The sequence below is a fragment of the Phenylobacterium deserti genome (genome assembly GCF_003254705.1).
Taxonomy (GTDB): Bacteria; Pseudomonadota; Alphaproteobacteria; order Caulobacterales; family Caulobacteraceae; genus Phenylobacterium; species Phenylobacterium deserti.
Genome location: NZ_QFYR01000002.1, coordinates 443,257 through 554,196, shown reverse-complemented (window position 1 = coordinate 554,196; position 110,940 = coordinate 443,257). Strand labels below are relative to the sequence as shown.

Annotated in this window: 107 protein-coding genes, 2 tRNA genes and 1 riboswitch (2 of these 110 cut by a window edge); of the genes, 34 read left to right on the top strand and 75 right to left on the bottom strand. The window is 67.0% G+C overall.

The annotated features are described in order from the left end of the window. Positions 1–2,016 carry the 5' portion of a ComEC/Rec2 family competence protein gene (locus DJ018_RS12305; RefSeq protein WP_240609533.1) on the bottom strand. It extends 57 nt beyond the left edge of the window, so the window shows 2,016 of its 2,073 coding nt (coding positions 1–2,016); its start codon is at positions 2,014–2,016; the stop codon falls past the left edge of the window. 118 nt (positions 2,017–2,134) lie between these two features. Here DJ018_RS12305 and gltX point away from each other — a divergent pair, with 118 nt between their 5' ends. From gltX to DJ018_RS12290, 3 genes are all read left to right on the top strand, one after another. After that, positions 2,135–3,547, top strand: coding sequence for a glutamate--tRNA ligase (gene gltX / locus DJ018_RS12300; protein WP_240609541.1), 1,413 nt, complete (start codon positions 2,135–2,137; stop codon positions 3,545–3,547). Between the two features lie 56 nt (positions 3,548–3,603). Next, positions 3,604–4,887 carry a citrate synthase gene (gene gltA / locus DJ018_RS12295; protein ID WP_111515234.1) on the top strand — a complete coding sequence of 428 codons (1,284 nt, stop codon included), beginning with the start codon at positions 3,604–3,606 and terminating at the stop codon, positions 4,885–4,887. A 148-nt stretch (positions 4,888–5,035) separates the two neighbouring features. Continuing rightward, entirely contained in the window at positions 5,036–5,686 is a 651-nt protein-coding gene (locus DJ018_RS12290) for an SCE4755 family polysaccharide monooxygenase-like protein (RefSeq protein WP_111515233.1), read from the top strand. Positions 5,687–5,692: 6 nt separating this feature from the next. On the opposite strand, the gene lpxB is transcribed toward DJ018_RS12290, so the two are convergent. From lpxB to rpsB, 15 genes are all read right to left on the bottom strand, one after another. Continuing rightward, positions 5,693–6,865 (bottom strand): lipid-A-disaccharide synthase, encoded by a 1,173-nt coding sequence (gene lpxB / locus DJ018_RS12285; RefSeq protein WP_111515232.1) that lies wholly within the window; start codon positions 6,863–6,865, stop codon positions 5,693–5,695. Then, complete coding sequence (gene lpxI / locus DJ018_RS12280) at positions 6,862–7,710, bottom strand: UDP-2,3-diacylglucosamine diphosphatase (protein ID WP_111515231.1); 849 nt, start codon at positions 7,708–7,710, stop codon at positions 6,862–6,864. The genes lpxB and lpxI overlap by 4 nt, the downstream gene beginning before the upstream one ends. Next, complete coding sequence (gene lpxA / locus DJ018_RS12275; protein WP_111515230.1) at positions 7,710–8,507, bottom strand: acyl-ACP--UDP-N-acetylglucosamine O-acyltransferase; 798 nt, start codon at positions 8,505–8,507, stop codon at positions 7,710–7,712. The genes lpxI and lpxA overlap by 1 nt, the downstream gene beginning before the upstream one ends. After that, positions 8,504–8,977: a 3-hydroxyacyl-ACP dehydratase FabZ gene (gene fabZ / locus DJ018_RS12270; protein ID WP_111515229.1), complete on the bottom strand. Its 474-nt coding sequence runs from the start codon at positions 8,975–8,977 to the stop codon at positions 8,504–8,506. Before fabZ ends, lpxA begins: the two co-directional genes overlap by 4 nt. Next, positions 8,974–9,993 (bottom strand): UDP-3-O-(3-hydroxymyristoyl)glucosamine N-acyltransferase, encoded by a 1,020-nt coding sequence (gene lpxD, locus DJ018_RS12265; RefSeq protein ID WP_111515228.1) that lies wholly within the window; start codon positions 9,991–9,993, stop codon positions 8,974–8,976. The genes fabZ and lpxD overlap by 4 nt, the downstream gene beginning before the upstream one ends. A gap of 40 nt (positions 9,994–10,033) precedes the next feature. Next, positions 10,034–10,705, bottom strand: coding sequence for an OmpH family outer membrane protein (locus tag DJ018_RS12260; RefSeq protein WP_111515227.1), 672 nt, complete (start codon positions 10,703–10,705; stop codon positions 10,034–10,036). A gap of 6 nt (positions 10,706–10,711) precedes the next feature. After that, positions 10,712–13,234, bottom strand: coding sequence for an outer membrane protein assembly factor BamA (gene bamA / locus DJ018_RS12255; protein WP_111515226.1), 2,523 nt, complete (start codon positions 13,232–13,234; stop codon positions 10,712–10,714). A gap of 17 nt (positions 13,235–13,251) precedes the next feature. Beyond that, on the bottom strand, positions 13,252–14,469 hold the full coding sequence (locus DJ018_RS12250) for a M50 family metallopeptidase (protein ID WP_111515225.1): 1,218 nt from the start codon (positions 14,467–14,469) through the stop codon (positions 13,252–13,254). Between the two features lie 13 nt (positions 14,470–14,482). Beyond that, positions 14,483–15,682 (bottom strand): 1-deoxy-D-xylulose-5-phosphate reductoisomerase, encoded by a 1,200-nt coding sequence (dxr, locus tag DJ018_RS12245; RefSeq protein ID WP_111515224.1) that lies wholly within the window; start codon positions 15,680–15,682, stop codon positions 14,483–14,485. After that, entirely contained in the window at positions 15,670–16,536 is an 867-nt protein-coding gene (locus DJ018_RS12240) for a phosphatidate cytidylyltransferase (RefSeq protein ID WP_111515223.1), read from the bottom strand. Before DJ018_RS12240 ends, dxr begins: the two co-directional genes overlap by 13 nt. Next, positions 16,514–17,293: a polyprenyl diphosphate synthase gene (uppS, locus tag DJ018_RS12235; RefSeq protein ID WP_111515222.1), complete on the bottom strand. Its 780-nt coding sequence runs from the start codon at positions 17,291–17,293 to the stop codon at positions 16,514–16,516. Before uppS ends, DJ018_RS12240 begins: the two co-directional genes overlap by 23 nt. 40 nt (positions 17,294–17,333) lie before the next feature. Further along, positions 17,334–17,900, bottom strand: coding sequence for a ribosome recycling factor (frr, locus tag DJ018_RS12230; RefSeq protein ID WP_111515221.1), 567 nt, complete (start codon positions 17,898–17,900; stop codon positions 17,334–17,336). 39 nt (positions 17,901–17,939) lie between these two features. Then, a complete protein-coding gene (pyrH, locus tag DJ018_RS12225) occupies positions 17,940–18,659 on the bottom strand; it encodes a UMP kinase (protein ID WP_111515220.1) in 720 nt (239 codons plus the stop codon). A 175-nt stretch (positions 18,660–18,834) separates the two neighbouring features. Further along, the gene (gene tsf / locus DJ018_RS12220; protein WP_111515311.1) at positions 18,835–19,764 is read right to left on the bottom strand and encodes a translation elongation factor Ts; all 930 of its coding nucleotides are present in this window, start codon (positions 19,762–19,764) and stop codon (positions 18,835–18,837) included. A 98-nt stretch (positions 19,765–19,862) separates the two neighbouring features. Continuing rightward, positions 19,863–20,669, bottom strand: a complete 807-nt coding sequence (gene rpsB, locus DJ018_RS12215; protein ID WP_111515219.1) for a 30S ribosomal protein S2 — start codon at positions 20,667–20,669, stop codon at positions 19,863–19,865. 197 nt (positions 20,670–20,866) lie between these two features. Here rpsB and DJ018_RS12210 point away from each other — a divergent pair, with 197 nt between their 5' ends. Further along, the gene (locus DJ018_RS12210; protein WP_111515218.1) at positions 20,867–21,202 is read left to right on the top strand and encodes a hypothetical protein; all 336 of its coding nucleotides are present in this window, start codon (positions 20,867–20,869) and stop codon (positions 21,200–21,202) included. Positions 21,203–21,205: 3 nt separating this feature from the next. Here the strand turns inward: DJ018_RS12210 and dnaE are convergent, their stop codons facing one another. Further along, positions 21,206–24,667 carry a DNA polymerase III subunit alpha gene (dnaE, locus tag DJ018_RS12205; protein ID WP_111515217.1) on the bottom strand — a complete coding sequence of 1,154 codons (3,462 nt, stop codon included), beginning with the start codon at positions 24,665–24,667 and terminating at the stop codon, positions 21,206–21,208. A 14-nt stretch (positions 24,668–24,681) separates the two neighbouring features. Continuing rightward, positions 24,682–24,771 carry a cell division inhibitor SidA gene (gene sidA, locus DJ018_RS12200; protein WP_111515216.1) on the bottom strand — a complete coding sequence of 30 codons (90 nt, stop codon included), beginning with the start codon at positions 24,769–24,771 and terminating at the stop codon, positions 24,682–24,684. A 182-nt stretch (positions 24,772–24,953) separates the two neighbouring features. Between sidA and DJ018_RS12195 the strand changes: the two genes are divergently transcribed. The 4 genes from DJ018_RS12195 (at position 24,954) to DJ018_RS12180 (ending at position 29,118) form a co-directional block, all read left to right on the top strand. Further along, entirely contained in the window at positions 24,954–25,418 is a 465-nt protein-coding gene (locus tag DJ018_RS12195; RefSeq protein WP_111515215.1) for a hypothetical protein, read from the top strand. Positions 25,419–25,449: 31 nt separating this feature from the next. Beyond that, a complete protein-coding gene (locus DJ018_RS12190) occupies positions 25,450–26,682 on the top strand; it encodes a glycosyltransferase (protein WP_111515214.1) in 1,233 nt (410 codons plus the stop codon). A gap of 74 nt (positions 26,683–26,756) precedes the next feature. After that, positions 26,757–27,569 carry an alpha/beta fold hydrolase gene (locus DJ018_RS12185; protein WP_111515213.1) on the top strand — a complete coding sequence of 271 codons (813 nt, stop codon included), beginning with the start codon at positions 26,757–26,759 and terminating at the stop codon, positions 27,567–27,569. A 7-nt stretch (positions 27,570–27,576) separates the two neighbouring features. After that, on the top strand, positions 27,577–29,118 hold the full coding sequence (locus DJ018_RS12180) for an ATP-binding protein (protein ID WP_133254280.1): 1,542 nt from the start codon (positions 27,577–27,579) through the stop codon (positions 29,116–29,118). A gap of 7 nt (positions 29,119–29,125) precedes the next feature. Here DJ018_RS12180 and DJ018_RS19605 read toward each other — a convergent pair whose 3' ends face one another. From DJ018_RS19605 to DJ018_RS12165, 3 genes are all read right to left on the bottom strand, one after another. After that, positions 29,126–29,284 (bottom strand): hypothetical protein, encoded by a 159-nt coding sequence (locus DJ018_RS19605; RefSeq protein WP_338066139.1) that lies wholly within the window; start codon positions 29,282–29,284, stop codon positions 29,126–29,128. Between the two features lie 167 nt (positions 29,285–29,451). Beyond that, the gene (locus DJ018_RS12170) at positions 29,452–29,898 is read right to left on the bottom strand and encodes a DNA polymerase III subunit chi (RefSeq protein WP_111515210.1); all 447 of its coding nucleotides are present in this window, start codon (positions 29,896–29,898) and stop codon (positions 29,452–29,454) included. A 1-nt stretch (position 29,899) separates the two neighbouring features. Next, entirely contained in the window at positions 29,900–31,351 is a 1,452-nt protein-coding gene (locus tag DJ018_RS12165; RefSeq protein ID WP_111515209.1) for a leucyl aminopeptidase, read from the bottom strand. Positions 31,352–31,499: 148 nt separating this feature from the next. Here DJ018_RS12165 and lptF point away from each other — a divergent pair, with 148 nt between their 5' ends. The 7 genes from lptF to DJ018_RS12130 all read left to right on the top strand — a co-directional run bounded on the left by lptF (position 31,500) and on the right by DJ018_RS12130 (position 40,717). Next, positions 31,500–32,642, top strand: a complete 1,143-nt coding sequence (lptF, locus tag DJ018_RS12160) for an LPS export ABC transporter permease LptF (RefSeq protein ID WP_111515208.1) — start codon at positions 31,500–31,502, stop codon at positions 32,640–32,642. Next, positions 32,642–33,736, top strand: a complete 1,095-nt coding sequence (gene lptG / locus DJ018_RS12155) for an LPS export ABC transporter permease LptG (protein ID WP_111515207.1) — start codon at positions 32,642–32,644, stop codon at positions 33,734–33,736. Before lptF ends, lptG begins: the two co-directional genes overlap by 1 nt. Positions 33,737–33,815: 79 nt before the next feature. Continuing rightward, the gene (locus DJ018_RS12150) at positions 33,816–36,245 is read left to right on the top strand and encodes an LPS-assembly protein LptD (protein ID WP_165842905.1); all 2,430 of its coding nucleotides are present in this window, start codon (positions 33,816–33,818) and stop codon (positions 36,243–36,245) included. Positions 36,246–36,288: 43 nt separating this feature from the next. Next, the gene (locus DJ018_RS12145; protein WP_165842904.1) at positions 36,289–37,671 is read left to right on the top strand and encodes a peptidylprolyl isomerase; all 1,383 of its coding nucleotides are present in this window, start codon (positions 36,289–36,291) and stop codon (positions 37,669–37,671) included. Next, positions 37,668–38,675, top strand: a complete 1,008-nt coding sequence (gene pdxA / locus DJ018_RS12140) for a 4-hydroxythreonine-4-phosphate dehydrogenase PdxA (RefSeq protein ID WP_111515204.1) — start codon at positions 37,668–37,670, stop codon at positions 38,673–38,675. Before DJ018_RS12145 ends, pdxA begins: the two co-directional genes overlap by 4 nt. 5 nt (positions 38,676–38,680) lie before the next feature. Continuing rightward, on the top strand, positions 38,681–39,520 hold the full coding sequence (gene rsmA, locus DJ018_RS12135; protein ID WP_111515203.1) for a 16S rRNA (adenine(1518)-N(6)/adenine(1519)-N(6))-dimethyltransferase RsmA: 840 nt from the start codon (positions 38,681–38,683) through the stop codon (positions 39,518–39,520). A 60-nt stretch (positions 39,521–39,580) separates the two neighbouring features. Further along, positions 39,581–40,717, top strand: coding sequence for an energy transducer TonB (locus tag DJ018_RS12130; protein ID WP_111515202.1), 1,137 nt, complete (start codon positions 39,581–39,583; stop codon positions 40,715–40,717). Here the strand turns inward: DJ018_RS12130 and DJ018_RS12125 are convergent. Beyond that, positions 40,714–40,968 carry a hypothetical protein gene (locus DJ018_RS12125; protein WP_111515201.1) on the bottom strand — a complete coding sequence of 85 codons (255 nt, stop codon included), beginning with the start codon at positions 40,966–40,968 and terminating at the stop codon, positions 40,714–40,716. The genes DJ018_RS12130 and DJ018_RS12125 overlap by 4 nt on opposite strands. 164 nt (positions 40,969–41,132) lie before the next feature. After that, positions 41,133–41,447 carry a polyhydroxyalkanoic acid system family protein gene (locus tag DJ018_RS12120; protein WP_111515200.1) on the bottom strand — a complete coding sequence of 105 codons (315 nt, stop codon included), beginning with the start codon at positions 41,445–41,447 and terminating at the stop codon, positions 41,133–41,135. Between the two features lie 59 nt (positions 41,448–41,506). On the opposite strand from DJ018_RS12120, the gene DJ018_RS12115 reads away from it, so the two are divergent. Further along, positions 41,507–41,917: a hypothetical protein gene (locus tag DJ018_RS12115; protein WP_111515199.1), complete on the top strand. Its 411-nt coding sequence runs from the start codon at positions 41,507–41,509 to the stop codon at positions 41,915–41,917. A 7-nt stretch (positions 41,918–41,924) separates the two neighbouring features. Here the strand turns inward: DJ018_RS12115 and DJ018_RS12110 are convergent, their stop codons facing one another. Together DJ018_RS12110 and DJ018_RS12105 are read right to left on the bottom strand one after the other, a co-directional pair. Then, positions 41,925–42,692, bottom strand: a complete 768-nt coding sequence (locus DJ018_RS12110; RefSeq protein WP_111515198.1) for a BON domain-containing protein — start codon at positions 42,690–42,692, stop codon at positions 41,925–41,927. Positions 42,693–42,766: 74 nt separating this feature from the next. Further along, the gene (locus tag DJ018_RS12105) at positions 42,767–44,296 is read right to left on the bottom strand and encodes a calcium-binding protein (RefSeq protein WP_165842903.1); all 1,530 of its coding nucleotides are present in this window, start codon (positions 44,294–44,296) and stop codon (positions 42,767–42,769) included. 199 nt (positions 44,297–44,495) lie between these two features. On the opposite strand from DJ018_RS12105, the gene DJ018_RS12100 reads away from it, so the two are divergent. After that, on the top strand, positions 44,496–45,521 hold the full coding sequence (locus tag DJ018_RS12100; RefSeq protein ID WP_111515196.1) for a lysylphosphatidylglycerol synthase transmembrane domain-containing protein: 1,026 nt from the start codon (positions 44,496–44,498) through the stop codon (positions 45,519–45,521). Between the two features lie 4 nt (positions 45,522–45,525). On the opposite strand, the gene DJ018_RS12095 is transcribed toward DJ018_RS12100, so the two are convergent. From DJ018_RS12095 to DJ018_RS12065, 7 genes are all read right to left on the bottom strand, one after another. Beyond that, positions 45,526–46,215: an ABC transporter ATP-binding protein gene (locus DJ018_RS12095; RefSeq protein WP_111515195.1), complete on the bottom strand. Its 690-nt coding sequence runs from the start codon at positions 46,213–46,215 to the stop codon at positions 45,526–45,528. Then, on the bottom strand, positions 46,208–47,443 hold the full coding sequence (locus DJ018_RS12090) for a lipoprotein-releasing ABC transporter permease subunit (RefSeq protein ID WP_111515194.1): 1,236 nt from the start codon (positions 47,441–47,443) through the stop codon (positions 46,208–46,210). The genes DJ018_RS12095 and DJ018_RS12090 overlap by 8 nt, the downstream gene beginning before the upstream one ends. A gap of 56 nt (positions 47,444–47,499) precedes the next feature. Next, positions 47,500–48,819: a proline--tRNA ligase gene (gene proS / locus DJ018_RS12085; protein WP_111515193.1), complete on the bottom strand. Its 1,320-nt coding sequence runs from the start codon at positions 48,817–48,819 to the stop codon at positions 47,500–47,502. Positions 48,820–48,892: 73 nt separating this feature from the next. Continuing rightward, positions 48,893–49,153 carry a DUF1467 family protein gene (locus DJ018_RS12080; protein WP_111515192.1) on the bottom strand — a complete coding sequence of 87 codons (261 nt, stop codon included), beginning with the start codon at positions 49,151–49,153 and terminating at the stop codon, positions 48,893–48,895. After that, complete coding sequence (mce, locus tag DJ018_RS12075) at positions 49,150–49,575, bottom strand: methylmalonyl-CoA epimerase (protein ID WP_111515191.1); 426 nt, start codon at positions 49,573–49,575, stop codon at positions 49,150–49,152. The genes DJ018_RS12080 and mce overlap by 4 nt, the downstream gene beginning before the upstream one ends. A gap of 100 nt (positions 49,576–49,675) precedes the next feature. Further along, positions 49,676–50,044, bottom strand: coding sequence for a hypothetical protein (locus tag DJ018_RS12070; RefSeq protein ID WP_111515190.1), 369 nt, complete (start codon positions 50,042–50,044; stop codon positions 49,676–49,678). A gap of 100 nt (positions 50,045–50,144) precedes the next feature. After that, positions 50,145–52,067 (bottom strand): DUF5060 domain-containing protein, encoded by a 1,923-nt coding sequence (locus DJ018_RS12065; protein ID WP_111515189.1) that lies wholly within the window; start codon positions 52,065–52,067, stop codon positions 50,145–50,147. Between the two features lie 201 nt (positions 52,068–52,268). Between DJ018_RS12065 and DJ018_RS12060 the strand changes: the two genes are divergently transcribed. Further along, positions 52,269–52,505 (top strand): DUF2171 domain-containing protein, encoded by a 237-nt coding sequence (locus DJ018_RS12060; RefSeq protein WP_111515188.1) that lies wholly within the window; start codon positions 52,269–52,271, stop codon positions 52,503–52,505. A gap of 22 nt (positions 52,506–52,527) precedes the next feature. On the opposite strand, the gene DJ018_RS12055 is transcribed toward DJ018_RS12060, so the two are convergent. The 20 genes from DJ018_RS12055 to DJ018_RS11960 all read right to left on the bottom strand — a co-directional run bounded on the left by DJ018_RS12055 (position 52,528) and on the right by DJ018_RS11960 (position 72,599). Next, positions 52,528–54,207: a ribonuclease J gene (locus DJ018_RS12055; protein WP_111515187.1), complete on the bottom strand. Its 1,680-nt coding sequence runs from the start codon at positions 54,205–54,207 to the stop codon at positions 52,528–52,530. Continuing rightward, positions 54,207–54,980, bottom strand: a complete 774-nt coding sequence (locus tag DJ018_RS12050; RefSeq protein WP_111515310.1) for a type III pantothenate kinase — start codon at positions 54,978–54,980, stop codon at positions 54,207–54,209. The genes DJ018_RS12055 and DJ018_RS12050 overlap by 1 nt, the downstream gene beginning before the upstream one ends. Positions 54,981–54,985: 5 nt before the next feature. Beyond that, a complete protein-coding gene (locus tag DJ018_RS12045; protein ID WP_111515186.1) occupies positions 54,986–55,729 on the bottom strand; it encodes a biotin--[acetyl-CoA-carboxylase] ligase in 744 nt (247 codons plus the stop codon). A 1-nt stretch (position 55,730) separates the two neighbouring features. Then, positions 55,731–57,164, bottom strand: coding sequence for an NADH-quinone oxidoreductase subunit NuoN (gene nuoN / locus DJ018_RS12040; protein WP_111515185.1), 1,434 nt, complete (start codon positions 57,162–57,164; stop codon positions 55,731–55,733). A 13-nt stretch (positions 57,165–57,177) separates the two neighbouring features. Continuing rightward, a complete protein-coding gene (locus DJ018_RS12035) occupies positions 57,178–58,665 on the bottom strand; it encodes an NADH-quinone oxidoreductase subunit M (RefSeq protein ID WP_111515184.1) in 1,488 nt (495 codons plus the stop codon). Positions 58,666–58,684: 19 nt separating this feature from the next. Then, positions 58,685–60,919, bottom strand: a complete 2,235-nt coding sequence (gene nuoL / locus DJ018_RS12030) for an NADH-quinone oxidoreductase subunit L (protein ID WP_111515183.1) — start codon at positions 60,917–60,919, stop codon at positions 58,685–58,687. Between the two features lie 10 nt (positions 60,920–60,929). After that, positions 60,930–61,235, bottom strand: coding sequence for an NADH-quinone oxidoreductase subunit NuoK (gene nuoK, locus DJ018_RS12025; RefSeq protein ID WP_111515182.1), 306 nt, complete (start codon positions 61,233–61,235; stop codon positions 60,930–60,932). Further along, positions 61,232–61,858, bottom strand: coding sequence for an NADH-quinone oxidoreductase subunit J (locus tag DJ018_RS12020; protein ID WP_111515181.1), 627 nt, complete (start codon positions 61,856–61,858; stop codon positions 61,232–61,234). Before DJ018_RS12020 ends, nuoK begins: the two co-directional genes overlap by 4 nt. A 97-nt stretch (positions 61,859–61,955) precedes the next feature. After that, positions 61,956–62,447 (bottom strand): NADH-quinone oxidoreductase subunit NuoI, encoded by a 492-nt coding sequence (nuoI, locus tag DJ018_RS12015; protein WP_111515180.1) that lies wholly within the window; start codon positions 62,445–62,447, stop codon positions 61,956–61,958. Between the two features lies 1 nt (position 62,448). Further along, positions 62,449–62,646: a hypothetical protein gene (locus DJ018_RS12010; protein ID WP_111515179.1), complete on the bottom strand. Its 198-nt coding sequence runs from the start codon at positions 62,644–62,646 to the stop codon at positions 62,449–62,451. Further along, positions 62,646–63,725, bottom strand: a complete 1,080-nt coding sequence (gene nuoH / locus DJ018_RS12005; RefSeq protein WP_111515178.1) for an NADH-quinone oxidoreductase subunit NuoH — start codon at positions 63,723–63,725, stop codon at positions 62,646–62,648. Before nuoH ends, DJ018_RS12010 begins: the two co-directional genes overlap by 1 nt. 1 nt (position 63,726) lies before the next feature. Continuing rightward, entirely contained in the window at positions 63,727–65,772 is a 2,046-nt protein-coding gene (gene nuoG, locus DJ018_RS12000) for an NADH-quinone oxidoreductase subunit NuoG (protein WP_111515177.1), read from the bottom strand. 3 nt (positions 65,773–65,775) lie between these two features. Continuing rightward, entirely contained in the window at positions 65,776–67,089 is a 1,314-nt protein-coding gene (gene nuoF / locus DJ018_RS11995; protein WP_111515176.1) for an NADH-quinone oxidoreductase subunit NuoF, read from the bottom strand. Continuing rightward, the gene (gene nuoE, locus DJ018_RS11990; RefSeq protein ID WP_111515175.1) at positions 67,089–67,751 is read right to left on the bottom strand and encodes an NADH-quinone oxidoreductase subunit NuoE; all 663 of its coding nucleotides are present in this window, start codon (positions 67,749–67,751) and stop codon (positions 67,089–67,091) included. Before nuoE ends, nuoF begins: the two co-directional genes overlap by 1 nt. A gap of 7 nt (positions 67,752–67,758) precedes the next feature. After that, the gene (locus DJ018_RS11985; RefSeq protein ID WP_240609532.1) at positions 67,759–68,109 is read right to left on the bottom strand and encodes a nuclear transport factor 2 family protein; all 351 of its coding nucleotides are present in this window, start codon (positions 68,107–68,109) and stop codon (positions 67,759–67,761) included. Beyond that, a complete protein-coding gene (locus tag DJ018_RS11980; protein ID WP_111515173.1) occupies positions 68,106–69,341 on the bottom strand; it encodes an NADH-quinone oxidoreductase subunit D in 1,236 nt (411 codons plus the stop codon). Before DJ018_RS11980 ends, DJ018_RS11985 begins: the two co-directional genes overlap by 4 nt. Before the next feature lie 67 nt (positions 69,342–69,408). Further along, on the bottom strand, positions 69,409–70,065 hold the full coding sequence (locus DJ018_RS11975; RefSeq protein ID WP_111515172.1) for an NADH-quinone oxidoreductase subunit C: 657 nt from the start codon (positions 70,063–70,065) through the stop codon (positions 69,409–69,411). Next, on the bottom strand, positions 70,062–70,643 hold the full coding sequence (locus DJ018_RS11970) for a NuoB/complex I 20 kDa subunit family protein (RefSeq protein WP_111515171.1): 582 nt from the start codon (positions 70,641–70,643) through the stop codon (positions 70,062–70,064). Before DJ018_RS11970 ends, DJ018_RS11975 begins: the two co-directional genes overlap by 4 nt. Then, positions 70,613–70,990 (bottom strand): NADH-quinone oxidoreductase subunit A, encoded by a 378-nt coding sequence (locus DJ018_RS11965; RefSeq protein WP_111515170.1) that lies wholly within the window; start codon positions 70,988–70,990, stop codon positions 70,613–70,615. The genes DJ018_RS11970 and DJ018_RS11965 overlap by 31 nt, the downstream gene beginning before the upstream one ends. 169 nt (positions 70,991–71,159) lie before the next feature. Then, complete coding sequence (locus DJ018_RS11960; RefSeq protein ID WP_240609531.1) at positions 71,160–72,599, bottom strand: vWA domain-containing protein; 1,440 nt, start codon at positions 72,597–72,599, stop codon at positions 71,160–71,162. 576 nt (positions 72,600–73,175) lie between these two features. Here DJ018_RS11960 and DJ018_RS11955 point away from each other — a divergent pair. Next, positions 73,176–73,252, top strand: a tRNA-Asp gene (locus DJ018_RS11955). Positions 73,253–73,334: 82 nt separating this feature from the next. Here DJ018_RS11955 and DJ018_RS11950 read toward each other — a convergent pair. The 7 genes from DJ018_RS11950 to lon form a co-directional block, all read right to left on the bottom strand. After that, the gene (locus DJ018_RS11950) at positions 73,335–74,015 is read right to left on the bottom strand and encodes an MliC family protein (protein ID WP_165842902.1); all 681 of its coding nucleotides are present in this window, start codon (positions 74,013–74,015) and stop codon (positions 73,335–73,337) included. An 83-nt stretch (positions 74,016–74,098) separates the two neighbouring features. Then, positions 74,099–74,668, bottom strand: a complete 570-nt coding sequence (locus DJ018_RS11945) for an NADPH-dependent FMN reductase (protein WP_111515167.1) — start codon at positions 74,666–74,668, stop codon at positions 74,099–74,101. A 40-nt stretch (positions 74,669–74,708) separates the two neighbouring features. Continuing rightward, entirely contained in the window at positions 74,709–75,626 is a 918-nt protein-coding gene (locus DJ018_RS11940) for an aldo/keto reductase (RefSeq protein ID WP_111515166.1), read from the bottom strand. Positions 75,627–75,647: 21 nt separating this feature from the next. Next, positions 75,648–75,724 (bottom strand) — tRNA-Val (locus DJ018_RS11935). Between the two features lie 43 nt (positions 75,725–75,767). After that, positions 75,768–76,334: a TMEM165/GDT1 family protein gene (locus tag DJ018_RS11930; protein ID WP_111515165.1), complete on the bottom strand. Its 567-nt coding sequence runs from the start codon at positions 76,332–76,334 to the stop codon at positions 75,768–75,770. An 87-nt stretch (positions 76,335–76,421) separates the two neighbouring features. Then, positions 76,422–76,518, bottom strand: a riboswitch (yybP-ykoY riboswitch). 83 nt (positions 76,519–76,601) lie between these two features. Further along, complete coding sequence (locus DJ018_RS11925; RefSeq protein WP_420849513.1) at positions 76,602–76,877, bottom strand: HU family DNA-binding protein; 276 nt, start codon at positions 76,875–76,877, stop codon at positions 76,602–76,604. 167 nt (positions 76,878–77,044) lie between these two features. Then, positions 77,045–79,438 (bottom strand): endopeptidase La, encoded by a 2,394-nt coding sequence (lon, locus tag DJ018_RS11920; RefSeq protein ID WP_111515163.1) that lies wholly within the window; start codon positions 79,436–79,438, stop codon positions 77,045–77,047. A 425-nt stretch (positions 79,439–79,863) separates the two neighbouring features. Between lon and DJ018_RS11915 the strand changes: the two genes are divergently transcribed. The 3 genes from DJ018_RS11915 to DJ018_RS11905 all read left to right on the top strand — a co-directional run bounded on the left by DJ018_RS11915 (position 79,864) and on the right by DJ018_RS11905 (position 81,730). After that, on the top strand, positions 79,864–80,052 hold the full coding sequence (locus DJ018_RS11915; RefSeq protein WP_133254279.1) for a hypothetical protein: 189 nt from the start codon (positions 79,864–79,866) through the stop codon (positions 80,050–80,052). Between the two features lie 64 nt (positions 80,053–80,116). Beyond that, the gene (locus DJ018_RS11910; RefSeq protein WP_111515161.1) at positions 80,117–80,335 is read left to right on the top strand and encodes a hypothetical protein; all 219 of its coding nucleotides are present in this window, start codon (positions 80,117–80,119) and stop codon (positions 80,333–80,335) included. A gap of 63 nt (positions 80,336–80,398) precedes the next feature. Continuing rightward, positions 80,399–81,730 (top strand): M24 family metallopeptidase, encoded by a 1,332-nt coding sequence (locus DJ018_RS11905; protein ID WP_111515160.1) that lies wholly within the window; start codon positions 80,399–80,401, stop codon positions 81,728–81,730. Positions 81,731–81,740: 10 nt separating this feature from the next. Here DJ018_RS11905 and DJ018_RS11900 read toward each other — a convergent pair whose 3' ends face one another. From DJ018_RS11900 to DJ018_RS11880, 5 genes are all read right to left on the bottom strand, one after another. After that, the gene (locus DJ018_RS11900) at positions 81,741–82,757 is read right to left on the bottom strand and encodes an SDR family oxidoreductase (RefSeq protein ID WP_111515159.1); all 1,017 of its coding nucleotides are present in this window, start codon (positions 82,755–82,757) and stop codon (positions 81,741–81,743) included. A gap of 58 nt (positions 82,758–82,815) precedes the next feature. Continuing rightward, positions 82,816–84,510 carry an N-acetylglucosamine-specific PTS transporter subunit IIBC gene (nagE, locus tag DJ018_RS11895; RefSeq protein ID WP_111515158.1) on the bottom strand — a complete coding sequence of 565 codons (1,695 nt, stop codon included), beginning with the start codon at positions 84,508–84,510 and terminating at the stop codon, positions 82,816–82,818. A gap of 13 nt (positions 84,511–84,523) precedes the next feature. Next, positions 84,524–87,028 (bottom strand): phosphoenolpyruvate--protein phosphotransferase, encoded by a 2,505-nt coding sequence (gene ptsP / locus DJ018_RS11890; RefSeq protein ID WP_240609530.1) that lies wholly within the window; start codon positions 87,026–87,028, stop codon positions 84,524–84,526. Then, positions 87,018–89,114 (bottom strand): family 20 glycosylhydrolase, encoded by a 2,097-nt coding sequence (locus tag DJ018_RS11885; RefSeq protein WP_111515157.1) that lies wholly within the window; start codon positions 89,112–89,114, stop codon positions 87,018–87,020. The genes ptsP and DJ018_RS11885 overlap by 11 nt, the downstream gene beginning before the upstream one ends. 137 nt (positions 89,115–89,251) lie before the next feature. Continuing rightward, positions 89,252–91,909 carry a TonB-dependent receptor gene (locus DJ018_RS11880; RefSeq protein WP_111515156.1) on the bottom strand — a complete coding sequence of 886 codons (2,658 nt, stop codon included), beginning with the start codon at positions 91,907–91,909 and terminating at the stop codon, positions 89,252–89,254. A 231-nt stretch (positions 91,910–92,140) separates the two neighbouring features. On the opposite strand from DJ018_RS11880, the gene DJ018_RS11875 reads away from it, so the two are divergent. The 3 genes from DJ018_RS11875 to nagA are packed head-to-tail and all read left to right on the top strand — an operon-like array spanning position 92,141 to position 95,092. Continuing rightward, positions 92,141–92,887, top strand: coding sequence for a GntR family transcriptional regulator (locus tag DJ018_RS11875; protein ID WP_111515155.1), 747 nt, complete (start codon positions 92,141–92,143; stop codon positions 92,885–92,887). Between the two features lie 55 nt (positions 92,888–92,942). Next, positions 92,943–93,944, top strand: coding sequence for an SIS domain-containing protein (locus DJ018_RS11870; RefSeq protein ID WP_111515154.1), 1,002 nt, complete (start codon positions 92,943–92,945; stop codon positions 93,942–93,944). Further along, positions 93,944–95,092, top strand: a complete 1,149-nt coding sequence (gene nagA, locus DJ018_RS11865) for an N-acetylglucosamine-6-phosphate deacetylase (protein WP_111515153.1) — start codon at positions 93,944–93,946, stop codon at positions 95,090–95,092. The genes DJ018_RS11870 and nagA overlap by 1 nt, the downstream gene beginning before the upstream one ends. Here the strand turns inward: nagA and DJ018_RS11860 are convergent. Continuing rightward, on the bottom strand, positions 95,089–95,457 hold the full coding sequence (locus tag DJ018_RS11860; RefSeq protein ID WP_111515152.1) for a VOC family protein: 369 nt from the start codon (positions 95,455–95,457) through the stop codon (positions 95,089–95,091). The genes nagA and DJ018_RS11860 overlap by 4 nt on opposite strands. Before the next feature lie 171 nt (positions 95,458–95,628). Here DJ018_RS11860 and trhA point away from each other — a divergent pair, with 171 nt between their 5' ends. Beyond that, the gene (trhA, locus tag DJ018_RS11855) at positions 95,629–96,306 is read left to right on the top strand and encodes a PAQR family membrane homeostasis protein TrhA (protein ID WP_420849512.1); all 678 of its coding nucleotides are present in this window, start codon (positions 95,629–95,631) and stop codon (positions 96,304–96,306) included. Between the two features lie 206 nt (positions 96,307–96,512). Then, positions 96,513–98,990 (top strand): TonB-dependent receptor, encoded by a 2,478-nt coding sequence (locus DJ018_RS11850; RefSeq protein WP_111515150.1) that lies wholly within the window; start codon positions 96,513–96,515, stop codon positions 98,988–98,990. 9 nt (positions 98,991–98,999) lie between these two features. Here the strand turns inward: DJ018_RS11850 and DJ018_RS11845 are convergent, their stop codons facing one another. Both DJ018_RS11845 and DJ018_RS11840 read right to left on the bottom strand, forming a co-directional pair. Continuing rightward, entirely contained in the window at positions 99,000–99,572 is a 573-nt protein-coding gene (locus DJ018_RS11845) for a YdcF family protein (RefSeq protein ID WP_165842901.1), read from the bottom strand. A 36-nt stretch (positions 99,573–99,608) separates the two neighbouring features. Further along, positions 99,609–99,932 carry a hypothetical protein gene (locus DJ018_RS11840; RefSeq protein ID WP_111515148.1) on the bottom strand — a complete coding sequence of 108 codons (324 nt, stop codon included), beginning with the start codon at positions 99,930–99,932 and terminating at the stop codon, positions 99,609–99,611. 278 nt (positions 99,933–100,210) lie between these two features. On the opposite strand from DJ018_RS11840, the gene DJ018_RS11835 reads away from it, so the two are divergent. The 4 genes from DJ018_RS11835 to DJ018_RS11820 are packed head-to-tail and all read left to right on the top strand — an operon-like array spanning position 100,211 to position 103,759. Further along, the gene (locus DJ018_RS11835) at positions 100,211–101,326 is read left to right on the top strand and encodes an MlaE family ABC transporter permease (protein ID WP_111515147.1); all 1,116 of its coding nucleotides are present in this window, start codon (positions 100,211–100,213) and stop codon (positions 101,324–101,326) included. A gap of 5 nt (positions 101,327–101,331) precedes the next feature. After that, positions 101,332–102,156, top strand: coding sequence for an ABC transporter ATP-binding protein (locus DJ018_RS11830; protein WP_111515309.1), 825 nt, complete (start codon positions 101,332–101,334; stop codon positions 102,154–102,156). Next, a complete protein-coding gene (locus tag DJ018_RS11825) occupies positions 102,156–103,094 on the top strand; it encodes an MlaD family protein (protein WP_111515146.1) in 939 nt (312 codons plus the stop codon). The genes DJ018_RS11830 and DJ018_RS11825 overlap by 1 nt, the downstream gene beginning before the upstream one ends. Further along, positions 103,091–103,759 carry an ABC-type transport auxiliary lipoprotein family protein gene (locus DJ018_RS11820; RefSeq protein ID WP_111515145.1) on the top strand — a complete coding sequence of 223 codons (669 nt, stop codon included), beginning with the start codon at positions 103,091–103,093 and terminating at the stop codon, positions 103,757–103,759. Before DJ018_RS11825 ends, DJ018_RS11820 begins: the two co-directional genes overlap by 4 nt. On the opposite strand, the gene folD is transcribed toward DJ018_RS11820, so the two are convergent. The 4 genes from folD to DJ018_RS11800 all read right to left on the bottom strand — a co-directional run bounded on the left by folD (position 103,756) and on the right by DJ018_RS11800 (position 106,839). Then, positions 103,756–104,658, bottom strand: a complete 903-nt coding sequence (gene folD, locus DJ018_RS11815; RefSeq protein WP_111515144.1) for a bifunctional methylenetetrahydrofolate dehydrogenase/methenyltetrahydrofolate cyclohydrolase FolD — start codon at positions 104,656–104,658, stop codon at positions 103,756–103,758. The two genes, DJ018_RS11820 and folD, sit on opposite strands and share 4 nt — an antisense overlap. 58 nt (positions 104,659–104,716) lie before the next feature. After that, positions 104,717–105,172, bottom strand: coding sequence for an NUDIX domain-containing protein (locus DJ018_RS11810; RefSeq protein WP_111515143.1), 456 nt, complete (start codon positions 105,170–105,172; stop codon positions 104,717–104,719). Continuing rightward, positions 105,172–106,179, bottom strand: a complete 1,008-nt coding sequence (locus DJ018_RS11805) for a phospholipase C/P1 nuclease family protein (RefSeq protein WP_111515142.1) — start codon at positions 106,177–106,179, stop codon at positions 105,172–105,174. The genes DJ018_RS11810 and DJ018_RS11805 overlap by 1 nt, the downstream gene beginning before the upstream one ends. A 63-nt stretch (positions 106,180–106,242) precedes the next feature. Then, positions 106,243–106,839, bottom strand: a complete 597-nt coding sequence (locus tag DJ018_RS11800; protein ID WP_111515141.1) for a glutathione S-transferase family protein — start codon at positions 106,837–106,839, stop codon at positions 106,243–106,245. 186 nt (positions 106,840–107,025) lie between these two features. Here DJ018_RS11800 and DJ018_RS11795 point away from each other — a divergent pair, with 186 nt between their 5' ends. The 3 genes from DJ018_RS11795 to DJ018_RS11785 all read left to right on the top strand — a co-directional run bounded on the left by DJ018_RS11795 (position 107,026) and on the right by DJ018_RS11785 (position 108,442). Continuing rightward, on the top strand, positions 107,026–107,508 hold the full coding sequence (locus DJ018_RS11795; protein WP_111515140.1) for a 3D domain-containing protein: 483 nt from the start codon (positions 107,026–107,028) through the stop codon (positions 107,506–107,508). Between the two features lie 135 nt (positions 107,509–107,643). Further along, complete coding sequence (locus tag DJ018_RS11790; protein WP_111515139.1) at positions 107,644–108,117, top strand: SRPBCC domain-containing protein; 474 nt, start codon at positions 107,644–107,646, stop codon at positions 108,115–108,117. Positions 108,118–108,121: 4 nt separating this feature from the next. Continuing rightward, entirely contained in the window at positions 108,122–108,442 is a 321-nt protein-coding gene (locus tag DJ018_RS11785) for an ArsR/SmtB family transcription factor (protein WP_111515138.1), read from the top strand. 1 nt (position 108,443) lies between these two features. Here the strand turns inward: DJ018_RS11785 and DJ018_RS11780 are convergent, their stop codons facing one another. The 4 genes in view from DJ018_RS11780 to DJ018_RS11765 are tightly spaced (at most 25 nt apart) and all read right to left on the bottom strand, a layout consistent with a single transcriptional unit that may run on beyond the window. Continuing rightward, positions 108,444–109,262, bottom strand: a complete 819-nt coding sequence (locus tag DJ018_RS11780) for a ferredoxin--NADP reductase (RefSeq protein ID WP_111515137.1) — start codon at positions 109,260–109,262, stop codon at positions 108,444–108,446. 25 nt (positions 109,263–109,287) lie between these two features. After that, positions 109,288–110,028, bottom strand: a complete 741-nt coding sequence (locus tag DJ018_RS11775) for a phosphoadenylyl-sulfate reductase (protein WP_111515136.1) — start codon at positions 110,026–110,028, stop codon at positions 109,288–109,290. Between the two features lie 2 nt (positions 110,029–110,030). Next, positions 110,031–110,531, bottom strand: a complete 501-nt coding sequence (locus DJ018_RS11770) for a DUF934 domain-containing protein (RefSeq protein ID WP_111515135.1) — start codon at positions 110,529–110,531, stop codon at positions 110,031–110,033. After that, positions 110,515–110,940, bottom strand: partial view of a nitrite/sulfite reductase gene (locus tag DJ018_RS11765; RefSeq protein ID WP_111515134.1) — the end only. The gene runs 1,230 nt beyond the window's last position; only the last 426 of its 1,656 coding nucleotides appear in the window; its start codon lies beyond the right edge, outside the window; the stop codon is at positions 110,515–110,517. The genes DJ018_RS11770 and DJ018_RS11765 overlap by 17 nt, the downstream gene beginning before the upstream one ends.

Genomic DNA, 110,940 nt, shown 5'->3' with positions numbered 1-110,940 from the left:
CCAGACCGCGCGCCATGTGCCATCCGAGCTGCGATAGAGTTCGGCCGCGCCGCCCCGCTGGAAGTCGGCCGCGGAGAGCACAAGGCGCGCGCCGCAGTTCGGCGGCGGCGTCGGGCCCCGCCAGATCAGCACCTCCGCCGAACTGCAGAGCGCTTGAGCGCGTCCGTCGGCGAGCGGTCGCTTGAGGTTCCAGGCCGCCGCCAGGGCCACCGGCGCGCCTGCCTGCGGTGCGCAGCTCCACCGATCGCAGTTGAAGGCCGCGTCCCGGCGCGCAGGGTCCTGCACTGCCAGTCCATGACGACGCGCCCAGAGCTCCGCCCCGAACAGCTTCACGTCGGGTCGCAGCAGCAGGGCCTCGCCGCCCGTGCGGACGGCGACCGCGGCGCCGTCTGCGCTGACCCACGCGGCTGGCGCAGGTGGGCGCGGCGCAAGGGATACCGACAGCGCCAGAGGCAGCCCCAGCCAGCGCAAGCGCCCGCGCCAGAGGCAAAGCCACAGGATGCCAAGAAACGCGGCCGGCAGCGTCCAGCCGGGACCACTGGACACCACCAGCTCCGCAAAGGGCGCGGCGGCCGCCGCCTGGGCGATACGGTTCAGAAGGCTGATGGCGAAGCCGGCGGCCGCCAGCGGAAGCTCGCCCAAGCCAACCGGCGTGAGGGCCGCGCCCAGCGCGAGGGCCGGCATCATCAGGAAGGACGAGACCGGCGCCGCGGCCAAGTTGGAGATGAGGCCCCAAGTCGCCACGCGGTTGAAGTGGTGCATGGCGATAGGCCCCGTCGCAACGCCGGCAACGAAGCTCGCCCCGAGGCTTGCGGCGAGCCATACGCCAATCGCCTGAACCAGGCGGATCGGCCAGGGCGTGTTGATCTCACGGGCCGGGCGCGGCCAGGCTTCCGCAAGAGCGACCAGCGCCGCCGTCGCTGCGAAGGACATCTGGAAGCCCGGTTCGGTCACCGCTTCCGGCTGGATCAACAACACCGCCATGGCGGCAAGCGCCAGCGCGTGAAGGCTGATGGCTTGCCGATCCACAAGGATGGCGCAGAAGGCGACCGACGCCGTGACTGCGGCGCGCACAGCCGGCGGCGGCGCACCGGACAGCAGCAGGTAGCCCCCGACGGCGGCGAGCCCCACGATGGCGGCGACCTTCTTGCCGCTGACACGGAGGGCCAGCCATGGCCAGGCGGCGATCAGCAGGCGGGCGAGTGCAAAGGCGAAGCCGCCCACGATGGCCATGTGCAGGCCGCTGATGGAGATGATGTGGGCGAGACCCGCGGTGCGCAGGTCCTCCACCTGCTCCCGGGGCAGAAAGGCCTCTTGCCCCGTCGTCATGGCTGCGGCCAGCCCGCCCGTCTCGGGCCCCAGGGTGTCAACGATCCGGCGCGAGAGCTCCCACCGGGCGGCGTTGACGGCCATCGTCAGACGCAGCCGCCAGGGCGCTGGAGCTTGCGGCTCCCAGGTAACCGGCGGCGACAACGCTAGGCCGACGCCGCCGACGCTTTCGAAGAAGGCGTCGCGGGCGAAGTCGTAGGAGCCAGGGCTTGCCGGCGGCGGCGGCGGATTGATCAACGCCAGCAGGCGCACCGGCGCACCCGGCGATGGAAGGTACGCACCAGGGCGCAGGGTGACCCGGACGCGAGCCGGAGTGGCCTCAGGCGACCAGTCGCCGATCCTGTAGGGCGCGATCAGCAGGCGCTGCCCGCCCTCCCCGGGCGCGGCCACATCGACCACCCAGCCTTCCAGACGTTGCGCGCCGGCGGCGGGCGGCGCGATGGGCGCAGCCACCCGTTCGGTCCGCACCTTCGCGGCGCTGAAGCCGCCAATGGCGCAGGCCGCCAGGACAAGGACGATCTTCGCCCCGCGCGGATGGCTGACCGCCGCGAGGGCCAGCAGAACTGCGGTGATGGTCAGGCCTGCCCAGGCGACGAGCGCCAGGGGCTCGCGCGGCAGGCTGAAGTAGAGCGCCGCGCCCAGGCCGAACGCGACCGGGGTCCACAAGGTCCAGCGATCCAGCTGCATGGCGGCCTGATCGCCGAGCCACCGCTGGGCCCGGCCAAGGCTAGGAGGGCGCCGAATCGACGTGCTAAGAGGCCCGCCCCATAGGCCGGCCGCTGGCGCCGGCGCAGCCGAAGCCTCCATTAGCTCTATGTCCGACCGCCCCGTCGTCACCCGGATCGCCCCCTCGCCCACCGGCTCCATGCATATTGGCACGGCCCGCACGGCGCTTTTCAACTGGCTTTACGCCAAACATACCGGCGGCAAGTTCCTGCTGCGCATCGAGGACACCGATCGCGAGCGGTCCACCGAGGCCGCCGTGCAGGTGATCTTCGACGGCTTGAAGTGGCTGGGGCTCGAAGCTGACGAAGAGCCGGTGTTCCAGTTCGCCCGCGCCGCGCGTCATCGCGAGGTGGCGGAGGCCTTGCTCGCAAACGGCGGCGCCTATCGCGACTACATGACAGCTGAGGAGCTGGAAGCTGAGCGTGAGCGCGCCCGGGCGGAAGGCCGGGTGGTCCGCTCGCCGTGGCGGGACGCCGACCCGGCGACCTATCCGGATCGCCCGTTCGCCGTGCGCCTGAAGAGCCCCCTGCAAGGCGAGACGGTCATCGACGACCAGGTGAAGGGGCCGGTGACGTTCCAGAACAGTCAGCTGGACGACCTGATCATCCTGCGGTCGGACGGCACGCCCACCTACAATCTCGCGGTGGTGGTGGATGACCATGACATGGGGGTCACCCACGTGATCCGCGGGGACGACCACCTGGCCAACGCGGCCCGCCAGACGCTGATCTATCAGGGCATGGATTGGGCGACGCCGACCTGGGCGCACCTGCCGCTGATCCACGGGCCGGACGGGGCCAAGCTGTCTAAGCGCCATGGAGCGCAGGCGGTCAGCGAGTTCGACGACATGGGCTACCTGCCGGAAGCCATGCGAAACTACCTGGCCAAGCTCGGCTGGGGTCACGGCGACGACGAGATTTTCTCCGACGAGCAGGCCATCGCCTGGTTCGACATCAAGGACGTGGTCGGTGCGCCGGCGCGCCTGGACTGGGCCAAGCTGAACCACCTGAACAACCACTATATCCGCCAAGCGGACTCTGCCCGGCTGACCGGACTGGTGGTCCAGATCCTGAAGAGCCGCGACGTGCAGGTGCGCGAAGCCGACCTCGCCGTGATCGAGCGGGCGATCCCGCTGGTGCGTGACGGCGCCAAGACCACCCTGGAGCTCGCGGACGCGGTGCTGTTCGTGCTGAAGCGCCGGCCGGTCGAGCTGCCGGAAAAGGCCCGCGGCATGCTCACGGACGAAACCAAAGCTCGGCTTTCGCGCTTGCGAGATGCGGTGGCTGAAGAGGCCTGGGAAATCCCGGCTCTGGAAGCCCGCATCCGCGACTTCGCGGAGTCGGAAGGCGTCGGCATCGGCAAATTTGGGCCTGCTCTGAGAGCAGTGTTGTCTGGGGGAGCCCCTGCACCGGACCTGGCGAGCACTTTCGTTGCCCTGGGACGGGATGAAAGCCTTGGCCGTATGGACGATGCGCTTTCGCAGGCGCAGTAAAGCGGTATAACGCAGCGCGAAACGCGCGTTCGAAAACTCATACAAGTGAGGATGGCATGGGCGATACGGCGAAGATCGACATCGAGGGCAAGAACGTCGAGCTCCCGGTGATGAAGGGCACGCTCGGCCCGGACGTTGTCGATATCCGGAAGCTGTACGCCGAGACCGACACCTTCACCTACGACCCCGGCTTCACGTCGACGGCGAGCTGCGAAAGCAAGATCACCTTCATCGACGGCGACAAGGGCGTGCTGCTGCACCGCGGCTACCCCATCGACCAGCTGGCGGAGAAGTCGAACTTCCTCGAGGTCTGCTACCTGCTGCTGCACGGCGAACTGCCGAGCGCGGCGGAGTTCACCGAGTTCGAGCACAACATCACGTACCACACGATGGTGCATGAGCAGTTCGATCGCTTCTTCATGGGCTTCCGTCGCGACGCCCACCCGATGGCGATCATGGTCGGCGCCGTGGGCGCCCTTTCGGCCTTCTATCACGACAGCACCAACATCAACGATCCGGAGCAGCGGATCATCTCGGCGCATCGCATGATCGCCAAGATGCCGACGATCGCCGCCCGGGCGTTCAAGTACTCCAAGGGTCAGCCGTTCGTGTTCCCGCGCAACGAACTGTCCTACTCTGAGAACTTCCTGCGGATGTGCTTCTCGGTGCCGGCCGAGGATTGGAAGCCGAACCCGGTCCTGACCCGCGCCATGGACCGCATCTTCATCCTGCACGCGGACCACGAGCAGAACGCGTCGACCTCGACTGTCCGCCTCGCCGGCTCGTCGGGCGCGAACCCGTTCGCCTGTATCGCAGCCGGCATCGCCTGCCTCTGGGGCCCGAGCCACGGCGGCGCGAACGAAGAAGCGCTGAACATGCTGCAGGAGATCGGCACGGTCGATCGCATCCCCGAGTACGTCCAGGGCGTGAAGGATCGGAAGTACCGGCTGATGGGCTTCGGCCACCGGGTCTACAAGAACTACGACCCGCGCGCGAAGGTCATGCAGAAGACCTGCCACGAGGTCCTGGCGGAAGTCGGCCATGCGGACGACCCGCTGCTGAAGGTGGCCATGGAGCTCGAGCAGATCGCGCTCAACGATCCGTATTTCGTCGAGCGCAAGCTCTACCCGAACGTCGACTTCTACTCGGGCATCACCCTGCGGGCCCTCGGCTTCCCGCCGGACATGTTCACCGTTCTGTTCGCTCTGGCGCGGACCGTTGGCTGGATCGCCCAGTGGAAGGAAATGATCGAGGATCCGTCCCAGAAGATCGGCCGTCCGCGCCAGCTCTACACCGGTGCGCCGCAGCGTGATTACGTGGCGGTCGACCAGCGCGGCTAAGCCGGCGCTGGACAGTTGAAGATCCAAGGCCCGCGCCGCAAGGCGCGGGCCTGTTTCGTTGAGAGGCCGGCTACGACTTTCCGCCGAGTTGACGCAGCGGAAGCGTTGCTCCACGAGCCAAGCTTGGCCTTTAAGTCCCGGAGAGCTCATGCCCCGCGCCGCGACGTCCGCCCGCTTCAAGCTGCTCGCCGCTATTGCCGGGGTCGCCCTTATGGCGCCGCTGTCCAGCGCGTCGGCCCACTTCCGGCTGCTCTCGCCGGCCACGACCCTGGCTCAGAACGCGCTCGGAGACCCGCAGAAGCTGGCTCCTTGCGGCGGCACGAGCGCGAACCCTGGTGAGCCCACGGGCGCAGTGACCGAGCTGACCGGCGGCGGCGTTCTTCAGCTGAAGATCCAGGAAACCGTGTTCCACCCCAGCCACTACCGCGTGGCCCTTGCCGTGAACGGCCCAGCCGAGTTGCCCGCCGATCCGGAGACGACCACTCGCGAGACGCCTGAAGGTCCCTACTCCGTCTCAGCCAAGATCGAGGCTGATCCCAAGCCGCCCCTGCTTGCCGACGGCTTGTTCCCGCACACGGAGAAGCTGCCGCAAGGCCAGATCCTGGAAGCCGAGCTGAAGGTCCCGAACATCGACTGCGAGGACTGCACCCTGCAGGTGATCCAGTGGATGGGAGAGCACAGCTACAATCCCGATGGCGCGTACAGCTACCACCATTGCGCCACGCTGCGGATCAAGTCCGATCCCCGCCTTCCGCTCGACACCCGCTGGCCCAAGGCCAAGCGCGCCCGCAAGGGCTAGGCCGCCTCACGACGCCGTTTGAGTGCCAAGCACCTTCAGCAGGGCGTCGGCGGCGAGCTCTGACGGATCTGGGCCGCCGCGCCCCATCTTGTCCAGGGCGGCGTACTGCGCGGCGACCTGCGCCGCGCGCAGTTCGGGGTCATCCAGCCGGAGCCCGACTTCCCGGGCCAGAGCCGTTCCGTTGCAGGCGTCCTGGACCAGCTCCGGTGCAATGAAGTCCTGCGCCGCGATGTTGAAGAGGGTGATGTACCGGGTTCGGATCATCCGCTTCAGAAGAGCGTAGGTCACCGGACCGATGCGATAGCCCACCACCATGGGCACGCCTGCCAGAGCCAACTCCGTGGTCACCGTGCCGGAACAGGCCAGGGCCACCGTCGCAGCTTTCATGGCGTCATGCTTGGCGCCGTCGCCCTCCACCACGTGCGCGCGGTGCGCCCAGCCGGCGACGCGGGTCTTCACCATCTCGGCGACCGTAGGGGCGGCCGGCACCACCACCTGGAGATTTGGCCGCTCAGCCTTGAGCACGGCGACGGCATCCTCGAAGGCGGGGAGCACACGAGCGATCTCGCCCGGCCGGCTGCCGGGGAGCACGAGGAGGATGGGATCCTCAGGGCTTGCGCCGATGGCCTGACGGAGGCGAGCGGGATCAGCCTTGGAGAAGTCGATGTTCAGCGCCGAGTTGCCGACAAAGGTGGTGGGCAGACCCTCGCTTTCGAAGAAGGGCGGATCGAAGACATGGATCGCCAGGAGGTGGTCCATGGTCTCGGCCAGTGTCTTGGCCCGCTTGGGACGCGTCGCCCATACCTGCGGGGCCACGTACTTCACCAGCGGCAGCTTCGGGTCGAGCTTACGAAGGCCCTGCGCCACACGCAGGGTGAAGCCCCACGAGTCGATCAGCACCGCAAGGTCCGGCTTCTCACGCGCCGCGACGGCCACCGTATCCCGCACCCGCCGCACGATTTTGGGGTAGGCCATCAGCCCTTCGAGCAAGCCGATGATTGAGATCTCGGCGATGTCGAACGGGCTCTGAACACCCTCGCCTGCCATCTGCTGGCCGCCCACGCCGACGAACCGCACGTCATCGCCCAACCGACGGCGAAGGGCGCGGGCGAGCGCCGCGCCGCGATCGTCGCCCGAGGCTTCGGCCGCGACCAGCATCACGGTAAGGGGGCGCTTCATGGCTCCATCGGCTCGATCGACTCGACGCCCAGGATAAAAAGGCCAAGGGCGTCGGCTTCGGCGATCATCGCCTCGCGATCGAGAACGAGCAGCCGACCGGCCTCCCCCACAATCCCGGCAAGCCCTGCGCGCGCCGCACCGCGGACGGTGGCCAGGCCCACGGTCGGCATGTCGACGCGGGTCTCCTGGATTGGCTTCGGCGCTTTGGCGAGCACACCGCGCGGCGCGCCAGGGCGACCACGCAGAGCCTCAGGCAAGCCGGCCGTCCTGGCCAGCATGGCGTCCGTACCCTCCTGCGCTTCCACAGCCAGCACCAGGCCATCGCAAACCACTGCGCCCTGCCCGATGTCGAGCCGTCCGATGGCCCGGGCGACCTCAAGCGCGCGTTCCACGTCGGCCATGACGACGTCGCTGGGGTGATGACGGCCGAGGGCGCCGATCGGCAGGCGCAGGTCGTCCATGACCTCATGCGCGCCTTCGACGGCGAAGCCTTCCTTCTCGAACTCGGCGACCAGCAACCTCAGAAGTGCGTCGTCGCCCTTACGGGCGGCCACGACCGCCGAGGGCAGCAGCGCGAGACCGCGCAGATCGGGCTTAAGGGACGAGAAGTCTGGACGGCTGACGTTTCCGGCAAGGCACACGGCCTGGCAGCCCGCGCGCTTCAGAGCCGCGATGCACTTGCCCAACTCCGCGATGCCGATCTCCGCTCCGGGAAAGCTCGCGAGCTCCGGGCCGGCGAACCCCTTCAGACGGACGACGAAGAGGTCCCGCCCCGCCTTTTCGCAATGCTCCGCGATCTCGACGGGCAGGCTGCCGCCACCGGCGATCAGGCCGAGCTTCTCCATCAGACCTCTCGGTCAGGGAGGCAGAGCGGCCGGTTGGAGTCCGAACGGATGAAGTCGATGATCTCCATCACCTCCGGCGAGTTCGCATAGGTCTGAGCGGTGTCTTCCAGACGTTCCTGGAAGGTGCCCTCGTTGGCGAACAGCATCCGGTAGGCGGCTCGCAGGGTATTGATCGCCTCACGGCTGAAGCCGCGGCGTTTCAGGCCGACGAGGTTCAGACCCTCCAGGTGGGCGTGGTTGCCCCACACAGAGCCGTAGGGGATCACGTCCTTCACGACGGCAGCCAGGCCGCCGATCATCGCGTGGCGGCCGACACGGGTGAACTGGTGGACGGCGGCCAGACCGCCGACGATCACGAAGTCGCCCAGCAGGCAGTGCCCGCCCAGGGTGGCCTGCTTGATCAGGATCACGCTGTCCCCGACCACGCAGTCGTGCCCAACGTGGCTCTCGATCATGTAGAGCCCGTTGGACCCCACCTTGGTGACGCCGCCGCCGTTGACGGTGCCCAGGTTCATGGTCGCGTGTTCGCGGATGACGTTGTTGTCGCCAACCACCAGGCGGGTGTCTTCGCCCTTGTAGGCGGTGTGCTGCGGCGGCCCGCCGAGCACCGCGAAGGGATGGACCGTGTTGTTAGCGCCGAGCTCGGTCCGGCCTTCGATGACTACATGCGACAGCAACCGGGTGCCCGGGCCCAGGCTGGCCTTCTCGCCGACGATGCAGAACGGCCCGATGCTGACGCCGTCGTGCAGCTCCGCTCCCTTGGCGACGATCGCCGTGGGGTGGATGTCGACGCTCACTCAGGGGTCTCCACGACCATGGCGGCGAACTCGCACTCGGCGGCCACCTTGTCGCCCACGCGCGCCTCGCCGCGGAACTTGAAGATATCGCCGCGGTGACGGACCACGTGCACATGCATGCGCAGTACGTCGCCCGGACGCACCGGCTGGCGGAAGCGGGCGTTGTCCACGCTCATGAACAGGATCGTCTTGCCGGCCACATCCACGTCCAAGGTCTTGGACATGAGCACCGCGCCGGTCTGGGCGATGGCCTCGATGATCAGCACGCCCGGCATTACCGGATAGCTGGGGAAGTGCCCCTGGAAGAAGGGTTCGTTCACCGTCACGCACTTGATGCCGACGATGGACTCGTTGGGCTTGTAGTCCTCCGCTCGGTCAACGAGCAGGAAGGGATAGCGGTGAGGTATGCGAGCCAGGATCTCGGAAATGTCGATCTGGGTCGGCGCTTGATCCGCCGGCGTCTGGCTCATTCTTCAGCTCCCTCCCGCCGGGTGGCGCGTCGCGCCAGCCAGGCGGTTTCCCGCATCCACTGCCGGATCGGACGCGCGGGCATGCCGCCCCACGTCTCGCCCGCCGGCACATCCTTCATCACGCCGGCGGCGGCCCCGATGCGGGCTCCGTCGCCGATGTTCACATGATCTGCAACGCCAGCTCGTCCGCCGAACTGGGCTCCGTCGCCAATGGTCACACTGCCTGAGATGCCGGTGTGCGCGGCCATCACGCAGTTACGTCCGACGCGGACGTTGTGTGCGATCTGCACCAGATTGTCGATCTTGGTGTTCTCGCCCAACACGGTGTCATCGAACGCGCCGCGGTCCACGCAGCTGTTCGAGCCGATGGTCACCCCGTCCTGGATGATCACCCGTCCAAGCTGAGGGATGTCCACCAGCCCGTTCGCGCCCATTGTGGCCCCGAACCCCGGCTCGCCGATCACCGCGCCCGCCAGGATCTTCACCCGGTCTCCGATCAGCGCGAAGCCGATGGTGACGTTGGCGGAAATCTCGCAGTGGCGGCCGATCGCGACCCCAGGACCGATCACGGTGTTTGCACCGATCACCGTGCCTCGACCGATCTGTGCGCCCGCTCCCACCACCACGCCGGGCGCCAAGCGGACGCCCTCCTCCAGCCGCGCCTCCGGCGATACGGCGGCGTCGGCCGACAAAGTCCGCGCTCGGTGCAGACGGCGCGCCGCGGCGGCGTAGGCGCCGTGCGGCATGGGCGTCAGCAGAGCCGCGCAGCCTTGCGGCACGGCGGCGAGGTCCTTGGGATGGATGAAACAGGCGCCGGCCTGAGCCTGGCGCAGACCGTCCGCCATACGGCGGTCGGAGAGGAAAGTCACCGTGTCGGGGCCGGACTGGCTGAGAACCGCGACGGCGCGGATCTGTCGCTGGCCCAACTCGGGGCTGGCAAGCTCGGCGCCCGCCAGCTCTGCAAGCTCCTGCAGAGTGACGGGGCCAAGGTCTTCAAAGAAACGCGGATCAGGCATGGCGCAAGCGGACGCGATCCGCGCTCAAGTGGAAGTTCGCTTACCTTCTAGCGGGAGTCGCAGGACGCGCAGCGCCCGGAGTCTGTTGGATCGCCGGCGCGGCCGTCTGTTGGTCCAGACGCTCACGCTCGAACGCGAACTGGGTGATCTTGGCGTTCAGCGCGGTCACCACGGTCGGGGTGATGTCCATGGCCGGGTTGCCCAGGAGGATGGCATTGCGCTGCAGGAGCACCGAGCAGCTGCGCTGCTGGTAAGCGGTGCGGATCAGCGGCTCGAGCTCGCTGCCGATGCGGCCCAAGGCCTTCTGCTCGGTCGCCTGGACTTCGCGGTTACGCTGCTGCGTCTTGCGGTCAAAGGCGTTGGCGCGGACCTGAAGGGCGGCGGCGCGCTGTTCCAGGGTGTTCTGGTCGAGCGTGGCGCGCTGGGTGTCCAGCGTCTTGGCTTCGTTCTCGATGGCGGTGCGCTCGCCGGTCAGCTCGGCGTTCACCTGAGCGACGATCTGCTGCATCCGGGTATCGACGTACTTGCCCACCGTGGAGCCGGCCACAGCCGCTTCCATGGAGATGATGCACAGGCCGGGAACGGCCGGGCCATGGTTCAGCGCCGGAGCGGCGGGCGCTGCGGCGGCGGGTTGTTGGGCGAGCGCGCTCTGACCGGCGGCCAGAGCAACGGCCACGGCGCAAGCCGCCACGGCCAAAGGCTTGAAAGTCATAGGAGTCTAGAACCTGGTTCCGCTGGTGAATCTGAAAGTTTCGGTCTTGTCGTAGTCTTCTTTGGCCAAAATCTGGCTGAAGTCGAACCGGATGGGTCCCATTGGGGAGCGCCAGAAGATGCTGATGCCGGCCGAGGCGCGCAGCGACAGGTCGTCTCGGATGTTAGGGTTCGGGAACAGCACGGGTTGGCCCGACGCGTCGGTGATAAGCCCGAGCGAGGGGTTGTTGTTGTCCTTGTAGCGCGCCTGCAGCTTGTCAATGTCGTCCACCATGCCCAGCGTACCGAAGTCGCTGAACAGCGCGGCCTTGATGCCGTACTGCTCGGGCAGGAAGGTCGGCAGGGCCAGCTCGACCGTGCCGATCGCGTAGGCCTTACCGCCCAGGGAGCCGGACTGGTCCCCAAACGTCAGGTCGCGAGGACCGATGCCGGCAGTTTCGAAGCCGCGGAAGCTGTTGCCGCCCTTGAAGAAGCGGTCGTTCACACGCACGCGGTCGCCGCCCCAGCCAGTCACATAACCGGCGGAGCCCTGGATCTGCAGCACGAGTTCGCGCGTGAAACCCCAGTACCAGCCCGCGTCACCTTCGGTCTTCACGTATTGGACGTCGCCGCCAACGCCCGCGAAGTCCTGATTGAAGCCGGCGTAGAAGCCGCGGGTCGGGTTGATGGGATCGTTACGACGATCGACGCGGTAGCCGTAGCCAACCAGCGAAGTCAGGTACTTGCCTTGCTGGCCGCAGAGCACCGCTGAAACCGCGCCAGACAGGCCCGAGCAGTAGGTGCCGGGGACTTCGACGTCATCCTGGCGCAGGGTATACTGCAGCGATCCGCGAGAATTGAGGCTCAGCGGGAACGCGACTCGCGCGCTCGTCCCGACGCTTTCAGTCCGGTAGGACTGGAAGCGCGTCATATCGAGCTTGTAGTAGTAGACGTCCACGCCCGCGGCCATGTCGCGGCCGAGGAAGCGCGGCTCGGTGAACGACAGGTCCACCTGTTGGCGCAATGAGCCGAGCGAGACACGCGCACGCACGTTCTGACCGCGGCCACGGAAGTTGCGCTGGGCGATACCCAGGTCGATGACCAGCTGGTCCACCGACGAGTAGCCAGCGCTGAAGGAGAGCTCGCCCGTGGGCTGCTCCTCAATCTTCACCTGCAGGCCCGTCCGGTCCGGCGCCGTGCCCGGAGTTTCGGTGATCTCGACGTCCTTGAAGAAGCCGAGCGCCTTTACCTGGTTCTCGGAACGGTCGACGAGGGCGCGATTATAGGCGTCGCCTTCCGACAGGCTCAGCTCGCGCCGGATCACGTAGTCGAGCGTCTGGGTGTTGCCGACGATGTCGATGCGATCGACGTAGACCCGCGGGCCTTCCTTCACCTCGAAGGTGACGTCGATGGTGCCGTTCTCGCGGTTGGGCGTGTAGCGCGGCGTCACGTCCACGAAGGCGAAGCCCGCAGCGCCGGCCGCAAAGGTCAGGGCGTCGGTGGATTGCTCGATCACCTCGTCCTGGTAGGTCTGGCCGGTGCGGATCGGGATCAGCGCCTTGAGCACATCCTTGTTCAGGCGTTCGAGCTCGGTCTGAACCTCGACCTTGCCGAACTTGTACTCCTGCCCCTCGTCCACCGTGTAGGTGACCGCAAAGCCGTTCTTGTCGGGCGCCAACTCGGCCACCGCCGAAGCCACGCGGAAGTCGTAGAAGCCGCGGTTGCGGTAGTGCTTGCGCAGCTGCTCGCGGTCGTACTCCAGCCGATCGGGATCGTAGTTCGCGTTGCTGGAGAAGAACTTGTACCAGCGCGACTGCTCGGTCACGACCACGTCGCGCAGGTCGTTGTCCGAGAAGGCGCGGTTGCCGAGGAAGTTCACCCGCAAGATGCCGCTCTTGGGGCCCTCGTCGATCTTGAAGATCAGGTCGACGCGACGCTGCGGCAGTTCGACGATCTGCGGCGTCACGCTGGCGCTGATGCGGCCGGAGCGGCGGTAGAGTTCGATGATCCGGGCGACGTCGCTCTGGGCGCGGGCGCGGGTGAAGATGCCGCGCGGCCGGACGGTGACTTCGTCGCGCAGCTTGTCTTCCTTGAGCGCCTTGTTGCCCTCGAAGATTACGCGGTTGATGATCGGGTTCTCGACCACGGAGACGATCAGGTCGCCGCCCTGGAACTCGATGCGCACGTCCGAGAAGAGGTCGGTGCGGAACAGGGTCTTCAACGCCAAGTCGATGCGCGCGGGATCGACCGTGTCGCCCGGCTGGATCGGCAGGTAGGAGGCGACGGTCGATTGCTCGATCCGCTCGTTCCCCCGCACCAGGATGCGCTGAACCACGCCGGAGGTCACCGCCGCGGCAGGCGGCGTCGATGGGGCCGCGGGCGCAGCCTGGGCCGGCGCGGCCGGAGCCTGAGCCTGAGCCGGCGCGACCGGAGCCTGGGCCTGAGCGAGCGCAAAGCCAGGCGTCGCCAAAGCCGTCGAGCCCAGAAGCAGGGCAAGGCCGGAGGCGAGCGCGGCGCTGCGGGCGCGGGGTCTGTGCATCGAATCAGCCATTTTGGAAAAGCCGGTGACTACGAGAATAGCCCACCGAAAAGTTTGAACACACGCAGGCGCTGCAGATCGTTCCAGGTCGCGAACAACATCAATCCGAGCACCAGCGCAAGACCGACCCTGTACCCTGCCGCCTGAACCTTGGCAGCAAGAGGGCGCCTTGCGATCGCTTCGTAGCCATAGAAGAGCAGATGGCCGCCGTCGAGAACGGGAATGGGCATCAGATTCAGGAAGCCGATGCCCACGGAGATGTTGGCGATCAGCTCCAGCATGGTGATGAGGCCGTTCACCGCCAGCGAAGACGCGTTGGGCGAGGCCTCGCTGGTCTTCTTGGCGATGTCGCCGGATAGCTGCGCCATGCCGAGCGGCCCGGACAGTTGCTCGGCGGTCTCACGGCCGACGAACAGCCGGCCCAGGTAGTGAACCGTGGTGGAGATCACCTCCCAGGTCCGCTCCACGCCGCCGCTCAGGGCGGCCAGAGGACCGTAGCGCTTGATCTGGAAGTCGCCCGGCTGCGGCTTGTACTCGAGCCCAAGGACGCCGAGCCGTTGCTCGTGGCCCAGCCGGTCGATGATGACGCCGCGCTTGGGGGTGGCGACCAGCTCAACAGGACGACCGTCCCGCTCGACGATGAAGCGGATCGGGGTATCGGTGCGCAGGAAGACGATGGTCTGAAGGGCGGCGAAGCTTTCGATCTTCTTGCCGTCGGCCTTGAGCACCACATCGCCCGCCTGGAAGCCGCCGGCCTGCGCCGGGCTGCCCGGCTTCACCCCATCCACACGAGCCGGCGAAACGGGCTCGCCAAGCGCCATCAGGAGAACAGTGAAGATCCCGATGGCGAGGAAGAAGTTGGCGAAGGGACCCGCGGCAGTGATCACCGCACGCTGCCACAGGGGCTTGAAATGGAAGTAGCGGTTGAGCGCCCCCTCCCCTTCTCGCGCCACAAGGCTGGCCCGCATGGCTTCGAGGTCGTCCTGGTCAGGGGCGCTGGCGGCGTTCTCGTCGCCAGCGAAGCGCACGTAACCGCCCAGCGGCAGCCAGCCGATGCGCCATTGCACGCCGTCCTTGTCCTTCCAAGCGGCCAGGGGCTTGCCGAAGCCGATGGAGAACTGATCGATCTTGGTGCCGAGCCACTTGGCCGCCAGAAAGTGGCCGAGTTCGTGAACCGTGACGACCACCCCAAGGATGATCAGGAACGGGACGATGTAGAACAGCAGGTTCAGCAGGAAGCCGGGCATCGGCGCAACTCCATCAAGCCGAAGCCATAAGGCCGGTGACGACCTCGTCGGCCACGCGGCGCGCCGTCGCATCGCTGCTGCGGGCCATCTCGAGAGGATCCTCGTCGCCGGCGCTCAGCAGGTTCTGCCGATCCATGCGCTCAAGGGTTTCGGAAACGGTGGCGGCGATGTCGAGCAAGCCGATCCGGCGCTCCAGAAAGGCCGCGACGGCGCGCTCGTTGGCCGCGTTCATCACGGCCGGCGCCCGGCCGCCCGTGGCCAGCGCCCGCTTCGCGATTCCCAGAGCGGGGAACCGGGCGAGATCCGGCTCCTGGAACGTCAGCGGACCGGTTTTGACGAGGTCCAGCCGCGGGGCGGGCCATGGGAGGCGGTCGGGCCAAGCGAAGGCGCAGGCGATGGGCGGGCGCATGTCCGGAGGCCCGAGCTGAGCCAGGGTTGAGCCGTCCGCGTATTCCACCATGCTATGGATGATCTGCTGCGGGTGGACCAAGACCTCGATGCGCTCCGGCGGCATGGCGAACAGGTAGGCGGCCTCGATCACCTCGAGCCCTTTGTTCATCATGGTCGCTGAATCGACCGAAATCTTGGCGCCCATCGAGAAGTTCGGATGGGCGACCGCCTGCTCCGGCGTGGCGCGGGCCATCTCCTCGGCAGTGGCGTTGCGGAACGGGCCGCCTGAGGACGTGAGAATCAGTCGTTCGACCTGCTGGGCGTTCTGCGGCTCCAGCACTTGGAAGATGGCCGAGTGCTCGGAGTCGACCGGAATCACCGCGCCGCCTGCAAGCTTCGCGCGACGCAACAGGGCGGGCCCGGCGCAAACCAGGCTTTCCTTATTGGCCAGGGCGATGACGGCGCCCGAACTGGCGGCCGCCAAGGTGGGTGCAAGACCGGCGAAGCCCACGATGGCCGACATGACCCACTGGGCGTCCATCGAGGCGGCTTCCACCACGGCGTCAGCGCCAGCAGCCGGGCGAACGCCCGATCCCTGCAGCCGCTCCCGCAACTCGGGCAGGCATTCCTCGTCTCGGATGACCGCCACAGCAGGGCGCCAGCGCAGGGCCTGCTGCGCCAGCTTGGCGACGTTGCGTCCGGCGGCCAGGGCGACCACCTCGACCTCGACCGCGGACTTCTCCAGGAGGTCCAGGGTGGAAACGCCGACAGAACCTGTGGAGCCAAGCACCGTCACTCTACGCGGCAGGTTCAATGTCCCCATCCCCAGTGGTTGGCCAAGCGCGCGGCCGCCATGACCACCACGGCGAACATCAATCCGTCGACCCGGTCCAGCAGGCCGCCGTGCCCCGGGATGAGATCGCCGGAGTCCTTCACGCCGAACCTGCGCTTAAGCGCCGATTCCCACAGGTCGCCCGCCATGGTGGCGAAGCCGACCACCAGACCGATCAAAGCGGCGGCCCACAGGTTCAACTGGAAGGCCGGCATGATGATCTTGGGCAGGTCAATGTCGAGAGCCGAAGGCGCGGCGACCAGCGCCCCGACAGCACTTGCGCACGCCAGGCCGCCGAAGAAGCCGGACCAGGTCTTGTTCGGCGAGAAACGGGGCCAGAGCTTGGGACCCTTCAGCATGCTTCCGACTGCGAAGGCGCCGATATCGGCCGCCCAGGTCACAAGCAAGGTCATGAGGACCCACCACTGACCCTGGTTGGTGAGGCGGAGCCAGATCAGGCAGATGGCCGCGGGCGCCAGATAGAGGACGCCGAAGGCGGCGTCGGCCGGGCGCTCCGCGACGCCACGGGCCACCAAGGCCGCGGCCGCCGCGCCCACGAACATTGCGCCCCACCCCCAAAGCGGGTGCGAGAGGTGGGAAAGGAAGACGCAGGACAGCACCGCCACCGTGACCGCCGCAGCCACCCGGACCGGCGCGCGCGGAGCGCTCATGCCGCCCCACTCGATCGCCAGAACGGACACGCCGACGGACACCAGCAGCAGATAGGGCCAGCGGGCGTCGATCATCACGCAGGCCATGACGGTGGGCGCCAGCACCAACGCCGACACCACCCTCAGGCCCAGGTTGGACCAGTCGAAGCGTTTAGCCGGCGGCAAGGACGTCATCAGCGAGAACGGCGCCGTACCGACGCTCGCGGCCGGCGAAGATCTCCAGCGCGGCCTTCAGGTGTTCGGCGCCGTAGTCGGGCCACAGCACGTCCTGGAACACCAGCTCCGCATAGGCGGCTTCCCAAAGAAGGAAGTTGGAAAGGCGCTGCTCGCCCGAGGGGCGCACGATCAGGTCTGGCGGCGGCGAGTCGGCGGTGCTGAGCTGGCCGGCGAAGGTCTGTTCGTTGAGGTCCTCAGGCCGGGCGCGCCCCAGGGCCACGTCTTCGGCGAAGCGGCGGGCCGCTTCCACGATGTCGGCTTGACCGCCGTAGTTGAAGGCGATGTTCAGGTGGAAGGCGTCGTTGTGGGCGGTGCGAGCCTGAGCGTCCTCGATCAGCTTCACGAGTTCACCCGACAGGCCTTGCCGGCGACCGACCACCCGCACGCGGACACCTTCACGCTCCAGGCGCGCGATGTCGCTTTCGAAGTAGCGCTTGGGCAACGCCATCAGCTCCGCCACCTCGGCCGCAGGGCGGCTCCAGTTTTCGGTGGAGAAGCCATAGACGGTGAGCCAGCGGATGTTCATCTCGGCCGCGGCCGAAACGGTGCGCTTCAGCGCTTCGACGCCGGCCCGGTGACCCAGCGAGCGCGGCAGCCCGCGCCGCTTGGCCCAGCGCCCATTGCCGTCCATGACGATCGCCACGTGCAACGGGCGGCTCGCCTCTGCGCCCCTGGCTTGGGCGCCCGCGGTCGGGTTCTTGTCTTGGGCGGCCATGGGCGTCCTTGGGTCTATCGGGCGTCAGACGCTCGCACGACTAGACCTGCATGATCTCTTGTTCTTTGGTTTTCAAGGCTTCGTCCACCCGCTTGATGGACTCGTCGGTCATCTTCTGGACCTCGCCCTCCATCCGCTTCTGCTCGTCCTGATTGATGACGCCGGCTTTTTCGGCCTTCTTCAGGTCGTCGTTGGCGTCGCGACGGATGTTGCGGACAGCAATGCGCTGCTGCTCGGCGTACTTGCCGGCAATCTTCGCGAGCTCCTTGCGGCGCTCCTCGGTCAGCGGCGGGATCGGAATACGTAGGTTTTGACCGTCGACGACCGGGTTCAGGCCCAGGCCCGAGTTGCGGATCGCCTTCTCGACCGAGACCACCAGGGCGCGGTCCCACACGTTCACGGTGATCATGCGCGGCTCAGGCACGCTGACGGCGCCAACTTGGTTGATCGGAACGCTCGAGCCGTAAGCGTCCACGTGCACCTGGTCGAGGAGGCTGGCGGAGGCGCGGCCCGTGCGCAGGCTGCCGAACTCTTCCTTCAGCGCCGTAACCGCCTTGTCCATCCGGTCCCGGTACTTGGCGAGCACCGGCTTTTCGGTCGTGGCCATGGACTTGTCTCCCGTATGTCTGTCGTCGTTCGTGGCCGCTTAGGCGATCGTCGTGAAGACGCCTTCGCCCCGCAACGCCTTCACGAAGTTGCCCCGTTCGCGGATCGAGAAGACCACGATCGGAATATGATTGTCGCGCATCAGGCTGATGGCCGAGGCGTCCATGACCCGCAAGTCCTTGGCCAGGACTTCCTGATAGTCGAGCGTTTCGTAGCGCTGCGCCGATGGATCCTTCTTGGGGTCGGCGGTGTAGACGCCGTCCACGCTGGTGCCCTTGAAGAGCGCGTCGCAGCCCATCTCGGCCGCCCGCAGGGCCGCCGAGCTGTCCGTGGTGAAGAAGGGTGCGCCCAGGCCAGCGGCGAAGATCACCACCCTGCCCTTTTCAAGATGGCGCAGCGCCCGGCGTCGCACGTACGGCTCGCAGATCGCCTGCATCGGGATAGCCGACTGCACGCGGGTGTAGATGCCGATCTTCTCGAGCGCAGCCTGAAGGGCCAGCGCGTTCATCACCGTGGCCAACATGCCCATGTAGTCGGCGCTGGCCCGCTCCATGCCGGTTTCGGCGAGCGCCGCGCCCCGGAAGATGTTGCCGCCGCCGACGACCAGGCAGACCTGCACGCCTTCGCGCACCGCCTGGGCCACTTCCTCGGCCACGGCCGAAACCGTCTTGGGATCAATGCCGAACTTATCGCCGCCGACACCGGCCTCGCCAGAGACCTTCAGGAGGATCCGTTTGTAGCGCGGCGGAGCGTCAGGCATTCGGCGGGTCCATCTTCAAGCGGCGGGAACAGGATAGATCAGGACAATCGCGAGCCGAAACACAAGCCGCTCGACCAAGTCGCGATGCATCCCTCACACAAAATTTGAGCCAATCCCGTCGCCGGAATTGGCCCAAGGGTTGGACGCGGCGTCGCCGCCGCGCCCCGTAACCGTCTTAGGATTGGCCCGACAGCTGGGCCACTTCCGCGGCGAAGTCGTCCGTCTTCTTCTCGACGCCTTCACCCAGGCCGAAGCGCACGAACGCCTTCACGGACACGGGCGAGCCGAGTTCCTTGGCGGTGTCGGCGACCAGCTGCTCGATGGTCTGATCCGGGTTCATGACGAAGGGCTGCTTCAGGAGCACCACTTCTTCCTGCCACTTGCGGATACGGCCTTCGACCATCTTCTCGGCGATCTCGCGGGGCTTGCCCGATTCCATCGCCGTCTGGGTCTGAACTTCGCGCTCACGCTCCACGACCGCCGGATCGAGATCGGCCGGCGACAGCGCCAGCGGCGAGGTCGCGGCGATGTGCATCGCGATCTTGCGGCCGACTTCGTTCAGCTTGGCCGCGTCGCCAGCGCCCTCCAGCGCGACGAGCACGCCCAGGCGGGCCACGCCTTCGCCCTGCACGTTGTGCAGGTAAAGGGCCACGGCGCCTTGATCCACCGACAGGCGGGTCGAGCGACGCAGCTGCATGTTCTCGCCGATGGTCGCGATCAGGTTCGTGACCAGGTCGCTGACGACTTCACCCGAAGCGGTCTTGGCGGCGGAGATCGCCTCCACGCCTTCGACGTCCAGGGCGACCGTCGCGATGTCGCGCGCGGCGTTCTGGAAGCGCTCGTTCTTGGACACGAAGTCGGTTTCGGCGTTGAGCTCGATCAGCACGCCGGTCTTGCCGTCAGCGCTGAGCTTGCCGGCCACCAGGCCTTCAGCCGCGGCGCGGTCGGCCTTCTTGGCGGCCTTGGCGAGGCCCTTGGTGCGCAGCCAGTCGACCGCGGCGTCCATGTCGCCGCCGTTCTCGATCAGCGCCTTCTTGCAGTCCATCATGCCCGCGCCGGACTTCTCGCGCAGGTCCTTGACCAGCGCAGCGGTGATTTCCGCCATGGTCAGCTCCTTCATGTTTGAAACGGGCGGACCTCTCGCGAGGCCCGCCCAAAGGATCGATCAGTTCAGCGAACGTCTCGCGACGTCCCCCGAAAGGCTTACTGAGCCGGCTGCTCGGCGGCTTCTTCGGCCGGAGCGGCTTCCGGGCTCAGCTCGCGAGCCAGGGCCGGCTCGACCGGAGCTTCCGAAGCGCCCAGGTCGACGCCCGAAGCGGCTTGGCCGGCGGCCAGACCGTCGAGGATCGCGTCGGCCATCAGGTCGCAGTACAGCTGGATCGCGCGCGCGGCGTCATCGTTGCCCGGGATCGGGTAGGTGATGCCGTCCGGATCGCAGTTGGTGTCGAGGATCGCGATGACCGGGATGTTCAGCTTCCGGGCTTCCTGGATCGCGATCGCTTCCTTGTTGGTGTCGATCACGAACATCAGGTCCGGGATGCCGCCCATGTCCTTGATGCCGCCGAGGGACAGGTCGAGCTTGTCCTTCTCGCGGGTCAGGGTCAGCAGTTCCTTCTTGGAACGGCCTTGGCCTTCGCCGGTCACGGTGCCTTCCAGTTCGCGCAGGCGCTGGATCGAGCCCGAAACGGTGCGCCAGTTGGTGAGCGTGCCGCCCAGCCAACGGTGGTTCACGTAGTACTGGGCGCAGCGCTTGGCGGCGGTGGCGATCGGCTCGGAAGCCTGACGCTTGGTGCCGACGAACAGGATGCGGCCGCCGCCGGCGGCGACTTCACGAACCTTCACCAGAGCCTGGTGCAGGAGCGGGATCGACTGCGACAGGTCGATGATGTGGATGTTGGAGCGGCTACCGAAGATGTAGCGTTCCATCTTCGGGTTCCAGCGGTGCGTCTGGTGACCGAAGTGCGCGCCGGCTTCCAGGAGCTGACGCATGGAGAATTCGGGAAGAGCCATCGGCTTTGTTGTCCTTCTTCCGGTTGAACCTCCGCAGGCACCCTCCGAAGAGGACCGGAATGGAAACGGCGGGATGTCTCCCCGCGCGTCGCCAAACGCCTGCGTGTGGAATGAGGCGGGCAAATAAGGGCTCGGAGCCGAAATTGCAACCGCCGCGACGGTTGCCGCGCCGAAGCCAAGCTGCGAAGCTTCACCTTATGCGTGAGACCTGCATCAAGATCGCCCTGAGCGCGACCGTCGCCGCCGTGACCGTAACCGGCGCCGCCCAGGCGCAGACCGGCTTCGGCTCCAAGAAACCCGGCGGCTTCGGGACGTTCAAGCCGAGCGGCTTCGGCGCGCCTAGCCCGCAGCCAGCCCACAAGGCCCCTGGCGTCAGCCAAGCGCCTGGCGTTCAGCCCCGCCGCACCACCACGACCGAGATCAAGCCGATCGAACCCATGACGCCTCTGGGGCCGAAGGCGGACGAGGAGCCGTTCAAGCCCTACAAGGCGTACGAGACGCCCGCGCCGGCCAAGCCCAAGTCCCGCTTCTAGGGCTTAGAGGTCCTCGACGAAGACCACGCCGGGCGCGGTCTTCAGAGCGCCGCGCACCGCCCCGTCCAGCGTGAAGCGCCCCGGCAGCTTCAGCTCCACCTCACGCTGCCCGTCGAGGCTGGCGACCAGCAGCACCTCTCCGCCCCGTGGGTTGGACACGCCTTCCAGGCGACGCTTAAGCGCCTCGATCTCGGCGCTGCGCGGCGCGACGTGCACACGCAGGCCGGCGACCACGTTCGCGATCGCCTTCTCCACGGGCTCGGCGTCGTCACCGAAGAAGCGCACCTCACCGTCGCTGGCCTTGGCTCGGACTTTGAGGGAAATGGCGGCGCCGGGCTCCAGCACCTCGCGGCAGCGGCGCAGGGTCTCGGGCGGGAACAGCACTTCGTATTCGCCCGTAGGATCCGACAGGGTCACGAAGGCGAACTTCTCGCCCGTTCGCTGAGACGCCTTCTCCAGCTTGCGGCGGACGACGCCGGCCATGCGGATGGCCTCGGCGCCGGCGAGCGCCTTCTGGATGGCGTCGGCCAGAAGCTCGGTGCGCTTACGACGCAGCAGCGGGACCATGTCCTCCAGCGGGTGCCCCGACAGGTAGAAGCCCACCGCGGCGAGTTCCTCGTCCAACCGGTCGGTGGGCGTCCAGGGCTCCACCTTCGGCATCTTCTTCTTCTGGGCGGCCACGAGGTGGTCGTTGCTGTCGCCGAACAGGCCGCCCTGGTCGGAGGCTCGCTGGGCCGACACGCTCTGACTGATGCCCACGAGAAGATCGGCCGCGGCCACAAGCTGCGCCCGGTTCGGGTGGATGGCGTCGAAGGCGCCGGCCCGCGCGAGGGTTTCGAAGGTGCGCTTGTTGACGAGCTTGGGATCCACGCGCTCGACGAAGTCGAAGATGTCCCGGAATGGCCCGCCCTGGCGGCGGATGTCCACCACGTGCTGCATGGCCTGCATGCCGACGTTGCGGATCGCGCCCAGAGCGTAGAGGACCTCGCCATTCTCCACCTCGAAGTCGGCGGCGGAGCGATTGATGCAAGGCGGATTGATCTTGATGCCGAAGCGCTTGGCGTCCTGGTAAAACACCGACAGCTTGTCGGTGTTGGCGATATCCAGGCTCATGGACGCGGCGAAGAACTCGACGGGCGCGTTCGCCTTCAGCCAGCCCGTTTGATAGCTGACGTAGGCGTAGGCGGCGGCGTGGGACTTGTTGAAGCCGTAGCCGGCGAACTTATCCACGAGGTCGAAGATCGAACCGGCGTGATCAGGGTCGACGCCCTTTTCCTTCGCCCCTGAGACGAAGCGTGCGCGCTGCAGCTCCATCTCTTCCTTCTTCTTCTTGCCCATGGCGCGGCGCAGAAGGTCGGCTTCACCGAGGCTGTAGCCCGCCAGGATCTGGGCGATCTGCATCACCTGTTCCTGGTAGACGATGATGCCGTAGGTCTCGTTGAGGACCGGCGCCAGGCTGGGGTGCAGGGTGTCGATCGGCTTGCGGCCAAACTTGCAGTCCACGAAGGCCGGGATGTTGTCCATCGGACCCGGCCGATAGAGCGACACGATGGCGGTGATGTCTTCCAAGCTGTTGGGACGCAGCTGGCGCAGGGTGTCGCGCATGCCCTGCCCTTCAAGCTGGAAGACCCCCACAGTCTGGGCGTTGCTCATCAGCTCGTAGGTCTTGGCGTCATCGAGCGGCAGCTTGTCGATCTCGACCCGCGCGCCCCGCTTTTCCATGTACTTCAGGGCGCGGTCGATGACCGTCAGGGTCTTCAGGCCCAGGAAGTCGAACTTCACCAGGCCGGCGCTTTCGACCCACTTCATGTTGAACTGAGTGGCGGGCAGCTCGGAGCGCGGATCCTGATAGAGAGGCGTCAGCTCGGTAAGGGGCCGGTCGCCGATCACCACGCCGGCAGCGTGAGTCGAGGCGTTGCGGTAGAGACCCTCCAGCTGCAGGGCGACGTTGAGCAGGCGGGCGACCGCCTCGTCCTCGTCCCGCGCCTGGCGCAAGCGAGGCTCTATCTCGATCGCCTTGGCGAGGGTCACCGGATTGGCCGGGTTGTTCGGGACCATCTTGCAGAGACGATCCACCTGCCCCAGCGGCAGCTGCATCACCCGGCCCACGTCGCGCAGCACGGCGCGCGCCTGCAGGGTGCCGAAGGTGATGATCTGCGCCACGCGGTCGCGGCCGTAGCGCTGCTGGACGTAGTTGATCACCTCCTCCCGCCGCTCCTGGCAGAAGTCGATGTCGAAGTCGGGCATGGAGACCCGCTCGGGATTCAGGAAGCGCTCGAACAACAGGCCGTACTTGAGAGGATCAAGGTCCGTGATGGTCAAGGCATAGGCCACAAGGGAGCCCGCGCCTGAACCGCGGCCGGGGCCTACGGGGATGTCGTGCGCCTTGGCCCACTTGATGAAGTCGGCCACGATGAGGAAGTAGCCCGGGAACCCCATCTGAGTGATGATCCCGATCTCGCGCTCCAGCCGCTGCTCGTAGTCCTCAGCCGGGAAGGCGTTCGCCTGGCCGCGAGACATCCGCATCTTCAGCCCCTCACGCGCCTGGTCGGCGAGTTCGTCGGCCTCGGACCGGCCTTCGTTCGTGAACTGAGGCAGGATCGGGTTGCGCTTGTGCACCATGAAGGCGCAGCGGCGCGCGATATCCAGCGTGTTGTCGCAAGCCTCGGGCAGGTCCGCGAACAGCGCGCGCATCTCGGCGGCCGGCTTGAACCAATGCTCGGCGGTGATGCGCCGGCGCTCTTCCTGCCCGACAAAGCTGCCGTCGGCGATGCACAGCAGGGCGTCATGCGCCTCGTACATCGACGATTTGGCGAAATAGGCGTCGTTGGTTGCGACGAGGGGCACATCCTCCTCGTAGGCGAAGGCCACAAGCTCGCCTTCGGCCGCAGCCTCGGACGGCAAGCCGTGACGCTGAAGCTCCACATAGAAGCGGTCGGCGAATGCGCGCTTCATTTCCGCAAGCGCGGCGCGGCCCTCCTTGACCTTTCCGGCGGCGAGCAGCGGATCCACTGGCCCGTCCGGACCGCCCGAAAGCAGCAGCAACCCTTCCGAATGCTCGACGACCTTGGACCAAGGCACATGCGGCTCGTCCGTGGCCTCGATGTCGGTGTAGGCGATGGACGAGAGGACCGACAGGTTCAGGTACCCCGTCTCGCTTTGCGCGAGCAGCACCACCGTCGGAGTCTTCGCCCAGCGCTCGGGAGCCTTCTCACCGATGCCGCTGACCGGCAGGGCGCAACCGACGATGGGTTGAACACCCGCGCCCTTGGTGGAAACCGAGAACTCCAGCGCACCGAAGAGGTTGGCGCGGTCCGCCAGCGCCACCGCTGGCATCCCGTCAGCCTTTGCCATTTCGCCGATCTTGTCGGCCTTCATGGCGCCTTCCAGGAGGGAATAGGCCGAGCGGACCCTGAGGTGAACGAAACCCTGTTCTTCCCCGCTCACGCTCGCCGCCTCCCCCATCCTGCTCATGGCGGTCAGCCCACGTAGCTGGCCACCTGACACATCATCCAGACAAAGCTGGCCACGGAGGCAAAGGCCAGCGATTCTCGAGCCAGACGAACCATGTGTCGCATCCCTCTTGTGAGCGGTTCTGTGGATGACCGCTGAGCCGTTCGTGGTTCGTTCTTATTCCTCTTTTGTTCTCATGGTCAAGCACCCTGGTGTCTTGTCCCCCGATCTTAAGCTGCGGGCTTGGGGGTTGCTGGAACGAGACGCGCGCGCCGAAGTTGTGGAGGCGGGAGGCAGCATGGCCCAGCCGATTGTGCCCTTGCTTCGCGAGAACTACGCGTCGATCGCGAAGGACCTCCTGACTCCACTGGTGGACGTACTGAACGTCGGCCGAGATCGCACGGGCGGCGATCTCGACAGCCTGTTGATCATCTTGGTGGTCGCGCTCCGCACGGCCGAAGATCGGCGGATCGCCGGAATGACTCTTGAGCAGGTGCTGAACGGCGAGGTGCAGAGCTACCCGAGCCTCACGACGAACGTGCGCTCAATTGCCGACTCCACGTCGATCCCCAAGGAGACAGTCCGTCGGAAGGTGGGCGCGCTGATTGAAGCGGGCTGGATCGCGCGGGAGGATCACAGCCTGGCGCTGACGCCGCTTGCCTCGCGGATGCTGACGGACGTCCGGGAGTCCTTGTTCCTCATGGCGGTGCGCAATCACCAGACGGTTCTTCCCTACGCAGAACGGGCAGCCGACGAGGCGTGACAAGCCGCCGGCCCGCGGGCAGAAAGCGCCCATGGCTCGAGGCGTTCTCTTCGTTCACAACAACTTTCCGGCCCAGTTCCGCGACCTGGCCGCGGCCCTGGTGAAGCGCGACATCCGATGCATGGCCATCGGATCGGAAAACGCCCGCGGGCTCGAAGGCGTGTTGTCGGCCCGCTACCGGCTATCCCGCGGCACCACCAAGGACATCCTGCAAATCGCCACCCGCGCGGAGGCCGACCTTCTGCGTGGCCGCGCCGCCTGGCGCGCCGCCAAGGCGTTCCAGGACAAGGGCATGGAGCCGGAAGTGATCATCGGCCATGCCGGCTGGGGCGAGACGTCGTTGCTGAAGGACGTCTTTCCGAACGCCCGCCAGGCTCTGTTCGCGGAGTTCTTCTACCACGCACGCGGCATGGACGTCGGGTTCGATCCCGAGTTCAGCGCCGCGCAGGATGAAGAAGGCACAATCCGCGTGAAGGCGAAGAACGCGGTCATGTCCCTCGCCTACACGGACGCAGACGCCATCGTGGCTCCTACGGAATTCCAGCGCTCATCCCTGCCCCCCGTGTTCCGCGAAAAGACCCGGGTCATCCATGAGGGGATCGACGTTCAGACGATCACGCCTGGGGCGGCCGCGCCGTTCGCGCTGGACGACGGTCGGGTCATCCAGCCGGGAACGCCGGTGATCACCCACATCAACAACAAGATGGAGCCGCTCAGGGGCCTGCACATCTTCGCCCGCGCCTTGCCGCGGCTGCTGCGCGAAATCCCCAATGCGCAGGTGATCGTGATCGGTCAGGAAGGCCGCAGCGGCTATGGCGGCGATGCGCCCGGCGGAAAGACCTGGAAGGAAGTCTGCTTCGAGGGCGTCGAGTTCGACCCAGCCCGCGTGCACTTCCTGGGACGTGTGCCGCACGAGCGGATGCTCGCCGCGCTGCGGCTGTCGACGGCTCACGTCTACTACACCTACCCGTTCGTGCTTTCGTGGTCCTTGTCTGAAGCGATGGCGAGCGGCTGCTACGTCATCGGGTCGGACACCGCACCGCTGCGTGATGCTATCGAAGATGGCGTGAACGGCAGGCTCCTCCCATTCTTCGACCACGACGCTCTCGCATCAGCCTTGATCGAAGCATGCCGGAACCCGGAGGTCAGCGCGCCTCTGCGGGCGGCGGCGCGTGAGAAGGCTGTGGAGTTGTTCGACCGGGACAAGGGCCGCGCCGCGTGGTTCCAGGTGCTGCGCGACCTGGGCATGAAGATCCCTGGCTGAAGAATCGCGCGAGGCGTTCAGAGTTCTTTAGACTTGCTCGGATAAGGAACTGTCTCTCAGTCAGGAGACCGCCCGTGGACGTGTTCGCGCGCAACAACGTCGTCATCCAGGGCGGTACTGGCCCAACCTTCGTGTTTTCGCACGGCTTCGGCTGCGATCAGACGATGTGGCGGCACGTGGCTCAGGCTTTTTTCGCCAATGGTCGCGTCGTGCTCTTCGACCACGTGGGCGCCGGGCGCTCGGACTTCAGCGCCTACACCTCGGCGAAGTACGGATCACTGCAAGGCTACGCCGCCGACGTGGTCGAGATCTGCGAAGCGCTCGCTTGTGACGATCTGATCTTCGTAGGTCATTCGGTAAGCGCCACCATCGGCGTGTTGGCGGCGGTGCAACGCCCCGACCTGTTCGCCAAACTGGTGCTGATCTGCCCTTCGCCACGGTATGCCAATACCGACACCTACCATGGCGGCTTCGGCGAAGGCGACATCGACGAGTTGCTCGACCTGATGGACAAGAACACCCTCGACTGGTCGGCCCTGATGTCGCCGGTGCTGTTCGCCCAGCGCGAACCGGACCTGCAAGAAGAATGGCGCGACAGCGTCTGCAGCATCGATCCTGTGATCGCCAAGGAGTTCGCCCGAGCGACGTTCAAGTCCGATCACCGAGCCGAATACCGACAGGTGACGACCTCCACCTTGATTGTGGAATGCGCCGAGGACAGCCTCGCTCCGCCCGAGGTGGGCGCCTATGTGCACCAGGCCATCGCCGGCAGCCGCCGCCTGGTGCTCGACGCCGTGGGACACTGCCCGCACATGAGCGCACCCGACGAGGTGATTGCGGCAATCGCCGACTTCGCTGGCGCGAACGCGGCGCGCGCCGCCGCCTGACCTGCCTTTGTCGAACCGCACGTCCCCCGGAGAGACGGAGCTGTACGACCTGGCTCCCTGCGGCCTGCTGAAGCTCGACCGCAACTTCGTCGTGCTCAGCGCCAACGCCTATTTCTATAACATGGTCGGTGTGACCGACGACTCCGCGCCCATCAAGTTCCAGGGGTTGCTGAGCGTCGCTGGGCGCATCTTCCTTCAGACCCGGCTCCAACAGGAGCTCGCCCTGTCCGGGCGGGTCGAGGAACTCGCCCTGGATCTTGTCCGCCAGGACGGCGAGCGCGTGCCGATCATGCTGAACGCGGTCCAGGAAGCAGACAGACAGGGGCGACCGGGCGCGATCCACATGGCGCTCTGGCGCGCGGCCGCCAAGCGCGCCTATGAGGCGGAGGTCCCGAAGGCCCGCATGGCCGCCGAGGAAGCCGCTCGGGTCAAGGCCGACTTCCTGGCCAATATCAGCCATGAGATCCGGACGCCGCTGAACGGCGTGCTGGGGGTAGCCGGGGTACTCGCCCGGACCGAGCTAACGGCGCGCCAGCGCGAGATGGTGGGCATGATCCAGTCGTCCGGCGGCATGCTGGAGCGGATCGTCTCCGACATCCTTGACCTGTCGAAGGTGCAGGCCGGCGGCCTCAGTCTCGAGGCGCACCCGTTCGATCTACAAACAGAGATCGGAGGCGTGGTGGAGATGACCCGCCTCCGAGCGGACGAGAAAGGCCTCGTGTTCCAGCTCGACGCCGCTCCGGAAGTCTTTGGCCGCTACCTAGGCGATGCGGTGCGTCTCAAGCAGGTGCTCGGCAATCTGACATCTAACGCCGTCAAGTTCACGGAACAGGGCGAGATCCGGGTCACGGTCACGCTTGGAGAAGCTGGTGAGCTGGTTTTCCGTGTAGCCGACACGGGCATCGGCTTCGACGAGATCGTCGGCGATACGCTCTTTCGGCGGTTCCAGCAGGCCGACGCGGGCATCACCCGCAAGTATGGCGGCACCGGGCTAGGTCTTTCGATCAGCAAATCGCTTGTGGATCTAATGGGCGGAACGATTACGGCCCGGTCCAAGCCTGGCGAAGGCAGCACTTTCGAGGTGCGATTGCCGCTGCCGCGCGTGGCGGACGAGCAGCCCGTCACCGAGGCCGCGCATGTGGGCGAAGCGGACGGGCCGGAACGGCTGCGCATCCTCCTGGTGGAGGACAACCCGGTGAACCAGCGCGTGGTCGCCCTGATCCTCGAGCAATACGGTGTTGAACTGGAGGTCGCCGACAACGGCGCGCTGGGCCTGGAAGCCTGGCGGGAAAGCGACTTCGATGTCGTCCTGATGGACATGCAAATGCCTGTCATGGACGGCCTGACCGCCATCCAGCACATGCGCGAGCTGGAGCGAACTGAGCAGCGACGCCGCACGCCTATCGCGGTGCTCAGCGCCAACGCAATGGAGCACCACCGCCAACAGGCGGTGCAAGCAGGCGCCGACGTCCACATCGCCAAACCCGTGACGCCGCAAACCCTGGTGGAAGGTGTCGAACGCGCCCTTAGCGAGAACAGCGCCGCATAGCGGCTGTCTAGCCGCAGCGGATCTCCCGGATCACGCCAGTGTCGGCGTCGAAGAAGAAGTTCAGCCGGTCTGCTCTGAAGTCCTGGGTCACCGGGCAGGTGGTGCAGGCGACACGCTGACGATCCGGAGAGACCGGGATCGGAATTTCGCTTCGATTGCGCCCCACGAGGTGCTGACTGGCTGCCGCGCCGCAACTGTCCGGTGGAGTCGCGGGACGCGGCGGCGCCGTGGGCGCAGCGGCTACCGGGGGCGGAGCCGGCGCTGGTGCAGGCGGGGCGGCGGGCGCCGCACACGCCGACAGCAACAGAACACCACAGAGTGCGGAAGCCCGCTTCAAGCCTGCTTTTCCCATCCCCGCTCCTTCTGCCGCCAATACGAGGCGGCATGCCCCTTTGCTTTCACCTGGGTCCACTGGCTGCGCGCGAGCGCGAGCTGTTGCGCATCGCCGCCGTCGAAGAGCACGACGCAGCGTGCGAAGCCATCCAGATCGCCCAGCTCGGCGCCGTCGATCAGGAACAGAGCATCGGCGGCATTTGGGTTGTCCTGCTCGGTCGTGAGCAGGATCGGCTGACGCGCTGCGTTCGGCTCGGCGGCCGGCGCATGCGGCAGGAAACTATCGTCGCGATAGCTCCACAGCCAGCCGTCCAGGTGCTCGATCCGCTCAGCTGTCGGAGTTCGCACCAGGGCTTTCCAGCCCCGCTGCAGCGTCTTCTCCAACAGCTCGGGCAAGGCCTGATCCAGCCCGGTGCGTTCCAGGTGGTAGAACCAGACCTCCGTCACCTCAGCCCTCGTACTTCTCCTGGACCATGCGGTTCAGCAGCCGCACGCCATAGCCCGTCGCGCCGTCCGGAATGGTCGGCACGCTGGAAGGCTTCTTCCAGGCGGTCGAAGCGATGTCGAGGTGGGCCCACGGCACGCCGTTGACGAACTTTTGGATGAACAGCGCCGCGGTAATGGAGCCCGCCGGGCGGCCGCCGATGTTCTTCATATCGGCGATCATGCTGTCGAGCTGCTTGTTGTACTGCTCAGGGAGCGGCATGCGCCACAGAGGCTCACCTTCGGTCTGCGAGGCCTGCAGCAGGTTCGCGGCGAGCTCGTCGTTGTTGGAGAACAGCCCGGCATAGTCATTGCCCAGGCTGATGATGATCGCGCCGGTCAGAGTGGCGAGGTCCACCATGAACTTCGGCTTGAAGCGGTCCTGGCAGTACCAGATGGCGTCGGCCAGCACGAGGCGGCCTTCGGCGTCAGTGTTGATCACCTCGATGGTCTGCCCCGACATGGAGGTGACCACGTCGCCCGGACGCTGGGCGTTGCCGTCCGGCATATTCTCGACCAGCCCGACGATGCCGATCGCATTCACCTTGGCCTTGCGGCCAGCGAGAACGTGCATGAGGCCGGACACGGCGGCCGCGCCGCCCATGTCCCACTTCATGTCCTCCATGCCCTCGGCGGGCTTGATGGAGATGCCGCCGGTGTCGAAGCACACGCCCTTGCCGACGAAGGCCACCGGCTGGGCGTTGGGGTCGTCCGCGCCGTTCCAGCGCATGACCACCAGCTGGCTTTCACGGACACTGCCCTGCCCCACGCCGAGCAGGCTGCCCATGCCGAGCTTGGCCATTTCGGCTTCGCCCAGGATCTCGACTTCCAGACCCAGACGCTCGAGCTCACGCAACCGGCGGGCGAACTCGACTGGGTAAAGAATGTTCGCCGGCTCGGACACCAGATCACGGCTGAACGCCACGGCGTTGGCCAGAGCCGACAATGGGGCGAACGCCGCCAAGGCGCCGTCGGCGTCGGCGGCGACCACCTGGGCGCGCTGAAGGGAAGGCTTCTTCTCAGCGGGCTCTTTCGTCCGGTACTTGTCGAACCGATAGCTGGCGAGACGCAGGCCCAGCGCCGCGCGCGCGGCAAGATCCACATCGTCGGTCGGCAGCTCTACGCGGATGGCTTCCAGTCCGGACAGCTTCAGCGCGCTATAGGCGCTGGAGGCGGCATGCTCGGCAGCCAGAGCGTCGAAGCTTTCAGCCTTGCCGGCTCCCACCAGCACGATCCGTTCGGCGGCCTCGCCTTCCGGGGCGAGAAGTTCAAGGGTTTGCCCCTTCGCGCCCGTGAAACGGCTCGCCGCCTTCGCCCTGGCGAGCGCGCCCTCAAGCGACTGGCCTTCGAACACCACGCGGGCCACAGCGGTCCTGGGCTGCACGGCGGCCTGGGCCGCAACGAACTCGATCTCCATCCGAACTCTCTCAGGTCTGACTGCTAAGCCTTCCCCGCCAACCGTCGGCTGCAAGCGCAGCGGTTGTGCGGGGCCGCGACGCATGGTTTAGAACAGCTCCGCGGCCGGGGCGCGGCAAATTCTCCGGGTGAGCCGTACTTTCTTACCGATGCGCCTGATCGACCGTTACCTGCTGCGCCAGCTCGTTGGCCCGACGCTGCTCGCCACAATGGCGCTGACGGCGGTCGCCCTGCTGAGCCAAAGCCTGGCCGGGCTCGATCTGCTCGTGAACCAGCGGCAAAGCGCCTTCGTCTTCCTGAAGGTGACGTTCCTCTACATGCCGCAGCTCATCAACATGGTGCTGCCCATCGCCGTGTTCGTCGCCGCACTGGTGACCCTGAACCGGCTGCACACCGACCAGGAGATCGTCGTCTGCTTCGCCGGCGGCATGAGCCGCTGGCGGGTGATCTCCCCGGCCCTGCGGCTGGCCTCGACCATCGCGTTCCTGGCTCTGCTCCTGAACCTCTGGATCCAACCCCTTGCCTACCGCACCTTGCGGCAGGAGCTCTTCGAGGTTCGGACGGATCTCGCCTCCACGCTTGTGCGCGAGGGAGAGTTCACCGAGCCGGCGCCTGGCCTAACCGTCTATGCGCAAGGCGTTGATGGACAAGGCAACATCAGCAACCTGTTCATCCACCAGGTGAAGGCGGACGGCGCGGCCACCACCTACACCGCCGACCAGGGCCGTATCGCACGGCGGCTGGGCCGGCCCGTGCTGATCATGCAGAAGGGCTCGACGCAGGAGTTCTCCGAGCGCGGCGTGCTGAACTACCTGACCTTCGACGAGTACGTCTTCGACCTGTCGCCGCTGACCAACAGCGACGAGCTGATCCAGTACAAGCCGTCGGACCGCTACCTTCACGAGCTGATGTTCCCGGACCTGACCCAGGACTGGGAGCGTCGCAACCGGCTCAGTCTGCTGGCGGAAGGCCACGCCCGGCTTTCGACGCCGCTCTACAACATCGCCTTCATGGCCCTGGCCCTGTCAGCCATCATCGGCGGCGGCTTCTCCCGGATGGGCTACGGCAAACGGATGGCTTGGATTGGCGCCGCGGCCGCCGTGACCCGCATCATCGGCTTCACCGTTCAGTCGGCGGCTGAGGAAAGCGCCTGGTTGAACGTCCTTCAGTACCTGGTGCCCTTGATCGCCTTCGCGCTCGGAATGCGCAGCATCTTCCGCCAGCGCGTCAGCCGGTTCATCGACATCCGCCGCAACCGTGGTCCATCCATCGCCCGAAGGGCGACCGCCTGATGGGCCGGCTGGAGCGCTACGTCCTGATCCGCACCTTGGGCGGCGTGCTGGCGGCCCTTGCGGTCATCGGCACCGTCATCGTCCTGGTGCAGTTCGTCGACCTGTCACGTCAGGTGGGCGTGCGCGCGGATGTGGGCGCCCCGGAGATCATCTGGCTCACCTTCCTGCGGGTGCCCTCGGTGATCCAGGTCCTGCTGCCGTTCGTCTTCCTGTTCGGGGGCATCGGCGCCTATGTGGGGCTCAACCGTCGCAGTGAACTGGTGGCGATGCGGGCCGCGGGCGTGTCCGCCTGGCGCTTCATCCTTCCGTTCGGAGCCGCGGCCTTTGTGGCCGGGGTGCTGACCGTCACCGCCCTCAATCCGCTGGCGGCCGCCATGAACGCGCAGTTCGAGGCCACGCGGGCCCGCCTTATGGAGAATTACCTGGGCGATACGCCCAAGGACATCTGGCTGCGCCAGGGCGATGACAAGAACCAGATCGTAATCCACGCCAAGTCTCGCGACACCGTCGGAGGCACGGTGCGGCTGCGGGGGGTGTCGCTGTTCGTCTACCAGAAGAACCGCGCGGGCACGCCTGAGTTCAAGCGCCGGCTGGAAGCCGCCGAGGCGCGGCTGCAGCCGGGTTTCTGGCAGCTCACGGACGTTCGCGAGGCGACGGCGGGTGAAAGCTCTGTCCGCTCCGACAGCCTTTCGATCCGCTCCACCCTGGACGCCGAGTCGGCCATGGAGCGGTTCGCGTCGCCGGACGCCATCGCCTTCTGGCGCCTGCCCGACGCGATCCGGCTCACGGAGCAGGCAGGGTTCTCGGGCGCCGCCTACCAGCTGCGCTTTCATCAGCTTCTCGCCACCCCGGTGCTATTCGCCGCGATGGCGGTGCTGGCGGCGGCGTTCTCCCTCCGGCTGGCTCGCCTGGGCGGCTTGGCGGGCCTGGCTGGAGCCGGCGTGGCGCTGGGTTTCGTGATCTTCTTCTTCAACCAGTTCGCCGGCGCGCTGGCGCGCGCCGACATCCTGCCGTTGTTCGCGGGAGCCTGGGGCCCGCCGGTGGTGGCCCTGCTGTCAGGGCTCACCCTGCTCTGCTACACCGAAGACGGTTGAATCGTTGGCCTGCCCGGCTATGCATCCGCCAAGCCCCGCCACGTTCGGGGGCCGCGCGCGAGAGGGGATCGAAGACTTCATGAGTTCGGGTCGGCGCACGCCTTCCGCAGCCGCCAAGCGCGCCATGCTCGCCGGGACCGCCATCGCGGTCCTGTGGAGCGCCGTCGCGCAGGCCCAGACGAGCACGCCTGCACCGGCGCAGGCGCCAGCCGCGAACGGGCCACTGGCGACCGCTCCAGCGGCGCGTACGCCCGACGGGCTGGCCGCGGGCGAGCTCTACATGGAAGCGGACCAGATCATCCGCGACGACGAGACCCAGCGGACCACCGCCGAAGGCTCCGTCGAGATCCGCTACGAAGGCCGGACGCTGCGCGCCGACCGCCTGATCTACGAACAAGCCGAGCAGGAAGGCCAGGGCGTCATCCGGGCGATCGGCAATGTCCAGATCATCAACTCTGACGGGACGGTCGAGTACGCCAACGAGTTCGTGCTCGACGAGGACATGCGGGCTGGCGTCGCGTTGGGCTTCTCCGCCCGGCTGCAGGAGAACGTCAAGATCGCGGGCGCGAGCGCGATCCGCCGGTCGGAGAACGTTCAGGAACTGCATCAGGCGATCTACACGCCTTGCCCGATCTGCACGACCAACGGGTCACCCAAGACGCCGACCTGGTCGATCAGCGCTGATCGCGTGGTGCAGGATCGCAAGCGCCGCATCGTCTACTATCGGAACGCCAAGGTGCACGTGCTGGGCGCGCCGGTGCTCTATTCACCGGTGTTCTGGCACGCCGACCCGCAGTCCGGCCGCGCTTCCGGCTTCCTGACCCCCGAGCCGGGCCTCTCGAACCGCCGCGGCTTCTCCTACGAGCAACCGTACCTTTGGGTGATCTCGCCGTACTCCGATCTGGTGATCAGTCCGCAGCTGAACACCAAGGTGAACCCGCTGCTCAACGGCCAATATCGACAGCGCTTCTACTCCGGCGATCTCGACGTCCGCTTCGGCTACACCCACGAGCGCGACTTCAACGGCCAGGGCGAACGCGTTCCGGGCAGCGAAGCGACCTCGCGCAGCTACATCCTGAGCCGCGGCGCCTTCCAGGCGGGCGAGCACTGGCGATGGGGCTTCACGGCTGAGCGCGCGTCGGACAAGCTGATCTTCGACAAGTACGACATCGGCAACGTGTTCGAGAGCCGCGGCCCCTATGTCGCCGATGACCGACGGCTGATCTCGCAGCTCTATGCGATCCGTCAGGACGAGAAGTCCTACTTCTCGACAGCGGCCATCAGCATCCAGGGCCTGCGTCCCAGCACCATCGAGTATCCGAAGCTCGAGAACGATCGCGCGTTCCCGCTAATCGCGCCGCTGGTCGAGTCCCGCTACGAACTGGGCCAGATGTTCGGCGGCCGTGTGCGGCTGCGCGGCTCGGCCGTGGGACTGACGCGCGAACAGGCCCCGAACACCATCGAGCGCATCCCCGGCATCGACAGCCGGCGGGTGACGGCCCAGGCGGACTGGCGCCGCGCGCTCACCTCGGTGGGCGGGCTGCGCGTCGATCCCTTCGTGGACGTTCGGGTGGACGGCTATAGCCTGAGCGACGTGGTGGCCGGACCAGGCTCAGCGACCACCTCGCGCACGACCAGCCGCCTCCTCGGCGCTGCAGGCGCCGACATCTCCTACCCGCTGTTCCGGCGCTGGCGTGACTCCACGATTGTGCTGGAGCCTCTCGCTCAGGTCGTCGTCTCGCCCGACGCCCGTCAAATAGTGGTGGGCCGGGACGCCGATGGCCAGCCGATCTACCTCAACGAGGACAGCGTCGCGTTCGAGTTCGACGAGACCACCCTGTTCCGTCCCGACAAGTTCCCGGGCTTCGACCTCTACGAGGACGGGGCGCGGCTGAATGTCGCCGGCCGGGCGTCGGTGCTGTGGGACGACGGACGTCGCGCCAGCCTGTTGGTCGGCCGCAGCTTCCGCGCCGACAAGAACGAAGTCTTCTCCCCGCGTTCCGGGCTGCGCAGCAAGGCGTCGGACTGGGTCGTGGCGGGCGAGGCGCGGCCGGTGCGCGGCCTGTCCTTCTTCACCCGGGCGCGTCTGGACTCGGACGACCTCAGCATTCAGCGGCTGGAAGCTGGCGCCAACGTCGTCAACCGCCGCGGCTCGGGCTTCGTCCGCTACCTGACGGACAACTACAACGTCAGCCTCGCCGACCTGGGCAACTCGTCCAACCTGAACCGCGAGAACCTGGACATCGGTGGCGAGCTGAACCTGACGCGCAACTGGGGCGTCACCGCCTACGGCAACGTCGATCTCAACCCGCCGTCTGTGCCAGGTCTCGAGAACAGCTCGGCGGCCTGGGTCATCCGCGACGTCGGCGTCTTCTACCGGGACGACTGCGTGCGCGTGGATGTGATCTACCGCAAGGAAGACACCCGCATCGCCCAACTGGGCCCGCGTGAGCAGATTACGGTGCGCCTAACGCTCGCCACATTGGGCGGACCTTTGTATGGCAGATAAAATCGCAGGCCGAAGCCGGCCGCTCGAAGGAATGACTCCATCCATGATGCACGCGCGTAACGTCACGGGCCAAGCGGCGCGGGGCGCAGCTATTGCTGCCGCCCTTCTGTCGGCTCTGCCCATCGGCGTGCAGGCCCAGGCGCTTCGCGGTCGTCTCGACTCCCGTCCAGCGCCGCAAGCCCAGCCGGCCGCTCCGGCTCAAGCCACCCCCGCCGCACCCCGGCCGATGTCGGAATCGGTCGCCGCGGTGGTGAACGACGAGATCATCTCGACTTACGACCTGGCGCAGCGGATGCGCCTGTTGATCGCCACCTCTGGCGTTCAGCCGACCCAGGAGACCCTGCCGCAGTTTCAGCGCGAGGCGCTGATCTCTCTGGTCGACGAGCGGATCCAGTTCCAGGAACTGCGCCGCGTCGAACGGGAGCAGAAGTTCTCGATCGTGGCCACCGACGAGGAGGTGACGGAAGAACTCGCTGCAATGGCGCAGCAGAACAACATGCGCCCTGAGGCCTTCCTCAACCAGCTTCGCGCCCAGGGCATCAACCCCGACACGCTGCGTCAGCAGGTGCGGGCGCAGATGAGTTGGGAGCGCTGGATCCGCGGTCGCTACGGCTCGCGCCTGCGCGTGGGCGGCGATCAGGTGGATGCGACGCTCGCCCGCTTGCAGGCCGCTTCGTCACGCCCGCAGTACCAGGTGAGCGAAGTGCTGATCGACGCCGCGCGCGTCGGCGGCATGGAAGCCGCTACGCAAGGGGCGGCTCAGCTGATCTCCCAGATGCAGCAGGGTGCGCCCTTCCCGTCTGTGGCCCGTCAGTTCTCGGCGGCGCCGACTGCGGCGGCCGGCGGCGACGCCGGCTGGATCTCCGAAGGTGAGATGCCTCCGGAAGTGGACGCCGCCCTGGCGCAGATGCGGCCCGGTCAGTTGTCGGCGCCCATCCCTGTACGCGACGGCGTCTACATCATCTACCTGCGCGACAAGCGCTCGGGCGGCGGCGCGAGCCTCGTCAACCTGAAGCAAGCGGCGGTCGCCATCCCGCAGGGCGCATCGGCAGCCGACGTGGAAGCCGCGCGCGCCAAGCTCGAGAGCGTGCGCAGCAGCACGCAGCAGGGCTGTCAGGACCTCGAAAGCGCGGCCGGCAAGGTACAGGGTGTCGTGGCAGGCGACCTGGGCGAAGCCGAGATCGACGACCTGGCGCCGGAGTTCCGCGCTGCGGCCCAGAGCCTGGAGATCGGTCAGCTGTCGGCCCCGATCCGTACCGGCGTGGGGCTGCACGTTCTTGCCGTCTGCGGCAAGCGCGCGGCAGGCGCCGCCCAGCTGGATCGGGCGGCCATCGAGAATCGCCTGATCGGCCAGCAACTCAACATGGTGGCGCGTCGCTATATGCGTGACCTGCGGAATTCCGCGACCATCGAGACGAGAGGGTGAAGACAGGTCCGCTTGCGCTAACCCTTGGCGATCCAGCCGGCGTCGGGCCGGAGATTGTCGTCAAGGCTTGGAACGAGCTCCGCGCCGGTGGTCCGGCGTTCATGGCGGTCGGCGACTTCCAGTCGCTGGCCTCCGCGTCTGTGGCCGGCGCTTCCATCCTGCGCCGAGTCCACGCGCCCGAGGACGCGCTGCGGGTGTTTCCGGACGCCTTGCCCGTACTCGACTTGCCTATGCGCTCGCCCGTTGTGGCGGGCCAGCCATCGCCTGCCTACGCGCCTGCTGTAATCCAATGGATCGAGACGGCGGTGGGCCTCGCGCTGCGTGGTGATGTCTCGGGCGTGGTGACGGCCCCAATCGCTAAGGCGCCGCTCTATGAGGCGGGATTCAAGTTCCCCGGTCACACCGAGTTCCTGGGCGAGCTGACGGCCGCCGCGAACTACGACGGCGCGCGCGGGCCAATTATGATGCTCACCGCACGCGACCTGCGGGTGACGCTGGTGACGGTGCATGCGCCGATCGCCAAGGTCCCTTCGCTGTTGAGCGTCGAAAAGATCGTCAACGCCGGTCTCGTCACCGCCCAGTCCCTGAGGCGTGACTTCGGCCTTCTGGCGCCGCGGGTCGCCGTCGCAGGGCTGAATCCCCACGCGGGAGAGAGCGGCGGGATCGGGCGGGAAGAAATCGAACTGGTGGAGCCGGCCATCCGGGCGCTGCGCAACCTGGGCGTCGACGCCACGGGCCCTTTCCCTGCGGACAGCCTATTCCCGGAAACCATGCGCAGCCGGTACGACGCGGCGGTGTGCCTCTATCACGACCAGGCGCTTATCCCGGTGAAGATGCTCGACTTCTGGGGTGGCGTGAACGTCACTCTGGGTCTGCCGATCGTCCGCACATCGCCTGATCATGGCACGGCCTTCGATATCGCCGGGCGCGGACTGGCGCGGGCCGATAGTCTGGTGCAGGCGGTGCGGCTTGCTGACCAGATCGCTCGCCGCCGAGGCGGTTGAGCGCCATGACTCTGGCCGATCTTCCGCCCCTCCGCGAAAGCCTTGCGACGCATGGCCTGCTGGCCCGAAAGTCATTCGGACAGCACTTCCTGCTGGACCTCAACATTACCCGGAAGATCGCGCGCCTGGCCGAAGTCGGCGAAAGCGACCGGGTGATCGAAGTCGGGCCAGGTCCGGGCGGTCTCACGCGCGCACTGCTGGAGACGGGCGCACCTGTCACGGCGGTTGAGAAGGACGAACGCTTCCGCCCCCTTCTGGAGGAGCTCGGCGCAGCGGCGAGCGGCGCCCTGGATGTGGTGTTCGCCGACGCCCTGAAGGTGGACGAGCGTGAACTGGCGCGAGGTGCGCCGGCGCACCTCGTCTCCAACCTACCGTACAACGTGGGCACCGCCCTTCTGATCAAGTGGCTTACCGGCCCCTGGACGCCCGCCTCGCTGACCTTGATGTTCCAGAAAGAAGTGGCTGAGCGAATCACCGCCAAAGCCGGCGACGATGCCTACGGGCGGCTGGCGGTCATCGCTCAGGCGACGTGCGAAGCACGGCTGGTGATGGACGTGCCGGCCCGGGCGTTCACGCCTCCGCCCAAGGTCGACTCTGCCGTCGTGCGGCTGACGCCGCGCGCCGATCGCCCGGAGCCGCGCCGACTGGACGCCCTGCAGAAGCTGACAGCCGCAGCCTTTGGACAGCGCCGCAAGATGCTTCGGGCCAGCCTTAAGGGTTTGGCGGGCGAGCCAGTCATCACTGCCGCCGGTCTCGACCCGCAAGCCCGCGCCGAAACGGTCGACATCGAAGGCTTCCTGCGGCTGGCCGACGCCTGGCTCGCGGCGCGCGCTCAAGGCGGTTGAGCAAAGACTGGTCGATCTACCGGAGATGGATCTAAGCTGACCTTCCCGACCGGAGGGTCCATGCTTCGCCCCGTCCTTTGCGCGCTTGCCCTTTGGCTGCCTGCCGCCGTCTTGGCGGCTCCGGCGCCCCCTCCTTTGCCCGTTCCGCCGATCGTGGATCGTCACACACAGCCGGAGCGGGCGCTGCTGGGGTTTGCGCCTCCGCCTCCTGCGGTGACCTGCGCCGAGGGCGCGCCGCGGCGCCTGTCCGGCAACCGCTTCAGCCCGGCGCCCAGCTGGATGCCCGCAGGCGAGGCGGCGCCCCGGCAGGAGACGTTCCTGTTCCGCATCGATCCGAGCGGGCGTCCCCTCGGCATCCGTGCCGCCACGCCACGGCGCGATGATCAGACTGAGCCACTGGAAGCGACGCTTGCCGCCTGGAGGTTCGAAGCCTCGAACGCCGGCTTCACGGGGTGCGCCTATACCGTCGAAGGCCGCGTCCACCTGCCGACCCTCGCCCCCGCCGACCTGTTGCGCCAGGCCGTCGCGGAGCGCACGTGGCGAGGACGGGACGAGTGGCGACTGCGCCAGCTGATCGGCTCTGCCGGTTGCGGCCCGAACACAGCGCCGGCGCCCCGGATCACGCACCACCCGGACTATGCGGCGGTTCAGAAGCTTCCCGGTCGGCCGCAATGGAGCCTGGAGAGCTTCGATGTCAGCACGCAGGGCCGTCCGCACCACGTCGTGCACATCGCGGACTCCGGCGCGCCGGACCTTAGGCGAAGATCAGAGCGTGCTGTTCGCGCCTCCCGGTGGGAGTCCAAGGAAGCCGTCGGTTGCCTGATGACCTACTACGCCCCTCCGGCGCCCTTGCCTGCCCCACCCATGCCCCAGCGGACCGGCTACGAACGCCCAGGTGACAGCTGCGAAGAGGACGTGGACCTCAGCTTCCGAACGCCGATCCCCTACCCCAAGGCGGCGGAGGGCCGGAGGATCGAGGGATGGGCGCTGATGCGGTTCGACGTGGCGCCGTGGGGCGAGGTCGGATCGATCGAGGTGCTGGCGTCCGAGCCGACGTCCGCATTCGGCCTGATGGCTTCCAACTACCTGCGCATGGCGAAGGCGTCGAACCCCTCCACCGGCCGCAAAGGCTGCATCGTGCCGGTGCGGTTCAAGCTGCCCGAGCTCATGACCGACGCAGGCGACGCGGAAGACTAGGCCTTCAGAAGCGCCTGCGCCTGGTCGGTCAGGGTCCAGCGGCTGGCGCAGGCAGGACCGCGAGGCTGCGCCCCTTCCCAGCCCGCGAAATCAAGCCAGCCGCGTTCGCCGAGCGCGAAGCATCGACGCTCGCGATCGAACCCGACCTCGAGGCGTGCGCCATTCTCGTAAAGGACGTTGACCAGTTGGCCTGCGGGCAGCGCCTGCATCAGCAGCGCCCGGCTGGCGGGTGACAGGTTCTCGAGTCGCATGCTCGTCCTCCGTCTGGAAACGTCAGCATGCCGCCGAGTCTTGCCGAAGCGCAAAGGGGGCCTGAGGCGCGCCTGTGGATGGTTTCGGCGCGCCTTGGGGATCAGCGTTGAGTGCTTGCGGGGCCAGCCTGCAGGGGCTTGGCCGTGGTGCGCGAGAGATACGGCTACTTCTTCTCCAACATCAGCTGCCCTTCCTTCTGCAGCCGTCCCTTCACCTTGCCGGCCAGCATGGCCAGGAAGCCTGGCAGCAGGACCTCCAGACGCACTTCGTCATCCAGAACGTCGACGAATCCGCGGACCGCTTGGCCCATGGCAGAGACGGAGAAGCTCAGGCGATCTCCTACCCAGCTGTGATCAACCACAGCCGTCGCGCCGCCGCTCAACTGCTGCGTCAGGCGTCCGAGACCCTCATCAATGCGGCGACGCGCCTCGATGCGGCCAAGCTGGTGCGGGATGTTGACGGTGACGGGCTTGCTCATGACGCAATAACGGCGAGGCTCGGCTTGGGGGTTCCCCAGAGGGAGGTTATCAACGCCGCATGCATGAGGATCGTACGCTGTTCGGCGATGGCCGGTACCCGGAATCCGGCCCTTTAGCGGTGCTGGCGCGCCTGACCTTTCTTGCCGCCCTATTGGCCATCGTGATCGCGGTGTTCCTGCCGCCTTCGATGGTGCCGCGCTTCGTGCGCTCCAACTACCTGGAGCATTTCGCGGCCTTCTATGTCCTGATGCTGATCACCATGGCGGCCATGCCCCGCGCACGGCTTCGCAACCTAGCCACTGGCGTCGGCGTGTTCGCCACAGTTCTCGAGGCAACCCACCTGCTCAGCGGCGCCTCGCTGACGCCGCTGATCGACAACTGGGTTTCAGATCTGGGCGGGTTGGCCGCGGCGGCGGTGCCCGTGGTTGTCGAGCGGTTCCGCCGCCGCTTTCCGCGTCCAGGCCGCTAAGCCGCGGTCAGAACCAGCCCCGGTCACGGACGCGCAGGTTGTTCTGCACGTTGCGAACGCCGTCGATGTCGGCGACGTCCTCGATCCGGCGCTTGTCCGACTTGCGCTTCACTGTGCCGTTGAGGATGACCTCGCCGTCGTTCACCAGCACCTCTAGATCGCGCAGGTCCAGGCCACGTTGATCTTCAAGCCGCTCGACGATCACAGCCCACAGGACGCGGTCGGAGGGGCCGCGGCGCCGGCTGCGTTGGGCTTCGACCTCGCGCCGCCGAGCTTCTTCCCGTTGCAGGTGCTCGCGATGAGCCTCGTCGGTGTCTGAGGCGCGGCCGCCGAAGAAGGCGCTGGCCCGATCCCGCCACGAGCCGTGGCCGCGATCCTCATCATTCTGTTCGCGGCGGTAATCGCCCGCATCCATGCGTCGGGCGTAGTCTTGATCGTCACCGGCGAAGCGACGGAAGCCACGGCGGTTTTCCGGGTCGTAGCCGTAGTCGCGGGAGTAATCGGCCTGACCGAAGTCCCGGCTGTCGCGGCCTAAATCCCGGTCGCCCTCGACACGGTATCCAGTCCGGCGTTGCGGATCGTAGGCGTAATCGACCGAGTAATCGGCCTGTCCGTAGTCCTGGCGCTCGAAGCTGCGCCCTTCGCTGCGGCCACGCGAACCTGCGTAGGCGTCATCCGCAGCGTCGTCCCAGCGGCCGAAGTCATCACGACGGGTCTCGCGCGAACGCCAGTCGGTCCGAATCCGGTCTCCACGCATCCAGTCGTCTCGCGCCATGTGCGTCCTCCTTGCTTCCGGGTCACGGCGCAAGAACCTGCGCCGTGCCCTTAGGTTCCGGAGCTCTGGCGTGCTCAGCCGAGGATCCAGCCCGACGTAAGGCTGGAGGCTTGGACCCCGACCAGGATGACTTGGCCGCCGCCGCTCATGCTGACGACCGTGTCGGCGTTCACCTGGGCGACCGTGTAGGTCGTCCCAATGTCCAGGAGCAGGCGGTCGCCCTCCCCCTGGTTGAAGTCGGTGATGCGGTCGATGCCGGCGTCGCCGAAGCTGTGGAAGATGTCGGCGCCCGCGCCACCCGTGACGGTGTCGTCACCGCGGTCTCCGGAGAGCCAGTCGGCGCCGGCGCCGCCGTTCAGCACGTCCTCGCCCTGGCCGCCACGGATCAGGTCGGAGCCGTCGCCGCCGTTACAGGTGTCGTTGCCCAGGTTCCCGAACACAATGTCCAGGCCGGCCTCGCCCCAGAGCTGGTCGTTGTCCTTGCCGCCGACCACCCAGTCGTCACCTTCACCGCCCCAGAGGCTGTCGTCCCCCTGGTTGCCGTTCATGATGTCGAAGCCGCCGCCGCCCCGCAGGACGTCGGAGCCCATGCCGCCATTCAGCACGTCCAGGCCATCGCCGCCTTGCAGGGTGTCGGAGCCTGCGCCGCCTTCGAGCAGGCCGCCCCAAGGTTGAGCGGTGAGGCTCTGCGCCGCTTCCGCGCCACCGCCGATGGCGCCTTGCGGAACTCCGGACGCACCGCCGCCGCTAGCGCTCTCCGCCGTCGACGAACCTCCCGTGGACGCCGGGCCAGCGACGCCGGTGGACGCGCCGCCGCTGGTCGCGGTGGCGGATCCGCCCGAGCCGCTGGTGGCCGTGGCGCCGCCCGGCCCTGCGCTCGCACCGCCGCCCGAAGCGAGATCAGCGCCGATCGTGACCTGGAACCCGGTGGACGGCGCGGACGCGTTGCCGGCTCGATCCACAGCGACCGCGGTCAGCGTGTGATCACCGGCGCCGAGGGCGCTGGTGGTGATGGTCACTTCGCCGCCGTAGCCGAGCAGGCCGCTGCCGACGAGGTTTGAGCCGTCGTAGATATGGACCCAGCCGCTCATCAGAGCGACGCCGCCGTACGGTGCGTGGCCGGGCGAGCCCTGGGGCAGCGGCGGCAGCCCGCTTTCGAAGATGGTGAAGGTCAGGCTGGCGTCATCCGTCCGTCCGCCGCTCGATACGGCCCCAGTCTTGGCGCCTGCGTCATCAAGCACCTGGCGGATTTCAGGCGCGGCCGGAGTGGCGGTCTCAACTCCGAGGCCCCAATAGCCGCCGGAGGTCGCTTTCTCAGCGCCGTCCGCAGCTTGCAGCGCCACGCTAAGGTGATGCCAGCCGCTCGACAGTCCGGTCAGCTGCAGGCCGACGGACCCGGCCGAAAGAGCGGCCGCATCAACGGTGAACGTGCCGATGGCGACGTTGGAATCCTTGAGAACCACCGTGTCGCCAACAGCCGCCTGTGCGCCCAGGCTGACCCGGATCAGCGGCGACGTGTCATTGGTGTACCCGCCAAACGTCACCGACCCGGTGTTCGGCCCAACGTCATCCACGGCTTCGATAATAGACAGCCCTTCGGCCATGTCTTCGCCCCCGATCATAGCAAGGCAACCGGCTCGCCGGTTGCAGCCCCTCGCGGGCAAGAACATCCGTGTGCGGCGAACGATCCAGCTTCACCGCAAATAAAGTTCGTGACTTCGGTCCAGAAGAGACCGACGGAACCGATCCTTCCGCTCGCGTGTAGACCGTGACCGGGCCAGCGACTCGCGAGACACCGTAGCTGTGCTGAACCCCGCCCCCGTCCGTGAGACGGACCGCCGGACGGCCGAGCCGCTCGCCGCGGCCAAGGCCACGCCGCCCCGCAAGCCGGGGCCAGGCGACGTCGTGCGCCGGTGGCTGCTGCGCGTGATCCCGTTTGTGCTGCTGATCGCAGCCGGCTGGGTGCTCTGGCGTGAATTCCACACCCTGAGCATCCGAGAGGTGGGCTCGGCGATGGGACAATGGGGCGGCGGACGCATTGCGCTGGCGCTCTGCCTGTCGGCTTTGAGCTTCCTGCTGATGGGCTGCGTGGAGAAGCTTGGCCTTGGCTGGGCCGGCGCGCGGGTCCCCCTGCCTTCCGTACTCGGCGGCTCTTTCGTGGCCAATGGCATCGCGCACACGGTCGGCGCCAACCTGCTCGTGTCAGGCGCGGTGCGGGCGCGGCTCTATCACCGATATGGCGTGAGCCTCACCCAAGTGGCGGGCACAACGCTCTTCTGCGGCACCGCCTTTGCGGTGGGCATCTCCACTCTTGGGGGCGCCGGCATGCTGCTGTCGGCGCCGGAGCAAATCGCCGCCACCGCCATTCCGCTGCCCGTTGCTCGGACCCTTGGTGCGGTGCTGATCGGCTGGGTGGTCTGCTATGTGCTGCTCTGCGCCTTCCGGCGACGCAAGCCGCTGCACGCGTTCGGGCGAACCCTGACGCTGCCTCGCGTCCGCGATGCTCTGGGCCAGGTCGCAATCGGAGTGACGGATAACGCGACGGCGGCGGCGATCATCTGGATCCTGCTGCCGCCGGACACGGTGCACTACCACACCTTCGTCGGCGCCTACGCCGTGGCCACGGTCGCGGGTCTTGCGTCCACGGTGCCAGCCGGCGCGGGCGTGTTCGAGGGGACTATGTCCACCTTGCTGCGGACGGTGAATCCCGCCCCGCTCGCCGCCGCCTTCCTGGGTTATCGGCTAGCCTTCTTCATCCTGCCGCTGATCGTGGCTGGCGCAGCCCTGTTCCTGGACACCCTGCTGCGCCGCTCAAGCCGGCGGCGCTGAGAGCTCAGGTGCGGACCTGCTCTTCAAGCCGGCCGTCCTTCAAGGTCACCACCCGGTCCATGTGGCGCGCGAGTTCGAGGTTGTGCGTAGCGATGAGGGCGGCGACGCCCGTGCGACGCGCTAGGCCATAGAGGTTCTCGAAAACGGTGATCGACGTGTGCGGGTCGAGGTTGCCGGTCGGCTCGTCCGCGAGCAGCAGACGTGGCGCATTCGCCAGGGCACGGGCGATCGCCACCCGTTGCTGCTCCCCGCCGGACATCTGCGCCGGCTGGTGGTGCACGCGCGCGGCAAGTCCGAGCTGCCCCAGCAGGTCCTCAGCACGGGCACGCGCCGCCTTCTGCGTGGTTCCCGCGATCATCTGAGGCAAGGCCACGTTGTCGAGCGCGCTGAACTCGGGCAGCAGGTGGTGGAACTGGTAGACGAAGCCCACGGTCGCGAGGCGAACCCGCGTGCGTTGGCGCTCCGGCAGGTCCGAACAGTCGCGGCCAAGCACCGTGATCCGTCCTGCGTCCGGATGCTCCAGGAGGCCCGCTGCATGCAGCAGGCTCGACTTGCCAGAGCCCGAAGGCCCAACCAGCCCGACAATCTCACCCGGCTGGATGTCTAGGTCGACGCCATCGAGCACGGTGAGCGGGCCCGCGCCTGTCACGTAGGTGCGCTTCAGGCCACGGATGGAGAGGACGGGCTCACTCATAGCGAAGGGCCTCCACCGGATCGAGGCGCGAGGCCCGCCACGCTGGCGGCAAGGTCCACAAGCACGACATGCCGAGGGCGAAGACGGCGATGCCCGTCACCTCGGCCCAGTCGATCTTCGAGGGCACGCGGCTGAGATAGTAGACGTCCGAGCTGAACACCGTCTGGCCCGTGGCCCACTCCACCAGCCCTTGGATCGGCCCGATGTAGAGCGAGAACAGCACGCCCAGCACGACGCCGGCGAGGGTGCCGAGCCCGCCGATGCTCGCACCCGTCATGAAGAAGATGCGCATGACCGAGCCCTGCCCGGCGCCGACGGTGCGCAGGATGGCGATGTCGCGGGTCTTGTTCTTCACGAGCATGACCAGACCCGAGATGATGTTCAGCGCTGCGATCACGATCAGCATGCCGAGGATCAGTCGCATGGCGGCGCGCTCCACCTTCAGGGCGCCCCAGAAGGAGCTGTCGCGCTGGGTCCAGTCGGTGACCAGGGCCGTCGGACCCGCAGCGTGGTTCACGGCCGCCTTCATGGCCGGAGCGTCGTCCGGGTTGGCGACCTTGAGTTCGATGGCGTCGACAGACTGGTCGCGACCAAAGAACAGCTGCGCCTGCTCGAGCGGCATATAGATGTAGGCCTGATCGAACTGGCTCATGCCGATCGTGAAGGTGCCCACCACCGTGTAGGCCTTCTCCACCGGTGTGCCGCCGAAGGCCGTGGCGCCGCCGCTGGGCGAGATCAGCGTGATGCTGTCCCCCACGCGGACCCCGATCGCGTCTGCGAGCCGCTGGCCGATGACCACCCCGTCGCCGCCGAACTCACCCTGACCAAAGCCCTGCAGGCTCCCCTGGGTGATGTTGCTGGACACCAGGGTGGTGGCGCGCAGGTCCTTAGGCGAGATCCCACGCACCAGCACGCCGGTGATCTGGCTCGGTCCCATGGCGATCGCCTGGGCGTCGATGACTGGCGCAGCTTGCACGACGCCAGGCACCTTCAGCACCCGCTGGACGGCGAGCTCACGCGCAGGTCCGTCGAGCACCGAGCCGGTGACGAACAGATGGCCCTGGAAGCCCAAGATGCGGCCCAGCAGCTCAGCCCGGAAGCCGTTCATCACCGACATCACGACGATCAGGACGGCGACCGCCAGCATGATGCCGATGAAGGATATGATGGAGATCAGCGCAACGCCGCCCTGGCTGCGCTTGGCGCGCAGGTAACGCCAGGCGAGCATCCGCTCCCATAGTCCGAACGGCGGCGCTCGGCCGCCCACCGGGGCCGCCAGTTCGCTCACGCGCAGATCGCCTTGATCGCAGCTTCCAGCGGCAGGGTCTGACGCTCGCCGGTGGCGCGACGCTTGATCTCCACCACGCCTTCCGCGACGCCCTTCGGGCCCACGATCAGCTGCCAGGGGATGCCCACCAGGTCGAGAGAGGCGAACTTGGCGCCGGGACGATCGTCCCGGTCATCCAGCACCGGGTCCTTTCCGGCTCCGAGCAGGGCTTGGTACGCCTGTTCGGCCACTGCATCGATCGAGGCCTCGCCCGGGCGCAGGTTGACCACCGCAGCGCCGAAGGGCGCAACGCTGTCGGGCCAGATGATGCCCGCGTCGTCATGGCTGGCTTCGATGATGCCGCCAAGGAGACGCGAGACGCCCACGCCATAGGAGCCCATGTGCACCGGCCGCTCGACGCCGTCGGAGCCCGCCACCAGCGCCTTCATCGGCTTGGAGTACTTCTCGCCGAAGTAGAAGATGTGGCCGACCTCGATGCCGCGGGCGTTCATGCGCTTGTCTTCAGGCGCTTCGGCTTCGAAGCGTGCCTGGTTGTGCATCTCGTCGGAAGCGGCGTAGAGGCTGGTGCGCTGCTCGACCAGCGGCTGCAGGTCGCCGTTCCAGTCGATGTCTGCGCCCGGTGCGCCCATCTCGACCAGATCACGGTGGGCGAACACTTCGCTCTCGCCGGTCTCCGCAAGGATGATGAACTCGTGGGACAGGTCGCCCCCAATCGGGCCGGTGTCCGCCCGCACGGGGATCGCCTTCAGCCCCAACCGCGCGTAGACGTTGAGGTAGGCCAGGAACATGCGGTTGTAGGACCGACGGGCCGCGGCCTCGTCCACGTCGAACGAATAGGCGTCCTTCATCAGGAACTCGCGGCCGCGCATGACGCCGAAGCGGGGGCGCCGCTCATCCCGGAACTTCCACTGGATGTTGTAGAGGTTCTTCGGCAGGTCCTTGTAGGACTTCACGTAGGCGCGGAAGATCTCGGTGACGACCTCTTCGGCGGTCGGGCCGTACAGCAGGTCGCGCTCATGGCGGTCCTTGATGCGCAGCATCTCCTCGCCGTAGTCGTCGTAGCGGCCGCTCTCGCGCCACAGGTCCGCCAGCTGCAACGTCGGCATCAGGATCTCGATCGCGCCGGCGCGGTTCATCTCCTCGCGCACGATCTGCTCGACCTTTTTCAGCACCTTCAGGCCAAGCGGCAGCCAGGCGTAGATCCCTGCCGCTTCCTGGCGGATCATCCCGGCGCGCAGCATCAGCTGGTGCGACACGATCTGAGCGTCGGACGGCGCTTCGCGCAGGGTGGGCATGAAGTAACGCGAAAGGCGCATCGGCTTTAGGTCATCCCGTGAACTGTCGGAGAGCGGCTCTGATACCCCTGCCCTGGAGAGCTTGGCAACGCGCTCAGTAGCCAGAAGGCAGGCTCGGCAGCGTGATCAGGTGGAAGTGGATCACCGCCCAGATCAGCACCCACACGATCCCTGAGACCCAGGTGGTGGTGATGAACTTGCGTTTCAGGTTCGGGTTCACCGGCGCGCCGGGATCGCCGCCGTCGCCGAGATTGATGCCCGCGTCGTGATGGCTCTGGACGCCCCACGGCAAGACCGCAAACAGAACGGTCCACCAGACGGTGATGTAGATGGCGACGCCGGTGAACACGCTCATCCGTGGCCTTCCTTCGGCGTCTGCATAAGTTCGATCAGCACGCCGCCCATGTCTTTCGGGTGCACAAAGATGACAGGCACGCCGTGCGCCCCGATGCGCGGCTCGCCGGTTCCGAGGATGGTGGCGCCTTTGGCGCGCAACTCCTCGCGCGCGGCCAGGATGTCTTCCACCTCGAAGCAGACGTGGTGTTGGCCGCCCTTTGGGTTTTTTTCAAGGAAGCCCTTCAGCGGCGAAGCCTCGCCCAAAGGCTCGATCAGCTCGATCTGGCTGTTCGGCAGGTCGACGAAACAGACCCAAACGCCCTGGGCCTCCAAGGGGAACTTATCGCCGATGACGGTCGCGCCCAGCACGTCGCGATAAAGCTTCACCGCCTCGTCGATCGAGGGGGTGGCGACGCCCACATGGTTCAGTTTGCCGATCATTGCGCGGGTATACGCCCGCGCGGCAGGGGTGGCGAGCGCCCAGGCCCGCCGTCTCGCAGACGGCGAAGGCCTGGGCGTCGTTCGGCTTGTGGCCGCCGGCCTACTGAGGCGCGGTGCTGCCGTTCGAGCCGGTCGGATTGGCGCCGGCGCGCGGACCGGTGTCGGTGTCGCCGCTGGGGCCAGCGGGCGAGCCCGGAGACTGCTTCGGCAGGTCGCCGGCAGCCGGAGAGCTGACGTCGCCAGAAGCGGTGTTCGGCTGGGTCTTGTCCTTCTTCACCGTCGTGACGGTGCTCGTCGGACTGCTGGCGCCGGTGCGAGCCGTCGCGCCGTGGCCCTGGTGCGAGCTGCCCGACCAGGCGCCGGTCTGGCTGCTGGTGGTGGAGCCGGTCGTGGACGAGCTGGTTTGCGCGATCGCGCCGCCGGCGACAGCCAAAGCTGCAGTCGCGGCCGAAATGATCAGGATCTTCATAGCTTTCTTCCCGAGTGACGCCGGTTGCCCGGCTGCTCGGGAGAACCCCGAGCGCGCGCCATCGTTGCAGCCCGCGCTCAGGTTGCAGCCGATAACCTGCTCAGCGAACGAGCAGGATCTTGGCCGCCACGTCCTCTTCCGCCGCCGCGCCGCCCCGCGGGAAAGCCGGTGCGCGCAAGGCGCCGGACCCGTCGGCACGGACGCTCAGCGGGCGAGACCAGGCGCCGGTTCGCGGATCGAACCAGATCCACTGATAGCGAGCGCTCGGCGTAAATCCGTTCATCTGCGGCCGCACGGCTTTGGTCTCGAAATAGGCGAGAGCCAAGTCCTTCTCCGGCGTGCGCATCATGAACGACCAGCCGTCCAGGCCGTCATCCAGAGCGCCCGGGATGCTGCGCGGCGCAAGGCTGTCATTGGCCAAGGTCAGGCGCTGATAGCGATCGCCTTCCGACAGAACGAAGGTCTTGAGGTGCTGCATCTGCGCGCCGGACTGGTAGCGCAAGGCCGTCCAGATGTGCGGTCGCCAGCCCTCCGGCTCGCCCGTACTGGTGAGGTCATAGGCCGCTGTGCCGTGCACGTGCCCGGCAAGGCCGCCCGACAGCACCGACCCATACATCATCGCGCGCGCGAAGTAGTTGTCCCTCGGACTATCGGCGGCCGGGGTCTCGCCGCCCGGCCGGTTGATGCTGTGGTTCCAGCCTGTGTAGTAGGGCTCCAGGTTGGCGGCCGGCATCGCGGGCTGGAGGCGGAAGAGCTCCTCCACCGAGGCGTAGATGGCGTGGTTGCGCGGGTTGTTGCCCACCGTGTGCATCGACAGCCAGGGCGCTCGCTCCCCATGCCCGAAGACCTTGTAGGTCGAGCGATCGATCAAGGTGGTCACCGGCTGGCCGTACGGCGGCGCACCGTAGCGGCGGTAGTGATAGGTCAGCGCTTCGTTGAACTCGTCCGCGGTGAGGCTGAAGTCCTTTGGAATCCAGTCCAGGTGGATCCCGCTGAAGACCACGTTGTAGGCGCCGTAGCGCGCGATCAGGTACTGGAAGTAGCGGGCGTAGGACGGGCTGAAATCGAAGTACCGCTTCCAGGATGGCGCAGCGTCGCGCCGGATCGTTTCCAGGAACGGCACGAAGCCTTGGGTCGACAGGTGCTGCAGCTTGCGGTCCAGGCTGCGGAAGTAAGCCGGATTGATCCGGTCGAAGTTGGCCATGCCTTCGCGATCGGCCATGACCTCAAAGGCCAGGTTGCCCGCTTCGTCGTGCATGTCCTTGGCGGTCGTGGTCGCGCCATCGGCCGTGGAGATCTTCGCGTTCGGCGCCCAGTGACCGAACTTCTCCCAGGCGTTGCGCAGGAAGACGCCGTCCTTGTTTGCGAAAGTCGCGCCACGGCTGTCCGCCGCCCAGTTCGGGAATGACGAGATGAAGGAGACAGAGTTGAAACCCTGCCGCTTGCGCCAGGCCACCGCCTCTTCGAAGCTGATGCCCTCGGCTGGAACATAGTCCGGCGTGGCGGTGATCCCCTTGATTGGCAGGCGCCAGGTGGACGCCGCCAGCCAGGTGTCCCCCACCATGAAGAAGGGCGAGCCGTCGGCGTAACGCAGCGCGTGGCCATTCTCGCTCGCTCGGACGAAGCCGCGGCGGTTGGCGTTGTCAGCGATTTCCGAGCCGTCCCACGCGACGGCTTTCAACGTCCCGCCGCCGCCGTTCAGGCCCTCATCCGCCGGCTTGTTGGAGTTGGTGCGCCAACGCCAGTCACCGGGGGTCGTCGCCACAAAGCGAACCTTGTAGGTCCGTCCGCCGTCCCAGAACCCCCAGATCTTCTTCTTGAAGCCGGGGCCCTCCAGCTCGATCCAGACATCGACGTCCATGTACGGGTTGGCGTAGTCCCGCTGCGCCTGCAGGGTGACCTCCTGCACCTCCCAGACGTGGACTTCACCGGAGTTCAGCCGCGACGCGTGCGCCGGGCCTGCCGCCCCCAACAGGACGGCCAGCAGCAACAGGATGGACGACAGCATCGTCTTCAGGCGCATCGGCGCGGACCTCCCAGCTCGTCTTGTTGTGATCCGGCTTCGCGAGCCGACGAGCGCCTGTCCAGCCTAGATGTGAGCGCTACCGGCGGGAAGCGAACAGTGCGTGCGTCGGCAAGGGTGCGAGAAGCGGTTTTTTATCGCAGTCGGGAACATCTAATCGCCTTCTGGGCGTTTGAGGTCGCATCGCAAAGGAGACCTCAAGTGATCGAGACTTCGAACATCCGCGAACACATGGAAGTGGTGGGCTCGGACGGCGGCCACGTCGGCCGGGTGGACCATGTGCTGGGCGACCAGATCGAGCTGACCAAGCTGGATATCGGATCAGGCCTGAAGCACCACCTGATCCCGGTCAGCTGGGTGGACGACATCGATGGCGACACCGTCCGCCTCAGCCTGACCAAGGACGCGGCCAAGCAGGCCTGGACCACCAAGCAGTAAGCCAGATGGCCGGCCGGCGGTTCTAGACCCGCAGCACGGTGGTCTCGACCACCGGGCGGCGGCCCCAGATCCGCTGGCTGGCCTTCTTCACGGCGCGAGACATCGTGGTTTCGACCGCCTCGTCATTGTCTCGGCCGTCCCGGTCGAGCCGGCCAAGAGCCTGCTCGGCCTCGTCGGACAGATCATCCAGGACGTCGTCCAGCGGATAGTCCTCATCGGTCGGCAGGCCGAGCGCCCGCACTTCCGGGCCAGCGAGGACCTTGCCCTTGCGATCCAGCACCACGGAGACGGCCAGGATGCCGTTGTAGGCGGCATGACGACGCTCGCGCAGAGCCTCGCCGTTCTCCGGCGTCAGCACCCCCGCGTCCACGAAGAGGCGGCCCGCCGGCACCTCGTCCACGATCTCCACACGGCCAGGAGCCAGGCGCACCATGTCGCCGTTGCGCGGCGCGACCTGCTGCGGCACCTGCAGGTCACGTGCGAACGCCACGTGTTCGAGCAGATGGCGACGCTCGCCATGGGTGGGCACGGCGATCTGCGGCCTGGCCCAGCGGTACATTTCCGCCAGCTCGTCCCGGCATGGGTGGCCAGAGACGTGGATGCCGGGATGATCCCGCTCGGTGTAGAGGCGCACGCCGCGATCGGCGAGCTTGTTTTGCAGGTTGCGGATCGGGATCTCGTTGCCCGGGATCACCCGGCTGGAGAACACGCAGGAGTCGCCCGCGCCCAGCGTCACGTGCGGGTGTGTCCCGTCTGCGATGCGGGACAGCGCCGCGCGCGGCTCACCCTGGCTGCCGGTGCACAGATAAAGGATCGACTCGGACGGGAAGTAGCCCGCCTCCTGTTCGGAGACGAACGGCTGGACGTCCTCCATGAGGCCGACAGATTTGGCCGCCGCCGCCATGCGGTGCATGGAGCGTCCGACCAGGCAGACCCGCCGGCCGTTGGCTTCCGCCGCCCGGATCACGCTGTCCATGCGCGCCACGTTGGAGGCGAAGCAGGACACCGCGATCTTGCCCTTCATGGAGCCGATCAGCGGGATCAGCGCCGCGCGCACGTCGGCTTCCGACCCGGCGGTCCCGTCCACGAAGACGTTGGTGCTGTCGCAGACCATCGCCAGCACGCCCTCGTCGCCGAGGCGGCGGATCGCGTCTGCGTCGGTGGGGGCGCCCAGCAGCGGCTCCGGGTCGATCTTCCAGTCGCCGGTGTGCAGCACGGTGCCAAGCGGGGTGCGGATCGCCAGGCCGTTAGGCTCTGGAATCGAGTGCGTGAGGGTGATCAGCTCAAGCTTGAACGGACCGAGCTCGATCGTCCCGCCGAGCGGCACCTCGGTGATCTCCGCTTCTTCCAGCAGGTCCGCCTCCCGAAGTTTCTCGCGCAGTACGAAGGCGGTGAAGGGCGTCGCGTAGATCGGCGCTTTCAGCCGCGGCCACAGCCACGGAACCGCTCCGATGTGGTCTTCGTGCGCGTGTGTCACCACGATGCCGAGGATCCGGTCGGCATAGTCCTCGATGTAAGCGGGATCGGGCAGGATGACCTCGACGCCGGGCGTCGTCTGGTCCCCGAAGGTCACGCCGACATCGACGATGATCCACTTGCGATCATGCGCCGGGCCGAAGCCGTACAGGTTGAAGTTCATGCCGACCTCGTTCGAGCCGCCGAGGGGCAGGAAAACGAGTTCGTCTTGGTCGCCGCGCGCCATCACTTGCCTTGTCGATTACGGCGCCAGATTTCCAGCATGCCGCGAATGGTTAGATCAGGGTCGAAGCGATCGATCGCCTCGGTCGCCCCTTGGAAAAGCGAAGCCACGCCTCCGGTGGCCACAACGGTCGTCGGGCGCCCGCGCTCCGCCTTGATGCGGTCGATCAGGCCCTCGATCAGGGCGATGTAGCCCCAGAAAACGCCCGATTGCATGGCGCCCACCGTGTCGCTGCCGACGATCTTGCCCGGTCGCTGGATCGCAACGCGAGGAAGTTTCGCCGCCGCGGCGTGCAACGCCTCCATAGATAGGTTGATCCCCGGCGCAATCACCCCCCCTTCGAAGCCGCCGTCGGGTGCGACGACGTCGAAGGTGGTGGCGGTGCCGCTGTCGATCACGACCAATTCGCCGGGGTAGACGACGTGAGCGCCAATGGCGTTCACCAGACGATCGGCGCCCGCCTCCGATGGTTTGTCGATCCTGACCGCGATCCCGAGGTCCGCATTTTCCCCGATCACCAGCGGCTCGACGTGCAGATACCGCCGGGCGAGGTTGCGCAGGTTGAAAACCGACTGGGGGACGACGCTCGAGATGATGCAGTCGCCGAACACGCCCAGCTGAAGTCCGGCCATGGCCAGCAGCTGGGAGAGCCACACGGCGTACTCGTCAGCCGTCCGCTTGGCCTCGGTTGCGGCGCGCCACTGCGCGATCCAGCGTTCGCCGTCGTGCACGGCGAAGAGGGTGTTGGTGTTGCCCTGTTCGATCGCCAGTAGCATCGACATCAAACCTCCCCGAAGAAGACGTCGCCCGCGGTTATCCGCTCGACCGAACCGTCGTCCAAGCGCAAGCGAAGCGCGCCATCCACGTCCAGCCGCTCGGCCGTCCCCACGACCGTGCGGTTCGGCAGGCGGGCTTCGCAGCGCTCGCCCAGGCCGTGCGCGCGCGCGGTCCAGCCCTCGGCGATCGCGGCAAAGCCTTGCGTGACCCAGGACCTGCGCCAGTGCTCGAAGCGCGTCGCGAGCACCTCAAGCGCGTCCAGCGGCGCAGGCGGCGGTGCGGCCATGTGCTCTGCGAACGCTGTGGCGGGGCGCTCTACATCCAGAGGGGCATGGGCGAGGTTTACGCCAACGCCCACCGCTAGCCAGAGCCGGCCATCCTGACGTGCGCCGCTTTCGACGAGGATGCCGACGGCTTTTCGGCCGAACACCAGGACGTCGTTGGGCCATTTCAGGCGCGCAGCGCCCGAGCCGAGGCAGGTATCCGCAAGGTCGGCGGCGGCGAGAGCGGCGACAAAAGACAGCTGCGCCGCCCGGGCGGGCGGCGCTTCCGTGGTCATCAGCAAGGTCGCGGCGAGATTGCCGGTCTGCGTGCTCCAAGGCCGACCCCGTCGTCCCCGACCGGCCGTTTGCACGGCCGCGGTGATCCAGACGGGACCGCCCTCCCCGGCCTCCGCCCGGCGCCGGGCTTCGGCGCTGGTGGAGTCGAGCTCGGGAAAGGCCTCGATCGGCGGGTGGTCGGCCGCCAACCTAGGCCTTCAGCCCGAAGGCCACGGCGGCCGCACGGGCCAGCGGGTCGATCCAGGTCAGCGCAACCAGCACCACGGGGAAGGAGAAGAGGGCGAGAACAATGCCCGTCCACTTGGCTTCCGCCGGCGGTGCGTCGGTGACGCCCGGAGCCGCGTCGAACCACATCACCTTGATCAGGCGCAGGTAGTAGAAGGCGGCCACGACGGAGCCGATCAGACCGATGACGGCGGCGGGGCCGAGACCCGCGCCGATGGCCGCCTTGAAGACGTAGTACTTGGCCCAGAAGCCGGAGAACGGCGGCAGGCCGAGCGCAGACAGCGAGAAGGCGGTCATGGCCAGGGCGATGCCGGGACGCTCCTTGATCAGGCCCGCCATGTCGTCCAGCGACTCCATGGACCGGCCGTCACGCGACAGCGCCGACAGACAGGCGAAGAAGCCAGTGACGTCCACCATGTAGAGGACCATGAACACCAGCATGGCCTGGACGCCCTGCTGATCGCCCGCGGCGAGGCCGAGCACCGCGTAGCCGATGTTGGCGATCGACGAGTAGGCCCACAGCCGCTTCAGGTTCTTCTGCGCCAAGCCGGCGAAGGCGCCGACAGCTACCGAGATCAGGGCGATGGCGATCAGCACCTGCTGCCACTGACCCACCGCGCCGCCGAACCCTTCGGCCAGCGCGCGGGCGAAAACCACCATGGCGGCGAGCTTCGGGGCGGCGGCGAAGAAGGCGACGACCGGCGTCGGCGCGCCCTCATAGACATCCGGCGTCCACATGTGGAACGGCGCGGCGGAGACCTTGAAGGCCAGACCGCAGATCAGGAACACCAGTCCGAACAGCACGCCCGTGTTGGCCTGACCCTGCACGGCGACGGCGATGTCGCTGAACACCGTCGAGCCGGCAAAGCCGTAGATCAGGCTCGCGCCATAGAGCAGCAGCCCCGAGGAGAGCGAGCCCAGCACGAAGTACTTCAGGCCGGCTTCCGATGCCTTGGCGTCGTCGCGGTACATGGCGGCCATGACGTAGAGGGCCAGCGAGTGGAGCTCGACGCCGATGTAGAGCGAGATCAGGTCGCCGGCCGATGCCATCACGCTCATGCCGAGCGCGGCCAGTACGATCAGGATCGGATATTCGAAGTTGTTGACGCCGCGCCGCTCGAACCAGCGCTGGCCGAGGGGAATGGCGACCGCACAGGCCACGAAGATCGCAACCTTGGCGAACACCGCCGCCTGGTCGGCGATCAGCCCGCCGCCAAAGGCGCGGCCGAGGGGCCCGGTCGCCGCCGCGACGGCGGCGCCCAGCAAGGCCACGACGGCCGCAGCGCCGAGCGCCGCGGTCGACTTGGGCGAGAAGGCCCCCCACACGAGCAGCACCAGGGCGGCGCCCGCCAGGATGAGCTCAGGGAAGGCGAGGTTCAGGTCGCCGGAGAAGTTCATGGTTTGACGCCCCTCACCCGCCGATCGCCGCGCGGTAGACCGTTGCGAGCTGGTCCACCGAGGCCTGGGTCAGGTTGAACACGAAGTTAGGATAGACGCCGAGCACCAGCGTCGAGATGATCAACGGCAGGAAGATCCAGACTTCCCGGGCGTCGAGGTCGGTGATGGCCGAAAGCTTCGGGTTCACCAGCTCGCCCCACATGACCTTGCGGTACATGGTCAGCATGTAGACCGCCGACAGGATCACGCCCGAAGCGGCCGCGATCGCCGTCCAGGTGGACGCCTGGTAGACGCCCGTCATCGCCAGGATCTCGCCGACGAAGCCGGACGTGCCCGGCAGGCCGACGTTGCCCATGGTGAACAGCAGGAACACCAGGCCGTACCACGGCATCCGGTTCACCAGGCCGCCGTAGAAGGCCATGTCGCGGGTGTGCATCCGGTCGTAGATGACGCCCACGCAGAGGAACAGCGCGCCCGAGATCACCCCGTGGCTGATCATCTGGAAGATCGCGCCCTGCTCGCCCTGAGCGTTGCCCGAGAAGATGCCCATGGTCACCAGGCCCATGTGCGCCACGGACGAATAAGCGATCAGCTTCTTGATGTCGGTCTGCCGGAAGGCCACCAGCGAGGTGTAGATGATGGCGATGGCGCTGAGGGCGAACACCAGCGGGCTGAAGAAGTCCGAGGCGTTCGGGAACATCGGCAGGCTGAAGCGCATGAAGCCGTAGCCGCCCATCTTCAGCAGGATGCCCGCCAGGATCACTGAGCCGGCCGTCGGCGCTTCGACGTGCGCGTCAGGCAGCCAGGTGTGCACCGGCCACATCGGCATCTTCACCGCGAACGAGGCGAAGAAGGCCAGCCACAGCCAGGTCTGCAGGCCCGGCGCGAACTTGTAGGCCATAAGGGCCGGGATCGAGCTCGTGCCGGCGACATTGATCATCGCCAGGATGGCCGCGAGCATCAGGATCGAGCCCAGCAGCGTGTAGAGGAAGAACTTGAACGCAGCGTAGATGCGACGCGCGCCGCCCCAGATGCCGATGATCAGGAACATCGGCACGAGGCTGAATTCGAAGAAGACGTAGAACAGGATGATGTCGAGGGCGCAGAACACCCCGATCACCAGCGTCTCGAGGATCAGGAACGCGATCAGGTACTCGTGCACGCGCTTCTCGATCGAGCGCCAGGACGCGGCGATACAGATCGGCAGAAGGAACGCGGTCAGCAGCACGAACAGCACCGACACGCCATCGACGCCCATCCGATAGTGCAGGCCCGCGAACCATGCAGCGTCTTCCACGAACTGGAAGCCCGGGTTGCTGGCGTCGAACTGAAGCACCAGCAAGACGGACAGCGCCAGGGTGGCCAGGGTGGTCACCAGGGCGATCCACTTGGCTGTGTTCACGGTCTTGGCGTCTTCCGGACGGCCGAAGACACGCAGGATCAGGATCGCCGCCACGCCGAGGATCGGCGCGAAGGTCGTTAGGGAAAGAAGTCCGGTCATTGTCTCTCGCCCCTCGACCTTAGGAGTTCCACGCCCAGAGGGCGTAGGTCAGCAGGCCAGCCACCCCGAGCAGCATCACGAAGGCATAGTGGTAGAGGTAGCCGGTCTGAAGCCGGCCAGCGCCCTTGCCCACCGCGTAGGACACCGCGGACACGCCGTCGGGGCCCAGGCCGTCGATGATCTTTTGGTCTCCGCCCTTCCAGAACAGGTCGCCGAGGAACTTCGCCCCTCGGACGAACGTCGCCTGGTAGAGCTCGTCGAAGAACCACTTGTTGTAGAAGAAGGTGTAGAGCGGTCCGCCACGCGCAGCGAGGCGCGCGCCCAGCCCTTCCCTGATGATGTAGACGTAGATCGCGACCAGCAGGCCGAGGATCGACGCAACCAGCGGGGCCAGAACCACCCACAGCGGCGCGTGATGCGCTTCCGGCGCCTCGGCGTGAGCCGGGACGGGACCCGCGGCTTGCGCAGCGGCCTCGCTCGCCTCGCCATGGCCGACGGGCGCGGCGGCATGCGCCGGGCCTTCAGCCGCAGGACCGTGTTGGGCCGGAGCGTTGTAGATCGCACCCCGCCAGAACTCGCCCTTCTCGTCACCGATGAACTGGTGATGGAAGGCGAAACCGGCGGCGATGGCGCCGATCGACAGCACGATCAGCGGGATCCGCATGGTCCACGGGCTCTCGTGCGGCTTGGCGTCGTGGCCGCCATGACCATGGGCGTGACCATGAGCATGATCGTCGCCGGCGAGCGGCTCGTCGTGCGTCTCAATCTGCGCGGCGGTCGCATGGTCGCTGTGCGCGCCATGGGCGTCGTCATGCGCGTGGTGGTCGCGGTTGTGCCAGTGGTGTTCCAGGTCTTCGCTGGTCCAACGGGCGTGGCCCTTGAAGGTGAAGAACGCCAGGCGCCAGGAGTAGAAGGCGGTCAGGCCGGCCACGAACACGCCGATGATGAAGGCGAAGTAGCCCACCGGATGCCCAGCCCCACCCGCCTCGTAAGCGGCGTGGATGATGGCGTCCTTGGAGTAGAAGCCGGCGAAGCCAAGTTCCACGCCCGGGATGCCCAGGCCGGTAATGGCGATCGTGCCGATGGTCATGACCGCATAGGTGATCGGCAGATACTTCGACAGGGCGCCGTAGCGGCGCATGTCCTGTTCGTGGGCCATGCCGTGGATCACCGAGCCGGCGCCCAGGAACAGCAGCGCCTTGAAGAAGGCGTGCGTGAACAGGTGGAACATCGCCGCCTGATAGGCGCCGACGCCCGCGGCGAAGAACATGTAGCCGAGCTGCGAGCAGGTCGAATAGGCGATCACCCGCTTGATGTCGTTCTGCGTCAGGCCGACGGTGGCGGCGAACAGAGCGGTCACCGCGCCGATGATCGTCACGATGTTCTTGGCCACCGGGGCGTACTCGAACATCGGGGACAGCAGGCAGACCATATAGACGCCCGCGGTCACCATGGTGGCGGCATGGATCAGCGCCGACACGGGCGTCGGGCCTTCCATGGCGTCCGGCAGCCAGGTGTGCAGGAAGAACTGGGCGGACTTGCCCATGGCGCCGACGAACAGCAGCGCGCAGGCGATGTCCATCAGCGGCCAGCTTTGGCCGGCGAACTGCCAGGTGCGGCCGGCGTTGGCCGCGATCATCGGGAAGATCTCGGCGAACTGGATGGTCCCGAAGGCCCAGAACACCGTCATGATGCCCAGCGCGAAACCGAAGTCGCCGACCCGGTTGACCACAAACGCCTTGATGGAAGCGGCGTTGGCCGTCGGCTTCTTGAACCAGAAGCCGATCAGCAGATAGCTCGCCAGGCCCACGCCTTCCCAGCCGAAGAACAGCTGCATGAAGTCGGCGGCCGTCACCAGCATCAGCATGGCGAAGGTGAACAGCGAGAGGTAGGCGAAGAACCGCGGACGATGCGGATCCTCGGCCATGTACCCCCACGAATAGAGGTGCACGAGCGCCGCCACCGTGTTCACGACGATCAGCATGGTCGCGGACAGGGCGTCGAGCCTAAGCGACCAGTTGGAGATGAAGTCGCCCACGTGGATGAACGGCAGCACGGTGATCGTGAACGGCTCCAGGCCGCCCCACGTCCACTGGGCGAACACCACCCACGACAGCAAGGCCGACAGCATCAGCAGGCCGGTGGTCACCGCCTGAGCCGGGATCGCGCCGATGCGGCGGCCGAACAGGCCGGCCACGATCGCGCCGATCAGCGGGCCGAAAACGATAATCGGAAGAAGGGTTTGGGCAGACATGCTCGAGCGCTCAGCCCTTCATCATCGAGGCGTCATCCACCGAGATGTCGCCGCGGTTACGGAAGAAGGTCACAAGGATGGCCAGGCCCACGGCCGCCTCGGCGGCGGCGACGGTCAGCACGAACATGGCGAAGATCTGCCCCACCACGTTGTGCAGGTAGACCGAGAAGGCCACCAGATTGATGTTCACGCCGAGCAGGATCAGCTCGATCGACATCAGGATGACGATGATGTTCTTGCGGTTCACGAAGATGCCGAAGACCCCGATCGTGAACAGGATCGCGGCGACCGCGAGATAGTGCGGAAGGCCAATCATTGGTCGATCCCCTGGCCGGGCTTCAGGCTGACCGTGCGCATGCCGGTCTTCGGGCTGCGCAGCACCTGGTCGGCCACCAGCTGGCGACGGACGCCGGGCTTATGGCGCAGGGTGAGCACGATGGCGCCGATCATAGCGACCAGCAGCACCAGACCGGCGGCTTGGAAGAAGTAGATGTAGTCCGTGTAGAGCACGCGGCCGATCGCTTCGGCGTTCGTCACGTCCGCCGCGGCGGCGCCCGAGGCGAGCGGAGTGTCGTTGGCCGCAGCCGCGCCGCGGTTGGCAACAGTGGCGGAGACGAACACCATCTCGGCCGCCAACACCGCGGCGATCAGGCCGCCGAGCGGCAGATACCGCGCAAAGCCCTGGCGGAGCTGGGCGAAGTCCACGTCCAGCATCATCACCACGAACAGGAAGAGCACGGCGACCGCGCCCACGTAGACCACTACCAGCAGCATGGCCAGGAACTCCGCGCCCATGAGCACGAACAGGCCGGCCGCCGAGAAGAAGGCCAGGATGAGGAAAAGGACGGAGTGCACGGGGTTGCGCGCGGACACCACGGCGATACCCGCCGCGACCGTCACCACCGCCATCAAGTAGAATGCGATCGCCTGCAGGGCCATCGGGCTTTCTGTTTCAACCCCTCGAGTTCGTCTGACCGTCGCCGGCCAGCAGGCCAGCGGAGTCGGGAATTGCAGTGCTCTGAATCGCGCCGCGGTCTTAGCGGTACGGCGCGTCCAGTTCCAGATTCTTCGCGATCTCCCGCTCCCAGCGGTCGCCGTTATCCAGCAGGCGCTCCTTGTCGTAGTAGAGCTCCTCGCGGGTTTCGGTGGCGAACTCCAGGTTCGGCCCCTCGACGATGGCGTCCACCGGGCAGGCTTCCTGGCACAGGCCGCAATAGATGCACTTCACCATGTCGATGTCGTAGCGGGTCGTCCGGCGGCTGCCGTCGGCGCGGGGTTCGGCCTCGATGGTGATGGCCTGGGCGGGGCACACCGCTTCGCAGAGCTTGCAGGCGATGCAGCGCTCTTCCCCGCTCGGATAGCGGCGCAGAGCGTGCTCGCCGCGGAAGCGCGGGCTCTGCGGGTTGCGCTCGTGCGGGTACTGCACCGTCGCCTTGGGCTTGACCATGTACTTCATGGCGAGGCCGAACGCGCCGGCGAAGTCCAGCAGGGCGGCGCCCTTCACGGCCTGTCCGATACGGTTGAACATCCTACTTCCTCTCGCACGCCCACGCATCGATCCAGCGCGGGTCGCCGTCAGTCTTCTGTTTCAGCGTCCCGCCCTTTGCGGCGCACTCGCGCTGCAGCTGGGCAAGGACGTCATAGGTCACATAGCCGCCCGTGGGACCGCCGACGGTCCCGCAGGCTGCGGCGCTCAACGCCAGGAGGACGATGAGCGCCCGCCGCATCACGCGCCCGGCCCGAACACCCGCCAGGCCGACACGATGATCACGGCGATGAGCGAGAACGGCAGGAAGATCTTCCAGCCCAGGCGCATCAGCTGGTCGTAGCGGTAGCGCGGCACGATCGCCTTCACCATCGACGTCATGAAGAACCAGAAGACCACCTTGATCGCGAAGACCAGGAAGAAGAACAGGTTCGCCAGGAACGTCGGCCAGGCGGCCAGGAACGGCGTCGGGAAGCCCGGATTCCAGCCCCCGAAGAAGAGCACCGTGATCATCGCGCACATCAGCACGATGTTGGAGTACTCGCCGATCATGAAGAGCAGGTACGGCGTGGAGGAGTATTCCACCTGATAGCCGGCCACGAGTTCGGACTCGGCCTCGGGCAGGTCGAACGGCGGGCGGTTGGTTTCCGCCAGGAAGGAAATGAAGAACACGACCGACATCGGCAGCATGACGACGATCAAGGGCAGGTTCTGAAGCCCGCCGCCGAGAAAGTTCCAGTTCCAGATCCAGCCGGCCTGATGCTGCACGATGGTCTGCAGGTTCATCGAGCCGACGAGCAGGATCACATTGATGATCACCAGGCCCAGGCTGACTTCGTAGCTGACCATCTGAGCCGCCGAACGCAGGCTGCCCAGGAACGGGTACTTCGAGTTGGACGCCCAGCCGCCCATGATGATGCCGTAGACGCCAAGCGAGCTGATCGCGAGCAGGTAGAGAATCCCGACGTTGATGTCGGAGACCACCCAGCCCGGGGCGAACGGGATGACCGCCCAAGCCATGAAGGCGAACAGGAAGCTGAGGAAGGGCGCCAGCAGGAACACCGCCTTGTCGGCGCCGGCCGGGATGACGATTTCCTTCAACACGAACTTCAGGAAGTCCGCGAAGGACTGCAGAAGGCCGAAGGGACCGACCACGTTCGGGCCCTTGCGCATCTGCACGCCGGCCCAGATCTTCCGGTCGGCGAGAAGAAGGAAGGCCAGCGACAGCAGCACGCCGACCATAACGGCGAGCACGCCGCCCACCGTCATGAGGGTCCAGCCGCCCGGGGTTTCCCAGAAGCTTTGAGGAGCTGCCTGCATCTTATTCCGCCGCCATCTTGGTCGCGCCGGACGCAAGCGCCGCGCACTCGGCCATCGTCACGCTGGCGCGCGCGATGGGGTTGGTCAGGTAGAAGCTCTTCACGGGGCTGGCGAACGGCGCGTCGGACAGCTCGCCCTCGCCGCCGAGGCTCGCAAGGCTGAGACCCGCCGCCGCCTCCGGCCCGGCCACATAGTCGATACGGCCGAAGGTCGGATGCTCGGCGAAGAGCTTGGCGCGCAGCTGGTCGAGGCTGTCGTAGGGCAGCTTCTTGCCAACGCGCTCGGAGAGCGCCCGCAGGATCGCCCAGTCTTCCTTGGCCTCGCCCTTCGGGAAGACAGCCCGCGCGCCGAGCTGAACCCGGCCCTCGGTGTTGACGTAGATGCCGTTCTTCTCGGTGTAGGCGGCCGACGGCAGGATGACGTCCGCGCGGTGCGCGCCGGCGTCGCCGTGGGTGCCCATGTAGACGACGAAGGCGTCGGTGGCCGACAGGTCCATCTCGTCCGCGCCCATCAGGAAGAGGACGTCCGCCCCGCCCTTCTGGACCAGCTCGCCCGCGGTCTTGCCGCCGGCGCCCGGCACGAAGCCGAGATCCAGACCGCCCACTCGGCTGGCCGCCGTGTGCAGGACGTTCCACGTCATGCCGAAGCTCTTGGCTACGCCCGCGGCGGCCTTGAGGACGGCGGAGCCGTCGGTTCGGCTGAGCGCGCCGGCGCCGACGATGATCGCGGGAGCCTTCGCCTCCTTGAGCGCCTTGACGAAGTCGTTGCGCTGGCGGCTCAGGCCCGAGAGGGTCTGCGGCCCGGCGCCGAGATAGTCATAGGCGTAGGTCAGATCGTTCTGCTCGCCGATCACGCCCACGCGAAGCGCGCCCTGCAGCCAGCGCTTGCGCAGGCGGGCGTTGAGGAGCGGCGCTTCCAGACGAAGATTGGCGCCGACCACCAGCACCACATCGGCATCTTCCAGGCCGGCGATGGTCGAGTTGAACAGCCAGCTCTCGCGGGGGCCGCCGCCCAGCGACATGCCGTCCTGGCGGCAGTCCGTGCTCTGGACGCCCAGGCTGCGGAACAGGTCGAGGCCGGCCTTCATGGACTCGGCGTCCTGCAGGTCGCCGGCGATGACGCCGACCCGGTCAGCCGAAACGGCGCGCAGCTTGCCCGCGACGACGTCCAGCACTTCCGGCCAGGTCGCGACGCGCAGCTTGCCGCCTTCGCGGATGTAGGGACGGTCGAGCCGCTGCCGGGACAGGCCGTCCACGGCGTAGCGGGTCTTGTCGCTGATCCACTCTTCGTTGATGTCCTCGTTGACCCGCGGCAGCACGCGAAGCACCGCCGGACCGCGGCTGTCGACGCGGATCGCCGCGCCCAGCGCGTCGTGGACGTCGATGCTCTCGGTCTTCTTCAGCTCCCACGGCCGGTAGTTGAAGGCCCAGGGCTTGTGGGTCAGGGCGCCCACCGGGCACAGGTCGATGACGTTGGCCGACAGCTCGGAGCCGACCGCCTTGTCGAGGTAGGTGGTGATCTCGGCGTCCTCGCCGCGGCTGATCATGCCGATCTCCGGCACGCCGGCGACCTCGGTGATGAAGCGCACGCAGCGGGTGCACTGGATGCACCGCGTCATCACCGTTTTGATGAGCGGGCCCATGTACTTCTCTTCGACCGCGCGCTTGTTCTCCGCATAGCGGGAGTCGTCGCGGCCATAGGCCATGGCCTGGTCCTGCAGGTCGCACTCGCCGCCCTGGTCGCAGATCGGGCAGTCCAGCGGGTGGTTGATGAGCAGGAACTCCATCACCCCGTGACGGGCCTTCTTCACCATCGGCGTGTCGGTGAAGATCTCCTGGCCTTCGGCGGCCGGCAGGGCGCACGAGGCCTGCGGCTTCGGCGGGCCGGGCTTCACTTCCACCAGGCACATCCGGCAGTTGCCGGCGATGGACAGGCGCTCGTGGTAGCAGAAGCGCGGGATTTCCTTGCCCGCCAGCTCCGCCACCTGGAGCACGCTCATGCCGGGTTCGAATTCGACTTCGATCCCGTCGACCTTTGCTTTGGGCATCGCTTACTCCGCCGCGATCGATGCGCCGGCGTAGGAGCCTTTGCGCGCGCGGTAATTGTTGATCCGCTCCTCCACCTCATGGCGGAAGTGGCGGAACAGGCCCTGAATCGGCCACGCGGCCGCATCCCCGAGACCGCAGATGGTGTGGCCCTCGACTTGGCTGGCCACATCGAGCAGCAGGTCGATCTCGCTCATCTCGGCTTCGCCGGTGACCATCCGCTCCATGACCCGCCACATCCAGCCGGTGCCTTCGCGGCAGGGCGTGCACTGGCCGCAGCTCTCGTGCTTGTAGAAGTAGGCCGCCCGGGCGATCGCCTTCACGAGGTCGGCGTCCTTGTCCATGACGATCATGGTGCCGGTGCCCAGACCCGAGCCCCGCGCCTGCAGGTCCTCATAGGTCATCACGGCTTCTTCGCACTGATCCGCCGGGATCATGCGAACCGAGATCCCGCCAGGAATGACGGCCTTGAGGTTGCCCCAGCCGCCGCGCACGCCGCCGAAGTGGTCTTCGATCAGTTGCTTGACGGAGATGCCGACGGCTTCTTCCACCACGGCCGGCTTGTTGATGTGGCCCGACGCCGCGAACAGCTTGGTGCCGGTCGATTTTTCAGTGCCGAAACCGGCGAACCAGGCTGCGCCGCGGCGCAGAATGGTGCCGACGACCGAGATGCTCTCGACGTTGTTGATGGTGGTCGGGCAGCCGTAGATGCCCGCGCCGGCCGGGAACGGCGGCTTCAGGCGCGGCTGGCCCTTCTTGCCTTCCAGGCTTTCCATCAGGGCGGTCTCGTCGCCGCAGATGTAGGCCCCGCCCCCGTGATGGACGCGGATGTCGCAATCCCAACCGTGGATGTTGCCCGGGCCGATCAGCTTGGCGTCGTAGGCCTGCTTGATGGCCGCCTGCAGGCGCTCACGCTCGAAGACGTACTCGCCGCGGACGTAGATGTAGGCGGTGTGCGCGCGGATGGCGCGGCAGGCGATCAGGCAGCCTTCAATCAGCAGGTGCGGATCGTTGCGCAGGATCTCGCGGTCCTTGCAGGCGCCCGGTTCGGACTCGTCGGCGTTGACGACCAGGTAGTGCGGCCGCTCGCTCTCCTGCTTGGGCATGAAGGTCCACTTCAGGCCCGTGGGGAAGCCCGCGCCGCCGCGGCCGCGAAGGCCCGAAGCCTTGATCTGGTCGCAGATCCATTCCGGCGTCTGCGCCAGGATGTCGGCCGTGCCGTTCCACGCCCCGCGCTTCTTCGCGCCGTCCAGGCCCCAATCGTGCAGGCCGTAGAGGTTGGTGAAGATCCGGTCCTTGTCTTGCAGAATCCCGACCATCACGCCGGCTCCTTCGCGGGCAGGTTGGGGATGGTGATCGGCTTGGCGGCCGAGCCGTCATAGAGCGAGGGATCGGTCAGGGCGATCGGGCCGCCTTCCGGCGCCGCGCCTTGCCGGCCGATGGCCGAACCCGGAGCCGGCTTTTCGCCCGCCTCGAACTGGTCGAGCAGCTTCTCGAAGCTCTCGGCCGTCAGGTCTTCGTAGTAGTAGTCGTTGATGGCGGCCATCGGCGCGTTGGCGCAGGCGCCCATGCACTCGACTTCCTGCCAGTAGAACTTGCCGTCCGCCGAGCGGTGGTCGTGCGGGCCGATGCGGCGCTTGCAGACCTCGATCAGCTTCTCGGAGCCGCGCAGTTGGCAGGGCGTGGTGCCGCACACCTGCACCAGCGCGTGGGTGCCCACCGGCTCCAGCATGAACATGGTGTAGAAGGTCGCGACTTCGAGCACGCGGATCTGCGCCATGCCGAGGCGTTCGGCCACGACACGGATCGCCGGCTCGGACACCCAGCCTTCCTGCTTCTGGACAAGCCACAGCAGCGGGATCACGGCGGACTGTTGTTTGCCCGGCGGGTAGTTGGCGATCCAGGTTTTCACCTGGGCCTCGAATTCCGGCCGGAAAGCGAAGCTCTCAGGCTGGTTGGCGGCGAGTCTGCGGATACTCACGCGGGCCTCACTTCACGAAATCGACGCGGGCGATCTTGCCGTCCGCGAGGGTGTAGATGGCGGCGACCTCGAAGGGCTGGACGCCCGGGCCGCGGACCACGTGCTCGTGGTCGATGACGGTGGAGCCGACCACCATGCGGTTGACGCGCTCGGCCTTGTTCTGCGGGAACTCGGCGAACAGCTTGGCGTGACGCTCACGGATGGCCGCAAGGCCCACGGTGTGGGTCTCGCCGCCATAGGCGCCGAGTTGCGCGTCGTCCGTGTAGAAGGCGCAGAAGGCGTCAAGATCCTGGGCGTTGTAGGCGTCCAGCTGGGCGTCCACGAGATCGCCGGGCGAGAGGGTCACGGCCGCGGTCAACGGTCGATCTCCCCGAACACGATGTCCAGCGAGCCCAGGATGGCCGACACGTCGGCCAGCATGTGGCCGCGGTTCATCCAGTCCATGGCTTGCAGGTGCGGATAGCCCGGCGCGCGGATGTGGCAGCGGTAGGGCTTGTTGGTGCCGTCGCTGACCAGATAGACGCCGAACTCGCCCTTGGGCGCTTCAGTGGCGATGTAGATGTCGCCAACCGGAGTGCGCAGACCTTCGGTGTAAAGCTTGAAGTGGTGGATCAGCGCTTCCATCGAGCGCTTCATCTCGCCACGACGCGGGGGGGTGATCTTGTTGTCGTCCGTGAGCACCACGCCCGGCGTCTTCATGAGGCGGTCGCAGCACTGCTTCATGATCTTCACCGACTCCCGCATCTCCTGCATGCGGCAGAGGTAGCGGTCGTAGCAGTCGCCGTTCACGCCGAGCGGAATGTCGAATTCCATCTCGTTGTAGAGGTCATAGGGCTGCGAGCGGCGCAGGTCCCAAGGCACGCCCGACCCACGCACCATCACGCCGGAGAAGCCCCAAGCCAGGGCCTCTTCCTTGGTCACCACGCCGATGTCGACGTTGCGCTGCTTGAAGATGCGGTTGTCAGTGATCAGGCCCTCGATGTCGTCGAGCACCTTCGGGAAGTGGTCCGCCCAGTCGCTGATGTCCTGCACCAATTCCGGCGGCAGGTCCTGGCGGACGCCGCCGACACGGAAGTAGTTGGCGTGCAGACGAGCGCCCGAAGCGCGCTCATAGAACACCATCAGCTTCTCACGCTCTTCGAAGCCCCACAGCGGCGGGGTGAGCGCGCCGACGTCCATGGCCTGGGTCGTGACGTTGAGCAGGTGGTTCAGGATGCGGCCGATCTCGGCGTAAAGCACGCGGATCAGCTGGCCGCGGACCGGCACCTCGACGCCCAGCATCTTCTCCAGGGCGAGCACATAGGTGTGCTCCTGGTTCATCGGGGCGACGTAGTCGAGGCGGTCGAAGTAAGGGATGGTCTGGCCGTAGGGCCGCGCTTCCATCAGCTTCTCGGTGCCGCGGTGCAGCAGGCCGATGTGGGGATCCACCCGCTCGACAACTTCACCGTCCAGCTCCAGCACCAGGCGCAACACGCCGTGCGCCGCAGGGTGCTGCGGGCCGAAGTTGATGTTGAACTTGCGAACCTTGGTCTCGGGCAGGCCCTGGACGTTGGCGTCGTTCGGGGCCGCAGGCGCGGTCTGGCCGGTCATGCCTTGATCTCCTGGCGGGCGCTGAGGGCGAAGTGGCCCGGCAGACGCCGAAGCCGTTCAGCCGTCATCATCCCTGCCCTCCCTTGGGCGGCGGAGGCACGTCGCCCAAGGCGACCTTGTCGTCGCCGGGCAGCGGAGCGTAGCCGCGTTCGTCGCCTTCCCACGGGGAAAGGAAGTCCCAATTGCGCCATTCCACGGCCTTCACGGGCTCGTAGACCACGCGCTTGAGCTCGTCGTCGTAGCGAACCTCGACGTTTCCCATCATCGGGAAGTCCTTGCGGAGCGGATGGCCGTGGAAGCCATAGTCCGTCAGGATCCGGCGCAGGTCCGGGTGGCCGTCGAAGAAGATGCCGTACATGTCGAACGCTTCGCGCTCGTACCAGTCGGCGTTCGGGAACACGCCCGTGGCGGTCGGAACCGCGGTGTCCTCGTCCGTCTCGATCCGCAAGCGGATGCGTAGGTTCCGGGTCAGCGACAGCAGGCAGTAGACCACCTCGAAGCGGCGCTCCCGCTCCGGGTAGTCGACGCCAGCCAGGTCGATCAACTGCTGGAACTGATGGTTGTCGCGCAGGAAGGCCAGGGCCTCCGCGATGCGCGGCATCTGAGCGCTCAGCGACAGATCGTCGAACTGCACCCGATAGCCGGTGAACAGGCCAGCGCCGTTGGCGACCAGTTCCTGGCCCAAAGCATCCAAGTCGGCGTGAGAATGGGGCCAGCTGCTCATCGCACGATCGTCCCGGTGCGGCGGATCTTCTTCTGCAGCTGCAGCACGCCGTAGACCAGCGCTTCGGCGGTGGGCGGGCAGCCGGGCACATAGACGTCCACCGGCACCACGCGGTCGCAGCCGCGCACGGTCGAATAGCTGAAGTAGTAGTAGCCGCCGCCGTTGGCGCACGAGCCCATGGAGATGACGTACCGCGGCTCCGGCATCTGGTCGTAGACCTTGCGCAGAGCGGGAGCCATCTTGTTCACCAGGGTGCCGGCGACAATCATCACGTCCGACTGGCGCGGGCTGGCGCGCGGCGCGAACCCGTAGCGCTCCAAGTCGTAGCGCGGCATGGACGCCTGCATCATTTCGACCGCGCAGCACGCCAGGCCGAACGTCATCCACATCAGCGAACCGGTGCGGGCCCACGTGATGAGGTCGTCGGCGGCCGCGGTGATGAAACCCTTGTCGGCCAGCTGTTGCGACACGCCGTCGAAGAACGGGTCGTGCGCTTTCGGATCATAGCCTTCGACCGTGCTTCGGCCGGCGGCGCCCGCAGGAACGATCACTCCCATTCCAGGGCTCCCTTCTTCCATTCGTAGATGAAGCCCACCGTCAGGACGCCCAGGAAGGTCATCATCGACCAGAAGGCGAACTGGGCCGTTTCAGCCGGCAGCTTCATCAGCGTGACGGCCCAGGGGAACAGGAAGGCGACTTCCAGGTCGAAGATGATGAACAGGATCGACACCAGGTAGAACCGGACGTCGAACTTCATCCGCGCGTCGTCAAAGGCGTTGAAGCCGCACTCGTAGGACGACAGCTTTTCGGGGTCGGGAGCCTTGGGGGCCAGCACGGCCGCCGCCAGGATGAAGACGAGCCCCAGCACGGCCGCGATCCCGGAGAAGATCACGATCGGCAGGTACTGCAGAAGGAACGCGTTCATGGAGTCCTCGAAGGAGTCGGCGCCCTTCTAGACCACGCATGCGGCGGTTTCAAACGCCGCTTTCGCGCTGCGGCAGCCCCTCGCTCGGAACCCAGCAAAAGCTTGCCTGCGCAAGCGTTTGAAGCCTGCAAATGAGGCTATAGGTGGAGCGCCGTTCGGTTAGCGAGCTTCAGGGCAGATCGTTGACCCGGCGCGCGGTCGCCGCCGCCCGAACCAGCTGTACGAACTCGGCGCGCTGCCCAAACGGATCCTGCCCCCGGGCCGTCTGGGCGACCTCGACGATATCCGGCCAGTCGAACGACGACCCAAGCCGAGGATCGTTCTTCAGCTTCTGGCCGAAGTCTGCGACGGCGACCGCCCATCGCGTCGATTCGGGAGCATTCGCCAGGGTCGGGAACGCGTCGGCAGAGCTGATTGGCCGCTCCAGCAGGCGCGACGCAGGTTGGCCCGGCAGCTTGTAGCGGATCTTCAGAAACGCCAGCTCCCCTGCCCCGCCGCCCGCCGGTGGTCGCGCCTGGCCATAACGAAGCGGGTCGACCGACGCCCGGGCGCCTGCTGGCGTGATCTCGTAGAGCGCGGTGACGGACGCTCCCGACCCCACCTCGCCCGCGTCCACCTGATCGTTGTTGAAGTCTTCCCGCGCCAGCATGCGGGTCTCGTAGCCGATCAACCGGTACTCACGGACGGTGGCCGGATTGAACTCGATCTGGATCTTCACATCGTCGGCGATCGGGAACAGCTGCTTCGAGAAGTCATCGCGAAACAGTCGACGCGCCTCGTTCAAGCTGTCGATGTAGGCCGCTGTCCCATTTCCATTCTGAGCCAGGGTCTGCATCATCACGTCGTTGTAGTTGCCCCGACCGAAGCCGAAGACGGACAGGTACGTCCCCTCTTTGCGCTTGTCGGCCACGAAGTCCTTCAGCTTCGAGGGATCCGCGACGCCGACGTTGAAGTCGCCGTCCGTCATCAGCACGACGCGGTTGATGGCCTTCGGATCGAAGTTCTCCCTCGCCAGGGCGTAGGCCAGCGCCAGCCCTTCTCCGCCAGCGGTGGAGCCGCCGGCCTGCAAGGTCTCCATCGCGCAACGCATCTTGAGCTTCTGACGTCCGCTCGTGGGCGCGAGCACCGCGCCTGCGGAACCCGCATAGGCGACCATGGCCACGCCGTCCTGCGGCCGAAGCTGGTCGATCAGCACGCCCAGGGCCTTGCGCGCCAGGGGCAAGCGATCTTCGGACATCATCGAACCTGAGGTGTCGATCAGGAACACCAGGTTCAACGGCGGCCGTTCGCGCGCCGCGCTCTCATACCCCTGCAGACCGACATGCAGAATCTGCCGCTCGGATGACCAGGGCGAAGGAGCCACGGCGACGAACGGACGGAACGGCGTCTGGGCGTTCTCAGGCCGCGGGTAACTGTAGTCGAAGTAGTTGATCATCTCCTCGACACGCACCGCGTCGGCGGGCGGAAGGCGACCGTCATTCAGGAACCGCCGGACGTTGGAATAGGAGGCCGTGTCCACGTCGATGGAGAAGGTGGATACCGGCGCCTCAGCCACTTGGCGAACCGGATTGGCAAGCGCGCCGGGGTAGCGCTCCGTCTCCGTCCGCATTGGAACCGGCGGCACGGGAAGCGGCGGAATCCTGGGAACGCTTGGCACGCCAACCGGCGGCCGAGCCTGAAAGCTCGGTGGTGGCGGCGGGGGCGGCGGCGGCGGCGGCGGGGCTGGCGCGCCCGGCCGAGGATCCTCGATGCGCTGGGACACCGGTGGGACAGGGAGAGGCGGAAGCTGCGGCACGTATACCGGCGCGCTTTGCATGCGGCCTGTGATCACGCCCCTTCGAGCCGGCGGCTCGCCGACGCGGTAGCCGAGGGCCTGGCAGGCTTCCGGGGTCACGCCCCCATCCGGGGCCGCTGGCGCGGCGGTGACTGGCGGGGCTGCGGTGATAGCGCTGAGGCCGGCCAGAACGACCAGACGGGACTTGGACGACATCCTGAACTCCACGCGAGCCGATCCCCTGCCGCAACTACACGTGGTTCGCTCTAGGTATGCAAGGGGCTGTTGTGGCCGCACAGCGGTATCGATCCACAGGCTTGAGACCGTGAGCCGAAATAATCCGAACTCCGGCGTTGACAGTCCGCCGGCCCGGAAATATCAGACCGGCCTTCGCAGGCCTCCGGGCCACACGCGGGTGTAGCTCAGTTGGTTAGAGCGCCGGCCTGTCACGCCGGAGGCCGCGGGTTCAAGTCCCGTCACTCGCGCCACTTCCTCTCAAAATCGATACGGATCAGGAAGTGGCGCCCGCCATATCGGTGGACATGCGCACACGATGCGGCGAACGACGCACTAGCCTCCTGCCGGTCGCTCCAAGTCAACGCGCTCGATCCGCCAGCGGCGTTGGGCGCCGGTGGAGCCCGGCACGTCGTTGATCCTCCGCATGACCACCTTGCCCGTGCGCTCAGTCTCGCCGCCGGCCTTCAGCCGCCCGTTCAGGGACAGGGGCATTTCCACGTAGAGCGATCCGGCCGCCCCTTGGACGGCGCCCGGAGGCCCGACCTCGGCGGCAAGCGTCTCGAACGCCGCCATCTGCTCTAACAACGCTGCGCGGCTCGCCTGCCCGGCCTCGGTCCAATCTGCGTCCGTCGCCCGCCCTGCCGCAGCGCGTGCGAACCAGGCTCGGGCGACGCCTGCGGCTTCCGCGCCCGGATCTTGGGTCGCTGGCGCCGGCGTCGTGGGTTTTGGCGTCCCGCCGACGCGACAGGTGATCCCCGGATCGCTGGCGATGTCTTCGCCGTCCTTGAGAACGCTCAGGCGTCCCTCATCCATGCCGCGGGTCCACCACTGCAGCCCGTAGCCCACGTACCGAACGCCGCTTGCCGCCCGCGCGGCCTTCATCGGAATGGGCCGGCCTCGATAGCGGACCATCGCGCTGCTGTCGTCAGGGTAGCCGGCCTCGATGGTCTCGCCGTTCTCGCAGAGATAGGTGCGAACACCGGGATCGGGGTTCACCGGCTGCCCTGAAGCCATCTCAGGCGTGGCTGTTTCGTTCGGCGCGGCGGCGGGCGCTCGCTCGCAAGCGCCGAGAAGCAGGATGAGTGCGACGCCCGCTCCTACTCTGTGCGCAGGCTTTTCAGCGCGTCCGACCATTTCACCAGCTCGTCCAGCATCAGCTTCGCGGAAGCCTCGTGCAGCTCATTGGCAAGAAAGCGGCGCTCTTCGTCCAGCAGCTTGGAGGCCGTGGGGATCGGCACGCTTTCCGGCAGCGGCATGATCCGCACAGACGTGAGCAGCGACTTGGCGGCTTGTGCGGCTCGCAAGCCGCCCGAGACGCCGCCGTAGCTGACGATCCCCGCCGGCTTATAGGTCCACTCGTGGTAGACGTAGTTCACCGCGTTCACGAAGCTCGGCGGGGGACAAAAGTTGTACTCGGGCATCACGAAGGCATAGGCGTCAGCGGCCGCCACACTGGCGCTCCAGCGGCGGGTGTGCTCGTGCTCGTACTTGCCGGTGCGAGGGTGGTTCGGCTCGTCGTAGATCGGCAGATTGAAGTCGGCGAGATCGACCAGCTCCACCTCGAAGCGGCCGTGCCGATGGGCCGCCTCCTGCACCCAGCGGCCGATCGAGGGACCGATCCGTCCAGGACGCGTGGAACAGACGATCACGTGCAGCTTGGGGGCCATGTGGTGCTCCGGTTGGTGACTTTTTCGATCGCGCAGCCGCCTAGAACGCCGCCTGCGCCTCGAGGATCTGCTCTCTCAGGCGCGGCGGAAGCGACAGGTCCGAAGCCTGGGCGTTCTCCGCCAGGTGCGCAGGGCGCGTGGTTCCGATGACCGCGCAGGCCACGTCGCGGTTTTCCAGCACATAGGCCAGGGCGGCCTGGGAACCGGTGATCCCCGGCTGCCGGTGAAGGAACGAGAAGCGCGCCCCTCTCGCAACCTCGCCGCGGTGCCGCATCAGGCCGCGAGCGGCGTACCAGAGGTCCTGCGGGCCGCGGATCTTGGCGACCTTTAGGCCGGTATGCCCCATCGCCAGCGCCATTCCGGCCAGGACGCCCTTCCCTGCCGACGCAGCCGCTGCGATCAGTGGCTCACGCTCCGGGCGCAGGACATTGTAATCGATCATGACGGCGTCGATGGTCGGCAGGCCAATCACGTGCCGGACCACGTCGGGATCGAAACTGTTGACCCCCACGGCTCGGACAAGCCCCCTCGCCTTGAGCTGCTCCAGCGCGCCGAGCAGCTCGTCCGTGAGCTCAGGGATCGACGGCCCGTGCAGTTGCAGCAGCCCCAAGGCCTCAAGCCCGAGGTTGCGGAGGCTGCGCTCTGTGCTGCCCACGATCCATTCGGGGGAGAAGTCGCGGGCGATCCGCCCGCCGCCGGCATGGAAGGTCCCCGCCTTCGAGGCGACCACGAGGCGCGAAACGTCCTGACCTGTCAGAGCACGGCCCAGCCGCGGCTCGGCCTCGCCAGCCGAATAGCTCGCGCCCGTGTCGAAGAAGGTGATGCCCAGATCGATTGCCTGGTGAACGAGCCCCAGAGCGGCGGCCTCCGAAAACCGCGGCTTGCCCCACCAGCTGGCGCAGCCGTAGCCGATCTCCGAGACAGTCAGGCCGGTGCGGCCGAACAGGCGGTAGCGCATCCGCACGAGGCTCCGGGGAAATGGTGGGCGGCGACGGGTTCGAACCGCCGACCCCCTGGGTGTAAACCAGGTGCTCTGACCAGCTGAGCTAGCCGCCCGCCTTGAAGGCCGGCTTCTTCTAGAGAAGTCCGGCCGCCGCGCCTAGCGCAGCAACGCTGCAACCACCACCGACAGGCCGATAAGGCCGAAGATCGAGGCGGCGATGATCCGCACGAGCTTCAGCGAAATGACCTTCGTGGCCGCCTCGCCCAGGAGCACCGCGGGCACATTGGCCAGCATCATGCCCAGGGTCGTGCCGGCGGTCACCCAGACCAGCTGGTGGAATCTCGCAGCCAGGAGGCTGGTGGCGATCTGGGTCTTGTCCCCGATCTCCACCAGGAAGAAGGCCACCAGCGTGGTCAGGAAGACGCCGCCATGGCTCTTGGCGGCCGCATCTTCGTCTTCCTTGTCGGGGATCAAGGCCCACCCAGCCATGCCCATGAAGGCGAGCCCCACCACCACCTGAAAGAGCCGGCCCGAGAGCCACTGGGCGATGTAGTACCCGACGCCGGCGGCGACCGCGTGGTTCAGAAGAGTGGCGACGAAGATGCCAAGGATGATCGGAACGGGCCGGCGAAACCGCGCCGCCAGCACCATGGCCAGCAGTTGGGTCTTGTCGCCGATCTCCGCGATCGCGACCACGCCTGTCGATACGAGCAGCGCTTCCAAGAAAATTCCCCCCGAGGCCGGCGCACGACGATGCATTGACCTCCGCCGGCCTCGGCCGAAGGTCTGCATCGTCGGTCTCGCCAATTCAGGCCTGAAGGCCCGCCGCCCGCGCCATGGCCTTGCGGCCAAGTTTGTTGACGCGAGCTTCGCTGGAGCGAACGGCTACTCCCCGAAGATGCGGCGGCGTTTAGCTGAGCTCGATCGGAGTCGCCAACAAAAAAGCGGCCGCCGGACGGCGGCCGCGCACCCTGTGTCGGACTCTGCAGTTCAGGCGTTCAGCGTGTTCTTGAGCGCGTCGCCGACCCTGAAGCGGCAACTCGCGGAGGCCGGGCGCTTCACGGCCTCGCCCGTGCGCGGGTTGCGCGCCACGCCGGCCGCGCGCTTCACCGGCACGAAGCTGCCGAAGCCCACCAGCCGAACTTCCTTGCCAGCTTTCAACGAGGTCGAAACCGAGGAGATGAACGCGTCGACCGCCTCCTTCGCCTGGGTCTTGTTCAGTCCAGCCTTGTCGGCGATCGCAGCGACAAGCTCGGCCTTCGTCATGTGCGTCATCTCCCAACCATCTCTTCTCATTCAAGGCGGTCGGGCGTCTTTGCGCGCCCCTCGCTGGGTCCGATTAAGGACTGCTGGAGCTTGGCCGTCAAACGAGAGCGGCGCGGGATTGCTCCCGCGCCGCCCCTTGTCACCAAATGTGATCGAACCTCGTGCGCTTAGTGCGTCAGGACGGGCTCGACCTCGGGCTCTTCAGCCACGGCCACCGGCTGGTCCGACTCTGACCATTCGATCGGGGTCGGCTGCCGGATCAGCGCATGGGACAGAACCTCGTCCATCGTGGAGACCGGAATGATTTCCATGCCTTCCTTCACGTTGGCCGGGATGTCCGCCAGATCCTTCTCGTTCTCGGTCGGGATCAGCACGGTCTTCACGCCGGAGCGCAGAGCCGCCAGCAGCTTTTCCTTCAGACCGCCGATCGCCGTCACCCGCCCGCGCAGGGTCACTTCGCCGGTCATGGCGATGTCCTTGCGGATCGGGATGCCGGTCAGCACCGACACGATGGCGGTGGCCATTGCCGCACCGGCCGACGGGCCGTCCTTCGGGGTCGCCCCGTCCGGAACGTGGATGTGCACGTCGGTCCGCTCGAACACCGGCGGCTCGATGCCGAACCGGGTCGCCCGGCTGCGAACATAGGAGTTCGCCGCCGAGATGCTTTCCTTCATGACGTCCTTCAGGTTGCCCGTGACGGTCATGCGGCCCTTGCCGGGCATCTTGACCGCTTCGATCGTCAGGATGTCGCCGCCGAACTCGGTGTAGGCCAGGCCGGTGATGATGCCGACCTGATCTTCCGCGTCCGTCTCGCCGTAGCGGTACTTCTTGACGCCCGCGTACTTGGCCAGGCGCTCCTCGTCGATGGTGATCGACGTCAGCTTCTCCCGAGCCAGGTCCCGAACCGTCTTGCGCGCCAGGTTGCCCAGTTCCCGCTCCAGCGAGCGGACGCCGGCTTCCCGCGTGTAGTAGCGGATCAGGTCGCGGATCGCCGCTTCCGGAACGATGAACTCTTCCGGCTTCAGGCCGTGATCCTTGGCCAGCTTCGGCAGGACGTGCCGCTTGGCGATCTCCACCTTCTCATCCTCGGTGTACCCGGGGATGCGGATGATCTCCATGCGGTCCAGCAGCGGCTGGGGCATGTTCAGGCTGTTGGCCGTGGTGACGAACATCACCGGCGACAGGTCGTAGTCCACTTCGAGGTAGTGGTCCGCGAAGGTGGTGTTCTGCGACGGGTCCAGCACTTCGAGCAGCGCCGACGACGGATCCCCGCGCCAGTCCGAGCCCATCTTGTCGATCTCGTCGAGCAGGAAGAAGGCGTTGGTGGTCTTGGCCTTCTTCATCGACTGGATGACCTTGCCCGGCATGGAGCCGATGTAGGTCCGGCGGTGACCGCGGATCTCGGCTTCGTCACGCACGCCGCCCAGGGCCACCCGCACGAACTCGCGGCTGGTCGCCTTGGCGATGGACTTGCCCAGCGAGGTCTTGCCGACGCCCGGAGGACCGACGAGGCACAGGATCGGGCCCTTCAGCGAACCCACGCGGCTCTGCACCGCCAAGTACTCGAGGATCCGCTCTTTCACCTTGTCGAGGCCGTAGTGATCCTCGTTGAGGATGTCCTCGGCCTTCTGCAGGTCGATCGGCTTCTGCTTGGCCTTGCCCCACGGGATCGACAGCAGCCAGTCGAGGTAGTTCCGGACCACCGTCGATTCAGCCGACATCGGACTCATGTTGCGGAGCTTCTTCAGCTCGCCTTCCGCCTTTTGACGGGCTTCCTTGGAGAGCTTGGTCTTCTTGATCCGCTTCTCGAGCTCGAGCAGCTCGTCGCGGTGATCGTCCTGTTCGCCCAGCTCGCGCTGGATCGCCTTCATCTGCTCGTTCAGATAGTACTCGCGCTGCGTCTTCTCCATCTGACGCTTCACGCGGTTCCGGATCTTCTTCTCCGTCTGCATCACGGAGATCTCGCCCTCCATCAGGGCGTAGACCTTCTCCAGACGCTTCACGACGTTGAAGACCTCGAGCAGCTGCTGCTTTTCAGAGATCTTGACCGACAGGTGGCTGGCGATGCGGTCGGCCAGCTCGCCCGGGTTCTCGATCTGCGGGATCGCAGCCAGCGCCTCGGGCGGCACCTTCTTGTTCAGTTTGACGTAGTTCTCGAACTGCTCGACCACCGCCCGCGACAGGGCTTCGGCTTCGGGCGAGCCCGAACCGTCTTCCTGCACATAGGCGATCTCGGCTTCGTAGAAGTCCTCCTGATCGGTGAACCGGGAGATGCCGGCGCGGGCGCGGCCTTCCACCAGCACCTTCACGGTGCCGTCGGGCAGCTTCAGAAGCTGCAGGACCGTGGCGACCACGCCCACGTCGTAGATGGCTTGCGGCGACGGATCGTCGTCGTCCTTGTCCTTTTGGGTGGCGAGCAGGATCTGCTTGCCCTCGTTGCGCATCGCTTCTTCCAGCGCGCGCACCGATTTCTCACGGCCCACGAACAGAGGCACCGGCTGGTGCGGAAAGACCACGATGTCCCGCAGGGGCAGGATGGGGAGGATCTTTATCTCGGACATGATGCTTCAACTCCTGGCCGGCCCGTTTTGTGCGTTTCGAGCTCGGCTCCGGATCGTGGTCACTCAAACGATGCGCTTGAGTCGGACGACCCGTCCGCCTTCACACGGCGGCTCTTGAACGATTTATGTGGACGGTTTCCCGCCGCTTTCAAGCAGAGCAAGGACCGTGCGCGACACTGCGCCTCAGCGCCATCCACAGGCTAGCTTGACTGCGGAAGGCTGGACCGTTCGTGCAAGGTTGTGCCCCGCCCATGCGCCTAGGTGGGGATCAGGGCCCCAGGGAGCAAGCATGCTCTCCCTCTGGCGCCCCGCTGCGCCCAAAGGATAGTTCGGAACCTCTACTTTGGAGACCCGTTGCAGTTGCGATGTCGGGTGCAGTTCAAGTCGAAGAGACGCCGGAAGAACGGCTGGAGCGCTATCGGCGCATGGCTGATTCGACGCGCGAACTCGCCGCCCGCAGCGACGATGCCGAAATTCGCAGCGCCTACCTCGAGCTCGCCGCCAAATGGGTCCGGCTGGCTGAACAGGCGGCGCGCGACGTGACCGGCCCCGAGCCTCTTGCGCCGACCTCGGCCAGTCAGACGCGCTTGTCGGATGACCGCGCGCACGCCTGATCTCATTTGATTGTGCGCTTCGGCGCCGGAAGGCCTAGGGTGCGGCTTCCTCGGGAGCTGGGCCATGTCCTCTTCGGTCTACGAACAGAAGCTCGCCCGCCTTGGTCGCCTGGTCGTTGCGCTAGGCCTCGGTCGCGCGGCTGAACTCACCATGCTGGCGTCCGATCCCGACAACATCACCTCGCAACGTCTGCCTGGCGAGGAAGGTGAGTTCGTTCAGCTGATGTCCGAAACGCTTGGCGACGTTGCGGACGATCGCTTGCGGTTCAACGCTCACAGCTGAGCGCGCGCAGTTGATCTCGGCGTCTTTCCGGTGAAGCCTGCAGGCTCGATCCGGGGGACCCAAATGCTCGACCGTCGCCATCTGCTTGCTGCCGCCGCCGCCCTGCCGCTCGCTACGCCCTTGCACGCGTTCGGGCAGACGCCCCCGGCAGGTTACGGCACCCCCCTGCGCACCTCCCCCTTCGCACCGGAGGTCTACCGCGCCCGACGGCAGCGGTTGATGTCGGAGCTGAAGGGCGGCGTGGCCGTGCTCTACGGCGCAGAAGCCGTGGTCACGGACGCCCCAACCGCACCCCCGTTCACCCAGAACGAGGACTTCGCCTGGCTGACCGGCATCGTTGACGAGCCAGGCGCCGTTCTGGTCCTCGCGCCCACGGAACGGACGTTCCGCGAATGGCTGCTGCTCCCCTCCCGCAACACCGAAGCCGAACGCTGGGAGCAGGAGCGCCTGCCGCTGGGTGAGGAAATCGAACGCCGCACCGGCTTCCAGCGGGTGGCCCGTCGCGGGACCTTGGGCAGTCTGGTGACCTCCCTCGCCTCGCGCTCGGGCGAGTTGCACTACCTGGGGCCCATCGGCTCGGCGGATGCCCCAGTGGCGAAGGAGCTGGAGCTCTACGGCAAGGTTTCCGCCCGCGTACCAGGCGCTCGCACGGTCGACAGCACGGCGGTCCTGCCCCGCCTGCGGCTCGTCAAGGAGCCGCGGGAGATGGAGCTGATCCGCCAGGCCATCGCGGCCACCCGGCGCGGCATAGAAGCGGGCATGCGCGCCGTCCGGCCAGGCATGACCGAGTACCAGTTGAAGGACATCATCGAGGGCGAGTTCAAGGCCGCGGGCGCGCGCGGCCTTGCCTTTGACAGCATCGTGGCGGCCGGTCGCAACAACGCCTCGCTGCACTACACCGCCGGCGACGGACCGATCCGCTCAGGCGATCTCGTGCTCTGCGATGTCGGCGCTTCCATGGGCCACTACGCATCCGACATCACGCGGACCTTTCCCGTGGACGGCCGCTTCACGCCCGAGCAGCGGCGCGTCTACGAAACAGTGCTCCGCGCCCAGGAAGCCGCACGGGCCAAGCTCAGGGCCGGCGTCATGTACGAAGATCTGCAGGAAACCGCTCGGGCGGTCATCCGCCAGGCCGGCCATGGCGACGATTTCTACCATGGCCTTGGCCACTTCGTCGGACTGAACGTCCACGAAGGCGGCGATTATTCCAAGCCCCTCCCCGCCGGGGCGGTCATCACCATCGAGCCCGGGATCTACATGCAGAGCCGCGGCTTCGGCGTGCGCATCGAGGACGACTTCCTGATCACCGCCACGGGCAGCGAACACCTGAGCCGCGACATTCCTCGCACGGTCGAGGAGATCGAACGCTTCATGGCTGCCGGCCGAACCTGAGCGCTGTGCGCTAGCTGCGACGCCGCAAGGCAGCGACGCTCAGGACAGCGGCAAGTCCGACGATAGCTACGCCGGCCGCCGCGCGCAGTTCCGGCTTCTTCCACCCGCCGTGGATCTCGGCGCCTTCCGCCATGGGCCGGAACACCGCCCCGTCGCTGATCGGCGCGCGGGGCGCGACCTTGAACCACGCCTCCATGTAGCGCCCCATCGCCCAGACCACCGGGCCCGGCGCCAGGAAGTGACCGAGGCGGATGAGGCTGGCGGTGAAGCCGAGCACGCGCGCGTTCTGAGGCTTACGGGCGAGGCCCACCATGGCCTTGGCGACCCGGCGCGGGTCATAGACCAGAGGCAGAGGCTTCAGCTCGCGTCCGACATAGTTCGCGCCATGCGACACGCCCGGGGTGTCGAGGAACGTCGGGAAGACATCGCAGACCCGGATCCCCGGCCAGGGCGCCAACTCCCCACGTAGCGCCTCCGAGTAGCCCCGCAGGCCGAACTTGCTCGCGCTGTAAGCCACGGCGTAGGGCGCAGGCGCGAAGGCGCCCAGCGAGTTCGTGTTGATCAGGACGCCGCGTCCGCGCGCCTTAAAGTGCGGCACCACCGCGTGCGCGCCGTGGATGTGCCCCAGCAGGTTGGCCTTGAGCACCTGCTCGTGCGCCTCGATCGGGGTCTCCTCGAAGGCGCCGACGGCTCCGATCCCGACATTGTTGATCCAGACGTCGATGCGGCCGAAGCGGGCGATGGCCGCCTGGGCCAGCGCCTTGACCTGCCCGGCGTCGGTCGCGTCCGCGGTGACCGCCAGGGCCGATGGCCCCAGGGCCTCGCACTCCTGCCGGACCTCCTCCAGCAATTCCGATCGGCGGGCTGCGACCACCACGTGGGCGCCTTCACGAGCGAACGCCACCGCGGCGGCGCGGCCAAGACCGCTGGAGCCGCCCAGGATCACCACCACCGCGCCTTCCGGATCGATCCCGGCCGGCAGGCGCAGCGGACGTGGCTGAATGGCAGGTCGGTTCGTCTGGAGCATGGCGGCCTCGCGCTCTGGGTGCACGCCGCCGAAACCTCATCCGAGGCTGCAGGTTCCGTTAGCTCAGCACCTTGGCGATGCTGGCCGCCGCTGGGCCCAGCAGCACGTGGAGGCTTGTAGCGGAAGGCGTGGCGAGACCCCGCACGCCCAGGGCCTGAAGCCGCGCCAGGTCAGCGCGAGCGCTTGAGCCCAGGTCGAACAGCAGACGGCCGTCGCAAACCGTCACGGCCTTCAGGTTCTCCCGACCACCAAGTGCGGCAAGCCAGGCGCTGCGATCCAGATCGGCGTCCTGGGGCAGCCCGCTGACTGGCGAAGACAGGCTTGCTCGGATCTCCGAGGCCACCTGATCGGCTTCCGGGCCCAGCACCACCTGCAGCGCCTTGGCGGAGGGTCTCACCACGCCTTTTGCACCTAGCGCCTTCAAGGCCGCTTCGTCGGCTTTGGCTTGGTCCGCCACGACCAGCCGCAGCCGCGTGGTGCAGGCGTCGACGCTTTCCAGATTGGCTGCCCCGCCCAAGGCGGCGATGAAGTCGCGTCCTCGATGTCCGGTCGGCTGCGCAGCCGCAGCTTCCGCCAGGGTCGTGGCGGCCTCGCGCCCGGGAGTCTTCAGGTCGAAGCGAACGATCGCCCAGCGGAACACGCCGTAATAGAGCCCGAAGTAGCCGACGCCGATCGGGATCAGCAGCAGCGGCCGCGTGGCCTTGCCATAGTTCAGCACATAGTCGAACAGCCCGGCCGAGAAGCCGAAGCCAAGCTTCACGTCCAGCAGGCTGGTGATGATGAAGGCCAGCCCCGTCAGCACCGCGTGCACCGCATAGAGCGCTGGCGCCAGGAACATGAAGCTGAACTCGATGGGCTCGGTGATCCCCGTCAGGAACGAGGTCAGCCCCATGGACAGCAGCATGCCGCCCACCGCCGCGCGGCGCTCCTTGGCGGCGGCGTGGTACATGGCCAGGCATGCGGCCGGCAGGCCGAACATCATGACCGGGAAGAAGCCCGCCATGAAGGTTCCGGCGGTGGGGTCGCCGGCAAAGAACCGCTTCAGGTCCCCCGTCGCCCCGCCATAATCGCCGACGATAAACCAGGCCAGGTTGTTCAGGATGTGGTGCAGGCCGGTGACGATCAGAACTCGGTTCAGAACGCCGTAGACGAAGAGCCCCAGTTCACCGGAGCCGATGATGGCGCGGCTGGCGGCGTCCATGCCGCCGCTGATCACCTCATAGGAACTGCCGACCAGAGCGGCGATGACCAGCCCCGCCAATCCGCTGACGATGGGCACGAAGCGACGGCCGCCGAAGAAGGCCAGATAGGGCGGCACCTTGGTGTTGCAGAACCGGTTGTAGAGCAGCCCGCCGGCCAGGCCTGAAAAGATGCCGATCGGCACCCCCAGCTTGGCGATCCCCTTGCTCTTGAACGCCGCCTCGCCAAGCGCGACGGCGTCGCCGCTCAGGCCCCTCAAGGCCTCCGGCGGCACATGCAAGAGGGTCTGGGCGGCCTGGGTGGCGATAAGGAAACAGACCACGCCGGCTAGTCCCGCCGCGCCGTGGTTGTCACGGGCAAGCCCGACGGCGACGCCGGCGGCGAACAGCAGGCCGAGGTTGGCGAACACTGCGTCGCCCGCCGCCGCGACGAACGGGATGTTCAGCAGGTCCTGCTGCCCAAGCCGCAGCAGCAGCGCGGCCGCCGGCAGCACCGCGATGGGCAGCATCAGCGCTCGGCCGAGGGACTGCAGGGATTCAAGGGGAGACCGCATGCGCCGGCTCCGTTCAGGTGTGGCCGACGAGGTTGCGAACAGCCTCAGCGGAAGGTTGAGCAAGGGCTTGCACGGCCAGGTCACGGCAGTTCGCCAGCAACAGGCTGCGAACCTGCGCCTTCGCCTCGGCGACGGCGCCTGAGATCATCGACAGACGGCTGACCCCAAGCCCCAGCAGGATCGGAATGGCCGCAGGATCCGCGGCCAAGCCCCCGCAAACGCTGACGGATCGGCCGTGGCGCGCGGCGCCTTCGCAGGTGCGGGCGACCAGACCGAGAACCGCCGGGTCGAGACCGTCCACTTCCGCAGCCAGCTCCGGGTTTCCGCGATCCATGGCCAGGCCGTACTGCGTCAGATCGTTGGTCCCGATGGAGAAGAAGTCCGCTTCCGCGGCGAGCTGTGTAGAAACCATGGCCGCCGCGGGAGTCTCGATCATGACGCCAAGCTCAGGCGCGTGATCCAGGTCGAGCTCCTTGCGCGCATCGTCCAGTGCGGATCGCACCGCTCGCAGTTCGGACATCCGCGCGACCATGGGAACCATGATGCTGCAGGCGCCCACTGGCGCAGCCCGCAGAATGGCGCGCAGCTGCGCCTTCAGCAGCTGCGGCCGACGCAGCAGCAGACGCACGCCGCGGACGCCCAGCGCCGGGTTCTCTTCGTCGGTTTGCGGCAGGTAGGGCGCGGCCTTGTCGCCGCCCACGTCCAGCAGACGGATGACGACCGGGCGGCCGTCCATCGCCTCGAGAATCTGCCGGTACTCCTCGGCTTGCTCGTCCTCGCTGGGCGGCGTTTCGCGATGCAGGAACAGGAACTCGGTCCGCAACAGCCCAGAGCCGTCCGCGCCCGCGGCGACGGCGGCCCGTGCGTCGGCCAAGGAGCCGAGGTTCGACAGAACAGGCGTCGTGACGCCGTCGAGGGTGACAGCTGGCGAGCCGGCGGCGGCGCGCGCTGCGGCGCGCCGCTCGGCCCTCGCCGCAAGCCGGACCTGCGCCGCTTCCAGCGCCTTGGCGTCGGGCGCCACCGACAAGGTCGCACTGTCAGCGTCCAGGATCAGGCCAGCGCCATCGGGCACGGACAGCACGCCCGGACCCGCGGCAACCACCGCCGGAATGCCCATGGCGGCGGCAAGGATGGCCACGTGCGACGTGGGTCCGCCTCGCGCCGTGCAGACGCCGAGAATGCGGCCCGGCTCCGAGCCCATCAGCTGAGACGGGAGCAGTTCGTCCGCCAGCAGGATCGAGCCTTGGGGGATCTCAGGCCCGGCGTCCGCCTCGCCCGTGATGATCGCGAGAACTCGGCGCTCCAGGTCCTTCAGATCGTCGACGCGCTCAGCCATTCGCGGGTCGGCAAGCCCACGAAGAGCCTCCGCGAAGCCATTGGTGGCGGCCCGCCAAGCGAAACCCGCGCTTCTGCCTTCTCCAACCAGCCGTTCGGCTTCGGCCACCAGCTCGGGGTCTTCCGCGAACCCGGCATGTGCGGACAGGATGGCTTTGCGCGTCGGATCGGCTTCGGCTTCCGAGGCCGCCGCGATGTGGGTGCGCACCGTGGCCAGCGCAGCCACCAGCGCCGCCTGCTCGTGAGCGACGCCTTGGCCAGCCTCCGGGACACGCATCTCACTTTGCGCGAAGCGCGCCGCCCGACCGATCGCCAAGCCCGGCGCGGCCGTCACGCCGCGCAGAACACCATCGCTCAGGGTCGGCGTGATTGTCTCGACCGACGCCTGCGGCTTCGGCTGCGTCGAGGCGAGCGGCTTGCCCTCGCCCATTCCGCTCTCGATCAGCGCATAGACGGCGTCCAGCGCGGCCTCCGCGTCGGCGCCCGCCGCGATCACCACCGCCTCGTCGCCGTGGCGCAATCCCAACGACATCAGGGCGACGGGGCTGCGGGCGCTGACCTTGCGCCCCGCCCGGCCGACCCAAATCTCCGCCGCGAACCTCTTCGCCGTCTCGGCGATGCGTGCGGCGGGGCGGGCGTGAACGCCATGCGCCAGACTGATCCGCAGGCTGCGTGACACCTCGGGACCCAGCGTCGCGGCGCCGTGCACGGCTGCGCCGTTCGTGCGGCTAAGCTCCAGCACGGGCTCGCCCGCACGAACGGCCCGGTCCGTAAGCCGCCGAGCCACGGCGTAAGGGCCCAGGCTGGTGAGCACCATCGGGGTGATCAGGCTCTTGGCGCGCCTGGCCAGCAGATCGAGGTCGAAGCGCAGCAACGGATCGCCAAGCCGCACGCGATCGCCGTCCCTGACCAACGGCTCGAACCCTTCGCCGCCCAAAGCGACCGTTTCCAGGCCCACGTGCAGCAGGATCTCGAGCCCGCCGTCCGCCCGCAGAGTCACGGCGTGGCGCGCCGCATGAACGCCGATGACCACGGCGTCCAGCGGCGCATGCAGCACGGAGCCTATGGGGTCGATCGCGACGCCGTCCCCCAGCATGGCCTCCGCAAACACCGGATCGGGCGCCTCGCTCAGCGGCGCGCACCAGCCACCCAGCGGCGAGGCCAGAACCAGGTCAGCGGCCACGCGCCGCCTCCCCAAGGCTAAGCCGGTCCAGAGCCCAATAGGGATCAATGCCCGTCTGGGTGAAAGTCATGCAAAGGTCGTGTCGCCCCTCGACCGGCGCGATGGTCCCGCGCACGGTGGTGACGCCTGCGTTCTGGACGGCCGGGGCGAGCGGGATGGCGGCGATGATCTCCCCTTCGCAACCGTCACGACGCACGACTAGTTCGCCCTGCGGCGTGGCCGGGGCCGGATGGCGGATCTGCTTGATCGCGTCACCGATCTGGAAGTTGAACGGCAGCTGGCCCACCGACGCCTCGAGCGTGCGGACGCCGGTCAGGTCCGCTCCTTCCCAGATCCAGCACGGGTTCATGATATCGACGAAGAAGGTCGTGTGACGTCCACCTGTCGGCGCATCGTCGTGCAGGTTCAGCGGGATGCCGTTGCTGCAGAGCTTGAGCTCCTGGCTTCGCCGCGTCCGCTCGGACAGCTTCACCGCCACTGGGGTGATCGGCACGTCCGAGATGACCGCGCCCAGAGCACGTTCACGCGCGATTTCGGGACCAAGCCGCTGGCTGAACGAGCCGAAGTCACGCTTGGCGGCCGGTGACCAGCCAGTCTCCGCGACCGCGAACGCGCGCGGGTAAGCCAGGCGCGAGACCTGCTCTTCCGTCCGCATGTGCTCGGTCCAAAGCTGCGCCTGCACGCCCAGCACATGCTTGCGCTGCGCTTCATCGAGGGCGGCAGGCACCGGGTCGAAGTCGTAGACCTGCTTCAGGTCGATCAGCAGCCCCCGTCCCAGCGGCTCGATGGACAGGTCTCCCTGCCGGTGGTCGAGGTAGTAGGTGGGCGCCGCCGCCATGACGGTGTCGTGACCCATCTTGGCGGCGATGATCGCGCCGTCCGCACCGCGCCAGGACATCACCGTGGCGCCCTTGCTGACGCCGCCCTCCAGGATCTCGTCCCAGCCGATCATCTTGCGGCCGCGCGAGCTGACGTGCTGCTCCATGCGCGACATAAACCAGCCCTGCAGGGCCGTTTCGTTGCCGATGTGGAGTTCCTTCATCCGCGCCTGAACGGCGGGGCTCGTCTCCCACTGCGGCTTGACCGCCTCGTCGCCGCCCAGGTGGATGTACTTGCCGGGGAACAGCTCGATGACCTCGTCCAGCACGTCGGCGAGGAACGCGAACGTCGACTCCTCCACGTTGAACAGGTTGTCGAGAACGCCCCATTCATTGGACGGCGTCGCCGGCGGCGGGGTCACCGAAGCGAGCTGCGGATAGGCCGCGATCGCCGCCGTGGCGTGGCCCGGCATCTCGATCTCAGGCACGATGGTGATGTGCCGTGCGGCCGCATAGGCGACCACCTCACGCACCTGAGCTTGCGTGTAGAAGCCGCCGATCTGGCGAGGCTTTCCAGTCTTCGGATCGATGTCGGCCGCGGGGCCGGGACCCGCCGGCACGCGCCAGGCGCCGACTTCGGTCAGCTTCGGATACTTACGGATCTCCAGCCGCCAGGCCTGATCATCCGTCAGGTGCCAGTGGAAGGTGTTCAGCTTGGCGCGGGCCATCCGGTCGATGAAGCCCTTGATGTAGTCCACGCTCTGGAAGTGCCGCGCGCTGTCGAGCATCAGCCCCCGCCAGGCGAACCGCGGCGCGTCCTCGATCTGCACGGCATCGATCTTCACCGGGCCTTTGCCAGCGGTCGCGGTCGCCAGCTGCCAAGCGGTGACGCCGCCATAGAAGAGGCCCGCGTCGTCCGCGGCCGTGACCACAATGCCTTCCGGCGTCACGTCGAGGCGATAAGCCTCGCCGGCAGGCCCGCCGCGGCGGAAGACCACGGCGCTGCGCCCGTCACCCTCTCCGCTCGACACCTTGAGGTTCAGCCCACGGCTACGCCGCATCAAGTCCGCGAAGTAGTCGGCTGCGGCGCGGGCGCCGGCATCACCGGCAGGCGTCACCACGGGGGTCCGGGCCGATAGCTGGAAGCTCCCTTCCCCAGGTCGCTCCACGGCGGGAGCCGGCACAAGGGGCGCAGGTGCGGCCGCAGCGGCTCCCGAAACGGACGCGGCCATGCAGGCCAGAGCGAGGAACAGATGCGGACGCTTCATTGTACGTCACCCACGGCGAAAGAAGCGGAGGCGACGCGGGCGCACCGCGCCGCCTCCGAGTCGTAGGGGATTAGACTGCAAGAACCTAGACCGTGGCAGGGGGGCGTGACGGGGAGGATGCCGCGCCCCCAGCTGGCTCAGAAGGTCAGGTTCAGAGTGGCCAGATACTTCCGGCCGGTCCGGTACACGCCCCGCGGCAGAGCCGGCGTATTGGCGTAGGCGTAGTACTCGGAGTCCGTGAGGTTCATGCCGGCCAGCGTCACGCTGACGTTGTCGGTGAACCGGTACGTGGCCGAGGCGTCGAGCGTGTCGACGTCGCGAACGTACATCTCGTCCCCACGGTCGACGCCCGTGAAGTACTTCGAGCGCCAGGTGTAGGTCGCCCGGATCGCCACCGGCCCGGCTTCATAGAAGGGTCCGAGGTTCACCTGATGGCGCGAGTTGTAGGGCAGGTCCTGCCCATCGGAGCCCTCGCCCGCCGCGTAGGTATAGTTCGCGAGCAGACCGAAGCCGTAGGCGTAGTTCTGCTGGTAGGCGATCGCCAGGCCCTTCACCGTCGCTGAACCCGCGTTGTACGGACGGCTGATCTGGTAGGTCGTGACCCGACCCTGGCTCTGGTTGAAGTACTGCTCCGGCGCGGTCTGCTGCAGGATGTAGTTGCTGATGTCCTTGTAGAAGACCTCGGCCGCCAGGATCGCCTGGGGCTGGAAGTACCACTCGGCCGACGCGTTGAAGTTGGCCGACTTGTACGGATCCAGGTTCGGGTTGCCCCCGCCGCCGGTGAGGATCTGGTCCGAGAGCCAGAAGTAGTTGGTCAGGTCGGCATAGTTCGGGCGGGCGATCACCTGCGCTGCGGCGAAACGCAGGATCAGGTTCTCGCTCGCGTTGTACGCCAGGTTCACGCTCGGCAGCACGTTGTCATAGGACCGCGAGGTGGTCTGCCAGACCCAGTCGTTGGCGCCGGAGCAGGCAGCGCCCGGGCGGCAGACGTAGCCGGAGCTGTCGACGTCGGTGCGGACCACCCGCACGCCCACATTCCCGCGCAGTTCGCCGGCCTGAATGTTGGCCTGGAGGTAGGCCGCGCTGATGTCCTCGCGGATCTTCCAGTTGCCCGCGGTGAATTCCGGCGCCGCGAAGATCGACGGGGTGGGCAGCGAGGCGCCCGCGGGCAGCCATTGGCCGCCTTCCACATAGGACACCATCGCATCGCCGCTGATGCGGAAGCGGGTGCGCATCTGCTCGTTGGAGCCGAAGCCTTCGAGATAGTTGCTCGCCACCTGCGACGGGTTGAACAGGCTGGCCGGGGCGGCCACGCCGGTGATGGCGATGCCCGCGTACTCCTGCCCCGTCTCGTGGCGGCGGAACTTGTAGCCGACCTGGACGCGCTTGATCACGCCGTCCATGTCGTAGCCAAAGTCCGCCTGGGCGTACTTCTCCTCGTCCGTCGTCGGCTTGCTGACGAGATTGCCGCTCCAACCCGGATCGGTCGCGAACGCCGCCGGGTTGCCCATGACGTTAGTCGTGTAGCTGACGGTGCCCGGATTACCCGGCGCGCCGCTCAGGTCGACCGTGTAGTTGGCCCAGTTGAGAAACTCGAGGAAGACCTGCCGCTTGGTGCCGCCGTCCGCCTTGGACTGACCGATCACGCCCGACAGGTCCCAGCTGTCGCCGTGCCAGGTCCCACGGAAGTCATAGGTGTCGGAGTTCATCTCCGCTTCGCGGTACTGGACGTCCAGCACGCTCAAGGCGTTGTTGAAAGAGGCGCGGGTCACGACGCCGTCCGCAACCTCGATGCCGGTCAGGGCGCCCAGGCTGTTCCAGGTGTTGCCCTGGAAGGCGTACATCGACTGGTTGGTGTTGTCGTAGGTGGCCTTGATCTTCAGCCAGTTGAACTCCAGCTCGAGCTGATCGTTCGGCCGGAACTGCAGTGCGCCCGTGTAGGTCGTCCGGTCGCGCTCCTGCTCGAAGTAGGACGATCCGAAAGCATTCGGGCTGCGGGCGCCGAGGTTGGACGTCAGGGTCGCCGAGCAGGCGCCGACGCAGCCGGCGTTGCGCGAGTCGACCGGGTTGTCCGGATTGCCGCCCGCCCATTGATTGGCGGCGATGGTGCCGTAGGACTCCACGCCGTCACGGCGCAGCTGGTCCGTGGCCTTGGACACCGAAAACGCCGCTCCGAAGCGCTCGCTCGGATCCTTCCAGCTCACCATCAGCGAGCCCTGGATGTCGTTCTTCTCCGAACGGTCGTTGTAGAGATAGCCGACCGAGCCAGCGATCGTCGGCGACTTCAGATCGAAAGGCTTGCGGGTGTTGACGATGACCGTCCCGCCGATGCTGCCCTCGTCGATGCGCGCTTCCGGCGACTTGTAGACGTCGACCCGGCCGACAATCTGCGGCGCCAAAAGGGCGTAGTTGAAGGTGCGCCCGGGCGTATCCAGGATGAACCAGTCCGCCGACGCGACCGTCTGGCCGTTCAGCAGGGTGCGGTTCAGAGCCGGGTCGGTGCCCAGGATGCTGACCTTTTCGCCTTGGCCGAACTGGCGGTCGACCGTGACGCCTGGGACCATCGTCAGCGCCTCGGCGACGTTGGTGTTCGGAAACTTGCCGACGTCTTCGGCGGTCACCGAGTCCACGATGGCGTCGGCGTTGCGCTTGGTCTCCAGCGACTGCTGCAGCGATGCGCGGATGCCGGTGACCACGACTTCGTCAACGGACGTGTCCTGGGCGGCTGCGGCATTGGCGAATGCAAGCGCCACAAGGCTCGCCCCGCCGATCATGAGATGTTTGCGACGCTTCATCACTTTGGCTTCTCCCCTCCTGTCCGGGTGTGCCCCGGGGCCCGGTGCAGGTCCAATGTGATACCAATCGCCCCCTCCGGGCTGTCGCATCACAGTGGTCGCGGAGTGGACTGTGCCGTGTTTCAGATTTTTGACAAGTCCAAAAAGAGACCAATTGCATCCCATGGACGAATTGGTATCTAAGTGGTCTCAAGCTGCTCAATGCCACGTCATTGAGATCGGAGGGGCGCTGTGACGAGCTTTGCGGAAAGGATCGGCGGACTGCACGCCGACGGGCATGCCCCCCTGTACCGGCAGCTTCAACGCGCGATTCGCGAGGCGATCCAGAAGCAGGTTCTCGGCGCCGATGACGCCCTTCCCGCCGAGCGGGACCTGGCCGATGAACTCGGCGTCTCGCGCATCACCGTGCGCAAGGCGCTGGACGGCTTGGTGAGCGAGGGCCTGCTGACCCGTCGTCAGGGAGCCGGGACCTTTGTGGCCGCGCGCGTGGAAAAGAGCTTCTCGAAGCTCAGCTCCTTCAGCGAGGACATGATCTCTCGTGGACGCAAGCCGCACTCGAAATTCCTGAGCCGCAGCTCGGGCCTGGTGACCCCGGAAGAGTCGCTCACCCTGGGCCTTGGGCCCGGCGCTCCGGTCTATCGCTTCAACCGGATCCGCTACGCCGACGATGCGCCGATGGCGCTCGAGTATTCCACCCTGCCCGCCTTCGCCCTGCCGAGCGCCGAGGTGGTCAAGGCTTCGCTTTATGAGGCGCTGGAAGCCACCGGGCATCGCCCTGTTCGCGCACTGCAGCGACTGCGGGCCGTTCTGTTCACCGCCGAGCAGGCTGAGCTGCTTGGCATCGCGGCGGGCGATCCCGGCCTGTTGATCGAACGGCGCGGCTTCCTGCCTGACGGCCGCGTCGTTGAAGTGACGCAGTCCTACTATCGCGGCGACGCCTACGATTTCGTCGCCGAACTGAACGCCATCTCGGCCTAGCGGCCGGAACGGAGAGCGCCTCGTGAGTTCGTCACCTCGTCCGGAAAACACGCGCATGCACCAGGAGGCCGCAGAGGCCGCTGAGGCGGTAGCGCGTCTGCTCATGGCCAATCGTGCGGCTGTGCGCAGTCTGGCCGGTGAGCTGCGCGCCCAACCGCCGCGCGCCGTGGTGACCTGCGCCCGCGGCAGCTCGGACCATGCGGCGACCTTCGCGAAGTATCTCATCGAGACCAGCGCTGGCGTTCTTACCTCCTCGGCGGCGATGTCCGTGAGTTCGGTGTATGAGGCGCGTCAGGATCTGGACGGCGTGCTGTTCCTCGCCATCTCGCAGTCCGGGCGCAGCCCCGACCTGCTCGCCTCGGTTCGCGCGGCCCGCGACGCCGGAGCGCGTGTGGTCGCTATGGTGAATGACGAGACGGCGCCGCTGGCCGAACTCGCCCATACCACCCTGCCCCTGCACGCGGGACCGGAACGCAGTGTGGCGGCGACGAAGTCCTTCATCACCGCCCTGGCCGCGATCGCCCAGCTCGTCGCCGCCTGGACCGAGGATGCGGAGCTCGAAGCCGCCCTCGACGCCCTGCCGGAACAGCTTTCCCAAGCTTGGAGTCTGGACTGGCCGGAGGTGGTCGCGAACCTGCTTGAGGCGCAGAGTCTCTACGTGCTCGGACGAGGCGTCGGCTTCGCCGTCGCCCAGGAAGCAGCCCTGAAGTTCAAGGAAACCTGCGGCCTGCATGCGGAAGGCTTCAGCGCGGCAGAGGTCCTCCATGGCCCCATGGCGCTGGTGGAGCGGGGCTTCCCGCTCCTGGTGTTCACCCAGGATGACCCCACCCGGGACAGCGTCATCGCGCTTGCCGACCAGCTGCGCCAACGCGGTGCGGAGGTCATGCTTGCCGCCACGGACGCGCCCGGCGCCCTGCCAGCCGTGTCGGCGCACCCGACGCTGCAGCCCATTCTGCAGATCCAGAGCTTCTACAAGGCGGTGAACGCCCTGTCGGTGGCGCGCGGGCTCGACCCCGACAACCCGCCCCATCTGCGCAAGGTCACCGAGACCGTCTGATGGCTGTCGCTCTCGTCAACGCTCGCGTGCTCACGCCCCAGGGGCTGGAGCCGCTCACCGTCCGGCTGAAGGACGGCAAGATCCTGTCGGTGGGAACGACGGCGGAAGCCGGCGACGACATCCGTGATCTCGGCGGGCGGCTGCTGCTGCCGGGCTTTGTCGACACTCAGGTGAACGGCGGCGGGGGCGCGCTCTTTAACGACGATCCGAGCGTAGCCACCATCAGGACCATAGGCGCCGCCCATCGGCGCTTCGGCACCACGGGCTTCCTGCCCACCCTGATCAGCGACGAGCTTCCTGTGATCCGACAGGCGATCGCCGCCGTGGACGCCGCGATCGACGAGGGCGTCCCCGGGGTGCTGGGCATTCACATCGAGGGCCCGTTCATCAGCGCCGATCGCAAGGGAATCCACGACGCCTCGAAGTTCCGGGTGCTGGATGACGAGGCCATCGACCTTCTCACCTCCCTCCGGCGCGGCCGTACATTGGTCACCCTGGCGCCTGACGCCACAACGCCAGACATGATCCGGCGGCTCGCACAGGCGGGCGTGGTGGTCGCGGCCGGCCACACCGACGCGGACTACAGGACGGTCCGCGCCGCGCTCGACGCTGGCCTCAGCGGGTTCACCCACCTCTTCAATGCGATGTCGCCGCTGAACTCTCGCGAGCCGGGCGTGGTCGGCGCCGCGCTGGAGGATGCCGGCAGCTGGTGCGGGCTGATCATCGACGGACGCCACGTTCATCCCGCCACCCTGCGCATCGCCCTGCGAGCGAAAGGGACGGACAAGTTCATGCTCGTCACCGACGCCATGCCGAGCGTGGGGATGAAGGACAAGCGGTTCACGATCCAGGGCCGCGCGATCGATGTGGTGGACGGCGTCTGCGTCGACGAGAAGGGCACCCTGGCCGGGTCCGACCTCGACATGGCCAGCGCCGTGCGCAACGCCATGGAGATGTGCCGCCTGGACCTGGCGACAGCGGTTCATATGGCCGGCGCCTCGCCCGCCGCCTTCCTGCGGCTGTCCGATCGTATCGGCGCGATCCAACCTGGCCTTTGCGCAGACCTTGTCGTGGCCGACGACCGGCTCGAGGTCCTGCAGACCTGGATCGCAGGCGAGCCGGATCGCCCGCTTCAGGCGGCGGCCTAGGGCCTGTAGTTCAGCTCCACGCGCACCCCGTTCGGGTCGAACAGAAAAATCTGCCGGGCATCGCTCCCCGGTACGGCCTTAGCCACATAGGTGAGCCCGGCGGTCTCGAGCCTGTCGATCATCGCGTCGTAGTCCGCGATCTCGAACGCAACGTGGTTCAGGGCGCTCTTCGTCGAGGGCCCCACGGGTGCGGGCGCTTCTTGCACGTGAACAATCGGCCGACCATCGGCGTAGAGCCAGTAGCCGCGGAAGTCGAACGGCGGGCGCGGCCCTTCCGCCATGCCCAGCACGTCAACGAAGAAGTCACGAGTCGCGGTCAAGTCTTGGGTGGCGATGTTGACGTGATCGACGGTGCGGATGGTCATTCGGCCTGTCCCCTGGCGCTTCGGCTTACTCTAGGTCAACGCGGAGCGGGCCGCACGCGAACCGTTCGCGAGCATACCGTTGACTCAACTTTCGATCACGAGCTTCGGACTTGCCAGCCGCAGCCCTGCCCCGCATGACTGTTTGAGAGCTGCAACCGGTCGGAGATGGCCATGATCTCGCCCGCCCAGAGCCCGACGCATCCTCCTCGCCACTATCCCACTCCTGCCGCCAAGTGCGCAGACTTGGTGGTGCATGTTGTTGGCCTGACCCTCGCGCTTGTAGGCGGGATCGTTCTGCTGGCGCTCGCCGTCCAAGCGCAGTCGATCACGAAGGTGGTCGGGGTCGCGATCTACGCCGCCGGCGTCGTGGCCATGCTCGCGTTTTCAACGGCTTACAACTTCGCCAAGCCCCGCTTCCGGCCATTGCTCCGCCGCCTCGACCACGCCGGCATCTTCCTGATGATCGCAGGCTCCTACACCCCGTTCACCACCCAGAACCTCACCGGCGCCTGGGCTTGGGGCATGACGGCCGCGGTTTGGTCGATCGCGGCGCTAGGCGCGCTCGGCAAGCTGTTCCTGCCGCGCGTGGATCGCCGGTTCTGGGTGGGTGTCTACCTGGTGCTAGGCTGGCTCGTCGTGGTGGCGCTGAAGCCAATGATCGACGGCACCACCTGGGTCGCGCTGCTGCTGCTCGCCCTGGGCGGCGTGCTCTATTCCACCGGTGTGATCTTCTACGTGAACAAGCGCCTGAAGTTCGCCCGAGCCATCTGGCACGGCCATGTGGTGGCGGCCGCAGGGGCGCATTGGGCCGCCGTGCTGCTTGGGGTCGTGCTCGCCACCCGCGGCTGAGTGTTAGCGATCCCATAGAAAAAACCGGCCAATCCGGCGGTTTTTCTCCGATTCCGGGCCTCGAATGTTGCCAAAATGCGACGGGTGACGGTCTCCTGCATCTCGACGTTGGTCGAGCTTTGATCCAAGCTCGGTTTGCGTACCGAAGATTCAAGCGAGCACCCGCGCCACATAAGCGGGGCCGATAATTGGGAGGAATCCGGGACATGAACACCAGACGGCTATTTCGCACGTCCGCAATCGTCGGCGTTCTCGCCGCCACCGCAGCTACGGCCGTTCAGGCCCAGGAAGGCCGGCAGGTCGAAGAGCTGGTCGTCACCGCTCAGAAGCGGGAACAAAGCCTCCAGGACGTGCCGATCGTCGTGACCAGCGTCAGCGGCCAGCTCCTGCAGGACGCCGGCGTGCGCGACATCCGCGAACTGACGGTGCTGACCCCCGGCCTGACGGTCACCTCGACGTCCAACGAAACCATTGTCACGGCGCGGGTCCGCGGCGTCGGCACCGTCGGCGACAACCCGGGCCTCGAGTCTTCCGTCGGCGTGGTGATCGACGGCGTCTACCGCCCCCGGAACGGCGTGAGCTTCGGCGACCTCGGCGAGACTGAGCGCATCGAAGTGCTCAAGGGCCCGCAAGGCACCCTGTTCGGCAAGAACACCTCCGCCGGCGTAATCAACATCATCACCGCCGGGCCGACGCGCGACCTGCGCGCCGAGTCCGAAGCCACCTTCGGCAACTTCGGCCAGACGGGCTTCACCGGCTCGATCAGCGGTCCGATCACCGACACCCTGGCCGGGCGCCTGTTCGCCGGCGCCCGCCGGCGCGACGGCTACCAGGACATCATCACCCTGGGCGGTCCTCGCGCTGAAAAGGACGACAACGACCAGAACTTCTACACCCTGCGCGGCCAGCTGCTGTGGCAGCCGACCACGGAGCTGTCGGCCCGCATCATCGCCGACTACACCAAGCGCAGCGAACACTGCTGCGTCGGCACCCAGCTGTTCGTCGGCTCCGCCCCGAACGGCCGCGGCCAGCTGGTCAACGCCACCCGCCCCGGCTCCCTGGACCTGACCAGCACGCCCTATGACCGCCAGGGCTACGCCAACCGCTCGACCGACCAGCGGGTCGAGGACAAGGGCCTGTCGGCAGAGATCAACTGGGACATCACCGACGCGGTGCGCCTGACCTCCGTCAGCGCCATCCGCAACTGGTACTCGGAAGTCGGACAGGACAGCGACTTCACCGCCGCCGACCTAGTCTACCGGCCGAACGACGGCACCAACAACGTCGAATTCGGGCAGGTCTCTCAGGAGCTTCGCCTGGCGGGTGAAGCCGGCCGCCTGAACTGGCTGGTCGGCGGCTTCTACGCCAAGGAAGATCTGGACACCCGCCAGCGCCTTCTGTTCGGCTCGGACTACTACAGCTACTTCGTGGGCCGCGTGCTGAACGGCGTGCCCGCGCTGATCGGCCTGACGCCGAACCGCATCCTCCAGCCCGGTTCGGGCTCGGACGACGTCCATTCCCAGGAAGCGAAGACCTGGGCGCTGTTCACCAACAACTCGTTCCGTTTCACCGACGCGCTCGAGCTGACGGTGGGCCTGCGCTACACCAGCGACGAGAAGACCCTGAACTCGCGGTACTCGACCACCGGCGCTTCGTGCGACCTGGCCGAGCCCTTCTTCGTCGCCCTGGCCAGCAACCCCGCCCTGGGCGCCACGGCGGCGGCCAGGCAGGCGGCGGCCACCAGCATCGTCGGCGGCCTGTGCCTCAACGGCCAGAACAACGACTTCGACGACCTCGGTGCGGTGGAGCAGTCACGCACGGAGGAAGAGTTCTCCGGCACCGCCAAGCTCCAGTACCGCTGGTCGCCTGACGTGATGACGTATGTGTCCTACTCGCGCGGCTACAAGGCCGGCGGGTTCAACCTCGACCGCGAACAGCGGATCGTGGTCACGGCCACGGGACCGAACTTCACGGCCGACGCGAACACCTCCTTCGAGCCGGAGATGGTCGACAGCTGGGAGCTCGGCGCCAAGACGAGCTGGTTCGGCAACAGCCTGCTGGTCAACGCCGCGGCCTTCCACCAGACCTTTGAAGACTTCCAGCTGAACACCTTCGTGGGCACCGCCTTCGTGGTGGAAACCCTGCCGGAAGTGATCTCGCGCGGCGTCGACGTCGACTTCTACTACGCCCCGCCGATCGAGGGGCTGAACATGCAGGGCGGCGTGACCTGGGCCGAGACCGAAATCCAGCCGTTCACCGCGGCGGAGCTGATCGACCCCACCCGCTTCAACAGCCTGCGTCGCCTGCCGGGCGCGCAGATGTCCTTCGCCCCGCGCTGGTCCGCTTCGCTGGCCGGCACCTACGAGCGTGAGATCAGCTCCAGCCTGATGTTCCGCAGCAACATCGCGGCCAAGTACACCTCGCGCTACAACACCGGTTCCGACCTGCACCCGTCCAAGGTTCAGGACCCGCTGATCCTGGTGAACGGCCGGATCGGCATCGGCCCGCAGGACGACCGCTGGAGCGTCGAGCTTTGGGGTCAGAACCTGACGAACGAAGACTACCTGCAAGTGGGCTTCAACGGCCCGTTCCAGGTGGACGAGAACAACGACAACGTCAGCGTCTACAACGGCTTCCTCGGCGCGCCGCGCACCTACGGCGTGACCCTGCGCATGCGCTACTGATCGACCATCCTATCGAGCATCGCCTCGACGGCCCGGAGAGATCCGGGCCGTTTTTTCTTGGCCAGCTCGAGAGCCGGCAAGCAGGCCTCGACGGCGAACAAGCGCCAGGATCAGGTCGTAGGGGATCGCCGGCGCCTCCCGCATCTGCATGTAGAGCCAGCGCCTGCGCCCTGCCCCGCCATGCCCCCGCCGCGTCGGTCCGCGCGACGCCCGCACGCCCAAGGCGCGGAGCACCAGTTGGATGCGCGGCAGGTGGTAGGCGTCGCTGATCGCGATGCACGCGCGCTCACCCCGGCTTCGCAGGAAGCGGGCGGCCGCCGCGGCGGATTGCAGGGTGTCCTTGCTGTCTTCGTCCAGCACCAATCGCGCAGGATCGACGCCGCGCGAGATCAGCACCCTGGCCATGATCGAAGCTTCGGACGGCGGGTGGCGGCCGACCCCGCCTGAGCAGAAGATCATCGCATGCGGCGCCGCAGCCGCCGCTTCCTCAGCGTAGCCGATCCGCCGCATGAGGCTGGGCGAAGCCCGGCCGCCTGGCCAGACCGCCGCACCGAACACAACGATGACCGATGGCCGCGTCACCGCCGGACCATGGCCGGCTCGGTCACGCTTCGCCAGCTAGTTCGGCGCGGCCCCGTTCATCGGCGGCTGGTAGTGATCCACCAGATCGGCACGTTCGGCTTCCCGGACCGCACGGGTCACGTTCAGGCGCGTCAGCACCTTGGCCTCGACGAAGTCCTGGCGCGCCTTTTCGAGCGGCGCGCGCCAGGTCTGATTCGCCAGGTTGTCCGTTTCGCCGGCGTAGATGATCTCCGGTCCTTCGGGCGTCTCTCGGGCGATCACATAATTGGCGCCGGCGGGGGGAAGGAAGCGGTCCTCCTCGAGGGGCGTGTAGCGGTAGCGGGCGCCGGACTTTCCGGCGAGCTCGATCTGGCGGGTCAACAGCACTCTCCAGCCTGGATGAAGCGGCCGCGCGAAGCGGATCCTGAGCCCGCATGCATCGAATTGGAGTTGGGCCAAAAGTAGGCCCAGCTTGGCTGTAGAGCGCAGTCATGCGAGACACTTGGCTGCGGCGCGCAGCTCGTGGCCGGAACGACCGCAACTGTAAGGCGTTCGGCCTAGGGCTGTCCTAAGCGAGGGAAATCCTCGTAAAGGGAGTGCGACCGAGGCCGGTCGCTGCGCCTCCCTGGGTACGGATTTCCGCGAGACCACCACCACCGATGGAGCGACCTGCCGACTTCAGCCTCCGCACCGCGACCGATCGCCCCACGGCGACGCTCAGCGGTGATTGGACGACCAGCGGCATGGGCGAAGCCGGGTCGGCGCTCGCGCAGGAGCTTTCCACTCGGGACGACGTCGCGTTGGATGTGCGGCCGATCCGCCGCCTGGACACCGCTGGCGCCTACGCCATCGTCAAGGCGGCGGGGGACCGGTTCGACCTCGCCAAGGTCGAGGGCCGTCCTGAGACCCTGCGCCTGCTTCAGCTGGTCAGCGAAGCCCGCAACCGCGAACCGGAAGCCCGGCGGGCGTCCGGCGGCTTCCATGAAATGACTGTTCGGGTCGGACGCGGGGTCGTCGACGTCCTGCGCGAAGGCATGGACACCATGGTGTTCCTTGGCCACCTGCTGGTGGTCGTCGGCCGCTCGCTGATCAACCCTCGCCGAATCCGCTGGCCTGCGCTGATTTCGCAGATGGAGCGCGCCGGGCTCGACGCGATCCCGATCGTTGCCACCACCGCCTTCTTCATCGGAGCCGTCGTCGGCCTGCTCGGGGCCAACATGCTCCGCCAGTTCGGGGCCGAGGTGTTCGCAGTCGAACTGATCGGCATCGCGGTGCTGCGCGAGTTCAACATCATCATCACGGCCGTCCTGCTGGCCGGCCGCTCCGCTTCGTCGTTCGCAGCCGAGATCGGCTCGATGAAGATGAACCAGGAGATCGACGCCATGCAGGTTATGGGCGTCGACCCCTACGAAGCGCTTGTGCTCCCCAGGTTCGCCGCCCTGCTTTTCACCATCCCCCTGCTCACCTTCGTGGCGACGCTCGCCGGGCTGTTCGGCGGCCTGGTCGTCGTCTGGTCGGCGCTGGACCTGGGCCCCGCCTTCTTCCTCCAGCGCATCGTGGACAACGTGGGCGCCGCCCAGTTCTGGATCGGCCTTTCGAAGGCGCCGGTCATGGCCGCCGTGATCGCCGGCATCGGCTGCCGCCAGGGCATGGAAGTCGGCGGCGACGTCGAATCCCTTGGACGGCGGGTCACCGCGTCTGTCGTGCACGCCATCTTCGCGATCATCATCCTCGATGCGGCGTTCGCCCTGATCTACATGGAGCTCGGATTGTGAGCACCGTGGACGAAGCCCATCTCAGCGACGACGAACTGCTGGACGCCGAAGGCCCGGCCATCGAGATCCGCGGACTCACGAATGCGTTCGGCGATCACGTGGTGCACCAAGACCTCGACCTGACCGTCAGGCGCGGCGAGATCCTCGGCGTGGTCGGCGGCTCGGGCGCGGGCAAGTCGGTTCTGCTCAACACCGTCATCGGCCTGCGCCAGCCGCAGGCGGGCTCGGTCAAGGTCTTCGGCCAGGACCTCCAGACGGCCTCCCGCCGTCGCTGGAGCGCCATCGAGCGGCGCTGGGGCGTGCTGTTCCAGAGCGGCGCCCTGTTCTCCAACCTGACAGTCCGGGAGAACATCGCAGCCCCGATGTTCGAGCACACCAAGCTGTCGCGCAAAGAGATCTACGAACTCGCCGAGCTGAAGGTCGCGCTGGTCGGCCTGCGGCCCGGCGCCGCGTCTCTCAAGCCGGCGGAATTGTCAGGCGGCATGCGCAAGCGGGCGGGCCTGGCGCGGGCCCTGGCGCTGGATCCCGAGCTTCTGTTCCTGGATGAACCCACCGCCGGCCTTGACCCGATCGGGGCGGCGGCGTTCGACGAGCTGATCAAGGACCTGTCCCAGACCCTTGATCTGACGGTGTTCCTGATCACCCACGACCTGGACACCCTTTACGAGATCACCGACCAGGTGGCGGTGCTGGCCGACAAGCACGTGGTGGCGACCGCCCCTGTGCAAAAGCTGGAACGCTCCGACCATCCCTGGATCCGGGAATACTTTCTGGGACCCCGCGGCCGAGCGGCCGCCGCAGCCCAGTCCAAGGCGGAGGCGGAGGCCTGATGGAAAAGAACGCCAACTACGCCCTGGTGGGCCTGTCGTCCCTGATCCTGTTTGTCGGGCTGATGATCTTCGTGGTCTGGCTCGCCCGTCTGCAGTTCACGCAAGAGAACGACATCTACGACATCGTCTTCCAGGGGCCGGTTCGCGGCCTCAACCAGGGCGGCGAAGTCCATTTCAACGGGATCAAGGTCGGCGAGGTCACCAAGATCGCGCTGGACCGCACGAACCCCAGTCGGGTGATCGCCCGCGCCCGGGTGACCTCCGACGTGCCGATCCGCGTGGACTCCTTCGCGACGCTTGAGCCGCAAGGCATCACCGGCCTGAACTACATCCAGATCACCGCCGGCACTCCGACGCGTCCCCTCCTGAAGGACACTGTGGCCAACGACCGGATCCCGGTCATCCGCAGCCAGCGCAGCACCCTGTCGGATTTGCTGGAAGGCGGCGGCACGGTGCTGACCCGGACGATCGAGGCGCTGGACCGGGTCAATCGGGTTCTGTCCGACCAGAACATCCGCAACTTCTCGGGCGCCATCGCCGACGCCCAGGCGATCACGGCGGAAGTGCGTGAGCGCAAGTCCATCATCGCCGACCTTCAGAAGGCCGTTCAGGACGTCGACGCGGCCATTCTTCAGGTCAACCAGCTGACCCGCGACACCAACCAGATCATCAACACCGACGGGCGCCGCACCATGCGGAACGTCGCCGACGCGGCCGAGGAAGCCCGCGGGGCGGCTCAGGAAGCACGGGCGATGATCGAGCAGCTGCGTGGCCCCACGTCCGAGTTCGCCACCACCGGCCTGCCGCAAGTCACCGCCGCGGTGATCCAGCTGCAAAGCGCGGCCGAGTCGCTGGAGCGCCTCGTCAACGACATCCAGACCAGCCCCACCGGCGTGATCAGCAAGGGACGGGCGGAAGAAGTGGAAGTTCAACCATGAGCCCGACCCTGAGCCGTCCCGCCGCCCTCCTCCGCGTCGCCGCGGCGGCCGGGATGGCGCTGGCTCTCAGCGGCTGCATCTCCCTGCTGCCCAAGAGCAAGCCATCCCTGCTGTACCGGTTCGGTCAAACGCCGGTTGCGGCGGCCTCTACGCCCGCCCCGGCCGCATCCGCCGGCGCGCAGCGGTCCGTCGGCGTCTTCCGGGCCATGGGCCTCTTCCAGCGGGAAGCCGCCAGCGATCGGATGCTGACGGTCACCGGATCGCGCACGGCCTACATCGCCGGTGCGCGGTGGGTCGCCCCAGCGCAGAACCTGTTCGACGAGGCGGTGCTCCGCGCCTTCGACGACGCGTCCGGCCAAGTGCGGTTGGTCTCGCGCGGCGAGCAGGTGCGCAGCGCCTACGCCCTGCGCCTCGATGTCCGCAACTTCGAGGCTCACTACGAGAACGGTCCTGAGGCCGCGCCTACCGTGCTGGTGCGGGTTCGCGCGCTGATGACCCGCAATACGGACAGCGCCGTCATGGGCGAGCAGATCTTCGAGGCGCGCGTCCCCGCCGCCGAGAACCGCGTCGGCGCCATTGTCGACGCGTACGACCAGGCGCTCAGCCAGGTCCTGGGCCAGCTGGTCGGCTGGACCAACCAGACCGCCCGGCCGGTCGCCGCCTAGGCGAGGCCGTTCAGGCGTTTCGCGGCGGTCACCGTGTTCTGAAGCAGCACGGCGACCGTCATCAGGCCGACGCCGCCAGGGACGGGCGTGATCCACCCGGCCACCTGCGAGGCTTCCTTGAAGTGCACGTCGCCCACCACCTTGGTGCGACCGGCGGCGGCCTTCTCCGGATCATCGAACGGCACCCGGTTGATCCCGACGTCGATCACGGCGGCGCCCGGCTTGATCCAGTCGCCGCGGATCATGCGCGGCCGCCCGACGGCTGCGACCAGGATGTCCGCCTCGCGGCAAACGGCCGGAAGGTCCTGGGTGCGCGAATGGGCTACGGTCACCGTGCAGTCGGCCTGCAGCAGCAGTTGGGCGATGGGACGGCCAACCAGGACGGATCGGCCCACCACCACCGCGCGCTTGCCGGACAGATCACCCAGCGTCTCGCGCAGCAGGATCATGCTGCCCATGGGGGTGCACGGGTACAGGCCCGGCAGTCCGCTCGCCAGCCGGCCGGCGTTGACCACGTGCAGGCCGTCCACGTCCTTGTCCGGATTGATCGCCGCCAGCACGGGCTTTTCGTCCAGGTGCTTGGGCAGCGGCAGCTGCACCAGGATCCCGTGGATCAGCGGATCCTCGTTCAGCTCGGCGATCAGCCGCATCAGGTCGTGCTGCGAGGCGTCCGCCGGCATTCGGTGGGTCACCGAATGCATGCCGGCCGCCAGCGACTGCTCGCCTTTGGACCGCACATAGATCTGGCTGGCGGCGTCCTCGCCCACCAGCACCACGGCAAGCCCCGGCTGCAGGTTATGCTCGGCGCGCAGCCGGCTCACCTCCACAGCAACTTCAGCGCGCAGGCGCTCGGAAAAGACCTTGCCGTCGATCAGCTGGGCAGGTGCGCGGTCGGCCATGAGTCCTCCTGGTCGCGCCCGCAACTAGCGGCTCAGGCCCTTGCGCGTAAACCCCTGTTCAGTCGCGCGCGCCGCGCAGCCAGGACGCGACGGCCCAGGCATGGGCTTCGCGGCTCAACGAGCGGAGCGCCTCGAGCGGCTCCAGCCAGACCAGCGCGTGATCTTCCTCGACCTTCAGCTCGGGCGCTTCGCCGACGAGCCGTCCAGAGAAGAACTGCCCACGGGTGTTATGCGAGCGGCCGCTGTCGTTGACAAAGAAGTGGTCGGCGCAGGTGATGCGGTGCTGGATTTCCACCCTCAGCCCGGCCTCTTCCCCGCACTCGCGGGCAGCCGCCTCCCCGGCGCTCTCGCCGTGCTCCAGGCCCCCGCCGGGAAGATCGATCCGCTCCCCGCCGTTGGCCAGCGTGACCCGGACCAACGCCAGCTTGCCCGCGTGCTCCACCACGACAAAGGCGGCGGGCCGGTCCGGGTACTCGCGCCCCGGCTCAGGCCGGCCGAACTGCGGAACGCTCATCAGTCGACGCCATAGAGCGCGGGATAGGGATCGACCTTGCCGGCCTCCACATCGGCGACCGCCACCGGCTTCCAGCCCACCTTGCTGCTGGCGCTGGCGCGCCAGGACTCGACGATCAGGTCGCGCAGCTCAGAGGCTCCGACAGCAATCTGCTGCGTAGCCATGGCGGTCCCGCGCGGGTCTCCAGGTGCAAGACCGCCGGCCTTCTCCATGGCGTAGAAGGGCTCCACGAGCCGTCCGGTCGCCTGCAGGTATCGGACCGTCCGTTGCTCCAGGCTGCAGTCGCAGACGTTCAGCGGCGTGACCTTGGCCGCCACGGCCTGGGGCTTCACGCTGGCCTGCACGAGCTCGCTCTCGAACGGGCCGTGCAGCTTGGCCTTGGAGTAGCCGTTGGGGTTCGGATAATCGCCCCAGCCGTTGTAGTGCGCGGTCACGTGCAGCGGCTGACTGCCGTCGCCGATGTAGTGCGACAGCTGCCCCACGGTCTGCAGGATCTGGGCTTCGCGGCGCTTGCGGTCGGCCGCGAAGAAGGCCCGGTGCGACTTCCACTTCGGGTTGGCTTCAGCCGCCTTCAGGACCCGCCAGTAGGCGAAATCCAGGGTCAGTTGCTGACGCCGGTCGATGATGGCGTACGGCAGGTACCCCGCCTTCCAGCTGTTTTGGCCAACCGCCTGCAGCGCCGCCTCGTAGTCGGCGCGGGTATCCGGAAGATCGTCGAGACGCGGACCGCCTAGGATCCGTCCATCGTCTTCCAGATCCACGAAGTGCGCCGCGTCGCGGTCCTGATCGTGGACCTTGCCGGCGCCCTTGGACCGGTCCGGCTCACGCGAGAACTCGCCCACGTCCATGGCCGCCTGCGCAGTCCGAAGGAAGGCGGGGACCTCGCGCGGCAGGGCGCGGACGGCGGTCTCGCCGATCATCCGATGTCCTGTGTTGCCCCACCCCAGGGCGACAGACGGCGCGAGCGCCAGCACGGCGGCCGCGGCAAACCAAACGTAGCGTTTCATGACCTCCCGTTTGCGCACCCGCTACGGGATTGGCAAGCGTCGCTCAGCGCCGTCGTCGAAGGTTCACGTCGCGGGCGCAGGTCCGATGCCGAGCGCCGCTTCTACGCGCGCGATCCAGGCAACGACGTTCGGGAAGGCTGCCAGGTCGAACCCGCCCTCGGGCGCCACGCGGGTGTAGGCGACCAGCGACACGTCGGCGAGGCTCGCCGCTCGCCCAACCAGGAACGGCGCTTCAGACAAGGCCGCGTCCAACCTCGCCAGGGCGCCGTTGCCGCGCTCGACCAGCCGCGGCTCAAGATCACTTGGCGATTTGCCGAGGTAGCGCACCTGGAAGCGGGCGACGGCGACGTACGGCTCGTGGCTGTACTGCTCCCAGAACAGCCACTCGAACATCCGCGCCCGCTCGTAGCTGTCCGTCGGGATCAGGTCCGATCCTTCAGCAAGATGCAGGATGATGGCGTTGGACTGCGCGAGCGGGCGACCGTCGTCGAGAATCACCAGCGGGACCTGCCCTGCGGGGTTGAGCGCGAGAAAGGCCGGGGTGCGGCTTTCGCCCTTGAGAATGTCCGTCTCGATCCACTCGTAGGATCGCTTCAGGTAGTCCGCAGTCCAGCGAACCTTCAAGCAGTTCCCTGAGATGGAATCCCCATAGATCTTCATGAACTTACCCCCGAATACCGCGGGCATTCAGAGAGCCATTCGGCAAGCATAGGCAAACGATACTGTCTGCTTGTGCCTATTAGCTGGGCTGATGATCCAGGGTGCGACTCCGGAGCAGGGTTGCCCTGCCCGGTTTGAGCCGGTAAGACTCACGGACAACCAGACAACGACGAAGGAGACGCCGTCATGCGACGCCGCCTCGCCGCCACACTGGCAGCTATTTCGGCTTTTGCGTGTGTTTCGAACGCGCAAGCCGCGACTTCCGATCCCATCGGCGACATGATTATGTCGGTGGTCACCGGCTCGGTGCCCGGCGCTCCTGGCTGGAACGTCAAGGCCACGCTCTACCATGCCGGCGCCAAAGGCGTTGGCGCGCTCGACTCGCTCGGGTGCAAGGTGGTCGCCATGCGCACGGTTGCGGTCGACAAGACCCTGATCCCGCGTCGCAGCGTCCTGTTCATCAAGGAAACCGTCGGCCTGAAGATGCCGGATGGCACCTCCCATGACGGCTACTGGTACGCCTCCGACACTGGCGGCGCGATCAAGGGCAAGCGCATCGATCTGTTCACGGGCAAGGGCTCCTCGTCCATGAACCCGGTGAAGCGCCTGAACCTGGCCACCCTCACCGCCGTCAAGGTCGGTGACTTCAAGGGCTGCCCCCCGGCGTAAGCTCCGGCGTACCAGAACGCGACAGGCCGCTCTCGAGCGGCCTTTTTCGTGCGCGTCGACAGACACTGAAGTCCAGACTTGACCCACACACCCGCAAAGCCGAGACTGAAGTTTCAGCTTCAGTGAGGACGCGCCATGGATACCGCCCCCGTCGTGCACGACACCTTCGTCCTGCGCCGCACATACCCCCTTCCCGCAACTCGCCTGTTCGCCGCCTTCGCCGATCCGGCCAAGAAGCGTCGTTGGTACGCCGAAGCCGAAACCCACGACGTCGAGGCCTACGAGATGGAATTCCGCGCCGGCGGGATCGAGCGCTTCCGGTATCGCTTCCGGGAAGGCACGCCATTCCCAGGCGTCGAGCTCTCAAGCGAGGGGGTCTTCCAGGAGATCACGCACGAGCGCCGCATCGTGACCGCCAGCCGGATGCTGCTTGGCGAGCACTGTATCTCGGCGACACTGGTGACGATCGAGATCTTCCCTACCGCAGAGGGCTGCGAGCTGGTCTGCACCCATCAAGGCGCCTTCTTCGAAGGCTCCGACGGGCCGCAGATGCGCAAGGCTGGCTGGGAGGCTCTGTTCGACAAGCTCGCCCAGCAGCTTGGGAACTGAAGCGATGGAAGCGCAGAGCGAGATCGACCGCATCCTGCAGGCGCTTGGGGATCCCACGCGCCGAGCAATCCTGGCCCGGCTGGGAGAAGGCCCGCAGTCGATCTCAGGCTTGGCCGAGCCCCTGGGCGTCAGCCTCACCGCCGTCTCGCAGCACCTGCAGATCCTGCAGGACTGCGGACTGGCACAGTCTCGCAAGGTCGGGCGAGTCCGCTCCTGCCGCATCGACACGCAGGGCTTTCGGACCCTTGAGAACTGGATCCGAGATCAACGGAGCGTCTGGGAACAGCGGCTGGACCGCCTCGGCGACATCGCCGCCGAGGACTAGCTCAGGTCTCGACGAACGCCTTTTCGAGTACGAAATCGCCGGGGTTGGCGATCGAGCCCTCTTCGAAGCCGCGGTCGAGCAGCAGCTGCTTCAAGTCCGCCAAGACCGAGGGGCCGCCGCAGAGCATCAGGCGATCGACCGCCGGATCCAGCGCAGGCACGCCGAGGTCCTCGAACAGCTTGCCGGAGGAGATCAGGTCGGTGATCCGGCCCTGGTTCTTGAACGTCTCGCGGGTGACCGACGGATAGTACCTCAGCTTGGGCCCGATCAGCTCGCCCAGGTCCTCGTCGTTCGGCAGCTCCGTCTCGAGGAACTCGCGGTAGTTCAGATCCGCCACTTCCCGCACAGTATGGGTGACGATCACCTCGTCGAAGCGCTCGTACACTTCCGGCTCGCGCACCAGCGACAGCCACGGCGCCAGGCCTGTACCCGTGCCCAGCATGTAGAGCCGCTTGCCAGGCTTGAGGCCATCCATGACCAGCGTGCCCGTCGGCTTGCGGCCAATCAGCACCTGGTCACCCACCTTGATGTTCTGCAGGCGCGAGGTCAGCGGGCCGTCGGGAACCTTGATGGAGTAGAACTCCAGGTGATCAGCCCAGGCTGGAGAAGCGATGGAATAGGCGCGCACCAGCGGCTTGCCGTCGTCCTTCTGCAGACCGACCATCACGAACTGCCCGCTGGTGAAGCGGAAGCCTGGATCACGGGTCGTGCGGAAGGAGAACAGGCTCTCGGTCCAATGCTGGACCCAGGTCACCGTCTCGACGAAGAAGGCGCCGCTCGCCTTGAGAGGCGCCGGCTGCGCCAAGGTCACATCGTTCATCAGCTAAAGCTCTCTTGGTCGCGGCTCAGATATCGCCGCCCACGTCCGCGACCGCACCCGGCGCGCGCGCCAGATGTATGCCGCATTCGGTCTTTTGCGAACCCGCCCAGCGGCCGGACCGCACGTCTTCCGGATTGTCGACCGGCTTGGTGCACGGCCAGCAGCCGATCGAGGGGAACCCCTGGGCGACCAGCGGGTGCGCCGGCAGGTCATGCTCAGCGATATAGGCGTCGAGCTCGGCCTTGCCCCAGTTGGCCAGCGGGTTGAACTTCACCTTGCCGTCCGATTGCTCGACAACCGGCAGGGACAGGCGCGAGCCGCCGTGGAAGCGCTTGCGACCGGTGATCCAGCCTTGGAAATCGACCAGGGCGCGGTCCAGCGGCAGCACTTTACGGATGTGGCAGCAGCCGTCGGTGTCCGTTTGCCAGAGGTTATTCTTCGGATCGGCGGTGGCGATGTCCTGGTAGGCCGGGCGCAAGTCGCGCACGTCCGTCAGGCCCAGCGTCGCCGCCAGCGTCTTGCGATAGTCCAGCGTCTGGCCGAACAGGTGCCCAGTGTCGAGAAACAGCACGGGGATGTCCTTGCTTACCTGGCTCGCCAGATGAAGCAGCACCACCGATTCCGCGCCGAAGGACGAGACCAGCGCCAGCTCGTCACCGAACATCTGGTACGCCCGCTCCAGAATGGTGCGCGGATGGGCGTGACGCAGCTCGGCGTCCAGGCTGAGGGCCAGGTTGGCCGGGCCCTCCGAAGTATCGAAAGCCATGCTCACTCTCCCCGTTCGGCGAAGGCCGGAGGCCGGCGATCCGCCGCACGTTGATAGACGTGACGGTAGCGGTGGACCGCAGCGGCCCACTGATCGGGCGTCGAGCCGTCGGACGGCTCGAAGGCGTCGAAGCCGGTGCGGACCATAAAGCCGGCCTGCTCGCGGAACACGTCGCCAACCGCCCTCACCTCGCCCGTGAAGTTGAGGCGCTCGCGCAGCAGGCGCGCGGACGTGAACGCCCGACCGTCGCGGAACTTGGGAAAGGCCAGGGCTACCACCGCCAGCCGCGGCAGGTCGTAGGCGAGCGCCTCCACCTCCTCGTGGCTTTCGATCCGCACGCCGACCGCCCGACCGTCGTGCAGCAACCGGTCGCCTTCCGCCTGGAAGCGGGTGAGCGAGATGATCACGTCGCCGGTCGCCAGGTCCTGGTCGTCCGCCACATGGGTGAAGGGATCGTCAGCCAGGACGAACTGGCCGCCCTGCAGCTTAATCCGCTGTGGCATAGACCGCCTCCTTGAAGGGGGTGACGCCGGTGCGCCGGAAGGTGTCGAGGAAGCGCTCATCGGCTTGCCGCTCGCGCAGGTAGACATCCACCAGGATGTCGACCGCTTCCGCCACGCGGTTGTACGGCAGCGCCGGGCCAAGGATCTGGCCGACAGCGGCGTCTTCGGCGCCTGAGCCGCCGAGGGTGAGCTGGTAGAACTCCTCGCCCTTCTTATCGACGCCCAGAATGCCGATGTGGCCGACGTGATGGTGCCCGCAGGCATTGATGCAGCCGCTGATCTTGATCTTCAGCTCGCCCACCAGCTCCGCGCGCTCCTGGTCGCGGAAGGTCTCGGCGATCTGCTGGGCGATCGGGATGGCCCGTGCATTGGCCAGGGCGCAGTAGTCCAGCCCCGGGCAGGCGATGAT

What these genes read in the sequence shown, in the direction of transcription:
- DJ018_RS12070 (WP_111515190.1), bottom strand. Translation starts at nt 50,044, where the DNA reads ATGAAGATCCTGATCATTTCGGCCGCGACTGCAGCTTTGGCTGTCGCC.
- DJ018_RS11790 (WP_111515139.1), top strand. Translation starts at nt 107,644, where the DNA reads ATGGATACCGCCCCCGTCGTGCACGACACCTTCGTCCTGCGCCGCACA.
- dnaE (WP_111515217.1), bottom strand. Translation starts at nt 24,667, where the DNA reads ATGGGGGAGGCGGCGAGCGTGAGCGGGGAAGAACAGGGTTTCGTTCAC.
- DJ018_RS11905 (WP_111515160.1), top strand. Translation starts at nt 80,399, where the DNA reads ATGCTCGACCGTCGCCATCTGCTTGCTGCCGCCGCCGCCCTGCCGCTC.
- DJ018_RS11820 (WP_111515145.1), top strand. Translation starts at nt 103,091, where the DNA reads ATGAGCCCGACCCTGAGCCGTCCCGCCGCCCTCCTCCGCGTCGCCGCG.
- DJ018_RS12165 (WP_111515209.1), bottom strand. Translation starts at nt 31,351, where the DNA reads ATGGAGATCGAGTTCGTTGCGGCCCAGGCCGCCGTGCAGCCCAGGACC.
- DJ018_RS11910 (WP_111515161.1), top strand. Translation starts at nt 80,117, where the DNA reads ATGTCCTCTTCGGTCTACGAACAGAAGCTCGCCCGCCTTGGTCGCCTG.
- DJ018_RS11770 (WP_111515135.1), bottom strand. Translation starts at nt 110,531, where the DNA reads ATGCCACAGCGGATTAAGCTGCAGGGCGGCCAGTTCGTCCTGGCTGAC.
- DJ018_RS11825 (WP_111515146.1), top strand. Translation starts at nt 102,156, where the DNA reads ATGGAAAAGAACGCCAACTACGCCCTGGTGGGCCTGTCGTCCCTGATC.
- uppS (WP_111515222.1), bottom strand. Translation starts at nt 17,293, where the DNA reads ATGGCCGCCCAAGACAAGAACCCGACCGCGGGCGCCCAAGCCAGGGGC.
- DJ018_RS12080 (WP_111515192.1), bottom strand. Translation starts at nt 49,153, where the DNA reads ATGAGCGTGTTCACCGGCGTCGCCATCTACATCACCGTCTGGTGGACC.
- mce (WP_111515191.1), bottom strand. Translation starts at nt 49,575, where the DNA reads ATGATCGGCAAACTGAACCATGTGGGCGTCGCCACCCCCTCGATCGAC.
- lpxD (WP_111515228.1), bottom strand. Translation starts at nt 9,993, where the DNA reads ATGCCTGATCCGCGTTTCTTTGAAGACCTTGGCCCCGTCACTCTGCAG.
- DJ018_RS11925 (WP_420849513.1), bottom strand. Translation starts at nt 76,877, where the DNA reads ATGACGAAGGCCGAGCTTGTCGCTGCGATCGCCGACAAGGCTGGACTG.
- DJ018_RS11945 (WP_111515167.1), bottom strand. Translation starts at nt 74,668, where the DNA reads ATGGCCCCCAAGCTGCACGTGATCGTCTGTTCCACGCGTCCTGGACGG.
- DJ018_RS11880 (WP_111515156.1), bottom strand. Translation starts at nt 91,909, where the DNA reads ATGAAGCGTCGCAAACATCTCATGATCGGCGGGGCGAGCCTTGTGGCG.
- rpsB (WP_111515219.1), bottom strand. Translation starts at nt 20,669, where the DNA reads ATGGCTCTTCCCGAATTCTCCATGCGTCAGCTCCTGGAAGCCGGCGCG.
- nuoI (WP_111515180.1), bottom strand. Translation starts at nt 62,447, where the DNA reads ATGTTCAACCGTATCGGACAGGCCGTGAAGGGCGCCGCCCTGCTGGAC.
- sidA (WP_111515216.1), bottom strand. Translation starts at nt 24,771, where the DNA reads ATGGTTCGTCTGGCTCGAGAATCGCTGGCCTTTGCCTCCGTGGCCAGC.
- DJ018_RS12240 (WP_111515223.1), bottom strand. Translation starts at nt 16,536, where the DNA reads ATGACGTCCTTGCCGCCGGCTAAACGCTTCGACTGGTCCAACCTGGGC.
- DJ018_RS12260 (WP_111515227.1), bottom strand. Translation starts at nt 10,705, where the DNA reads ATGACTTTCAAGCCTTTGGCCGTGGCGGCTTGCGCCGTGGCCGTTGCT.
- DJ018_RS11970 (WP_111515171.1), bottom strand. Translation starts at nt 70,643, where the DNA reads ATGGAAGAAGGGAGCCCTGGAATGGGAGTGATCGTTCCTGCGGGCGCC.
- DJ018_RS12195 (WP_111515215.1), top strand. Translation starts at nt 24,954, where the DNA reads ATGGCCCAGCCGATTGTGCCCTTGCTTCGCGAGAACTACGCGTCGATC.
- rsmA (WP_111515203.1), top strand. Translation starts at nt 38,681, where the DNA reads ATGACTCTGGCCGATCTTCCGCCCCTCCGCGAAAGCCTTGCGACGCAT.
- DJ018_RS11800 (WP_111515141.1), bottom strand. Translation starts at nt 106,839, where the DNA reads ATGAAGATCTATGGGGATTCCATCTCAGGGAACTGCTTGAAGGTTCGC.
- nuoH (WP_111515178.1), bottom strand. Translation starts at nt 63,725, where the DNA reads ATGCAGGCAGCTCCTCAAAGCTTCTGGGAAACCCCGGGCGGCTGGACC.
- DJ018_RS12150 (WP_165842905.1), top strand. Translation starts at nt 33,816, where the DNA reads ATGAGTTCGGGTCGGCGCACGCCTTCCGCAGCCGCCAAGCGCGCCATG.
- trhA (WP_420849512.1), top strand. Translation starts at nt 95,629, where the DNA reads ATGATCTCGCCCGCCCAGAGCCCGACGCATCCTCCTCGCCACTATCCC.
- lptF (WP_111515208.1), top strand. Translation starts at nt 31,500, where the DNA reads ATGCGCCTGATCGACCGTTACCTGCTGCGCCAGCTCGTTGGCCCGACG.
- DJ018_RS12120 (WP_111515200.1), bottom strand. Translation starts at nt 41,447, where the DNA reads ATGAGCAAGCCCGTCACCGTCAACATCCCGCACCAGCTTGGCCGCATC.
- DJ018_RS11885 (WP_111515157.1), bottom strand. Translation starts at nt 89,114, where the DNA reads ATGAAGCGTCCGCATCTGTTCCTCGCTCTGGCCTGCATGGCCGCGTCC.
- DJ018_RS12145 (WP_165842904.1), top strand. Translation starts at nt 36,289, where the DNA reads ATGATGCACGCGCGTAACGTCACGGGCCAAGCGGCGCGGGGCGCAGCT.
- DJ018_RS11805 (WP_111515142.1), bottom strand. Translation starts at nt 106,179, where the DNA reads ATGAAACGCTACGTTTGGTTTGCCGCGGCCGCCGTGCTGGCGCTCGCG.
- DJ018_RS11810 (WP_111515143.1), bottom strand. Translation starts at nt 105,172, where the DNA reads ATGAGCGTTCCGCAGTTCGGCCGGCCTGAGCCGGGGCGCGAGTACCCG.
- tsf (WP_111515311.1), bottom strand. Translation starts at nt 19,764, where the DNA reads ATGGCGGAAATCACCGCTGCGCTGGTCAAGGACCTGCGCGAGAAGTCC.
- DJ018_RS12010 (WP_111515179.1), bottom strand. Translation starts at nt 62,646, where the DNA reads ATGCGGCGGGCGCTCATCGTCCTCCTGGCGTTGAGCGCCGCAGCCTGC.
- DJ018_RS12095 (WP_111515195.1), bottom strand. Translation starts at nt 46,215, where the DNA reads ATGAGTGAGCCCGTCCTCTCCATCCGTGGCCTGAAGCGCACCTACGTG.
- nuoL (WP_111515183.1), bottom strand. Translation starts at nt 60,919, where the DNA reads ATGTCTGCCCAAACCCTTCTTCCGATTATCGTTTTCGGCCCGCTGATC.
- proS (WP_111515193.1), bottom strand. Translation starts at nt 48,819, where the DNA reads ATGCGCCTTTCGCGTTACTTCATGCCCACCCTGCGCGAAGCGCCGTCC.
- DJ018_RS11915 (WP_133254279.1), top strand. Translation starts at nt 79,864, where the DNA reads ATGGCTGATTCGACGCGCGAACTCGCCGCCCGCAGCGACGATGCCGAA.
- DJ018_RS12050 (WP_111515310.1), bottom strand. Translation starts at nt 54,980, where the DNA reads ATGCTACTGGCGATCGAACAGGGCAACACCAACACCCTCTTCGCCGTG.
- nuoK (WP_111515182.1), bottom strand. Translation starts at nt 61,235, where the DNA reads ATGATTGGCCTTCCGCACTATCTCGCGGTCGCCGCGATCCTGTTCACG.
- nagA (WP_111515153.1), top strand. Translation starts at nt 93,944, where the DNA reads ATGGCTGTCGCTCTCGTCAACGCTCGCGTGCTCACGCCCCAGGGGCTG.
- DJ018_RS12125 (WP_111515201.1), bottom strand. Translation starts at nt 40,968, where the DNA reads ATGCGACTCGAGAACCTGTCACCCGCCAGCCGGGCGCTGCTGATGCAG.
- DJ018_RS11870 (WP_111515154.1), top strand. Translation starts at nt 92,943, where the DNA reads ATGCACCAGGAGGCCGCAGAGGCCGCTGAGGCGGTAGCGCGTCTGCTC.
- DJ018_RS12020 (WP_111515181.1), bottom strand. Translation starts at nt 61,858, where the DNA reads ATGGCCCTGCAGGCGATCGCATTCTACTTGATGGCGGTGGTGACGGTC.
- nuoF (WP_111515176.1), bottom strand. Translation starts at nt 67,089, where the DNA reads ATGGTCGGGATTCTGCAAGACAAGGACCGGATCTTCACCAACCTCTAC.
- lpxB (WP_111515232.1), bottom strand. Translation starts at nt 6,865, where the DNA reads ATGAAGCGCCCCCTTACCGTGATGCTGGTCGCGGCCGAAGCCTCGGGC.
- bamA (WP_111515226.1), bottom strand. Translation starts at nt 13,234, where the DNA reads ATGGCTGATTCGATGCACAGACCCCGCGCCCGCAGCGCCGCGCTCGCC.
- lon (WP_111515163.1), bottom strand. Translation starts at nt 79,438, where the DNA reads ATGTCCGAGATAAAGATCCTCCCCATCCTGCCCCTGCGGGACATCGTG.
- dxr (WP_111515224.1), bottom strand. Translation starts at nt 15,682, where the DNA reads ATGGGGACATTGAACCTGCCGCGTAGAGTGACGGTGCTTGGCTCCACA.
- nuoG (WP_111515177.1), bottom strand. Translation starts at nt 65,772, where the DNA reads ATGCCCAAAGCAAAGGTCGACGGGATCGAAGTCGAATTCGAACCCGGC.
- DJ018_RS11795 (WP_111515140.1), top strand. Translation starts at nt 107,026, where the DNA reads ATGCGACGCCGCCTCGCCGCCACACTGGCAGCTATTTCGGCTTTTGCG.
- DJ018_RS12105 (WP_165842903.1), bottom strand. Translation starts at nt 44,296, where the DNA reads ATGGCCGAAGGGCTGTCTATTATCGAAGCCGTGGATGACGTTGGGCCG.
- DJ018_RS12130 (WP_111515202.1), top strand. Translation starts at nt 39,581, where the DNA reads ATGCTTCGCCCCGTCCTTTGCGCGCTTGCCCTTTGGCTGCCTGCCGCC.
- DJ018_RS12065 (WP_111515189.1), bottom strand. Translation starts at nt 52,067, where the DNA reads ATGCGCCTGAAGACGATGCTGTCGTCCATCCTGTTGCTGCTGGCCGTC.
- nagE (WP_111515158.1), bottom strand. Translation starts at nt 84,510, where the DNA reads ATGCGGTCTCCCCTTGAATCCCTGCAGTCCCTCGGCCGAGCGCTGATG.
- DJ018_RS12250 (WP_111515225.1), bottom strand. Translation starts at nt 14,469, where the DNA reads ATGCCCGGCTTCCTGCTGAACCTGCTGTTCTACATCGTCCCGTTCCTG.
- DJ018_RS12110 (WP_111515198.1), bottom strand. Translation starts at nt 42,692, where the DNA reads ATGGCGCGAGACGACTGGATGCGTGGAGACCGGATTCGGACCGACTGG.
- gltA (WP_111515234.1), top strand. Translation starts at nt 3,604, where the DNA reads ATGGGCGATACGGCGAAGATCGACATCGAGGGCAAGAACGTCGAGCTC.
- DJ018_RS11980 (WP_111515173.1), bottom strand. Translation starts at nt 69,341, where the DNA reads ATGACCGGCCAGACCGCGCCTGCGGCCCCGAACGACGCCAACGTCCAG.
- DJ018_RS11860 (WP_111515152.1), bottom strand. Translation starts at nt 95,457, where the DNA reads ATGACCATCCGCACCGTCGATCACGTCAACATCGCCACCCAAGACTTG.
- DJ018_RS11900 (WP_111515159.1), bottom strand. Translation starts at nt 82,757, where the DNA reads ATGCTCCAGACGAACCGACCTGCCATTCAGCCACGTCCGCTGCGCCTG.
- DJ018_RS11835 (WP_111515147.1), top strand. Translation starts at nt 100,211, where the DNA reads ATGGAGCGACCTGCCGACTTCAGCCTCCGCACCGCGACCGATCGCCCC.
- DJ018_RS11850 (WP_111515150.1), top strand. Translation starts at nt 96,513, where the DNA reads ATGAACACCAGACGGCTATTTCGCACGTCCGCAATCGTCGGCGTTCTC.
- DJ018_RS12055 (WP_111515187.1), bottom strand. Translation starts at nt 54,207, where the DNA reads ATGGCGCGCGGCGACCAAGACGAACTCGTTTTCCTGCCCCTCGGCGGC.
- fabZ (WP_111515229.1), bottom strand. Translation starts at nt 8,977, where the DNA reads ATGAGCCAGACGCCGGCGGATCAAGCGCCGACCCAGATCGACATTTCC.
- DJ018_RS12190 (WP_111515214.1), top strand. Translation starts at nt 25,450, where the DNA reads ATGGCTCGAGGCGTTCTCTTCGTTCACAACAACTTTCCGGCCCAGTTC.
- folD (WP_111515144.1), bottom strand. Translation starts at nt 104,658, where the DNA reads ATGGCCGACCGCGCACCTGCCCAGCTGATCGACGGCAAGGTCTTTTCC.
- DJ018_RS11975 (WP_111515172.1), bottom strand. Translation starts at nt 70,065, where the DNA reads ATGAGCAGCTGGCCCCATTCTCACGCCGACTTGGATGCTTTGGGCCAG.
- DJ018_RS12090 (WP_111515194.1), bottom strand. Translation starts at nt 47,443, where the DNA reads ATGCTCGCCTGGCGTTACCTGCGCGCCAAGCGCAGCCAGGGCGGCGTT.
- DJ018_RS12035 (WP_111515184.1), bottom strand. Translation starts at nt 58,665, where the DNA reads ATGACCGGACTTCTTTCCCTAACGACCTTCGCGCCGATCCTCGGCGTG.
- DJ018_RS12115 (WP_111515199.1), top strand. Translation starts at nt 41,507, where the DNA reads ATGCATGAGGATCGTACGCTGTTCGGCGATGGCCGGTACCCGGAATCC.
- DJ018_RS11965 (WP_111515170.1), bottom strand. Translation starts at nt 70,990, where the DNA reads ATGAACGCGTTCCTTCTGCAGTACCTGCCGATCGTGATCTTCTCCGGG.
- DJ018_RS11785 (WP_111515138.1), top strand. Translation starts at nt 108,122, where the DNA reads ATGGAAGCGCAGAGCGAGATCGACCGCATCCTGCAGGCGCTTGGGGAT.
- pyrH (WP_111515220.1), bottom strand. Translation starts at nt 18,659, where the DNA reads ATGCCTGACGCTCCGCCGCGCTACAAACGGATCCTCCTGAAGGTCTCT.
- DJ018_RS12290 (WP_111515233.1), top strand. Translation starts at nt 5,036, where the DNA reads ATGCCCCGCGCCGCGACGTCCGCCCGCTTCAAGCTGCTCGCCGCTATT.
- DJ018_RS11940 (WP_111515166.1), bottom strand. Translation starts at nt 75,626, where the DNA reads ATGCGCTACCGCCTGTTCGGCCGCACCGGCCTGACTGTCTCGGAGATC.
- lptG (WP_111515207.1), top strand. Translation starts at nt 32,642, where the DNA reads ATGGGCCGGCTGGAGCGCTACGTCCTGATCCGCACCTTGGGCGGCGTG.
- lpxI (WP_111515231.1), bottom strand. Translation starts at nt 7,710, where the DNA reads ATGGAGAAGCTCGGCCTGATCGCCGGTGGCGGCAGCCTGCCCGTCGAG.
- DJ018_RS11950 (WP_165842902.1), bottom strand. Translation starts at nt 74,015, where the DNA reads ATGGCTTCAGGGCAGCCGGTGAACCCCGATCCCGGTGTTCGCACCTAT.
- frr (WP_111515221.1), bottom strand. Translation starts at nt 17,900, where the DNA reads ATGGCCACGACCGAAAAGCCGGTGCTCGCCAAGTACCGGGACCGGATG.
- DJ018_RS11960 (WP_240609531.1), bottom strand. Translation starts at nt 72,599, where the DNA reads ATGCGGACGGAGACGGAGCGCTACCCCGGCGCGCTTGCCAATCCGGTT.
- DJ018_RS12210 (WP_111515218.1), top strand. Translation starts at nt 20,867, where the DNA reads ATGCGTGAGACCTGCATCAAGATCGCCCTGAGCGCGACCGTCGCCGCC.
- DJ018_RS11775 (WP_111515136.1), bottom strand. Translation starts at nt 110,028, where the DNA reads ATGGCTTTCGATACTTCGGAGGGCCCGGCCAACCTGGCCCTCAGCCTG.
- nuoN (WP_111515185.1), bottom strand. Translation starts at nt 57,164, where the DNA reads ATGAACTTCTCCGGCGACCTGAACCTCGCCTTCCCTGAGCTCATCCTG.
- DJ018_RS11780 (WP_111515137.1), bottom strand. Translation starts at nt 109,262, where the DNA reads ATGAACGATGTGACCTTGGCGCAGCCGGCGCCTCTCAAGGCGAGCGGC.